Origin of the sequence: Arthrobacter sp. AZCC_0090 (genome assembly GCF_014207375.1) — a bacterium.
In the GTDB taxonomy this organism is placed as follows: Bacteria; Actinomycetota; Actinomycetes; order Actinomycetales; family Micrococcaceae; genus Arthrobacter.
This window is the reverse complement of the sequence record NZ_JACHEE010000003.1, coordinates 114,802-230,144: the sequence shown is the minus strand read 5'-3', so window position 1 is coordinate 230,144 and position 115,343 is coordinate 114,802. Positions and strand designations below refer to the sequence as shown.

Sequence of the window (115,343 nt, the reverse complement as noted above, 5' to 3'; positions counted from 1 at the left end):
GGGCCTCCATTGGGGCGGAGCCGCACGTGGGCATGGGCCGATCGATGAATTGGGCTTGGCCGCCGTCCCGGTGCGGCGGAACCACCATGTCGCGTGCAATGGCTGCTGCGACATTGGCGCCCAACTCCACTCGGACCAGATGCAGGCATGCGTCAATACCAGCCGCCGTGCCCGCACTCGTGATGAGTGTTCCGTCCTGGACGTAGAGCACGTTCTCATCTACATGGATCTTCGGATACCTGCTGGCCAGGTCCTGTGAATAGTGCCAATGCGTGGTGCAGCGGCGCCCGTCCAAGAGCCCGGCACGCGCAAGTGCGTACGCTCCGGAACATATAGACATGACCCAAGCCCCGCGCGCGTGTGCCGCCCTCAGCGCATCTAGTACGGATTCCGGAACATCCTCGTCCCTGCCATACGGAGCCATGATGACGAGGTCTGCATCGGCCGTGGCCTCCAATCCCAGGCCGACGTGCATCGACAGGCCGGACTTCATTTTGACATCGCCTGGGACAGGGGTACACACCCTGAAGTCAAAGCTGGGAACGCCACTCCCCCGGTCCTTGCGATCAATGCCAAAGACCTCGTAGGCGGTCCCGAACTCGAAGATCGAGAAGTTGGGAACCACAATGATTGCCACCGTTTTCAACATAGTTCCAGTGTGGCAGAAAATTGCCTAAAAGGGTCATTTCTGCCACTGTTTTGTGAACCGGATCAGGAACACGATGGAGACATGGAAATCGTCGGAATCTTGGTGTTCATCATCCTCGTCATCACTGCCGCTGCTACCGTCTCAACAGTTCTTCGGGATGGCCGCGGCCACCTTCCCCCCGTCCGTTCAGAACAGCCTTGGACCGCACGGGAACTGCCCAGCAGCCCTTACTCGACGCTTCGCGTCTTCTAACTACGCCTTCTAACTACGCCCTGTCCGGGCCCTCGTGCGGGATGCGTCCTGCGCCGGGGGCTCGGACACAGCCTAGAACCCAATGGGGACGACTATTGTCCGCATTGTGGGCTACATTCAATGCCATGATCCAAACGTCCGCGCGGCTGCTGCAATTGTTGTCCTTGTTGCAGGTCCGGCGTGAATGGACAGGTCCGGCATTGGCCAACCGCATGGGCGTCACCGAGCGCACCGTTCGCCGCGACATCGATAAGCTCCGCAACCTCGGCTATCCCATCCATGCCTCGCCCGGCATCGCCGGTGGCTACCAATTGGGTGCCGGAGCCCAACTCCCACCCCTGCTGCTCGACGACAACGAAGCCCTTGCCGTCGCTTTGGGACTGAACTCAGTTGCGGCAGGCCCTGTGGCTGGCATTGGGGAGGCGTCAGTACGCGCACTCGCCAAACTCGAACAGGTGCTCCCCTCACGCCTCCGCCCTAAATTCGCGATGCTCAAGGCCGCGGTCACCACCTTGCCCAGCAATGCGGCATCGGTGGATCCCCAGCAGCTCACGGTGGTCTCGGCGGCAATCGCGGACAAACGGCAACTCAGTTTTGACTACGTCAAGGCCGATAGCGACGCTGGCCGCCGCCTCGTGGAACCGTACCGTTTGGTGGACACCGGGCGCCGCTGGTACCTGGTGGCATGGGACGTCGACCGGGAGGACTGGCGCACGTTCCGCGCGGACCGCATCGTTTCCCTGCCGGTTGAACGGAAAAAATATGTGCCGCGACCCCTGCCGGCCAAGGACCTCGCAGACTACGTCCAGCGATCCGTGACCCGCTCGCCTTACCGCTACGACGTCGTCGTGCGCCTCCATGCCCCCATCGGCGAGGTGGCCGCCGTCGTCGGCCCGCAGCTCGCGAGCTTGAGCGACGACGGCGGGAACGCCACCCTGCTTCGTGCGGGCTGGGACAGCCTGGCGCAGCCGGCCGCGCACCTCGCTGCCCTGGACATGGACTTTGAGATCATCTCTCCGGAGGAGTTCAAGGACTACGCCCGCACCATGGCCGGGCGCTTGGAAAAAGCTGCCGGGAGCCATGCACTGCAAGGCAACGCGCCGCCACAGTAGACTGTCAGCAGCCATGACACTTCATATTTCCTACCCCGCAGAGCTGCCCGTCTCCGAGCGCCGCGAGGACCTGATGGCGGCCATCGCCGCAAACCAGGTGACCATCATCGCCGGCGAAACCGGCTCCGGCAAGACCACCCAGATCCCCAAGATGTGCCTGGAACTCGGCCTTGGGGACAAGGGACTGATCGGCCACACCCAGCCGCGCCGCCTTGCCGCGCGTACCGTTGCCGAACGTATCGCCTTTGAGATGGGCGTGGAGATCGGGCAGGAAGTGGGTTTCCAGGTCCGGTTCACCGGCGAGGTCAGCAAGGCTACCAAAATCAAGCTCATGACCGACGGCATCCTGCTCGCAGAAATCCAGCGCGACAAGCTGCTGCGAAAATACAGTGCCATCATCATCGACGAGGCGCACGAGCGCAGCCTCAATATCGACTTCATCCTGGGCTATCTCAAGCGGATCCTGCCGCAGAGGCCGGACTTGAAGGTGATCATCACCTCGGCCACCATTGATCCCCAGCGTTTCGCCAAGCACTTCGGCAGCGAAGAAGAGCCCGCGCCGATCATCGAAGTCTCAGGCCGGACCTACCCGGTGGAAATCCGCTACCGGCCGCTGTCCCAGCCCGCCGGCGGTGGCGATGAAGACGCGTCCGACGACGAACTCGAGGAAGACCGCGACCCTCTCGACGCCGTGTGCGACGCCGTCGACGAGCTCGCCCTTGAGGCCCCGGGAGACATCCTGGTGTTCTTCTCCGGCGAGCGCGAGATCCGCGACGCAGCTGAGGCCCTGAACGGCCGGATCCCGTCCAACCGAAGGCTGGCGGGAACCGAAGTCCTGCCGCTGTTTGCCCGCTTGAGCTTGCAGGAGCAGCACAGGGTCTTCAACCCGGGCGGTAAGCGGCGGATTATCCTGGCTACGAATGTCGCGGAAACATCGTTGACGGTTCCCGGCATCAAGTACGTCATCGACACCGGTACGGCCCGTATATCGCGCTACTCGCACCGGACCAAGGTACAGCGGTTGCCGATTGAACGTGTATCGCAGGCATCGGCAAGCCAGCGTTCCGGTCGTTGTGGACGTGTCTCCGAAGGCATCGCGATCCGGCTGTATTCGGAGGAAGACTTCGAGTCCCGTCCGCAGTTCACCGATCCTGAGATCCTCAGGACCAACCTCGCGGCAGTCATCCTGCAGATGACGGCCATGGGGGTGGCCCGCGGTCCCAAAGACGTCGAGAACTTCCCGTTTGTTGAGCCGCCAGACTCGCGTGCCATCAACGACGGCGTCACGTTGTTGCGCGAACTCGGCGCCTTGAGCGCGGCGCGCACGGGCGAGGGCGGCGCTCCCCCCACGGGCGACAGCGGCAACGGACGCGTGAGCGGCGGCCTAACCGCCGTCGGGCAGAAGTTGGCCCAGCTCCCGGTCGACCCTCGGCTCGGCAGGATGATCGTCGAAGCCGGGAAGCGAGGCTGTGTCAAGGAAGTCATGATCCTGGCAGCTGCGTTGACGATCCAGGATCCGCGCGAGCGTCCAACAGACAAACAGCAACTTGCAGCGGAAAAGCATGCACGTTTCCGGGACGAGAACTCGGACTTCACGGGGTTCCTAAACCTGTGGAACTACATCCAGGAAAAGCAGCACGAACTCTCCTCCACGCAGTTCCGCCGGCTGTGCAGGAACGAGTTCATCAACTACCTGCGCGTCCGCGAATGGCAGGATCTCTTCCAGCAATTGCGCCAGCTCGCCAAGCCGCTGGGCATCACTATCGACAACAAGCGCGAAGCCGACCCCGTAGGCAACAACGAGGGCATCCACATCAGCTTGCTCTCGGGGCTCCTGAGTCACATCGGCATGCTGGATGAACGCAAGCGCGAGTATGCCGGAGCACGCGGCAGCCGTTTCGCGATCTTCCCTGGCTCGGCACTGTTCAAGAAGTCACCGGCATTTGTCATGGCGGCGGAATTGGTGGAAACAAGCAGGCTGTGGGCCAGGGTTGCAGCCAAGTTTGATCCCTTGTGGGCCGAGCAGGTAGCCCCCGATCTCCTGAAGCGCACCTACAGTGAGCCTCATTGGTCCACCCGCACGGGTTCGGTCATGGCGCACGAAAAGGTCATGCTCTACGGAGTTCCCATCATCCCGAACCGCCGCATCAACTACGGCAGGATCGACCCCGAGCTCTCCCGCGAACTCTTCATCCGGCATGCCCTGGTGGAGGGCGACTGGAAGACCCACCACAAATTCTTCCATCGCAACCGCGCCCTCCTCCGTGAGATCGAGGAGCTCGAGACACGGATGCGCCGCCGCGACATCCTGGTGGACGACCACACGCTCTTCGAGTTCTACGACGCCAGAATCGGCAAGGACGTGGTCTCCGAACGGCACTTCGACAAATGGTGGAAGGATGCCCGCCAGCAGGACCCCACCCTGTTGGACTTCGACCAGTCGCTGCTCATGAGCGAGGACGCCGAAGCCCTGGATGATTCCGCCTATCCGAAAACCTGGCTGCACAAGGGCTTTGAGCTGCCCCTGAGCTACGAGTTCCATCCCGTCGCTCCCGGCTCGCCGCCCAATCCCTCGGACGGCGTCACGGCCGAGGTGCCGGTGCTTTTCCTCAACCAGCTCGACGACGCCGCATTCCGCTGGCAGATCCCCGGCCAGCGCGTCGAACTCGTGACTGCATTGATCAAGTCCCTGCCCAAGCACATCCGCAAGAACTTCGTACCGGCCCCGGATGTTGCCCGGCAAGCAGCTGCTGCCTTGGAGAATGACTTCGATCCGGCCTCGGATGACCTTGAGGCCTCGCTCGAGCTCGTGCTGCGCCGCATCCGCGGACACATCATCCCTCCGGGCTCGTGGAATTGGGACGCCGTGCCCGCACATCTGCGCGTCAGTTTCAAGGTGGTGGACAGCCGCGGCAAAGTACTGGACGAGGGCAAGGACCTCGCCGTACTCCAGGAGCAACTGGCCCCGGCCACCCGGCGAGCCATCGCCGAATCACTCGGGGCAACACCCGCGATGGCGGCGCGCACGAAGGGTCCGAGGGGCACCGGAACGCCCGCTGACCGAGTTCCAGCCTCCGCCCGCGGAAACGGCCGCGGCGGGCCGATCCAGCAGCCTGGCGGTTTCCTGTCCGAGCAAACCGGCCTCACCGAGTGGACTTTCGGCGCTATTGAACGCCAAGTGACCCGCACGGTGAAGGGTCACGATGTCACCGGTTTCCCCGCCCTGGTGGACGAGGGCAAGTCCGTCGCATTGCGGGTGTTCCAGACCCGGGCGGAGCAGGAGTCGGCAATGCGCAGCGGCGTTATCCGGCTGCTCGCCCTGCGGGTTCCTGCCCCGGACCGCTATGTCCTGGAACATTTGAACAACACCGAGAAGTTGACGTTCAGCCAGAACCCTCACGGCTCGGTGAGCGCCTTAATCGCTGACTGCGTCCTGGCGGCCATCGACAAGCTGACTCCGGCCGAACTTCCTTGGGACAAGGCAGCGTTCGAGGCCCTGTACGAACTGGTCCGAGCGGAACTGATCGACACCGTCTTCACGGTGACGGCCGTCGTCGAACGCGTCTTGGCGAGCACCCGGCGGATCGAGAAGCAACTCAAGGGCAGCACGAGCCTCGCCCTGATCAGTGCGCTCAATGATATGAAGAGCCAACTGGAGCAGCTCGTGTTCCCCGGTTTTGTAGCACAGACGGGCTACGCACAGCTGAGCCAGTTGCCGCGGTATCTGGCCGGAATTGAGAAGCGCCTCGAAAAGCTTCCGAACAATGTCCAGCGGGACGGGTTGAACATGTCGGTCGTGCAGGGCGTGGAGGATGACTACGACGACGCCGTCTCCGCACTGCTGCCCGGCCGACGGGCGGGCGCCGAGTTAACACGGGTGCGCTGGATGATCGAGGAGCTGCGCGTGAGCCTCTTCGCGGTCGAACTTGGCACGGCCTATTCGGTCTCGGAAAAGCGCATCCGGACGGTGCTCAACCAGGCGCTGGCACCAGCCTAGGCGCCGCGACGGGCTAAGACGCTCGCTCCTGCACTTATGAGGGTTAGGCCCGAAACCTTCCTGCACATCTAACGCAGGCAGGTTTCGGGCCTTCGCACCAAGGTGAGCGAGCGTTTGGGAAAAGGGCAGCAAAGGTGAGCGGGCGTCTGGCAAGACAAACGCTCGCTCACTTATAGCGGTCATTCTGTCGACCCTCATGCACTAATGAAGGGATCAAAACCCGAAACCTTCCTGACATCTAACGCAGGGCAGGTTTCGGGCTTTCGCACCAAGGTGAGCGAGCGTTTGGGAAAGGGCAGCAAAGGTGAGCGAGCGTCGCCCCGGAACCGGGCCGCATCCATTCCGCGACCATCCGCGGGAGTTCTACGGCGTCGCGCCTCAGTCTGCCGGAACGAACTGTCCGTGCCCGGCGGCGACAAGGCCGGCGCGGAGCTTCGCGGCGTTGGTATCAAGCTGGGCAGGGTCCGGATGGTGGTCCACGGTGCCGAAATCAAAATCTGCCAGGGAGCTGGCAGGGAAGACGTGCACGTGGAAGTGCTCAACTTCGAAGCCCACCACGGAAAGGCCTGCCCGGGGTGCGCCGAACGCCTTCACCTGGGCCTGTCCGATTGTCTGCGCGACGGCCATGACCTTGTTGAGGAGCTCGGGGGCGACATCGGTCCAACGGTCCACCTCTTGGCGGGGCACCACGAGGGCGTGGCCGTCTGTAAGCGGGGCGATGGTCAGGAAGGCAACCACGTCGTCGTCTTTCCAGACGAAGCGTCCAGGGATCTCGCCGTTGATGATCTTGGTAAATAGGGTGCTCATACGTCTGCCTTTTCCGAAGGGGTCTGAAGGGTCTTGGTATCAAGGACGAATCGGTACTTCACGTCGCCGGCGACCATGCGATCGTAGGCCGCATTGAGTTGCCGCGCGGTGACCATTTCGATGTCGCTTACTACGCCGTGCTCCGCACAGAAATCCAGCATCTCTTGGGTCTCGGCGATACCGCCGATCAACGATCCCGCGTAGGCGAGCCGGCGTCGGATCAGGGCGCCGGGACTGACTGGGGGCATGTCCGTGGAGGGCAGTCCCAACTGGAAGAGGGCACCATCCAGGCGGAGGGTGCGGAAGTACGGGTTCAAGTCATGAGGCGCCGCGACGGTGTCAATAATAACGTCGATGGTGCGGTTGGCGCCCTCCATCGCTTCGGGGTCCTTCGAGAGGATCACCTGGTCCGCACCGAGCTCCGTCGCCGCCTCGATTTTGGCGTCCGACGTGGTGAAGACCACCACGTGCGCGCCCATCGCCTTGGCAATCTTGACGGCCATGTGACCTAGTCCGCCAAGTCCGACGACGCCCACCACGTCTCCTTCCTCGACGTCAAAGTAGCGCAGAGGCGAGTAGGTGGTGATGCCCGCGCAGAGCAACGGCGCCACCGCGGCCGGGTCCAGGCCCTCGGGCACGCGCAACACAAAACGGCGGTCGACCACCACCGAAGTCGAATAACCGCCTTGCGTGACGGCGTCGCCATTCCGGCCGTCCTTCACCCCGTAGGTGCCCACGTTTCCGCGTTCGCAATACTGTTCAAGGCCTTCGAGGCAGCTCCCGCATTCGCGGCAGGAGTCCACCAGGCAGCCGACGCCCACCAGGTCACCCGGCGCGAAGTCGTCGACGGCGGAACCCACCTTGCGGACCCGGCCCACGATTTCGTGGCCAGGGACCAAAGGATAGCTCTGGGCGCCCCATTCGCCCCGTGTCGCGTGGACATCGGAGTGGCACAGACCGCAGAAATCGATCTCGATCTCGACGTCGTCTTCCTTGGGTGCGCGGCGGGCAACTGTGAGGGGAACAAGTCCGCTGTCGGCAGAAGTGGCGCCGTAGGCGGCCGCGAGGGTTGGCGTGCCGTAGGCGGCCGCGAGGGTTGGCGAGGGGACGACGTCGGTTTCGTCAATCGGGAGGAGCGGCTTGCCAAGCGGCGGAGGAACGGGGCGTCCGGGTGTCATGTTTCGACGCTACCCCTGCGGGCTGAATTTTTGCCACTCAGCGCCGCCACGCCACCCCGGATTCACTGGGCAACCCGGCTTCACCGGGCAACCCGGCTTCACCGGGCAACACACGTTCACTGGGCGGGGGCGCCCAGTGGCTCGGCACCGACCACCACTCGGTTGGAGTCAAGCGAAGACCATTGCGAAAAGGACCCAGGGAACAACGCTGCCCTGAATCCAGCGATTTCGAGGGCTGCGATTTCATGGGCGGCCGTTACCCCGGAGCCGCAGTAGACCGCTACCTTGCTGCCCTCGTCGATGCCCAAGGCAGCAAATCTATTGCGGAGCTGCGCCACGTTAAGAAACGTGCCGTCCGGGCCGAGGTTTCCGCTTGTGGGGGCGCTGAGCGCGCCGGGAATGTGCCCGGCGCGAGGATCAATGGGTTCGATTTCGCCGCGGTACCTTTCTCCCGCGCGGGCGTCGAGAAGGATTCCACGGGTGTGCCAGTCCGCCGCCTCGTCCATGCTGATGGCGTCCATGTGGCCGTGTCCAAGCACGACGTCGCCCGGTACCGGCGGCTGCTCGTCTTGCGCCAACGGGTAGCCGGCCGCGCGCCAGGCGCCCAATCCGCCGTCGAGCAGGAAGACCGAAGGGAACCCGGCGTCACGGAGCAGCCACCACAACCGCGCAGCCGCGGTGCTGCCGCTGTCGTCGTAGGCCACCACGGTATCGCCGTCGTTGATGCCCCACGCGCGGGCGCTTCGCTGTAGGGCAGCGGTAGGCGGCAACGGGTGCCTACCCTGTCCCTCGGCTGACGGATCCGCGAGCTCGTTGTGCAGGTCCACGTAAACTGCCCCGGGGATATGGGCTTGGCGGAAGTGCGAATGGCCGTGCGGATCGCCCAACACCCAGCGGACATCGAGCAATACGGTCCGCTTGCCCGCGTCCATGCGGTCCTTGAGCGCGGCTACATCAATGAGGGTGGCCATCAAATCTCCTTCGTTTTGCTGCGACTACCAAACCGCTTCGAAGCTGCCGCCGTGCAGCTGCCGACCGGCTACCAGCCTATCCTTGGGCGGCAGCCTCCGCCGGTAGGCTGGATCGGTGAGCACTCTACACAATCAGGACCGGGCATGGGCCAGCGAGGCAATCCGCCGCATCGAAGCCGAGAACAACCGCTCTGCGGACACGCACCTGTATGCGGTGCCGCTCCCCGAACACTGGGGTGTCGAGCTCTACCTCAAGGACGAGTCCACGCACCGTTCGGGCAGCCTCAAGCATCGTTTGGCCCGGTCGCTCTTCCTCTACGGCCTGGTCAACGGCTGGATCACTGAAGGGACCACGATTGTGGAGGCTTCGAGCGGCAGCACGGCGGTCTCGGAGGCATACTTCGCCAGGCTGATCGGGCTTCCATTCATCGCCGTGATGACTCGAACCACCAGCCCGGAAAAGATCGCGCTCATCGAGGAGTTCGGTGGCGCCTGCCTGCTGGTGGACCATGCTTCCGAGGTCTATGCGGTGGCCGAGGACGTCGCCCGCACTTCCGGCGGTTACTACATGGACCAATTCACCTTCGCCGAGCGCGCCACCGACTGGCGGGGAAACAACAACATCGCCGAGTCGATCTTTGAGCAACTCGCCCTCGAAGAGCACCCCGTACCCGAGTGGATCGTGGTGGGCGCAGGCACGGGCGGCACCAGCGCAACCATCGGCCGCTACCTGAGGTACCACCGCCATTCCACCCGGCTGGCCGTTGTCGATCCCGAGAACTCAGCGTTCTATCCCGGTTGGCGCGACGGCGTGTCGGATTACTCCACGGGGATGCCGTCCCGCATCGAAGGCATTGGGCGCCCCCGCATGGAGCCCAGCTTCGTCCCGGCCGTCATCGACACCATGATCCAGGTTCCCGATGCCGCCTCTGTGGCGGCCATGCGGCAACTGCAGCGGCTTGCCGGGCTTCACGCCGGGCCATCCACGGGAACCAACCTTTGGGGCGTCTGCCAGTTGATCGCCGACATGGTGGCCCAAGGAAAGCGCGGGAGCATTGTCTCACTCATGTGCGACGCCGGCGATCGCTACGCAGGAAGCTATTACAACCCGGACTGGATCGCCGAGCGAGGCCTGGACCCAGCGCCTTATGAGGCCGTCCTGGCCGACTTCTTCGAGACAGGCAAGTGGCCAAGCAACATCTAGAAGGCGGACCGGACTAGACCTCCACTGACTCCCGCGGAGACAGCCTGGCATAGCTGGTGCCGTACTTCGCGCCGATCCGGGTCACGTGGGCTTCAACCAGGCCGCGTCCCAATTCGTTGAGCAGGGCATCGTGAACCGGGTAGGCCTTGGGCGCCCGAACGGCGATCACGAAGTCAACCACCTCCCCCACCTTTGACCACGGCGCGTGAATGGGAACCAAAAGCGTCTTGACGTCAATGCCATCAGGAACAACAAACGAGTCCCCAGGGTGGAAGACGTTTTCGTCCACGAGGTAGCCGATGTTCGCCACCACCGGAATCTGAGGATGGATGAGGGCATGCTGCCCTCCGAAGGTGCGTACCACGAAGCCGCCGGCTTCGAAGGAGGTGCCGGGTTCGACGGCGTGCACCCGGCCGCCGTCGTCGCCCGCTTTGGCAGCGAGCTGGGAAGCGACACCCGAAGGTGCGTGCACCTGCAGTCCGGGAATTCCTTTGAGGGCTTCGACGACTGCATCGGGGTCCACATGGTCCGCGTGCTCGTGGGTGATCAGCACCGCGTGTGCTCCGGCAAGGGCTTCCTCGGACTCGGAAAAAGTGCCGGGATCAATCACGAGGACCTGGCTGTCCTTTTGCAGGCGGACACAGGCATGGGTGAACTTGGTGAGCTTCATGCAGCCAGCCTAGGGGCGAGCCTCCGGCGGTGTCCACGAGGCGGTGCCGACGAGCCGGTGTCCAAGCGTGCTTGGCTGGTAACCTTGGTGTTTGCGAACATCCACACCGAAATGAGTCCACGAATGTCACACGGCGCCAATGCCGCCACGTCCAGGCCCGCGGCCCAACCGCTGCCGGCGGCGAAGGATCCCGCCGTCAAGGAGCAGCGCGTCACCAAGCAGCGCCTGGCCGTTAGCGCAGCCTTGGACGAACTGGACGATTTCGTGAGTACCCAGGAGCTGTACCGGCTGCTCCAAAACCAAGGCGTCTCCGTGTCCTTGGCCACGGCATACCGCATTCTGCAGTCCCTTGCCGACGACGGCCTCATCGATGTCCTTCGCAATGCCGACGGCGAAGCCGTGTACCGCCGCTGCGCCGTGACCGGTCACCACCATCACTTGCTGTGCCGCAATTGCGGCAAGGCCGTCGAGGTGGAAGCACCCGCCGTCGAGACGTGGGCGGCCCGGGTGGCAGCCGAGAACGGCTACACCGAAGTAGCGCACACCGTGGAGATCTTCGGACTCTGCCCCGAGTGCACGGCCAAGAAGGCTGCCGGCCGGCTCTAGCCAGCTACCGTCTGGTCTTCCACTGCCTGGCCCATGGCAGCGTGGGGACGGACTACCCGGCCGTTGATTCCCCGCTTGGCGCGTACGTTGCCGATGATCCGGCACACTACATAGATCAGGAACGACAATGTGGTGACATACGGGCTGATGGGGATCCTGCTGCCGAGCGCCAGGAGGATGCCCCCCACCGTGGCCGTGATGGCAAAGAGGACGCTCAACAGGACCACAAGCCGTGGCGAAGTGGTCACCCGCAGGGCAGCTGCCGCGGGAGTGATCAGCAGGGCGAGCACCAGCAATGCGCCAACGATCTGGATGGACAAGGCAACGCTGACGCCGAGCAACACCATGAAGGCAATCGCCAATCCACGGACAGGCACTCCCCTTGCTTCCGCCATCTCGGGATCAACGCTGGCAAAACTGAGCGGGCGCCACATTGCGGCCAGCGCGATCATGACCACCACGGCGGTGCCTGCCAGAACCTGGAGCTGCACTGTGTCCACCGAGACGATTTGGCCGGTCAGGAGTCCGAACTTGTTGGCGGCCCTGCCTTGGTAAAGGGCAAGGAACAAGATGCCAAGGCCCAGCCCGAAGGGCATGATGACGCCAATGATCGAGTTCTTGTCCCGGGCCCGGACGCCCATGAGTCCCAGCAGCAGTGCGGCCGCAACTGAACCTGCCAGGGAGCCAAGAATGATGTCGGTTCCTATGAGCAATGCGAATGAGGCACCGGCGAAGGACAATTCCGAAATGCCGTGCACGGCGAAAGCAAGGTCCCGTTTCATGACAAAGGTGCCCACGAGCCCGCCGAGCAGGCCCAGGACCGCACCGGCCCAGATGGAATTCTGTACCAACGCCAGCAGTTCACCGTAGTTTTCAAAGTTGAAGATGGTGTGCAGGATGCTGCCAAAGTCCATTTAGTGGCCCTCCTCCACGCCGGCGTGCGCGTCATCATGGTAGTGAGTGGTGGCGTCCGGAAGCCCGACGACGACGATCCGGCCGTTCGCGCGGATCACTTCCACATGGCTGTTGTACAGGTCCGAGAGGACCTCGGTGGTCATGACCTCTTGGGGTGTTCCCACCCGGAACCTGCCGCCCGCGAGGTAAAGGACCCGGTCTACGTAGTCAATGACCGGGTTGATCTCGTGGGTCACGAACACCACGGCACTGTTCCGCTCGTGGCATTGCCTGTTAATGAGGGCGCTGACGGCCTGTTGGTGGTGCAAATCCAGGGAGAGCAGCGGTTCGTCACAGAGCAGGAGTTCGGGCTCCGTGGCCAACGCCTGCGCAACACGGAGCCTCTGCTGCTCCCCTCCGGACAATTGGCCAACTGGAACGCGAGCGTAGTCGCTTGCACCTACCAGTTCCAGGAGACCGTCGACCCGGTCATTGACGGCTTTGGCGTTCACCCGCAGTCCCCAACGGTGGCCATCGACGCCGAGGGCAACCAAGTCCCGGGCGCGCAGGGGCGTGTCTGGCGCAAAGGACTTCTGCTGCGGGACATAGCCGATCTGTCGGCTGCCCCGCTCCACGGGGTGTCCTCCCACGGCCACCGTCCCGAAGTGGAGTTGCTGCAAGCCCAGGAGGACTTTGAGGAAACTGGTCTTGCCGCTGCCGTTGGGACCAAGCACAGCGAAGAACTCACCCGCCCTGATGTCCACATCGAGGTCCTTCCAGAGGGCCCGCTGGCCAAACTGGAGTCCCGCGCCGCGAAGGCTCACTACCGGTGTCAAAAAGAATCCTCGATCCATGGGGTTCGCGAAGCTGGGCTGCACTTTGAACACAAAAGGCCCCACAGCCGCCCTGTACATCTTAGGACGATTGCGGGGCCCGCCAGCTTCCTATCTTGCCTAAGCTGGCTACTTGTTCAGGGCAGCGGCGATGTTGGCCACGTTGTCCGACATCCAGGCGATGTAGCCCTTGCCTTCCGGAAGCGTCTCCGTGAAACCGACAACAGGAACCCCGGCCGTGGTTGCGGCGGCCTTCAGCTTCTCCGTCTCGGCGCCCGCGGTCTGTTCGTTGTATGCCAAGAACCGCACCGACTTCGACGTGATCAGATCGCTTGTTTCCTTGACCGCCGCAGGGGGAACGTCCGAGCCGGCCTCGATCGCGTGGCTGAATTCCTCGGGGGTCTTGTTTTCCAGGCCGGCAGCTTCAAGCAAGTAGCCCGGGACCGGCTCGGTGATGGCTACTGGAGCGGAGCTCTTGGAAGCCTTGATCTCGGCGACCTTGGCGCTGAGCCCGCTCAGGGACGACTTGAACTTTTCAGCATTGGCGGTGAAAGTCTTGGCATCCGCGGAGTTCAGGCTTCCAAGCTTCGCCGCAACGGCGTCGGCCACTTTGCCCATGGCATCGAAGTTGTACCAGACATGCTCGTTGAACCCTTCCGGCACCTTGGAGGCAGCGCCCGACGTCGGCGCGGGAAGGAGACCGGACGCGTTGACGGCGGTGATGACCTTGTCAGCGGGTACTTTGCTGTCATCGCTCAGCTTGCTGAAGAAGTCGTCGTACCCCGCCCCATTGTCGATCACCAGCCGGGCTTTGGAGATGGCCAGCTTGTCCTGGGTGCTTGCCTCGTAGGAGTGCGGATCCTGGCTGGTCTTGCTGATGATGGAAGTCACTGACACCTTCTCGCCACCAACGCTTTTGACGATGTCGCCATAAACGCTGGTGGAGGCGACCACATCGATCACCCCGGACGACGACGACGGCGCAGTCGCGGCGGGTGCCGCGCATGCGGCAAGCAGGACGGCAACTGCCGCGCACGCGGAAGGCAGTGTGGCAAGGGAAAGACGGGCGGCAGTGCGACGCACGGGAAACCTCGGATCTACTCAAATGAGAATCAAGCACAATAGTTGGCTCAATGAGTGTATCCATAAATGGGAATGATTCCTATTTAGGATTCACGACGGTTCTTTCCTACCCACAGGGGCCGGCAAGAGGCTATGTTGACGTAGGTCCGCCCAAGCGCCGGATCCCCGTGGCCTGGGTGGCATCCCGGATCTCGCCAACCAACTGTTCGATAACGTCTTCCAGGAACAACACGCCCAATGTCGCGCCACCCGCCCCGACAACCCGGCCAAGGTGCGAACCGGTTCGCTGCATCACGGACATGGCATCTTCAATCTCATCCTCGGGCGCGAGGTTCACGAGGGACCGGATCCGGCTTTCCGCAATCGGATAGCGGCGTCCCTCTTCGGGAATGGAAAGCACATCCTTGACGTGAAGATAGCCGGTCAGCTCGCCGTCGTCGTCCAACACCGGGAAACGCGAGAAACCTGTGCGGCTGACGGCTTTCTCCAGTTGGCGCGGTGTGGACCCGGGCTTGAGCATCACAAGCTTGTCGAGCGGCACCATGATGTGCGCCGCGGTGTGCTCGGAAAACTCAAGCGCTCCGCTCAGCAGGCCGGCGTCGTCGTCCACCAGTCCGTGGCGGGTCGATTCCTGGACGATCGACTGCACCTCTTCAAGAGTGAAGGAGGAGGTCACCTCGTCCTTCGGCTCGATCTTCATCAGGCGCAGAATACGGTTGGCCGACCAGTTCAGCGTCCAAATAACGGGCTTCACGAAACGGGCGACGTGCACCAACGGAGGCGCCAACAGCAATGCGGCCTTGTCCGCCACGGACACCGAGATGTTCTTGGGGACCATCTCGCCGAAGGTCACATGAAGGAACGTGACTGCCAGCAACGCAACCGCAAAAGCGATGATGCCTGCCAATTCAACAGGGACGCCCACGGATTCCAGCGGTGCCCCCAGCAAATGGTGGATGGCGGGCTCGGCCACAAGGAGGATCAGCAACGAACACACCGTAATGCCAAGTTGGGCGCACGCCAGCATCAACGAGACGTGTTCCATCGCGTACAGGGTGGTCTGCGCGCGCTTGGAGCCGTTCCGGGCCAAAGGCTCGATCTGGCTGCGGCGCGCCGACATCACAGCGAACTCGGCGCCGACAAAGAAGGCATTGCCAATCAACAGGACCACGAGCCACAGGATTCCTGCCCAGTCGCTCATGCTGCACGTCCTTTGCGGGTATTTTTGCCTACGGGGTTGCTTACGGCATTGCCCGCCGCACTGCCCGTGCCCCTGTTTACGCGCTTGCTGGCCTGCTTCTTGCTTTGCCAACCAGTCGAATCACGTTCTGTGGCATCTCTGTCTTCCGGGCCATCGTCATCGGGTTCGGGCGCCGCGGGGCGGAAGCAGATCCGGTCGATCCGGCGGCCGTCCATTCGCGTGACGGCAAGAGTGCCGCCGCCGGCCTCGACAACGTCACCGACGATGGCAATCCGTCCCAGTTGGCTCATGACGTAGCCGCCTACGGTCTCGTACGCGGGGTCGTCAGGGACTGTCAGGCCCAGGATCTGTTCGCTGACCTCGTCCGGGCGCAGAAGCCCGGGGAAGTACCAGTCGCCCGAGGCGCTTTGCAGCAATCCAGGCCGGACTTTGTCGTGCTCATCAGCCACTTCGCCGACGATTTCCTCCACCAGGTCCTCGAGCGTCGCGATTCCTGCGGTTCCGCCGTACTCATCAAGCACGACGGCGAGTTGCAGGTTGCCCTCGCGGAGCTCCAAGAGCAGGGAGTCAAGGTGGATGGTTTCGGGAACGCTCAGGACCTCGGACATGATGGCGCCAGCTTCGACCCTGCTCCTGCGTTCAGACGGGACGGACACCGCCTTCTTGATGTGTACCACGCCCCGGATGTCGTCGGCGGACTCACCGATGACAGGAAAGCGCGAATATCCGGTGCGCCGCGCGGCCTCGATGATGTCCGACACCGGTTGATCGGCGTCAATGGTTTCCATGCGGATGCGCGGCGTCATGACATCGGCCGCGGTGCGGGCTGAAAAGTTCAGCGTGCGTGCAACGAAGTTGGCCGTTCCTGCGTCGAGGGTTCCCAGCTCCGCCGAACGACGCACCAACGAGGCCAGTTCAGACGGCGAGCGGGCGCCGGAGATCTCCTCCTTGGCTTCAAGTCCAACGAGGTTGAGCATCTTGTTGGAGAAGCCGTTGAGCACCACGATCGCGGGCTTGAACACGGCCGTAAACATCAGCTGCGGGCGGGCTAGGGCCCGGCCCAGCGGAAATGCCAAGGCGATGGCCATGTTCTTGGGGACAAGCTCACCGATCAGCATCGACAAGACGGTAGCGAACGTCATGGCCAGGATGAGGGACAAAGACTGCGCGGCAGCTTCAGGCAACCCGGCCCAGAGCAGCGGTCCGTGCAACAGAGAGCCAACGGAAGGCTCCATGACGAACCCGGTCAGCAAGGTAGTGAGGGTGATCCCCAATTGGCAGCTTGAAAGCTGGGTAGAGAGGGATTTCAGGCATTTCAGCAACGCCACGGCCGCGTGGTCGCCGCCGTCGACCGCTCTTTGGACGGTCGCCTGGTCGAGTGCCACGAGCGAGAACTCCACCGCGACAAAGAAGCCCGTGCCCAGTATCAGGAGCACACCGGCAAGAAGGAAAAGCCACTCCATTACCGGCCACCGCCGGCCGGTGCGGACGTGTGGAGCAGCCGTCCGGGAAGACTAGGGGCAGATTGACCCGGCGGGGGTTGGTCGGACGCAGCGGAAGAACGATCCGCTGCCCTGCCGGCCTGGAGCTCCGGACCGCGATGGGCATGTGTACGGGTGTTGCCGGCTCGACGGGTGCGCTGCGCGGAGATTGCCGAACGGCTTCCCCTGCAGCTCCCAGGCCGGCACCTAGAATTACTGTCCATAAGAATCCCAGTCTACAGTCCGGTCACCAAGCGAATTCACCGGCCATGACAGGGTCCGCGCCGCGATGGTCCACGGGAAGAACCCACGAAAAAACGGTCCTGCCAGGGCGCTTCAGCCGACGCACATCAGGATTGACATGATTTAGGTCACCACTATTGGCAGATAGCCGCCGCTCGTCACTAGACTGGCAAGGGTCTGAGTTCGCGGGACCCGGACCCTGGCTCGCCTTTGCACCCCTGCAGTTCCCCGGGCCAGCTGGAAATCAACACTCATGGAAGAGGCGTATTTCAAGTGCCAGAGCAGCCAAGCCACCGTCTACCCGAGGAATTTGGCGGAAACGAGTGGCTCGTTGACGAACTGTACGAGCGGTACCAGCAGGACAAGAATTCGGTCGACGCCAAGTGGTGGCCGCTTTTCGAATCCTTCGATACCGCTGACGGCACTTCTTCCAACGGAACATCCGCAGCCCCTGCGAACCCCCCCACTCGTGAAATTCCTGTCGTGGCACAGGCCGCAGCAACGGCAATGACGCCGATTGCGCCCGTGGTTGCCCCGGCAGCCGCTCCTGCCACCGCCACGCCTGCGCCAGCTGCTCCTGCCGTTGCTGCGCCGGCCAAGAAGGCTCCGGCCACTGTCGCCAAGGACGGCGCGCAGAAGCCGTCCGACGGCAGCCAGGCCCAACCGATCCCGGCACAGCTTCCCAAGAGCACCAAGGCCCCTACCCCGCCTGAAGAGGACGTCGTCTCCGTCCTCCGAGGTCCGGCCAAGGCCATCGCTTCGAACATGGTCTTGAGCCTCGAAGTTCCCACCGCCACGAGCGTCAGGGCCGTTCCGGCCAAGCTGCTGATCGACAACCGCGTTGTCATCAATTCCAACCTTGCCCGGGCCCGCGGCGGCAAGGTCTCCTTCACCCACCTCATTGGCTACGCTGTGGTCCGCGCCCTGTCCCAGTTCCCGTCGATGAACGTGTACTACGACGAAATTGACGGCAAGCCCGTTGCCGTGCAGCCCGCGCATGTCAACTTCGGCATCGCCATTGACATGCCCAAGCCCGACGGCACCCGCCTCCTGATGGTCCCCAACATCAAGAAGGCCGAGACCATGAACTTCGCGGAGTTCTGGCACACCTACGAAGACCTGATCAAGCGCGCCCGCAATGGCAAGCTCACGGCGGACGACCACGCCGGCACGACCGTCTCCCTGACAAACCCAGGCGGCATCGGCACCGTGCACTCCGTGCCCCGGCTCTCCAAGGGCCAAGCCGCCATCATCGGCGTCGGAGCCCTCGACTACCCGGCTGAATGGCAGGGCGCCAGCGAGAAGATCATCGCCCAGAACGCCATCAGCAAGATCCTCACGCTGACGTCCACCTACGACCACCGGGTCATCCAAGGCGCCGGCAGCGGTGAATTCCTCAAGCTCGTCCACCAGCTACTCCTCGGTGCGCAGGACTTCTACGACGAGATCTTCGAAGCCCTTCGCATTCCCTACGAGCCCGTCCGCTGGAGCCCCGACCTCCAGGTGGATCCCGCTGACGAGATCAATAAGGTCGCGCGCATCCAGCAGCTGATCCACTCATACCGGGTCCGCGGCCACCTCATGGCAGACACGAACCCGCTTGAGTACGTCCAGCGCAAGCACCCTGACCTCGACGTCCTGACCTATGGCCTCACGCTCTGGGACCTGGACCGCGAATGGCCCACCGGTGGTTTCGGCGGGAAGCCGATGCTCAAGTTCCGCGACATCCTCGGTGTCCTCCGCGATGCCTACTGCCGCACCACAGGCATCGAATACATGCACATCCAAGAGCCCGCGGAACGCAAGTGGTTCCAGGACCAGCTGGAGCACCCGTACTCCAAGCCGAGCCGCGAAGAGCAGTTGCGCATCGTCTCCAAGCTCAATGCGGCCGAAGCCTTCGAAACCTTCCTGCAGACCAAGTTCGTAGGCCAGAAGCGCTTCTCGCTTGAAGGTGGCGAATCTCTGATTCCGCTGCTGGACACGATCATTTCCGACGCGGCCGACGACGGCCTCGATGAGGTTGCGATCGGCATGGCCCACCGCGGCCGCCTCAACGTGCTTACCAACATCGCGGGCAAGACCTACGCCCAGGTGTTCCGTGAATTCGAAGGCACCCAGGACCCCCGATCGGTGCAGGGCTCAGGCGACGTCAAGTACCACCTTGGCACCGAGGGCACGTTCACTTCGGACAACGGCAACGAGACCAAGGTCTACCTTGCGGCAAACCCTTCCCACCTTGAAGCGGTCGACTCTGTGCTTGAAGGCATCGTCCGCGCCAAGCAGGACCGGCTGGACCAGGGCGAGGCGTTCCCCGTGCTGCCCATCATGGTTCACGGCGACGCTGCATTTGCCGGTCAGGGCGTTGTCGCGGAGACGCTCAACCTGTCCCAGTTGCGTGGCTACCGTACCGGTGGAACCATCCACATCATCGTGAACAACCAGGTCGGCTTCACCACCGCTCCGTCGTCATCGCGTTCATCCACGTACTCCACCGATGTGGCCAAGATGATCCAGGCCCCGGTCTTCCACGTCAACGGGGACGACCCCGAGGCCGTGGTGCGCATCGCGCAGTTGGCTTACGAATTCCGGCAGCGCTTCCACAAGGACGTCATTGTCGACATGGTGTGCTACCGCCGCCGTGGACACAACGAGGGCGACGACCCCTCGATGACGCAGCCGCTCATGTACAACCTGATCGAAGCCAAGCGTTCCGTCCGCAAGCTGTACACCGAGTCCCTCATTGGCCGTGGCGACATCACCGAGGACGAAGCCGAGCAGTTGCTGCGCGACTACCAGGAACGCCTGGAGCGCGTCTTCGCTGAGACCCACGCTGCCCAGACTTCGCCGATCCCGATTATCACGGCGGACTCCGCCGCGGTCTCCGACATCGAGCGTCCGATCGCCCAGCAGGCGGACTTCGGCACCAACGCGCCCGCCACCACCGCCATTTCAGCCGAAATGCTCCAGCGGATCGGCCAGGCGCATCTAGACGTTCCGGAGGACTTCACGGTCCACTCCAAGCTCAAACAGCTTCTGGAGAAGCGTGAGCAGATGTCCCGTGAAGGCGGCATCGACTGGGGTTTTGGCGAGATTGCAGCCTTTGGTTCGCTCGTCATGGAGGGCGTCCCCGTCCGCCTGGCCGGCCAGGACTCCCGCCGTGGCACGTTCGTGCAACGCCACGCAGTCTTCCACGACCGCGCCAACGGAGGCGAATGGATGCCCTTGGGCAACCTGAGCGACAAGCAGGCCAAGCTGTGGATCTATGACTCCCTGCTGTCCGAATACGCAGCCATGGGCTTCGAATACGGCTACTCGGTGGAGCGCCCGGATGCCTTGGTCTTGTGGGAAGCCCAGTTCGGTGACTTCGTCAACGGCGCACAGACCATCATCGACGAATTCATCTCCTCTGCAGAGCAGAAGTGGGGCCAGCGATCCTCGCTTGTGCTCATGCTGCCGCACGGCTACGAAGGCCAGGGACCGGACCACTCGTCCGCCCGCATCGAACGCTTCCTGCAGCTTTGCGCTGAAGACAACATGATCGTGGCCAACCCCACCACGGCCGCCTCGCATTTCCACTTGCTGCGGCGCCAGGCCTACAGCCGGCCGCGCAAGCCGCTCATCATCTTCACTCCGAAGCAGCTGTTGCGCCTCAAGGCAGCCGCCTCGGCGGTGGAAGATTTCACCACGGGCGGCTTCAAGCCGGTCATCGGCGAGCACGAGCCCCTCGAGGCACAGGGCGTGGACCGCGTGATCCTGGTTTCCGGACGCCTCTACTACGATCTTCTGTCGAACCGCCAGAAGATCGGCGACACCTCGACGGCGATTATCCGCTTGGAGCAGCTCTACCCGTTGCCCCAGGCTCAAATCGAAGCTGAGCTGGCCAAGTACCCGAACGCCGACATCGTCTGGGCACAGGACGAACCCGCCAACCAAGGCCCGTGGCCGTTCATTGGCTTGAACCTGCCGCAGGCACTGGATCGCAAGGTCCGCCTCGTTTCGCGTCCGGCGTCCGCCTCCACGGCTGCTGGCTCCATGAAGCGTCACACCGCCGAGCAGGCCACCTTGCTCAAGCAGGCATTCGAACGCAAGTAAACCCTCATAAAAGAAGGCTGCCCGGCTGGAGGTTCAATACCCGCTTCCAGCCGGGCGGTTCTGTTTAATGGAACAAGTGCCCGGCAATCCTGCCGCCCGGCCGGGCACAGTGCAAGGACCGCAACGTTTGGTGAAGAGGTAACTGTGGAAGACAGGAAGCTGCGTATCGCAGCTGTTGGTGATGAACTGCTCGCCGGGCTCGGTGACCCTAGGGCTTTGGGTTGGCTCGGAAGGGTCCTTGCACGCACTCCCCAGGACGCCGTCCTCGTGGAGAGCTACTCTCTCCCCTGCCCCATGGAGGGCACGGAAGGCCTTGCGGGTCGGTGGCTCGACGAGGCCGGACGACGTTTCAGCAATGTCCACGAGAACCGCCTCGTGATCGGCTTGTCCGGCCGCGACGTCGAATTCGGTGTCTCAACTGCCCGGAGCCGCCTCAATCTGGCCAATATCCTGGACGGCGCATCCCAAAGCAACATCGAAGTTTTCGTCGTCGGTCCGCCTCCTACCCTGGACCCTGCCAAGAATCGCAGGATCGCGGAGCTCAACGCCGCTTTTGCCGATGTCACCACCCGCCGCAACCACCAATATGTGGACACTTTCTCGCCGTTGCTCAACCACGAACAATGGCGCACTGACCTCGCCGCGAATGGTGGCACCCCGGGCCAGGCGGGCTACGGGCTCATGGCGTGGCTCGTGTTGCACCGTGGCTGGTTCCAGTGGCTGAGGATCGCACAGCCGGAATAGCAGGCGCCTCCTCTCCAGCAAGAACCCATTGCCAACCCGCCGTTCGCGATATATCGTAAAATCCATAGACGCGATATATCGCAACAGGCGCGTCGCAACAATGGAGGGGTCATGACAGAGGAAAACTGGACCGTTACCGGCCCGCGGACAATCGACGTCGACGGCGTCCGCTCACTCAAGCTGGGGATCGTCAAGGGTCGCTTTGATGTCGTCACCCACGATGAGCCGATCGCGAGGATCGAAGTCTCGGAAATCGACGGCGATCCCCTGAGTGTCGCCCTCATTGATGGCCGGCTCGAGGTCCGGCACCAGTTGCACGGCCCGCAGGGCTGGTTCCGCAACCTCATGGGGACAGTCAACAACACCAGTACCAACACCATCGTGATCAGCATCGCCTTGCCTGCCGGCGTCGACGTCGAGGCGGGAACCGTGAGCGGTGACGGCATGGTGTCGGGCGTCAACGGACATATCCGCCTCAACACCGTGTCCGGATCCGTCCTTGCGGACCGGACTCACGGCGATCTTCACGTCAATACCGTCAGCGGTGAGGTCATCGCCCGGAACCACGATGGCGTCATGACTGCCAAGAGCGTGTCCGGCGAAGTCACGGCTTCCGGCCGCTTCAAGAACATCCGGGCCAACACGGTCAGCGGCGAGCTCAGTTTCGACCTTCACGGCTACACCCAGGATTTCGGAGCCAATTCCGTTTCAGGCGATCTCACTATCCGCCTGCCCCACGATGTGGGGGTGGACATTGTTGCCAAGTCGGCAAGTGGCACGGTAACGATCGATGATCGCCACTACGCCCAGCCAGGAAGCAAGGTCGTCCAGACTATTGTTGGGCCCGACCAGCAACTCATGGTGGTGCGCACCAATTCGATCTCGGGCAAGACCTCCATCATCCATGGCAGCGCGCCAGCACCCGGAACAACGCACTCAGTCCCCGGAGAAGGGGAAGCCTGATGCCGCCCGTCTTTGCCCACGGGGCCCTGAGGCTCTATCTGCTGGCACTCCTCGAAGAGGGCCCCAAGCACGGCTACGAGCTCATCAAGGCCCTCGGCGAACGTTTTGGCGGGACCTACTCCCCCAGTGCCGGAACCATCTACCCGCGCCTTGGCAAACTCGAGGAGGAAGGACTCGTAGCCACGAGCAGCGACGGGCGCCGTACCAATTACTCCATCACAGTTGCCGGGTTGGCGGAACTCAACAGTCGCCGGCAGGAACTGGCCGACGTCGAAGACAACATCTCTGCCTCCGTGCGGCGGCTGGCCGATAGCCTCCGTGAAGACATCCGCAGCAACATGCGTGGCTTGCGGGCGGACTTGGCCGCGACCGCCGAGGCCGCACGCGCCAACGCCAAGACCGCGGAATTCCGGTCGTGGGCCGGAAGTTACTCTCCTGAGGGGCACCGCATCCTCAAGGAGGCCGAGCTGTTGGTCCAATCTTTCCGTGACGACATCCGGATCGAACTGCGCCAGCATGCCGGCTCCAAGGCCCTGACGCCGGTCGCCCTTGAAACTGTGCGAACCGTCCTAGACCAGGCGAGGATCTCCATACGGAATTCCCTACGGGGCTGAGTCCGCGCGGTTCGCGGGGCGGCCCCCGGATGTGGGAGACTGGAGGGCAGCTTTATTGAGTATCAAGAATCTAAGGAGGCCAGCTATGAGCAAGCGTGCACGTAAGCGTCGTGACCGTAAGCGCGGCGGCGCAAACCACGGCAAGCGTCCCAACACCTAAGCCAGCGGCTTAGCGTAAGACTTAATGCGGAGGGCCCCGGAAACCATCAGGTTCCGGGGCCCTTGCCGTTCCAGCCTCTTAGACGTCCACCGACTTCATCGAGTGGATCCTGTCCAGGATCGAGTTCTTGAGGTTCTCGGGCGCCGCCTCCGTGCAGGAGCGCTTGACCACGGTGCGGATGACGCACTCAAGGTCATACTGCTCAGTGCACTCCGGGCAGTCTTCCAGATGCACTTTGATCTCTACGATGTCTTCACGGGTCAACGCACCATCGAGGTACTCGTAGATACGCTGCATCCGAGCATCGTCGCAGTCGCCCAATCCTTGGCAGCTCATTTCCTTTTCTCCTGTTTTTTGCTTGCGGCCGTGCCCACGGCCAGGGCCTTTTCTTCCGCGCCGGCGCTGATTCCCCGTTCTGCGGCGTAATCCGCCAGCAGATCGCGCAACATTTTCCTGCCGCGATGAAGCCGGGACATGACCGTCCCGATCGGGGTATTCATAATGTCTGATATTTCCTTGTAGGCGAAGCCTTCGACGTCAGCGAAGTACACCGCGAGCCGGAATTCCTCCGGAATGGACTGCAGGGCGCTCTTCACGTCCGAGTCCGGCAAATGATCCAGTGCCTCCGCTTCCGCGGAGCGCAGTCCGGTGGACGTGTGGGACTCCGCCCGCGCCAGCTGCCAGTCTTCGATGGTGTCCGAATTCGACTGCAGCGGTTCTCGCTGCCTCTTCCGGTAGAGGTTGATGTACGTGTTGGTCAGGATGCGGTACAGCCACGCCTTAAGATTGGTCCCCGGCTTGTACTGGTGGAACGCCGAGAAGGCCTTGGTATAGGCCTCCTGGACCAGATCCTCGGCGTCCGATGGATTTCTGGCCATGCGCATGGCAGCCGAATAGAGTTGGTCGACATATTGCATGGCGTCGCGTTCGAAGCGCGCCCTCCGTTGTTCAGGTGTCTCGGACGCGAAGTCCACTGCGAACTCGACGTGGGCCTCAACAGTTGGATCGCCGTCGGACGTTGCGTCCGCGACTTCCGTCGCTGCTTTGTACATGGCCGCTGCGGCCGGATCCATGGTGCTCATTGCATCCAAGTCTACTGTCACCCTCCGGGAGTCCACTGGCAGCTCGCGACCGAGCGCCAAGTGTTCCTCGCGGTCCTTAACCAAGGCCAAAAAACCATCTCCGCTCAACGACGTGACACAGGCGCAACCCAACACACACGCCAAAACCCGAGGTCCAGCCCATACCGCACCCTCTTTTCACAACCGCAGGCTCCGGGCAAATATTCCACAAAGATGCAAGACTAGATCCGACTGCACCCCGTGAACACTGCACCACTCGAACGCAGCACCACCTGACCACTGTGGCAAGCCATCCAGGAGGCAAAAACATGTCCCTCGTCCGTTTTCTCGCCAGGCCAATGTTGGCTTCCAGCTTTGTTGTCGCAGGGCTGGACAAGCTCAAGAACGCGGATGACACTGCCAAGCAGCTTTCCCCGCTGCTCCGCCGTGCCTCGGAGTCGCTGCCCTTCCCGACGGACGAAAAAATGCTGGCGCGCGTCATCGGCGGCACGCAGGTAGGCGCGGGCGCCTTGCTCGCCCTCGGCAAGTGCTCCCGGTTCTCGGCCACGCTTCTGGCTGGCATCTCGGTCCTGAACACTTTTGTTGAATGGCGTTCAGCCGACATCAGCACCAAGGAAGGGCGGCTCGCCCGCCGCGCCCAGTTGCTCAAGAACATTTCGCTGACCGGCGGCGTGCTGCTCGCTGCCGTGGACACCGCAGGTAAACCCAGCCTCGCGTGGCGCGCCGAGCACCTCGCAATGGACGCCAAGCAGGCCACCGATAAGCAGCTCAAAAAGACAGACCGTGCCGTTCGCAGGGCCGTAGACACCGCAGTTGGAGCATAAGGAAGCATGCCAGGAACCCCCGCCACGCAAACAGACGAATCAGGCAGCACCACCGCCTCCGCACTCCCCCTGTGGCCAGCGCCTTTCGCCGACCACCCCGTGGATGCCACGGTTACTGTTCCTGGTTCCAAGTCGTTGACCAACCGCTACCTCGTTCTGGCGGCATTGGCCGATGGCCCGTCCCGCTTGCGCACACCCCTGCACTCGCGGGACTCCGCCCTGATGGTCGAAGCCCTGCGCCAGCTTGGCGCCACCGTTACCGAAGTCCCCGGCGACGGACAGTACGGGCCGGACCTGGAAATCACCCCAATGGACGCGGCTGCAGCCGCCCCTGAGTCCGCCATCGACTGCGGCCTTGCTGGCACGGTCATGCGCTTTGTGCCGCCCCTTGCTGCCCTCCGCAACGGTGTTTCGGTGTTCGACGGCGATCCGCACGCTCGCAAACGTCCCATGGGCACCATCATCGAAGCCCTCCGAACGCTCGGAGTAGAAGTCAGCGCCGTGGACGGGCAGAACGCCGCTTCCTTGCCGTTCAGAGTTTCCGGTACCGGTTCCGTACGCGGTGGCCACCTCGTGATCGATGCGAGCGCCTCTTCGCAGTTCGTCTCCGCCTTGCTGCTGGTGGGTGCCCGTTTCGAAGAAGGCCTGCACCTGGAACATGTGGGCAAGCCCGTGCCGAGCCTGGACCACATCAACATGACAGTTTCGGTCCTGCGCGGCGTCGGGGTACAGGTGGATGACTCCGTGCCGAACCATTGGCGCGTGGCCCACGGCACCATCCGTGCCTTCGACGAGAGAATCGAGCAGGATCTCTCCAACGCTGGTCCGTTCCTCGCGGCGGCACTCGCCACCAAGGGAACCATCCGCATACCCAATTGGCCGGCCAACACCACGCAGGTCGGCGACCTTTGGCGGGACATTCTTGCCACCATGGGTGCCACTGTCACGCTGGACAACGGCACGCTGACAGTAACGGGCGGCTCCGAAATCCTGGGTGCCGACTTCGACGAAACCAGCGAACTCGCCCCCACGGTCGCGGCACTGTGCGCTTTGGCCTCGGGCCCTTCCCGGCTCACTGGCATCGCGCATTTGCGCGGCCACGAAACGGACAGACTTGCTGCGCTGGTTGCCGAAATCAACCGGCTTGGCGGCGACGCCGAGGAAACCAGCGATGGCTTGGTGATCCGGCCAGCAAAGCTGCACGCCGGAGTCGTGCACAGTTACGCCGATCACCGCATGGCGACCGCGGGCGCAATCCTTGGGCTCGCCGTCGAGGGCATCCGGGTTGAAGACATCGCGACCACTTCCAAGACCATGCCCGAATTTCCGCACATCTGGGCATCGATGCTCAGTGCCGGCCAAGCGGCCGCGGACGCCGGCTCAACGGAGACAAGCAACTAACGATGGCTCGCGACGCACGTTCCTGGGATGAGTCCGATGTCCGGATCCGACCCAACAAGAAGGGCACACGCCCCCGTACGAAGGACCGCCCCAGCCACGACGACGCCGTGATCGGGCGCATCATTACAGTCGACCGCGGCCGCTACACGGCGGTGGTGGGCGAAGGCTCGGGCAACGAGCGTGTCGTCATTGCTGCCCGAGCCCGGGAACTTCGGCGCTCCCCCGTGGTTCCTGGAGACTTCGTCGCACTCGTGGGCGATGTGTCCGGAGCCCCGGATACCCTCGCCCGCCTCGTGCGCGTCGAGGAGCGAAAGACCCTCCTGCGGCGAAGTGCCGACGACACGGATCCCATCGAACGGGCCGTGGTGGCCAATGCCGACCAGCTGGTGGTGGTTGTTGCGGCCGCCAACCCGGAGCCGCGCACCGGATTCATCGACCGCGCCTTGGTAGCAGCGTACGACGCCGGGATCGAGCCACTGCTGCTCGTCACCAAAGCGGATGTCAAGGATCCGACGGAACTGCTCGCCAACTATGTGAGCCTTGGCTTCCCCATCATCATCAGCCGGACCGCCGACGCAGGCGCTTCGGGCATCGATGCCCGTTCCGACGACGGCTTGTCCGCCCGGCTAGATGGCGACGCCGTCGGCCAATTGCGGGACTACCTCGACGGCAAGGTCACAGTCCTCTTGGGCCACTCCGGCGTCGGGAAGTCCACCATGGTGAATGCACTTACCGGAGCCGAGCGCGCCACCGGCGGGGTCAACGCAGTGACGGGTCGCGGACGGCATACTTCGTCCTCTGCCCTTGCACTGAAGCTCAACGACGCCCCCGGCGGCAGCTGGATCATCGATACGCCCGGCATCCGTTCCTTCGGCCTGGCCCACGTGAACCCGGATCGCATCCTGCACGCCTTCCCGGATCTTGAACCTGGAACCGAAGCGTGCGAGCGGGGCTGCAAGCACGATGCCACCGCGGTCCGTTGCGGTCTGGATTCTTGGGTCGCTGATGGCCATGCCGGCGAGGCCGGGCCCGCCCGCTTGGCGTCGCTGCGCCGGCTCCTCGGCGCGGACCCGCGCATGGAAGCCCAAGAGGCCAAGGAATTGGGCACTGTCAATTAACAGCACGGTCAATTAACAGCACCGTCAACTGACTGCGCGCCGCTTGCCGTCCTACCTCCCCGGTTCACGGGCGAATAGACGGTAGTTTGGAACCATGACCCAACCCGATTCGAGCTACAACGACGACCTTCGGCTGGCCCATGTCCTGGCCGACTCCGTCGATTCCCTGACAATGGAGCGGTTCAAGGCACTGGACCTCCAGGTGGAGACTAAACCCGACCTGAGCCCGGTGACCGATGCCGACAAGGCTGCCGAGGAAGCAATCCGCGGACAGCTCTCCCGTTCCCGCCCCCGCGACGCCGTTCTCGGGGAAGAATTCGGCAGCACCGGCCACGGCTCGAGGCGTTGGATCATCGACCCCATCGACGGGACCAAGAACTTCGTGCGTGGCGTACCCGTCTGGGCAACGCTGATCGCCCTCGTGGACGAGGGCGAAGTAGTGGTGGGACTTGTCAGTGCTCCGGCTCTCGGCAAGCGCTGGTGGGCTGCCAAGGGCTCGGGCGCCTACATGGGCCGGTCACTTGCCGCTGCCACCCGGCTGAAAGTATCCAATGTGTCACGGCTTGAGGATGCCTCGCTTTCCTACTCCGAACTTTCCGAGTGGAAGCAGCACGGTTCCCTCGACAACTTCCTCGGACTGGAGAATGATGTCTGGCGCAGCCGCGCCTACGGCGATTTCTGGTCCTACTGCCTCGTGGCGGAGGGCGCCGTGGACATCGCCGCCGAGCCGGAACTCCAGCTTTACGACATGGCGGCCCTGGTGCCGATCGTGACCGAGGCCGGCGGACGCTTCACGTCCCTCGAAGGCGCGGACGGCCCCTTCGGCGGTAATGCCGTAGCCACCAACTCGATCCTGCACTCCGAGGTCCTCAAACGACTCAACCCCGAGCTCGACGACCTGCTCTGAACCCCCTGCTCACTGAATAATCGACGGCGGACGTCCCATTTTCGGGGCGTCCGCCACTTTTTCTTCGGCAGAAGGCACAATTTCCGGCCACCGTAATAATCCGCTTAACAATCGGAGTCACATTGGAACCCGCCTTGCCGGTGTCCTAGTCTCTTTACAGGTCACGAGTGCCAGCGCGAAACCCCGGTTTGCTGGCCGGCAACCCTCCATCGCGGCGGGGTGCCCCGGGTGACGACCCGGCCGGTCCGGAACGGATGCGGCAAGCGCGGATCCCCTGCACGCAGGGGTCCCTCTTGAGTGAGGTCCCATGAGCACAGCCACGTTCACTTCTCCCACCGTCTCCGAATTCGACGGAGAAGCCCAGCACAAGCAATCAGCCCGCCCGTCTCCGGCATCACGCCCACTCGCCGCGGTCACCGGCGCCGAATTGCAGGCACCCTTGATCCAGGGCGGCCACGTCCGCTACGCCAACCTTGACTACGGCGCCTCGGCACCTGCGTTGACAGTGGTTTCCGCGTACCTCAACGAGATCCTGCCGTACTACGCGAGCGTCCACCGGGGTGCAGGCTACGCATCCCAGATCAGCACCTCGGTCTATGAAAACGCCCGCAACATCGTCCGTGATTTCGTTGGCGGGCGGGCAGACGATTCCGTCATATTCACGCGCAACACCACCGATTCCCTCAATCTTCTGGCCGGCTGCTTGCCGGTTGAGGACGGTCGGCACACTGGAGAAGTCCTTTATCTGGACATCGAACACCACGCCAATCTCTTGCCGTGGCAAGGCGTCCCCCACCGCAGCATCGTTGCCGCGGGAACCTTGGCCGAGACTATCGCCAATGTGCGTACCGCCCTCTCCCACGGGGGCATCAGCCTCCTGGCAGTCACCGGCGCGTCGAACGTGACCGGTGAGATCCTGCCCATCAAGGCCCTCGCTGCCCTGGCGCACGAATTCGGCTCGCGGATTGTGGTGGACGCGGCGCAGCTCGCCCCGCATCGCCGGATCGATATCGCCGCCGCGGATGTTGACTACTTGGTCTTCTCGGGGCATAAGCTTTATGCACCGTTCGGCGCCGGTGTCCTGGTGGGTCGTCCCGACTGGCTCGATGCCGGAACACCGCACCTTGCTGGAGGCGGAGCAGTCCGCGAGGCGCGCCTCGATTCCGTCAGCTGGGCCACGGGACCGGCCAGGCACGAAGGCGGCTCCCCGAACGTACTCGGTGCTGCCACCCTTGCACGGGCTACCCAGGTCATCGCCAGCCTCGACCATGACGAGTGGCACGCCCACGAAGCCGCCATCCGCTCGCATTTGGTTGACGGCCTCAACGAGATCGACGGCGTGACCGTCCACCAGATCTTCAGCGACACCGATCCCCAGGACACCATCGGCGTGGTCAACTTCTCGCTCCAGGGCTACGACGCAGGCCTCGTGGCGGCCTATCTTGCGGCCGAGCACGGCATTGGCCTGCGCGATGGGCGCTTTTGCGCCCATCCGCTGCTCAAGCGCTTGGGCCTCCCGTCCGGATCCCTGCGGGCCAGTTTCGGCGTGGGGTCACGGCTGGAAGACGCCACCCGGCTCATCGCGGGCATCCAGGCACTCAAGAGCAATGGCCTCGGCTGGGATTACGTCGTGGACGCCGGCCGTTGGGTGCCTGCAAACGACCACCGCAGCTACCCGGAGTGGGCTCCCAACACCCCCGGGACCGCGGGCGCAGCTCCCTGCAGCACTGACTGATTGCGGTAGATTCGTAGGGTATTTTTCATGTCCTACGAAGGAGTTGCTACGTGGCCCCGCGACACAAAGGCACCTCGGCCGGCCCCAAGCTCTACGAGGAACGGCGCCTTGAGCTCGGTCAGAGTTTCCAGGACGGCGGGGAGCATTATGACCGCGTCCGGCCCGGCTACCCCGCGGATTCGGCCGATTGGCTGCTGCCGGAAGGGGCACGGGACGCGGCGGACCTGGGAGCCGGTACCGGAAAGTTCACTGCGCTCCTGGTCGAGCGCGGGCTGAACGTCTCTGCGGTGGACCCTTCCACTGACATGCTCACGCAGCTGCGCAAGGCGTTTCCCCAAGTGGTCGCCTTGGAGGGAACGGCTGAGGCAACTGGACTGACGGACTCAGCATTCGACGTCGTCAGCGTTGCGCAAGCGTGGCACTGGTGCGATTCCCTCGCAGCCAGCACCGAGATTTCTCGGATCCTCCGGCCCCACGGTGTTGTCGGCTTGATTTGGAACCAGTTGGACACTTCGGTGCCCTGGGTCCACCGTTTGTCGCGGATCATGCATGCTGGCGATGTCCACAAGCCAGACTTCCGGCCTGTGGTGGGCCCGGAGTTCGCTGGCCTCGAAAGCCACGTGACGCGTTGGGAGGATCCTGTAACGCCGGCTGACATCCTCGAACTGGTGAAGTCCCGAAGTTACTACTTGAGGGCGAATGACGCCACCCGGGCCAAGGTCATGGGGAATCTCGACTGGTATCTCTTCGAGCATCTGGGTCACACTGAGGGCGAGGTCATCCCCTTGCCGTACCTCACGCAGAGCTGGCGGGCGCGGAAGGTCTGAGGCCGCCGGTTCACGATAGGCTTGGAACCGTGAAGACCAGTGCGCCCTCCTCCTCGATCGAGGACTACGTCAAGGTCATCTACTCCTTCACGGAGTGGCAGGACAAACCCATCACGTCCTCGCAGCTGGCACAGCGGCTAGGCGTCGCCAATTCCTCCGTCTCGGAGATGGTCCGCAAGCTCAAGGACCAAGGCCTGGTGGACCACCAGCCCTACAGCGCCATTACTTTGACGCCCCAAGGAATGCAGCTTGCCCTCGGCATGGTCCGCAGGCACCGCCTCATCGAGACCTACCTCGTGCGGGAATTCGGCTATAGCTGGGACGAAGTCCATGACGAGGCCGAAATGCTCGAGCACGCCGTCTCGGACACCTTCATCGATCGTATGGCAGCCAAGCTAAGCAATCCCGGACGGGATCCCCACGGTGACCCCATCCCCGCAGCGGACGGTTCGGTGACCTTGCCGCACGCGCACCGGATGATCGAGCTCGACGACGGCCACTCAGGGAGGATCACCCGGATCAGCGACGAAAACCCCGAGTTGCTGCGCTACCTGTCCGCGGAGGAAATCGACCTTGACGCCAGTATCCAAGTGATTGGCCGCAAACCGTTCGGAGGCGCCCTGGTGGTACGGATCGGCAAAGGTCCGGGCAGTCGCGACTACGACCTCGCCGATGAAGTCACCTCCGCACTGTGGGTGGCGACGGACACCGCTCACGAAGGTTGCGTCCTCGCGGAACGCTGACGAAACTGTCGCTGGACCGCAGTCACTGGAGCGGGCTGCGTCTTGGAAAACACTGCGTCTTGGAAAGCACTGTTCAGGCGCGCCGGGCTGCCGTCCCGCCGTCGTCGGGGGCTGGACCTTCCGGAGATTCCGTCACCGCAGGGGCCAAGACCGGGTTCCGGATCCCGACGGCGGATGCCGCCGCCCCGATGAAGAACAGCACAGCGGTGACCACCACCGCATTGATGAGTCCTTGGCGGCTGAAGACCGGGCCGATGATGAGCCCGGCGAATGCGATGCAGATCAAGCCTGCAATACGTGCTACCGCGTTGTTCACGGCGGAGCCGATCCCTGCCTCTTCGGTGGGAACGGCCCCCAGGATCGCAGCGGTGAGGGGCGCCACCAAGGTGCTGAGGCCGATTCCGAACACGATCTGCCCGGGTAGCACTTGCGTCCAGTAGTTCAGGGGCTCCTGGACCGCCATGGTCATGAGGAACCCGATTCCACAGATGAACGGACCCGCCGTCATGAACCACCGCGGACCGTACTTGCCGGCCAGCCCGCCGAAGAACGAGGCCGTGAGCATCAGGATCACAGTCGCGGGAAGCAGAGCGATGCCGGCCGTCGTGGCCTTCATTCCTCCCACTTGCTGCAAATAGATGCCCACCGCGAAGAAGCCCAACGAGAGGGCACCATAAATCGCCAGTGTGGCCAGGTTTCCCCAGCCGAAGTTGCGGATGCCGAAGAGCCGGAGGGGCAGCATTGGCTCCGGGGTCCTGGCTTCGTGGATCACGAACAGGGTCATCCCGACCACCCCGACCGCGAGGGGCATCCAGACCAGCATGTTCCCCCAGCCCATCCGCCCCTGTTCAATGAAGGCGTAGACCGGGCCACCGAGTCCCACCATGGCCAGGAAGGCGCCAAGATAGTCGATCCTCTTGTTCCTGTCCGTGGCGGCGTCGGACTTCCGCAACCCCGCCAAAATCGGCCAGACGGCGACCGCCGGAATCACGTTGATGAAGAAGATGACGCGCCAGGACAACAGATCCACCGAGGCGCCACCGATGAGCGGAGCCACGATAGCTGCCGCGCTGGTCCAGCCGGACCACTGGCCGATCGCTTTGGACTGCGCCGGCCCCGAGAAGAAGGTGACAATCATGGCGAGCGAACTGGGAACCAGGAGTGCTCCGGCGATCCCCTGCAGGGCCCGTGAGACCACCAGCACCTCCCCGTTCCAGGCGAGCCCGCAGATGACGGACGTCATGGTGAAACCGGCGAGTCCCCATTCCAGGATCCGCGCACGTCCGAAATGGTCGGACAACGACCCGGCAACCAGGATCAGCGCGCCCAGGGTCAAGAGGTAGGCATCCACCACCCATTGCTGGATGACAAGTCCACCACCCAGCTCGCGGCCAATCGCCGGGAGCGCGAGGTTCACTACGAAGCCATCCAAAATGGCGATGAATGAAGCCACAATAGCCACAACAAGGACCCGCTTTTGCAGCGGAGTGCTTGGCAGCAGGGCCGCTGCGTCGGTCATGACCACAGCCTACGCCTGTCTGTCCACTGAGGCCGGGATTCCTCCGGGGTTCTGCCACGGCGATCGTCCCGTATCGTTGAATGGTGATTAGCAGACGTGACGCCGCACTGGCCCTTGATATTTCGATGGAAATGGCCCAGCGCCACGGCATCCCGTCCAGGCTTTCAAAAGCCGAACTGACCGAGCTGCAGGACAACCCACCGCAGTGGCTCGTCCAATCGCGCGCCAACCGCACCGGCAAGCGTCCCGTCTGGGTTCACCTGAGTTGTGTCGTGTGCGGTTACACCGAGGCCGCCCGTCCCAAGAAGTGGTGGCCTGAGTTCACCTACGTTTTCTGCGGGCACCACCGCAATAGCGAGGTTCCAGGAATCCTGCCCGGCGAGGTCCGCAGCGAGTACGAAGGAATCGGCTCGCGGTTCGTGGGCATTGTGGACGTTCCGGCGTCGGAAGCCTAGCTGTTGGTCCGTTTGGCGGCCGGTTGCTTTCGGCCGAAACAGGCGTAACTTACAAGGAGAGGGCCTTTCAGGACCCTCTTTGCAGGATCTCAGGGAAGATCCGTAGTTAGGGAGCATGACATGCCTGACAAAGCGCCTCACCAGCACGAGACGAAGAAGAGTATCAAGTCCATCAAGGAAAAACGGGCCGTGAAGCGTGCCAAGCACGAATCCGACGCTGCCGTGGATCCCGTGGCCCATTTGAGGATGAGGAAGAAGTAACAGAAAGCCGGGGCCATCAAGGCCCCGGCTTTTTGGCGAACCGGCTTTCTAGGGAACTGGCTCTTTCATGAGTCCGCGTCGGTCATTTCGCTCGGTACGGCAACGATTTGATGGATCTTGCCGTCGCGCAAGACCGTCAGGGGGAATGGCTCCCCTATCGCCTGCGAAAACAGGAGCTTCTGAAGGCTCTCCGCACTGGACACGGCCCGTGACTGCGCGCTGAGGACCAAATCGCCCGCAATCAGTCCTGCCCGCTCTGCCGGAGACCCGGCGATGACTTCCACTACCCGGAGCGCTTCCTTTTGGCCTGTCCGGATCACCGCACTTGCTTCCAACGGAATAGGGGTACTGACCAGGCCCAGGTATGCCCTGCGTACCCGACCGTCCCTGAGCAAGGCGGCGATGATCCGTTGAGTGGTGGTATTGATGGGCACGGCAAGCCCGAGGCCCAGGCCCGCCACGGCGGTATTGATTCCAACAATCCGCCCCTTGGTGTCGGCCAAAGCTCCCCCGGAATTGCCCGGATTCAACGCTGCGTCGGTCTGGATGACGTCTTCGATGACCCGGCTGTGCCGGCCAGACCTGACCGGAATTGAACGGCCAAGTCCGCTGACAACGCCGGCAGTCACCGATCCTGCGAGCCCTAGCGGGTTGCCCACGGCGATCACCAACTGGCCCACGTGCAAGGATTCCGCGTTGCCCAAGATGGCAGGCGGCGGGGTGCGATGCCCCCGAACGATGGCGAGGTCGGACAGAGGATCCGCACCCACAAGTTCGACGTCGGTGTGTGTTCCGTCGGCGAAGATCGCCCTCCCGGAGCGGAGACCGGAGACCACGTGCGCATTGGTCAGCATGTAGCCATCCCCCGTGAACACTACGGCCGATCCGCTTCCGATCCTCACTTGGCCGTTCCTGCGCGCGCTGCTCATCTCCAACGCGGCAACATGCGGCGTGACGGTTTCCGCCACGTGCATGACCGTCCGCGAGTAGGCGTCCAAGGCTTCGTCGTCCGATGGGGCGTCAGGGATGTCCTCGGGAAAAGCTTCTTCCGGCAACGTACTCATCGCGCACCTCCTGTAACCGATGGTGTCTATATCAACGAATACACTGCCGCGGTTAGTCCGTTCCGGCCTACGCCGTGGGTGAACGACGGTTGGCACCCCACCCCAGCAGGCCTAACCCAGAGCGTCTAACCCCATAATGCCTAACCCCACAACGCTTTGCGCAGCAACACCTTGAGCTGGGCGGCTTCTTCGTCTGAGAGCGCCGCGAGCACCTCGGACTCCGCGCGGCGGGCAGCAACGGCTGCTTGGGCGAGCAGCTGGGTCCCTTTCGCCGTAGCCGTCACCGTCTTGGCCCGGCGGTCCTGCTTGCCCGGTGCCCTGGACACAAGCTTCCGCTTTTCAAGCTCGTCCACCAAGGCGACGATCTGGCTGGGGTCAAGGCTGAGGAAGTCCGCCAATTCCCGCTGGGTAGGCTCCAGGCCGCTGTTGGCCAGGATCAGGACCGAGTAAGACCTCTCCTTGAGGTCGAACTCAGCAAGCGCCCGGTTATTCAGGACCGAGCCGCCGGCATGGAGCTTTGCCAGGAGGAAACCCGCGTCCTGGCTGATAGGAGCGGCGAGCAGCCGGTCCTTCGTGGCAGCCTGTTGCTCGTCCTGCGCCTCGATCGTCATAACAAACTCCAATAATCTTCAAAATCAATCGTTGACATTTTCAACTATACGTATTTTCATGGATACAGAACAGCATCCCACGCCCAGGGCTTGGATGCACGGGGATCGAGCAAAGGAGCAGCGATGAGCCTGTCAGGAAAAGTAGCGATTGTCACCGGAAGCGGTCGGGGCCTGGGGCTTGCTTACGCCCGGGAACTCGCCCGTCAGGGTGCGGCGGTGGTCATCAACGACGTCGACGCCGAGGTGGCCGGCGAAGCCGTCCGGACCATCGAGGCCGACGGCGGCCGGGCACTCGCCGTTGTCGCTCCCGTGGGCAGCACAGAAGCAGCGAAGCAGCTGGTGGAAGCGGCGGTCGTAGAATTTGGCCGTCTGGACATCCTGGTCACCAATGCCGGCATCCTGCGGGACAAGAGCCTGCTGAAGATGACGGACGAAGACTTCGACCTGGTCATCAACGTCCACCTCCGCGGCACTTTTACTTGCGCCCGCGAAGCATTCGGCTACTTCAAGGAGAACGGCATCGCTGGCCGCATCATCGCCATCGGTTCCCCGACCGGACAACGCGGCAACTTCGGCCAGAGCAACTACGCCGCCGCGAAGGCCGGAATCGTGGGCATGGTCCGGACCTGGGCGCTGGAAATGAAGAAGGCCGACGTCACCGCCAACGCGGTGATCCCGGTGGCCGCCACGGCGATGACCAAGACCGTCCCTTACTTCCAAAAGGCAGTAGAGGCGGACGAGCGCGGCGAGGCCATGCCTCACTTCTTCCGCCACGAGCTCGGCTTTGGGACAGCCGATGACGTTTCCGGGCTCATAGCCTTCCTCGCCTCTGACGAAGCGGCCGGCATTACCGGCCAGGCCATCGGCGCCGGTGGAGACCGCCTCCAGCTGTGGACCCACCCTGAAGCCGCCGCGACTGAATACCGGGAGGGCGGCTGGGGTTACGAGGACCTCGTAGAGAACTTCGGCACGCTGTTCGGCGACAAGCTACAGAGCGTCGGTGAGGAATTCCTGCCGCTGCCTGAGGATCTGCGGCCCGAAGCCGCCGCCGCGGCACAGGTCCGCTGACATGGCCGCGCCCCAACGCTACGAGCTCGGCATCGACGCCTCAAAACTTGACGCGATCGACATGCACGTCCACCTCGAAGTGGACGGCCACGGCCACGAATCCCTGCCACCGGCCCTGACGGAAGCTTCCGCCAAGTACTTCAGGGCCGAGGACCGCACGCCTTCGCTGGACCGGATCGCGGAGGTGTACCGCGAACTGAACATGGCCGCCGTCGTCTTCACTGTGGACGCCCGTACGCAGCTCAAGCACGAACCGAACAGCATCCCCGAACTGATCGCGGGAGCCGCCAGGAACAACGATGTCCTGATCCCGTTCGGCAGCGTGGATCCCCGCACCGAGGCCGAGGCCATCCAGGGTGCCAAGCACCAGGCGATCGACCTCGGTGCCCGCGGCTTCAAGTTCCACCCCAGCCTGCAGGGCTTCGACCCCTCGAACGAACAGTTCTACCCGCTCTGGGAAACCCTGCAGGAACTGGGCCTCCCGGCGATTTTCCACACAGGCCAGAACGGCATGGGTGCCGGCCTTCCCGGCGGCTACGGCATCAAGCTGGCCTACTCCAACCCGCTCCTGCTCGACGCCGTGGCCGCGGACTTCCCCGGACTTCAAATCATCATGGCCCACCCCTCGGTCCCCTGGCAGGATGAAGCCAACTCGATCGCCACGCACAAGTCCAACGTGTTCATCGATCTCTCGGGCTGGTCCCCGAAATACTTCCCGGAGTCACTGGTGCGCATGTCCAACTCGGTACTGCAGGACAAGGTCCTGTTCGGCACGGACTTCCCCCTCATCACCCCGCAGAAATGGCTGGCCGCTTTCGCCGACCTCCCGCTCAAGGACGAGGTCAGGCCCAAGATCCTCAAGGACAACGCGGTGCGCCTGCTCGGGCTGGGCGGCTGAGATGAGCTTGGAGATCCGTGTGGAGCCAGCGGCGGCGGAGCGCCTCTACGGCGTCTGCGACTATTACGACGCCGAGTCCCTCCTCACCGAGGACGAGCGCCGGGTCCTGGGCCGCTTGCGCGACTTCCTGGACCGTGAAGCGAAGCCATTGTTGGCCGACTACTGGGAACGGGGCGAGTTCCCTGCCCAGTTGGCCCGGCCACTCATCGATCTGGACCTGATGGAACCGGCCGAACTCACGGGCCCGGGGCCAGAGCGCAGTCCGGCCCGCGGAATCTACCAGGGCTTCAGGATCTTCGAACTCGCCCGCACGGATGCTTCGCTGGCCACGTGGTACACGGCACAAGCCGGCCTCTTCCGCACCGCGATCCGCGTGGGCGCCTCGGCGGAACAGCAGGCCGAGTGGATGCCACGGGTTGTCGACTTCTCGCTCAAGGGCGTCTTCTCCCTGACGGAACCGGAATCCGGCTCGGACATTGCCGGCGGACTCTCTACAACTGCTCGCCGCGACGGCGACAACTGGATCCTCAATGGTGCCAAACGTTGGATCGGGGGCGCTTCGACGGCGGATGTCCTGGCAGTGTTCGCCCGGGATGTCGCGGACGGTCAAGTCAAAGCGTTCCTCGTGGACCGCGAGGCCGCCGGGGTGACGCTGGAGAAGATCCACCGGAAGACCTCGTTGCGGATGATGCAGAATGCCCACATCACGCTCGACGGCGTCCGTGTCCCTGAATCCATGCGCCTGCACGGCGTGAATTCCTTCAAGGATGTGGCGGCGATGCTCCGCGCGATGCGCTCCGATGTAGCTTGGATCGCCACCGGCATCCAGGCCGGCGCCTTCGAAGCAGGCCTCCGCTACGTCCGCGAGCGCCGGCAGTTCGGCCGCCCGCTGGGTTCTTTCCAGCTGGTGCAGGAGAAGCTGGCCCGCATGCTTGGCAACCTCACGGCAAGCTTGTCCCTCGTGGTCAGGCTGACCGAACAGCAGGCCCGCGGGATCTACCGCGACCAGGACTCCGCGCTCGCCAAGATGCAAAGCTGCCTGGCTATGCGGGAAACAGTCGCCCTGGCGCGCGAGCTGGCAGGCGGCAATGGAATCACGCTCGAGAGTGATGTTGCCCGGTTCCACGCCGACGCCGAAGCCGTCTACTCCTACGAAGGAACACACGAAATCAACGCCCTGATCGTTGGGCGCGCACTTACGGGCGAGAGCGCTTTCGCGCGCTAGTTGCGCTCGAAATCCGCCAGCACGGCGCGATGGCAGGCCGCCCCCGCAAAAGCGAGTCACGCCGTCGTACTTCTTCCACAACCTAACCACCACAGGAGGCAACAATGCCCAATCTCGTCGTCGACTTCGACAAACTGCTCACCCTTGCCGGAACCGATCTCGGTGTCACCGAATACCGCGAAATCACCCAGGAACAAATCAACAAGTTCGCGGACGCCACCGGGGATGACCAGTGGATCCATTGGATCCATGTCGATCCGGAACGCGCCAAGGACGGCCCGTTCGGCGCCCCGATCGCCCACGGCTTCCTCACGCTCTCGCTCATCATCCCGTTCTGGGGCGAGCTGTTCGACGTCGAAGGTGTCACCACCAAAGTGAACTACGGCTTGGACAAGGTCCGCTTCACGTCCCCGGTCAAAGTGGGCGCGCGCATCCGTATGCAAGCCACCATCGCGGAAGTCTCCGAAGTCAAGGGCGGCGCCCAGATCAAGGTGGCCAACACTATCGAAATCGAAGGCCAGGAACGCCCGGCAGTCGTGGCCGAATTCCTCGCCCGCTTCTACAAGTAGCCCGCTACTTCTAACGCCCCCACCCCTCTGCCTTAAGGAACAACGATGTCCCAAATATCGCAGCTTCAATCCATGGACGCGGCCACGCGGCGCAAGGAAGCACGCACCGTCATTGCTTCCAGCTACCTGGGCAGCACCATCGAGTACTACGACTTCCTGCTCTATGCCACAGCCGCAGCCGTGGTCTTCCCGAAGGTCTTCTTCTCGGGAATGGACGACTGGGTGGGAGTGGTGGCAGCCTATGGAACCTTTGCCGCAGGATACGTGGCCCGTCCGTTGGGTGGCGTCATCTTCGGGCACTTCGGCGACAAGCTGGGACGAAAGGGCATGCTCATCGTCTCCATGCTAGTCATGGGCCTGGCATCTGCGCTGATCGGGTTGGTCCCTGATGCCTCGGTGGCCGGACCGTGGGGTGCCGTCTTACTTGTTGTGCTCCGGGTATTCCAAGGGATTGCCGTGGGCGGTGAGTGGGGTGGAGCCGCCTTGATGGCGTTGGAGCATTCCGAGTCTGGGAAGCGCGGCTTCGCGGCCTCGTTCGTGAATGCCGGAGCCCCGTCGGGCGCCGTGCTGGGAACCCTCATCATGGGCGTCTTTTCGGCCCTGCCAAACTCCCAGTTCCTTGCCTGGGGCTGGCGCGTTCCCTTCCTGCTCTCGTTCGCCTTGCTGGCAGTGGGCATGTTCGTCCGTCTCAAGGTTTCGGAGAGCCCGATCTTCAAAGCCGCCATCGAACAGGAACGGGCGGCTCGGAACGCGGACAACCGCGCCGCGAGGCCCGTCATCCCGATCCTTCAGGTGCTGCGCCGGCCCAAGACCCTCATCTTCACCATGCTGGCCGGGGCCGCCGGCTTTGCCCTCCAAGTGGTGCTGGCAACGTTCGCGGTCACCTTCGCCGTCTCCAAGGGCGCCGACCGCCAAGGAGTGCTGTACGCCTTCGCCGGTGCTTCTTTCATTTCCATAGCCTTCGTGATCCTTGGCGGCAGGCTCTCGGACAAGCTGGGCCGGAGGCCGGTAATGATCGGCGGACTCGTGCTCTTCATCGCTTATCTGGTTCCGATGTTCCAGCTGTTGTCCTCGAACAACGTCTTCCTGATATTCATCGCTTTCACCGTGGGCCTGATGATCCACTCAACCCTTTTCGGGCCGCTGGCGGCATTCGTGTCCGAGCAGTTCGGCACCACCTCCCGCTATACGGGAGCCTCGCTCGGTTACCAGCTCGCCACGCTCCTCGGTGCGGGATTCACGCCGGGGATCGTGGCCCAGATCTTCAAGGACTCGGGCCAGAATACGGGCTCGGTGGTCTTTTATCTGGCTGCGATGTCCGTGGTCTCCATCATCTTCATCCTGTTGACCCGGGAATCGAAGAACAACGATTTGCAGGCCCTCCGGCCGTGAGGCCGGGAAAGGTCTAGCTTGGGAATAAGAAAGGACCGTCATGGAGAATTTTGGCATCGGTTCGTGGCTGCAGCGTCGCCGCCCGAAGTCCGGCAGCAAGATTGCGCTGGTCTCCGGAGACCGCCAACTCAGCTATGAGGAATTTGCGGAACGATCGGACAGGCTAGCCAACGCCCTCAAAGCCGGGGGTGTTGCCAAGGGCGACAGGGTGGCCTATCTCGGTGAAAACCATCCTGCCTTCCTGGAAACGCTTTTTGCTTGTGGGCAGCTCGGGGCGATCTTCGTACCCCTCAACACGCGATTGGCGCCGCCGGAAATCACCTTCCAGCTTGCGGACTGCGGTGCCGTTGCGCTGATCCACTCGGCGAGCCTCAACGGCCTTGCGGCCAGCGGCGCGGAAGGCACCTGCGTGAGCCGGCGCGTCGTCGTCGGCGACTCCTTCCCGGGCGAGGGTACCGCCGCTTCCGGCGACAGCGGACGTGGGAGCACGACGGCGGCGGAAGACTATGAGGACGTCGTCGCCTCGGGGGCGCCGCAGCATCTGGACGAAGAAGTAGGGCTCGACGACGGGGCCATGATCCTCTACACCTCCGGCACGACCGGTCGACCGAAGGGGGCGCTGCTGACCCACGGCAACATTACGTGGAACTGCATCAACGTGATCGTCGACTTCGATTTCTCCTCCGCCGACGTGGCCCTGATGATCTCGCCGATGTTCCACGTCGCCTCGCTCGATATGGGAGTGTTGCCTACGCTCCTCAAAGGCGGAACCGTCGTCCTGGAATCCAGGTTCGATCCCCAACACACCCTGGAACTCATCGAGCAGCACCACGTCACCACGATCAGCGGAGTGCCCACCACCTACCAGATGCTCTGCGAGCATCCGGCCTGGCCGACGTCGGACCTTAGCTCTCTCAACAAGCTGACCTGCGGCGGATCGGCAGTTCCGATGCGCGTCCTGGAAGCGTACGAGGCACGCGGACTGCGCTTCTCTAAGGGCTACGGAATGACCGAGACGGCGCCGGGCGCCACCACGTTGCCCGCCGCCAGGTCCCGGGACAAGGCGGGTTCGTCGGGGCTCCCGCACTTCTTCAGCGACGTCCGGATCGCCGACGTCGCAGGGGGGATTGCCGGGCAGGGCACAGTCGGGGAAATCCAGATCAAAGGCCCCAACGTCATCCACGAATACTGGGGGCAGCCCGAGGCAACGGCTGAATCTTATGAAGACGGCGGCTGGTTCAAGTCCGGAGACATGGGTTATAAGGACGCTGACGGATTCGTCTTCGTTTCGGACAGGCTCAAGGACATGATCATCTCGGGCGGCGAGAACATCTATCCCGCCGAGGTGGAACAAGCGATCAGTGAACTCGACGCCGTGGGCAGCGTGGCAGTCATCGGCGTGCCGGATGAGAAGTGGGGAGAGGTGCCGCGCGCCGTGGTGGTCCTCCGCGAAGGAGCCTTATTGACAGAGGACGAACTCAAAGAACACCTAGCCGGCAAACTGGCGCGCTACAAGATCCCGAAGACTGTGGTGTTCGTCGACGACATGCCGCGAACGGCCAGCGGAAAGATCCGCAAGAGCGAACTCCGCCGGAGCACCGTTTCCTGACATACCGCCTTCGGGCGTTCTCGGAATTGAGCACCAGCCGGGCGGCTTCGCAACGCACAACTGGTTAACCACCGCGACGGCGGCGTCGCTACGGGTGACGCGTAGGAAATCCCAAAAACAAGTATTGACCACTCGCGACAGCAGCTATCCACACTTCTACTCTGGCCCCTAGCGTCCATGCCAAGACGGACGGGCATGATTTTCGTGACTGAGTCCAGACTGCGGATGGGCCCAGAGCGTAAAGCGGCATCCGCAACCATCAGGAATTGGGGCAAATCATGATGACGTTGAGGCTGATTCTGACCCAGCTTGCTAGCGCCCACATTCAAGGACAAATACAAGGTGGATGGGTGGATGGACTGCCCACTGTTCAAGAACCACGATCGGTGCATCGACTAAGTAGGCACAAGGACTGACTCCGTACTCGGTCCGCCTCCCGGACTAGGCCGCCGGGGCACGGGCCTTTCGTAGCAATGCCGGGCTTAACCGAGGTGCTGGGATTGGGGGCGAACTTGGACGGGCAACAATGGATCTGGGTCGTGATGGTGCTTGTTGGAGCAGCCGTAGTAGCGGCCGTGATGGTCTTTGGACGCCAGCGACAGGCGCTGACCGATCGCAAACGCGCTGCCAAAGATCGCGACCAGGACACTGGAAACCCCCAGGACATCGACGAGGTGGGCGACGAACCGGGGCCTCAGCATCCGGAATCCTGAGACCACCGAAAACAGGCAGCGAGTCGGCGCGACTACCAGGCCAGACAAAGAAAAACACCCCGGTCCGAAGACCGGGGTGTAACCGATGACCCGACTCATCCGTGAAGGATGTCTCGACTCATCACAAGGGTGGAGATGGGGGGAATTGAACCCCCGTCCGATGTCGTGTTGTCAGGGCTTCTCCGGGCGCAGTTCGCGTCGGATTTTCTCGGCCCCAGCTATCCTGCGAACAAGTAGCTGATCCGGGCCCAGTCATCTAAGAGTCCCGTTTGCCTCGATGACGAAGGCAAACAGCAGTGGCTATCTAAATGACGCCAGGATCCGGGGCAATAGCAACCTCGGGCTGACGGACTGTCTTACTGCTTAGGCAGCAAGAGCGAAGTCAGTGCGCTTAGAATTGGCACTTATTGGTTTGCAGACAGCGTTTACGAGATAATTCTGCATCCTCGGCCCGCTTCACCTGTCGCGACTAACATCGTCGAAACCGATCATCCCCGTATTTTGTTATCAATCCCTCCAGGATCACGATTGCCCAAGAGCAACCACGCAACACTTCCTGCCGGGTTAATCATCATAACGCACAGCGGCACCGGAACATTCCGGGACACGCCCCTACCGCACCCGCTGATGGATCCTTACTGAACTAGCGGCGGTTTCGCTCGCGCAGTTCGCGCAGCGATTCGCGCTTGTCCTGCTGCTCACGCAAGGTCTGTCGCTTGTCGTAGTCCTTCTTGCCTCGAGCCAGAGCGATCTCGACTTTGGCGCGTCCATCTAGGAAATACAGCTGGAGCGGTACTACCGTCAAGCCCGTTTCGCGGATCTTGCCGGAAATCTTGTTGAGTTCCTCACGGTGAAGCAGCAGCTTGCGACGACGTCGGGCGGCATGGTTGGTCCAGCTCCCCTGGTTGTATTCGGGGATATGGATTCCTTCCATCCACAACTCGTCGTTGTAGAAGGTGCAGAAGCCATCGACCATGGAGGCATGGCCCTCACGCAAAGACTTTACTTCAGTTCCCATGAGGGCGATTCCAGCCTCATAGGTATCCAATATGTGGTAGTCATGCCGGGCCTTGCGATTGGTGGCCACTACCTTACGGCCACTTTCCTTGGGCACGGTAGAACTCCTTGGTTGTCGAAGAATCCCACTAGTCTACGCCAGCGGAAGCCTGCCGCGTGGGCTATAGAAGGTTCATAGGATCTACAGCCTGACCATTTACCCAAGTTTCAAAATGCACGTGGCAACCAGTGGAGTTACCCGTTGTACCCGAGTAAGCGATGAGCTGGCCTTGGCTCACCTGCTGCCCGGAAGAAACCACCACGCTGGTGTTGTGGTAGTAAATGGTGGTCAGGGAGTCGCCATTGATGACCCCGTGCGAGATCTTGACCCGGTTGCCACCGCCGTCGTTCCCCCAGCCGGCCGAAAAGACCGTGCCAGCCGCGGCCGCATACACCGGGGTGCCGCAAGGCGCACCGAAGTCGATGCCGGTGTGCATGTAGCCGCCCTGGCCGTAGAAGTCGATGGTTCCAGGCGGCGTCGCGCGCCAACCGAACCCCGAGGTGATGGGGATATTCCCGGGTACCGGGTGGATCAGGCCGAAGTTCGAGCGTGGATTGCTCGCTGGTGGGACGTAGGGCTGCGGGGCCTGGCCCTGGGCCTGTGCGGCAGCCGCCGCAGCTGCGGCCAGTCGCTGTTGTTCGGCCAACCATGCTTCACGCAGCTTGCGATCCCGCTCCGAGATTTCTGCAGCGACGGAGTCCTGCATCGCCTTCACTTGTTGGAGCTGGGCTTGGATCCCGGGCTTGGCTGCTTGAAGCTGGCTGTTGAGGCGGGTGGTATCGGCGATGAGCTTGTCCACTTCCGCCTTCTTGGCAGCGGCATCATCACGGGCTGCCTTTTCACGCTCGAGTGCGGCATCTGCTTTCGCCTTGAGATCCCGGATTTCCTGTTCCACGGCGGCGAGCCGGGCCTGGGAGTTCACGTTCGTGGCGCTCTGCTGCGTCAATTTTGTCATAGCAGCGTTCTGGCTGCGCATCGCCTGGTTGGCGAGGTCCATGGTTTCGGTGAGGTTGCCGCCGTCGTTCGATCCGAAGAGCAGGGCAACGTTCGTGGGAACACCTCCGGATTTGTATGCTTGAGCCGCGATCTGGCCGATGAGCTTTTTGGTGTCAGTGATCTTTTGCTTGTCGTTCTCCAGCTGCGCCGTGATCTGGGCTTTGCTCTGCTGCGCCAAATCCACCCGGGCGGCGAGTGCATCGGCTTCCTTGACGGCCGAAGCGACCCTGCCCTGCGCTTCGAGGAGTGCCTGTTGCGCTCCGGGGAGCCTGCCTTGGTAGACCACGAGGTCACCAGCCGCTTTCGCGATGTTAGCGTCAACAAATTCCAGCGACTGTTGAACCCGAGCCGATTCCGCGTTGAGGGCGGCCTGCTGGTCATCGAGGTCATCGGCGCGCGCCAAAGGCGCGGTGCCCAAGCTCGCAGCCAGTGCAATGGCCAGCACAGAACCGGCAACCTTGGCACGTCCGCTCACCATGCGTAGCCGCAGGGAAGCCTGGTACTTGCGGTTCATCGACCGTCCTGTTCGCTGGGGATCACTGCTATTCATTGCTACACCTTGAGGTATCGGCGAAGGGTGAGGAGGGAAGATATCCCGGCCAAGCCGCCGCCCAACGCTATCAGGACCGGCGCTATCACGAGTACCTGGGTCGAGGAAATAAATGGAGTATTCAGGAACTGTTTCGACAAGTCTCCGTTGAGCCAGAATTGGGCCACCAGCCACAGTGTCCCCGAGGCTAGCACGGCTCCAACGACGGCGGCAATGACGCCTTCGAGAATGAACGGCAGTTGGATGATGGTCTTCGATGCTCCAACGAGGCGCATGATGCCGGTCTCCCGTCGCCTGCTGAAAGCGGACAGCCTGATGGTTGTGGTGATGAGCAGGACCGCGCAAAAGATCATGACCCCTGCGACCACCATCGCCGCCACGGATGCGCCGTTCATCCACTCAAAGATCCTTTCGAGGACCTGACGCTGGTCACTGACGGTCTCCACTCCGGCCTGGGCGGAGAATGTCTCGCTGATGATCTGGTACTTCTCGGGGTTTTTCATGTTGATTCGGAACGACGCCGGAAGCTGATCCTGGGTCACCGAGTCAACAATCGGAGAGTTGGAGAACTGTTCCTTGAAGTGCTTGAACGCCTCGGCCTGGGACTCAAATTGGTAGTCATTGATGTACGGCTTCACTGCCGGAGATTCGAGCATCTTGGCCAAGTTGTCCCGCTGCTCTTTGGTCACCGCACCCGAAGCGCAGCCAGTGGCCGTCGAAGAGTCATTGCAGAGGAAAATGGCAACCTGGACTTTGTCGTACCAGTAACCCTTCATCTGGTTGATCTGCATCTGCAGCATGCCGGCCGCCCCGACGAAGGTGAGCGACACAAAGGTCACCAGCACGACGGAAATCACCATAGACAGGTTTCGGCGCAGACCGCTGCCGATCTCACCCAGGATAAACGCGAGCCTCACTGCTGGCCCCCCTGGGCACGGTCGAGTTCGGCACCGCTTGCATCCTTTAGGCGGCGGGACTCCCCCACCACGGGGATCATCGAGGTGTAGAGCGCCTTGGCTTCATCGCGAACCACCACACCGTTCCGGAGCTCCACCACGCGCTTGCGCATCTCGTTCACAATGTCGTCGTCGTGGGTGGCCATGACCACCGTGGTGCCGTTTTGATTGATCTTGTCGAGCACGCCCATGATGCCCATGGAGGTGATGGGGTCCAGGTTTCCGGTCGGCTCGTCCGCCAGGAGGATGCCGGGCCGATTGACGACGGCGCGGGCGATCGCCACGCGCTGCTGCTCACCACCGGAGAGCTCATGCGGCATGCGGCGTTCCTTGCCCTCAAGCCCAACAGTTTTCAGTACTTCCGGAACGGTCTCCCGGATGATGCTCCGGCTCTTGCCGATCACCTGCATGGCGAAGGCAACGTTTGCGAAAACGTTCTTCTGCGGCAACAAACGGAAATCCTGGAAAACGACGCCGATGCCGCGGCGAAGCTTAGGGACGCGCCAGCTTGAAATGTTGGCCACGTTCTGGCCGGCGACGTAGACCGAACCGGATGTTGCCCGGTCTTCCTTCAGAATGAGTCGTAGAAACGTCGACTTGCCGGAGCCTGAGGCCCCGACGAGGAAGGTGAATTCTCCACGGTCAATCTCAAGGTTGACAGCGTCCAGCGCCGGACGGGCATTGGGGTCGTAGACCTTGGTGACATTCTCAAATCGGATCATGACTCTTCAGAACCCCGCCAGACATGCCACGTTCAGCTAGTCCAACCGCCAGCGCACGGGCTTTAGATGGGGGAAGTTGAGCGCCGGCTCTTCGACTATACGCACGCTCCGCTACGGAATTGCAGGCTTGGTAGGGTGTGTCGCCCAATCGGGCGGTCGGTGCCTAGTCCGCGGCGTTGCGGTTGCCGGTGCGCCAGCGGATACCGGCGTCGATGAAATCGTCGATGTCGCCGTCGAGCACCGCTGATGTGTTGCCCACTTCGTATTCAGTGCGCAGGTCCTTGACCATCTGGTAGGGATTGAGCACGTAGGAACGCATCTGGTCGCCCCACGAAGCCTTCACATCCCCAGCGAACGCCTTCTTCTCCGCATCCTCCTGCTCCTTCTTCAGCAAGAGGAGTCGCGATTGGAGCACGCGCATGGCGGCAGCGCGGTTCTGCAGTTGCGACTTCTCGTTCTGCATGGACACCACAATCCCGGTGGGAATGTGGGTCAGGCGCACAGCGGAGTCCGTAGTGTTGACGGATTGTCCCCCAGGACCGGACGAACGGAAGACATCCACGCGGATCTCGTTGTCCGGGATGTCAATCGAGTCGGTCTGCTCAATGAGCGGGATAACTTCGACAGCGGCGAAAGACGTTTGCCTGCGGCCTTGGTTGTCGAAGGGGCTGATGCGGACAAGCCGATGCGTTCCGGCTTCCACGCTGAGGGTACCGAAGGCGTAAGGCGCCTTGACCTCGAAAGTGGCTGATTTGAGGCCCGCTTCTTCCGCATACGAGGTGTCCATGACGGTGGTCGGGTAGCCATGACGTTCCGCCCAACGCAGGTACATCCGCATGAGCATCTCGGCGAAATCTGCCGCATCAACGCCGCCTGCGCCCGCACGGATAGTGACCACGGCTTCGCGTTCGTCGTATTCACCCGAGAGCAGGGTAACCACTTCAAGTTCCTTGAGGGCCTTGCGGACCGATTCGAGCTCTGTGGCGGCCTCGACCATGGACGCGTCATCGTCCTCATCCTGGCCGAGCTCGACAAGGACTTCGAGATCGTCGATGCGGTCAGCGAGCCTGTTCAACCGCTCAAGCTCCGACTGCCGGTGGGACAACTTGGACGTAATCACCTGCGCCGAGGAAGGATCGTCCCAGAGGTTCGGCTCACCAGCTTGCTCGCTCAGTTCTGCGATCTCTTCCTTAAGCTTCTCAACGTCGGAAACCTGTTCGATGGAGCGGTAGGTGGAGCGAAGCGCGCGGATTTCTGCGGGAAAGTCAATCTCAGCCATGGTTGTTCCAGAGTACGCCATCCGTTGGCTGGCATCGTGCGAGCCTCGACGTGTGACGGCTTGCCTTAACGTGTCAGTCGAGAACGCGCGGTGGAGCGGGCTTCGATTGGAATGCCTTCGGGAAGCAGGAAACTCACCACTGGCGGATGGGCAACCGCACTGAGCACCACTTCAGCCGTGGCACTGTCCGGACTTCCTGTGTCCTGTCCAACAGCAAGTTGATCGAACCGCGAATAGGCATTGTTTTGGCTAAGGTATGTTTCGGTAACGCTGCGAACCCTCTCGTTGCTGAGGAGGGCCGAGGGCTTTTCCGCACCGCCTACTACTTGGCCAAGCGAATAACTGTCCGCCGCCGCCACCGAAGCTCCGTCGGCCATGGAGAGGAGCTTCTTGTGTTCTATGTAGACCGCGGAAGCCGCGGCAACGACCGTTGCCAGCAACAATGCAATCGCCACGTAGCCGATGGTCAGGACCATCATTTGGCCTTCTTCGTTGTCCTCCGGGCGGGCCTTTGCGATCGCCTTTGCGCGGGACCTCAGCGCCTCCGTGTTCGGGGAAACGCCGGTCACCGAAACCGTCCGACGATTTGCGTGGCAGACGCCTTCAGATGCGCGGCATCCAGGCTCAGAGCCTCGCCGAAGGGCACCATCGACAACGGTACCTTGAGCTTGACCGTAACCGTGACCGCCGTCCCGGCAGACAAGCAATCGTCACGGTCGCACGCAATGTTCACGGTGGCCTGCTGGGCCGAATGCCCGTAGTCGGCAAGGGTTAGCAGCGCAGCCTGTTCAGCGGCGACACGGCCTTCGGAGTTGTCTTTCCTCGCCACGTAAACTTTGGCGGCCTGGTCCGCTGCACCAACGACGGCGAACGAACCGCCCTGGACCTGCCCGATGGTAACGATGAAATAGACAATCGGAACCATGAGGAGGAGGGACAAAAGGGTGAACTCGACCACTGCGCTCCCGCGCTCAGAGTCACAACGCTCAGAGTCACAACGCTCAGAGTCACACGCCGCAGAGGGGCACCTTTGGCCGTTGCTGTCCGGCCCCTCGCGGAGTGGCAGGCAGAGTGCCTCGCTGAAGCGTGCAAGCCCCGCGCGGGCTAGATCAACCGGAAATCGCGGCATGACCCCTCACTTCCAGTGCCGGAACCGATCCGATCAGCCCTATGACAGGTAAGGGCGCCCGGACTGTCACCTCCAAAGTGCGGAGTCCTTGGAAACTAGCCTCCGACGTCGAGATGTCTTGGGCAAATTCTGCATTCAGGCTAGTGCCGATCAGGTCTGCGGTGCGCTCACGCGCATCTGCTGCCGTCCGGTCCGCGAGAGTGCCGTAACGGGCTCCGGATGAGGCAGCATCTATGAGCGTATTGCGCACATGCACCACAAGAGTCAGTTGAATGATGGCAAGGAAGAAGACCGTCAGGAGCCCACCGACCAAGACAAAATCCACGACAGCGGATCCCCGCTCGCCACAACGAGACACGCCGGCCCCGCCGCCATATTGTGCTCCCCTGCTGCGGAATAGCATCGGCTACTTTCCGACCTTGCTCATGGCCTGGTTGAAGAGCCCTTCAAGAGCCGGACCCGCGAGCGCAAGCAAGCCCGCTACGAGTGCGGCTGACATCAGCGTGATCATGACCCAACCTGGTACGTCGCCTCGCTCGGCGTGCTCGTCCCCGGGGGCCAAGCCCTCACCTGGGACCATCTTGGGTCCTGATCCGGGCGGCAGGAGAGTCCACAGCAGCAAAAGCAAAAGTCCTGATGCGGGCAGGCCGCGGCGTTCGAGTTTCTTCATTATTCCCCATTTCCGTGTGCAGCGAATTTCCATGCGATTTTTGTTTATGGACATTCAGCGAATGCCCATGTGATGGATGCGAAAAGGTCATTGATGATCATGCATTAGAAGCCAAGGTTCAGCGCGGCCAGGCCCGGATAGACGGCGAAAATCACAGTGAGGGGCAGGACACCGAAAACAAGCGGCACCATCATCGCGATCTCCTTGCGGCCTGCCGCTTCCATCAACTCGCGTTTGGCTGTATCTCGGACGTCTGCGGCCTGGGCTCGCAACACATCGGCCAAAGGAGTACCCCGCTCGACGGCAACGACGATTCCATCCACGAACCGGACCAGCGGGCCGAGATCGGTTCGTCCGGAAAACTCGTGCAACGCTTCGATCAGAGGCGTGCCGGCACGAGTGGCGGCCAACACCAAGGCAAACTCTTTCGCCAATTCGCCGTGGGCCGTCCGACACACGCGGTCGAGGGCGCCGCTAGCGCTCTCCCCCGCGCCCACAGCGAGTGCCATCAGTTCGGCAAGGCTGGGGAATTCCGCCAGTATCCGTCTCTCCCTGTTCTTGATCTGCATTACGAGCAAATAGTCGCGGAGGAGGAATCCACCAAGCGCACAACCCAGCACTGAGACAACCGCAGGCAACGGACTGAACCGGCCCGCCGTTACGCCCATGATCACGGCGACAACCCCAATGGCAAAGCCCCCCGCTGCCCACAGCAGTTGCTCTGCCCGAAAATCCAGCGCAGACTTTCCTGATCCAGCCTTCGCCAACCTCTTGTTGAGCGCGGTATTACCGAAGTTGAACCGCGCCATGTAGTGCACGGTGTCGCGAAACACAGGCCGCAGAATGCGTTCCAAAGGGCCGAACGGCGCGCTGTCAGGGGTTGAGGCAAGCAGTCGGGATTCAAGGTTTTGGGACTTGAGCTGCGGTTCAATGCGTTCCGAGAAGGGAATGGACCGCATGAATGGCATGCGAACGAAGATGAGCCGCAACCCTGCTCCCAGGGCAAGACCGCAAAATAAGGTCATAGCAGTCAGTGCGGTCATCGGAGCACTCTTTCGTCCTCGGGAAGGGCTCCGATGCGAAGCATGCCCCAGTAGCAGATCCCCGAGACCAAAAGCCCCACTCCGAGCACGCTGATTCCTGCCACGGAATTGTAAGCAGCAACAGCTTCCGGCCTGCTGGCCAGCAGCATCAGGACGATCCAAGGAGCGGCAACTGCCAATCGCGCTCCATTGATGGTCCATGATTGGCGTGCTTCAAGCTCGCTTCGGGTCCTGGCGCTCTCACGAAGGAACTCGGCGAGAGTTCCCAGAAGTCGGCCGAGATCGGATCCGCCCACTTCTCGGGTCAATCTGAGCGCCTCGATGATCCGGTCGGCAACAGGATCGGCAAGGCGCTCCTTTAGCTTGTTCAGCGCTGAATCGAAATGGCCGCCGGAACGGTAATCCGCACTGAACTCCCGGAAGAGGTCCCGCAGTTCCTCGGGGCCCTTGCCACCGAGCTGAACGAGGGCTTCGGGTAGCGAAAGTCCCGCCCGGATTGCCGAGCGCAGATGGTCCACCACGTCCGGCCACAGCTCCCGCAGCATGGCTGTCCGCCTGCGCGCGCGCCAGCCGACAATGGCCAAAGGAAGCCACGCACCGAACAGGCCAAAGCACGCCGCGATCGAAAGGGAGGCTGTAATGATGAAGATCACCAACACGGTGAAAAGACCCAATCCCACACATGACGCGATGAATCCCCTGCCGCTCACTTTCTCGATCCCAGCGGTGAGGAGTAAGGTCTCAAGACGTTTCGGTCCGGACTGCTTGAAGGCAATGGGGGGTTGCTCCCAGGCGGACCACCAGATGAGAAACACACCCAAGCCACATAGAACACCCAGCAGCGGCGCCATCAGTAGTGCTCCAGGAGCGTGGCAACGTCAAAGCCCGCACGGGCGAATTTCTCCGCAGCGGGCATGGAATGTGACTTGGGTTGAAGCCGACCATCCTGCATCGCGAATACCGTGGACGACTCAATGATGCCGTTCTCCACGCGTCGGCCCAGCGAAAGAACTTCTGTGACTTGCCGGCTCCCGTCCGCATGGCGGCTGCAATGGACTACGAGGTCGATGCACGATGCCACGGTTGGAACGACGAACGCGCTCGAAATGTTCTCACCGGCCAAAAGCGGCAACGTGCAAATCTTGGTCACGGCGTCGTGGGCAGAGTTGGCGTGGACAGTACACATGCCAGGCAAGCCCGAATTCAAAGCGATCAGCATGTCCAGGCTTTCGGCTTCGCGGACCTCGCCCACCACGAGACGGTCCGGACGCATGCGCAGAGCCTCTTTGACGAGTCGGCGCAGGGGAATTTCGCCCTGCCCCTCCAGGTTCGGCTGGCGGCACTGTAGGCCAACAACGTCACGTAGCGGGAGCTGGAGCTCAAAGATCTCTTCGACTGTAATAACTCGTTCCCTGGAGCCGATGTTGGCCGCGAGGCAATTGAGCATGGTTGTCTTTCCAGCCTGGGTGGCTCCCGAAACGAGGATGTTCAGCCCACTGGCCACCGCAGCTCCCAGGAATCGGGCTGATTGGGGCGTCAACGTGCCCAGTTCCACCAGATGTTCAAGCCGGCTCGCCTTGACCACGAACTTGCGGATGTTCACAGCCCAATTCCGGCGGGTGACATCGGGAATGACGACGTGGAGACGCGAGCCATCGGGCAGGGCTGCGTCTACGAACGGTGACGAGAGGTCCAGCCGGCGACCCGAGCTCTTAAGCATCCGCTCCACGAGGTCGCGGACCTGTTGCGCGCTGAGGCCAGCCGAGGTGAGTTCGGATTCGCCGTTCCGGGCAACGTAGATCTCGTTGGGGGCATTGAGCCAGATCTCTTCAATGGTGGGGTCATCCAGAAATGGCTGGAGCGGTCCGAATCCCGCAACAGCGTCAAACACGTACTTGCGAGCAGTTTCCAGATGTCCCAAGGGAGGCAACGGACCGAGAAGGGCCCGCTCGTCGTAGTCACTCACAGCCGCCTCTACGAGCCGGTGGACCTCGACTGCCTGGCTCAGAGGGTCGAGTCCACGCCGTCGAATCAGCTCGCGGACTTCATCCTCAACGATGCGCAAAGCATCCATCTTTCCCCCAAAACAAGATGCGCCCAGGCGCCACGGAACCACCAACAACGTTAAAGCTAGGCGAGATAACAACTAGGGACCAAGTCAATTTGAGCCGATTGTGGATAACTGTTCACCCACTGGTCACACTGGCAACTCATGAAACTCTGGCCACTCAAATCACCAAAATGTTATGATGAGCCATCAAAAATGGCCGCTGGTGGGGTATCTTCCGTGGTGGTGCTTCTCCTCCGGGGGTCACAGCCGTCCTCTTTCCTCCATCAGTTTCAGAGACTGCCGTCATATGAAATGCTGATCATCGCCGGGCCTCGTTTGGCTCTTCTACCGCCGGGCATCCGCTCGACTCCCGCCTCCACTAACCGGATTTGCGACGTCCTGCACGAAACGGTGCAAAGAAGGACGATCTGATGCCGAAAACACCGCGCGGTTACCTCCGCCACCGCTGGTTGAGCAGCCCGCGCCTTCTCTCTGGTGCTGCTGCACTGTTGCTGCTGGTTGCCGGGAGCTTCACGCCTGCGCGAGCCGATGCAGGATCAGCGGACAGTCCTCCCGGCACGTCGTCGGCACCGGCCTCCACCCCGGAGCCCGGCCCGGTTGCCCCCGCCATAGCAAAGTTGAAGGGACACCGGCATTCAAAGGTATGCAGCGACGCACCCCCAGGCTACGCATCGTGCCATGCGGAGATCGATGATGAAGTCTCAGGCCCCTTGGCTGCCGGGCAGCTTCTCCCCGCCGGCTACGGGCCGGCGGATCTGCAGTCCGCGTATAGCCTGCCCTCGCTCACCGCCGGAACCGGCAGAACCGTAGCGGTGGTCGATCCGTATGATGCCCCGACCGTCGAAGCTGATCTGGCGGTCTACCGGGCGAGGTACGGTCAGGCTCCGTGTTCCTCGGCCTCAGGGTGCTTTCGGAAAGTGAACCAAGACGGCGGCGCCTCCCTTCCGCCCATCAATGCGGCGTGGGCACAGGAAACGTCGCTCGATGTCCAAATGGTCTCGGCGGCCTGCCCCAACTGCAATATCCTCCTCGTCGAGGCCACGTCCAATTCGCTCACCGATTTGGGTAGTGCGGTCAACACTGCGGTTGGCCTCGGTGCCAGTGCCGTGTCGATGAGCTTCGGCGGCCCCGAATTCAAGGAAATCGCCCTATACGACGCCCATTTTTTCAATCACCAGGGGATACCTCTCGTGGCCAGTTCCGGCGACAACGGCTACACGAACGCCACCACCCCGCCCACTGTGAATTACCCTGCGTCCTCACCCAACGTCGTCGCTGCCGGCGGTACCACTTTGACCCCCGATTCAACCCGGGTCCGGGGCTGGACCGAACACGCTTGGGGAACCGCCGCTTCCGGGGCGGCTGGACCTGGCAGCGGCTGCTCCGCCTATGAGCCCAAGCCGGTTTGGCAACACGACGCAGGCTGTCCGAACCGCACCGTCGCCGACGTGGCGTCAGTCGCCGACCCGAGTACCGGCGTCGCGGTCTATGACAGCACCCCCAGTAGCGGGATGAGCGGGTGGATGGTTTTCGGCGGAACCAGCGCAGCGGCCCCAGTCATCGCCGCCGCCTACGCCCTCGCCGGCCCTGTCCCTGCAGGAATCTCCCCTGCACAGCTGCCCTACAGCTCCCCGTGGGCGCTGAACGATGCTGCCAACGGCACCAACGGGACGTGCGCCCCTACGTACCTTTGCACCGCCGGCTATGGATACGACGGGCCCACCGGGCTAGGCACCGCGCGGGGACTGACTGCATTCGCCCCTTCGACTCCGCCTTCGTTCACGGACGTCCCCACCAACTACGTCTTCTACACGGAAATCACGTGGCTGGCGTACAACGGCATCACCACTGGTTATCCGGACGGCACCTTCCGCCCCGGCCAACCGACCATCCGCGAAGCAATGGCCGCGTTCCTCTACCGTCTCAGGGGAAGCCCCGCCTTCATCCCCCCGCTCATCTCTCCGTTCAACGACATCGGGCTCTTCTCACCGTTTTACAAGGAAATTACCTGGCTGGCTTCAACCGGTATCACTACTGGCTACCCCGACCGTACCTACCGTCCCCTGAACCCTGTCAATCGCGATACTATGGCCGCATTCCTCTACCGGCTTGCCGGCAGCCCGGCCTACACCGCGCCGGCCACCTCACCTTTCACCGACCTCACCCCGGCCAGCCCGTTCTACCGCGAAATCTGCTGGCTGGCCTCAACCGGCATCACCAACGGATATCCCGACGGTACCTACCGTCCCCTGAACCCTATTAACCGTGATGCCATGGCCGCCTTCATGTACCGCTACAACGCCAAACACGGACGCTAATACAAGCAGCTTAAACCGGCCGGGTCAGACTCCAGCGGCCTCGTGCGCAGCGGAATAGCCGTGGGGGTTACGACTCTGCCAGCGCCAGTGGTCCTCGCACATCTGCGCAAGGTTCCGGCGCGCGGACCACCCCAGATCCGCGAGAGCGGCGGACGGATCGGCGTAGCTGATGGCGGCATCTCCGGGTCGCCTCGGCGCGAATTCATAGGGAACTTCGTGGCCTGCCGCCTCGCTGAATGCCCTGATGACTTCCAGCACCGATGATCCCCGGCCGGTTCCAAGGTTCCAACGGAACACGCCGGTCCTCTTGCTGAGATGACCCAAGGCAGCGAGGTGACCCGCGGCCAGGTCCATCACATGGATGTAGTCGCGCACGCCGGTACCGTCCGTCGTCGGGTAGTCGTTCCCGAAAACCATCACCTTTTCGCGCCGTCCGACGGCGACCTGCGCCACGAAGGGCAACAGGTTGTTGGGAACGCCGCTCGGATCCTCGCCGATAAGGCCGGACTCATGAGCGCCGACCGGATTGAAGTACCGGAGCAGGGCGATGCTCCAACTCCCGTCCGCGGCACCTAGATCCGAAAGAATGTCCTCGATTTGTTCCTTGGTGCGACCGTAAGGATTGGTTGCGTCCAGCGGCGACTTCTCGATGAGGGGAACTTCCTCCGAGGCGCCGTAGACCGTAGCCGAGGAACTGAAGACCAGGCGACGCACGCCAGCGGCGTCCATGCTGTGCAGCAAGTTGAGTGTGCCTACCACGTTGTTCTGGTAATACCAGAGTGGTTTCTCGACAGACTCGCCAACTGCCTTCAGGCCGGCGAAATGGATGACGGCCTCGAAGCCTCCCTCGGCGAAGATGGCGTCGACGGCGGCAACGTCGAGCAGGTCGACCTTGCGGAAGTCCACGCTCTTTCCCGTGAGCTGTTCCACCCTGCGCAGGGACTCGGGGTTCGAGTTCATCAAATTGTCGAGGACCACGACCTCGTGCCCCTCTTCGAGGAGACAAAGCGCAGTGTGCGATCCGATGTATCCGGCACCGCCGGTAACCAATACCTTCATGTGCTCAAGTGTAGGGCGGGAGGTGGACGCATCCTCATTCCCCGGCAATTGGCTGCCTGAGGACAATGATTGTGCCACACTACCGCCCAACAACTACCATGGAAGGCGACGTTCGTCGTCCACATGCCGGGAACCTGAAGGATTCGGCTCCGAACTACCCGAAGCAGAAAGTACCTCATGCCGCCCATCACGGCCGAACAAACGCTCGAACGCCCACTGGGCCGAAGCGCGCCGAAGACGTCGCTGCGAAACGACATCCAGGGCCTGCGAGCGATCGCCGTCGTGTCAGTACTTCTCTATCACATGGGCGTACCCTTCATTCCGGGCGGTTTTGTCGGGGTTGACGTCTTCTTCGTCATCTCTGGTTTCCTCATTTCCGGCCTGATCATTCGCGAGCTGCAACGGACCGGGACCTTTTCCTTTTCCGGCTTCTACGCCCGGCGGCTCAAGCGCCTCGCTCCCGTGTACCTGATGGTCCTTCTGGCCTCCGGGACCGCCGTCATGACCCTGCTGACACCTCTGCAAGCGGGCCGTTATGTCAAGGATCTGATCGCCGCCGCGCTTTACGCGGCCAACTTCAATTTCGCAGGCCAAACCGCAGGCTATTTTGCCGATCCGGAACCGTCGCCTTTCATCCATTTCTGGTCATTGGCGGTGGAGGAACAGTTCTACTTTGTCTGGCCGATCATGCTGTTTGCTGTGCTGGTCAAGGCGCGGCGTTCCAAGCACCTGCTTTGGTATCTCTTGGGCGGCGTGTTTGCCGTCTCCCTGGCGCTGAGCATCGTGCTCTCGCACCTGGATCCCACAAGCTCGTACTACCTTCTCCATACGAGGGCCTGGGAGCTCGCAGCAGGGGCGCTGACCTATCTCGTTTCCGCAAAGCTCACGGCGCTGAGCGGCAAGTTGCGGATTTTGCTCATGGGAACAGGACTTGCCTTGATTGTCCTGTCCTCACTTCTCGTTACGAAGACTCTCGAATTTCCGGGCTGGGTTGCCCTGTTCCCGGTACTCGGCACTGTGGCGATCATTCTCTCGGGGAGCGGTGGCTTTATGGCGCCCGGCGCCGACCGATTGCTGGGCAACAAGCCCATGTTGTTCCTTGGGAATATCTCCTACTCGCTGTATCTATGGCACTGGCCGCTCCTGGTCGTCCCGCAATTGCTCGCGGCCGAACCGCTTCGCCTGCGCGAAAAAGCTGTCCTGGCCGCGATCGCCATCGTCCTTGCAGCACTCACCTACCGATTCGTCGAAAAGCCTTTCCAAGCCCTAAGTATTGCGTCGCGAAAGAAGCGGACGTATCTAGTCGCGCTAGGCACGACGGCGGTTCTCGTCACTGCGTTCGGCGGATGGGGACTCGTGCAGCAGCAGTCGCTACAGTCCGCGCAGGCTTCGAGCAAGCTCACCATCGGTGCCGACAGGCCCGGAACCGGATTGTCCGGTTTTGCCGACTCCGTGGTCGACTCCAGCGGCAGTTGGATCGCGCAGACCCAGCTCATCCCGTCCTTGGACACGGTCGACAAGGACCTGACCGATATTTTCACCAATGGTTGCAACAATAACGGAGCAGATTTCAAGGCTTCCGGCTGCGAATTCGGAAAGCTTGACTCATCGCGGACTGTGGTCCTTTTCGGGGACTCCCACGCAGGCCATTGGTTCCCAGCCCTGAAGAAAGCTGCCGAGGTGGAGGGCTTCCGGCTCATTACGATCACAAAATCGGCCTGTCCCTCGGTACAGCTTCCAATCACCGGACATCCCGATATCAACGGCCCATTCAACTGCCAAGAGTTCCAGCGTGCAGGCCTGGAACGTATCCGTGAGCTGAAACCGGACCGAGTAGTGATCTCGAACTCCGAACGCAGCTACCAGGGCTTCCCTGGCGTCGGGCCGGATTACGACAAACAGTGGGGGGCTGGACTCGCGTCCCTGCTGAACGGCTTGCCGACTGGCACCAAAGCGGTGATTGTGGGTGACAACCCCGGCTGGCCGCAGAATCCCAACTCTTGCGTCTCCAAGCATCTGAACGATCCGGACACTTGTGCGGTGAAGCGCGCCGACTCCTACAGCTCGGCGCTGCAGACAATTGAACGGGACGCCGTCACTGCCCATGGCGGGACCTTCGTGGATACCGTGAACCTGCTCTGCGACAAAGACGTTTGTCCCGCCGTCTACCGCAATGTGCTGATGTCTCGGGACGGCAACCACATCACCACTCCGGTTGCCCGGGCTCTGACCGCCCAGATCGCGGCAGCGCTGCGCTAACCTGCCGCTGCTTGATCTCGCCATCTCCAGTAACATAGGAAACAATGGCAACAGTAGTAACAACCGTCCCCGGTGTCATGTTGTTTCCGCCATGCGGAGGGTGCGGCTGTTCGATCCGCCCTGGTGCACCCGTGTTCAACGTGCTGGGTGCACCGGGACGGTAAGCTTACCCTTCTCCAGGAGAACAATATGAGTCGAGTTCGGACCCTGATGTCCACTCAGAACGTCCGCACCCGCTGGCGCTGGGGAGTGGCGGTAAGCGCTTCTGCCTTCCTGGTGCTTACGTCACTGGTTCAGGCGTCGGCGGCCGAGACCACTTCCGTTCCTTCAGCTCCAACGGCACTGCCTTCCGCGGTGAACAGCGACTTTCTTTCGAGAATCGGTCCAAACGGAGCCAGCATGGGTGACGGCGTACGCAAGCACCAGCGAAGCGCCACGCCCGGGGCGGCCTCATTGGGCTCCGCCGCCGCAATGTCCACCTGGATGCCCAGTGGGGTGCAAGGCTTGGACGTCAGCTACTACCAAGCGGGAGTGGACTGGGGCGCGGAAGTCGCGAAAGGCGCAAAGTTCGCCTATGTGAAAGCGACCGAGGGAAACTACTACCTCAACCCCGCGTTTTCCCAACAGTTCAACAAATCCTACGACGCCGGCCTGGTCCGAGGTTCCTACCACTTCGCGATCCCCCATCCTGATGCCGGGACCGCAGCCGATCAGGCACGGTACTTCGTCGCCAACGGAGGGGTGTGGTCCAACGACGGCAAGACACTCCCTCCTCTGCTGGACATCGAATACAACCCCTACGTGGGTTCGTACTTCGGGAACACCTGCTATGACCGCACACCGGATCAAATCGTTGCGTGGGTCAGGGATTTCTCCGATACCGTGTACTCGCTGACTAAGCGGCTTCCCGCGATTTACACGACGACGGACTGGTGGAGTACTTGCGCTGGAAACAACGGAGGATTCTCCGGGAACCCACTGCATATCGCGTCATACTTCACACAGCCCGCCAGCAGCCCTGGGACACTTCCCAACGGCTGGCTGGGCTACGATATCTGGCAATACAGCAGCACAGGACCCTTCGCCGGTGACTCTGACGTATGGCGTGGCACGCTTGGCCAGCTGCAGACCTTCGCGACCGGCGTTACGGTCAACACCAACGGAGGCATCGGCCAGAGCTGGCTCGCTGCTGGTGGAGCCACCGGTTCGTGGGGCTCCCCCACCAGCTTCGAGAGCTGCGATTCCTCGCTATGTCTCCAGGTTTTCGAACGCCGGATGGTGTATTGGACAGCGCAGCGCGGCGTACTATCAGTCGCCACGTCCGGCGGAATAGGCTCCCTTTGGCGCAGTTCGGGAGCGGCCGCAGGGCCCTTCGGGCTACCAATAGGCAACGAAGCCTGCAATGGCTCCTATTGCGTTCAAAACTTCGAAAACGGGGACCTCTACTGGTCGGCCACCACCGGGGTCCAAACGATCTACTCCGGGCCGGACAACTCTACGATCGGCGCCTACTGGAAGAGCCTGGGCGGCCCGAGCAGCAAATACGGTCTTCCGACTACTGGCGAGTCCTGCGCCGCCAGCTACTGCGTCCAGTACTTTGAGCGCGGATCGATCTACTGGACCGCCGCCACCGGCATCCAACCTGTCTACACGGCGGGCGACAACTCGACCGTCGGTGGCGCATGGATCAAGCTGGGTGGCCTGAACAGCAAGTTCGGCTTCCCGACGTCGAGCGAGCGATGCTATTCGAACTATTGCGTGCAGATGTTCCAAAGAGGCCAAATCCTCTGGAGTGCTGTCGGGGGCGTCCAGCCAGTCTTCACCAATGGCGACAATTCCACGATCGGCGGGCTCTGGGTCAAATCCGGCGCGACCACGAGCCGGTATGGATTCCCGATCGGGCCCGAAACTTGTTCCAGTGCCTCGTGCCAGCAGCGTTTCCAGTTCGGTACCATAGTCTGGAGCGCCGTCGGCGGAATTCAACCCCTCTATTACAGCAACGACAACTCCACAGTCGCTGCGTACTACACCCTGAATCTCGGCGGAACCGCCGGTAAATACGGCTTCCCGATCAGCGCGGAGACCTGCCAATCCGGTGCGTGCGTGCAGAAGTTCCAGTTCGGCAATGTCTACTGGAGCGCCGCGGGCGGGATACAACCGGTGTGGACCAATGGCTCACCGCAGACGGTCGGAGGCTACTACGAATCGTTGGGCGGGCCGACCAGTGCTTTGTCATATCCGGCCGGCGCGGAACAGTGCAAGAGCACTATCTGCTACCAGCGCTTCCTCTCGGGGTTCGTGACGTGGTCGGCTTCAACCGGCCTTCAGATCGTCAATACCAGCAAGGAAATCGGCCAGGCCTGGCTCAGCCGGGGTGGCGTCGACGGGGCCTTGGGAATCCCGCGCAGCAGTGAACAGTGTTCCAGCAGCACAAGCTGCTCACAGAGCTTCATGAATGGCACAATCCGTTGGACCGCTGCAGGGGGAATCACCATCGTCATGAACCCGTAGCCGTGTACGGCGACGGGACCCGGCCTCAGTGAAAGCCTTCGACAACCAAGGAAGGCTGGCCCCGGAACGACAGATGGTCCAGGGCCGGCCTCTTTGTTGGCGTTTTGCACGAAAGCGGAACGCGTCAGGGCATTTCAGTTTTCGTGACGCTGGCTCACTTGCTCGGCTGCGTCTTCGGGACGGGGAACCTCGTCGATCGCGATCCGGCGGGCGAGGCGGGTCATGGATGTCTCCATGTGACGGAATCGCTGATACGTCGTGGACATGAAGACCAACACCGAGACGATGGTTCCGTACAAGACGAGGTCGGTCCCGCGCCCTACGCCGAAGAACGTAGCGACAGTGGAGAGCATGCCTGGGAAGAAAATCGAGAGAACCGCTACCACGGCGAACACGATCAGCAGCATCCGGCGGATAGCGAGGTGACGGGCATTGGATCCCCCGCGCATCAGTGCCACAGAGACAAAGATGACGGCAAGGACAAGCGCAATCTGGACGATAATCAACATGTCGGGGACCTTACTATTTGAAGAACAGCTCGAAAACGATGTTGACAGCGTTCAGAAGAGACTGGCCTTTGGCTTTGGAATAGTCGGTGTAGATGATCTCGACAGGATGCTCCACATACCGTGGCTGCATCTTCGCCAGCTGATGTACGAGTTCCGAGGCATGGGCCATCCGGTTCTGCGTGAGATGAATCCGCTGAGCCACTGCGGGGCTGATGGCCCGGAGTCCGTTGTGTGCGTCCGTAAGATCCATGCCCGTGGCCAGTCGTGACTGGATAGCGGCGGTCTTCAGCACAACGCGCTTAGCGGGTGACAGCTTGGTCCGTTTGTCCAGGAACCTTGAGCCCAGGACGATCTCCGCTTCGCCGCTACGGATCCGCTCAACCATCGCTTTGGCGTCTTCAATCCGGTGCTGCCCATCGGCGTCGAACGTCACAATGCAATCGAGCTCGGGGTCTTGAAGAGCGTATTCGAACCCAGTCTGCAGGGCTGCGCCCTGGCCCAGATTGATGGGATGCTGTACAACTATCGCGCCAGCCGCGCGCGCGATGTCTTGGGAGCCATCGGAACTGCCGTCGTCAACACAGACAACGTGGGGAAACTCCTTCCGGAGATCCGCCACGACCCCGCCGACGACGGTAGCCTCGTTGTACATCGGGATAACGAACCATGTGCGACTCACAAGAGTCCAGTATTCCATATGCCCGACCGGCGCCCCCGCCCCCGGGCTGCAGGATGCTGCCGGTATAGTGGTCAAACCCGGCGCATCGGGCTGTCGCAAGTGCTGGCGACGGCGGTGTGGGCCCCGAGAGAAAGCTGCCAGTTACTTTGACCGCCCCTGTTCTTCCGGTTCCGGAACCTGCCCACCACATTGCGTTCGTCGTGAACAACTTCCTGCCTAAGATCGGGGGCGTGGAGTTCCACGTAGCCGCGCTCGCCAAGGAACTCGCCAACTTGGGGGTCCGGGTCACTATCTTTAGCCTTGACAACGACACACCTTCGGACCTGGCCTCCAATCCGAAAATTGTCCGATTCAAATGCTCCCCGGCTGTCGGCGGGGTCCTCGCGTGGCCGTGGCCCGGGACTGCAAGGAAAATCCGGAAAATGCTCGCCCAAGAGTCGGTCACGGCGATCTCCTCGCATACTCGTTTTTTTCCTATGTCCTTGATCGGCGTCCGACTGGCCCGGCGGCTGTCCGTTCCGGGCATCCACACGGAACATGGCTCTGCAGAGGTCAAGGGGGTCTCGCCCCTCGTGGCCCTGGCCAGCAGGCTGATCGACAAAACCATGGGCAGGCTCGTGCTGCGTGGCGCCACCACAGTCCTATGTATTTCGGAGGGAGCACGCGACTTCGTCCGCGAGCTCGCCGGTGTTAACGGCCAGGTCTTTCACAACGCCATCGACACGACCGCCTTCGCATGTAGGTCCGAGGAGGGGCCTGAAATCGCCGCTCGGAGGACAAAGCTGGTTTATGTCGGACGGGTCGTCCCCGGCAAGGGTTGGGATCTCGCCCTCGCAACTGCCGAGCATCTTGCAGCTGACTACCCGGAAATGGAACTACATGTGGTCGGCGATGGCACCGAGCGCGCAGCATTGGAAGCTCGAGCCGCAGCCTCGCCGATGGCAGACCGCGTCATCGTCCATGGCCAGCAACCACAGGCCCGGATAGCGGAGTTGCTGCGGGGCGGCGTCTTCCTCAACCCCACAACGCTCTCCGAGGGTTTCCAGACCACCTTGCTCGAAGCCGTTGCGGCTGGCGCCGCGGTCGTCAGCACACCGGTCGGTGCTGCTCAGTACCTCCTTGCGGCCGGCGCGGACGTACGGCTTGCCGAGGCCGGGGATTCCGGTGCTTGGGTCGAGAACGTCCGGGACGCACTCGACTCCCCTGCGTCCCGACCGGCGCCCGAGCTCGTGGCATCCTTCGACTGGAAACAGCGGGCGGCGGAGTATTTGGCGGTTGTTGACAGCGTGCGGAAGCCCTGAGGATGGCGCGGCTCCACTTCCTCGGTTCCTCCCTGCTGGGTGCGGCGGGCAGCGCCATGGTGCCCATCTCGGCCCTATTGCTGTTCTCAACAGCGGAGTACGGCGCATTTTCCGTTCCGTATCTGATCTTTGCCCTGGGCTGGTCGATGACCCTTTCTGCAATCTGCGACACCTGGGCGCGAGGGCGGACGCAGAACCCAATCCACAATGAATGGCTCGGTTACTCGGGCGCACTGTTCACGGGTGCCGCCCTCGCCGGGATTCTCACCCTTGCTGTCGCTGCGGTAGTCCTCGGCAACTGGACCAACGCCATTGCCTCCGCGCTCGGCGTGGCGGCCAACATCTACCGCTTGGGCGCCCGGTTCTTCCATTCGGCGAGCCGGGGCCCCCAGGCCGTTCTGATATCCGACGTCGTCGGCGTCGCCGTGTTCATCCTGACAGTGGCGGCTGCCTTGTTCTTCCGCACCGGGGCTCTGGGCGGGGTGCTGGGGGCGTGGGCACTGGCAAGCATTGCTTCCTCCATGCTTTTCCCCCCGTCGCGCTTCCGCCGCGGATCGGGCCTCGTCGCCTGGATCCAGCAGCGGCGAAAACGGATTGTTCCCCTGCTGGGCGAGTCCCTGCTGATGGACGCGGGATCGATCGGCGCGCCTCTCGCGATGGCGCCCTTCCTTGGCACAAGCAATTTCGGCGCATACCGGAGCATCTCAAGTGTTGCCATGCCCATCCAGCTGACGCTCGATCCCATCCGGCCGAACATTTCCCAAATGCCACCACGGCTGCTGCTGAGCCGAAAGGTACTTTTTGGAGTCCTCGGCATGGCGGGATTGATGGCGCTCGGCTGTTTTGTGGTCCTCGGCTTCATCCTTCCCCAGCTTCATTTCGTTGCCGGTGCCCTGGCGACCCTCGCGAAGTACGCGGCAGCCTGCACCATCTATGTCGCGGTCGGGTTCTTAGGACACTTCTACTACGTCGTCTCCCGCGGCATCCTGGCTCACGACAGCCTCGTCAAGGGTCGGGCGGTCCAGACAGTCATGCACATCCTGTTCCCGTTCACAGGCTTGTTCCTCAATGGGCTTGATGGGGCCGTTTGGGGCTTCGTCGCAGCGAATGCAGCCGCCGCGTTGGTCTGGCCGGCATTCCTTGTCCGCCAGCACGGCCGGATACTAGTTCAGGCCAGCAAGTCCTAAGTGGCAGCTTTGGTAAAGTGGCCAGAGTTTCACTGTGATCACCAAAGGGAGTTTTGATGCGTACGCTCATGCCGATTTACGGCACCCGCCCGGAAGCCATCAAGATGGCTCCGATCGTCTCAGCACTCCACGAGTCCCCGGACTTTGAGTGCGTTGTAACAGTGACCGGGCAGCACAGGCAGATGCTGGACCAGGTTAACGAGTTGTTCGAAATCGTTCCCGACTATGACCTGAACATCATCCAGCCCCGGCAGTCGCTGACCGGCATCATGACCCGGACCATGCAGGGACTCGACAAACTCTTCAATGAGCGGAAGCCTGACGCTGTAATCGTCCAGGGCGACACCACGACGTCGACTGCCGCCGCCATCGCGGCGTTTTACCACGGCATTCCGGTCATCCATGTGGAGGCTGGACTGCGCAGCGGAAACCTCCATTCGCCGTTCCCGGAAGAGGCGAACCGGAAGATCACCTCGCAAATCACTGCCCTCCACTTGGCTCCGACCTCGGAGAGCAAGAGAAACCTCCTGGCGGAAGGCATCCCGGATAAGGACATCGTCGTAACCGGCAACACCGTCATTGATGCCCTGCTGGCCACCGTCGGCAAGCGGGTTCCCTTTTCCGACCCTGTGCTGCAGGAGCTTGCGGACACCGGGCGCCGGATCCTGCTGGTCACCACGCACCGCCGTGAGAACCAGGGCGAGGCCATGCGCGCGGTAGGACGCGCCCTTGCCCGGATCGCCGAGGGCGAGCCAGACCTCACAATCGTCCTTCCCGCCCATAAGAATCCGGTGGTGCGGGAAGCTGTCCTTCCATTCATCGAAACGTGCCCAAACGTCATCGTGACTGAGCCACTTGCCTACGGCGAGTTCACTCGCATGCTTTCCCTTGCCGACGTCGTGCTCACGGATTCCGGTGGAGTCCAGGAGGAGGCCCCCAGCCTCGCCAAGCCGGTCCTCGTTATGCGCGAGAACACCGAACGACCCGAAGCCGTGGACGCCGGGACAGTGCGGCTGATCGGTACTGACGAGAACCGGATTGTCTCAGAGGTCACCGCGCTCCTGCACGACGAGGCGCACTACACTTCGATGGCGCAGGCAGTAAACCCCTACGGCGACGGCAACGCCAGTGCCCGCACCCTGGCCGCCGTCCGCGCCTTGTTCGGAACCGGGGAACGGTTGCCGGACTTCGATCCGTCGTTCCCGCATCGAGCATCCGAGGCCGGCGCGCACGCATGACCATCGCCTTTCTACGTGCAACGCATGTTGCCCCTGACCCACGGGTCGAAAAGGAAGTCAATAGCGTTCTGACGGAACACCCTGACATCCTGATCCTGGGCTGGGACCGCGACGGCGATCTTGCCCGGGACGAAGTTCTAACGTTTCCCAACGGCCGCGCACGGATCATTCGTTCGGGGATCAAATCGAGCTACGGTGCGAGCCTCGGAACGCTGCTGGGCATGGCATTGTTCCAACTATTTCTACTGCGGCAGTTGTGGAAGCACCGCAAGGACCTCACCGCAATCCATGCGAGCGACCTCGGCACCGCATTGAGCGGCCTGATCATGGCCAGGATCCTGCGTGTGCCATTGGTCTACGACATTTACGACTACTTTGTTGATTCATTTTCGGTTCCCCGTACTGTGGCTCCGCTGATCGAACGAATCGATACGTTTGTCATCAACCGGGCCGACGTTGTGATCATTGTCGGCGAAAACCGCGAGTCGCAACTGGCCAAGGCCCGACCGAAGCGGCTGGTGGTCATCCACAACTCGCCGCCCAACACGGACGTGCAGGCAGTAAGGGACGCGGATTACCGCAAACGGTTCGTCTATGTCGGAATCCTCAGCGAAGGCCGCCTCATCTCCGAGCTTTTGGAGCTATTCTCCCGACGACCAGATTGGCACTTGGACATCGGCGGTTTTGGTGCTCTCGAAGGGAAAGCTCGCCAGTTCGCCGCCGACTATGACTCCATCACTTTCCACGGCCGGCTGCCGTATGCGGAAACGCTAAAGCTGGAAGCAGCGGCAGACTGTCTGCTCGCCGTTTACGATCCTGCGGTTCCCAACCACAAATTCTCCTCGCCAAACAAGTTCTACGAGGCTCTGATGCTGGGTTTGCCGATAATTGTCGCCAAAGACACAGGTGTGGACGAGTTAGTCAGCAACCATAAAGTAGGCGCGGTCTGTGATTACTCTGCGGCTTCTTTCGAAGCGACTGCAGGCCGCCTGTTCGCCGATGCCGATGAGCTTACGGAAATTCAATTACGCGCTCGTACGCTTTTCAAATCCACTTTCAGCTGGGACATCATGGAGGAACGCCTCCTCTCGATCTACCGCTCAATTCTCTAGACTGCGCCGGAAAGTAGTTTCATGTTGCCTTGCAATGGGGTATGCCCATGATTTACGCCAGCCTGGCCCCCTTGGTAGCCGCCGCAATCCTGATTCTGCTGGTCCCAGGTCTCCTGCTCGCATGGGCAACAGGTGTTCGCGGTTGGGTGCTCGCCGGCTCGGCCGGACCTGCAAGTGTGACCCTCATATCCGTTTCCGCGATACTCGCCGGTTTCGCCGGCCTTCCCTGGAACATTCTGGTGGTTCTCGCTGTATCCGTCCTCCTTGCAGTGGCGATCTTCGCGGTGCGCCGGCTGTGGCCGTCGTCGATCCGCAGGCGAGGGACACGTTCCGGGAGGACCTCCCGAAACTGGAATGGCATCTTCATCAGCTGGCTTGCCATGGCGGCAGTGTTTGCGGTGCTCTTCTGGCGACTCGGCCAGGTCTTCGGTGGACCCGAGAACATCTCGCAAACCTTTGACAATATCTTCCATCTCAACGCTGTCCGCTACATCGTGGACACAGGCAACGCGTCCTCGCTGCGGGTTAGCGGATTCACCGCTTCCAACGGGATCGGCGGCTTCTACCCTGCCGCGTGGCATGATGTCGTATCGCTGACCCAGCAACTGACGGGCAGCACGATTCCGGCGGCAGTCAATGCCACCAACATTGCCATTGGGGGGCTCATCTGGCCCTTGTCGTGCGTTCTGCTCGCGACCTCCCTCTTCGGCCGGCGCCGAACAGTGGTTGTCAGCAGCTGCGCCCTCGCAGCAGGCTTCAGCGCTTTCCCTTTTCTGATGGTCGATTTCGGCGTCCTCTACCCGAACCTACTTTCAATCGCGATGCTCCCCGCCTGCATCGCGCTCCTTGCCCTGGCCCTTCGGGTGGCTCGTGGCTTGGCACTTCCGCCTGGCTCTGCCTGGATCCTGCTGTTGGGAGCCCTTCCGGGACTTGCCCTAGCGCACCCAAGCACCCTTTTGGCGTTTTTCGCATGGACGTATCCGGCAGTCTTGGCAGCCGGCGTCGCGGCTTTCCGGCTCTGGCGACCTCGCTTCGGGGCCCGGCCCACGGCGGCAACGCTCCTGATCGCGTTGATTGTTTACACCGGTGTGCTCACAATCGGCTGGAAGGTCCTTCGGCCGGACGAGGCCCAGTCCACGTGGCAACCCGTTCAGACACTCAGCCAGGCCTTCGGACAGGCTCTGACTAGCTCTCCCCAAGGCCGACCGATCCCGTGGCTCATCTTCGCGTTGACCCTGCTCGGGATCTGGGCACTGTTACGGCAGCGCCGTCACCTCTGGCTGCTGGCAATGTTCGTTGTTTCCGGACTGATGTTCATCATCGTTTCGGGCTACCCCTTCGGGAGCTTCCGGACCTGGTTCGGCGGCGTCTGGTACAACGATCCGTTCCGCCTGGCGGCACTATTGCCTGTAGCAACCCTGCCGGTCGCAGTTTTCGGTGCCGCGTGGCTGGCCGATCTCCTGCGAGGGTTCCTCCACGACCGTCTAACCGCGCGCAAGGCGCCGGTGTTGAGGGAATGGGTCAGCGGAACCCGGGCTAAGACAGCGTCCGTCATTCTTTCTGTGCTCGCGTTGTGCGGACTCTTCGTGCTTTCCCAAGGCGGGGCCGTGTCCGCAGCCGTTCGCTCCGCGGCGAGCAACTATGCGGTCACGTCGGATTCACCGTTGGTCTCCCGTGACGAGATGACGTTGCTGCGGAGGGCTGGCTCCGAGATTCCTGCTGACAACGTCGTCGTCTCGAGTCCGTGGACGGGTGCTTCCATGGTCTACGCAATCTCGGACCGCAAATCCCTGACGCCTCACGTTTTCGGAGAGTATGACGCCTCGACGATCGAAATCCTGCGTCAACTCAATCATGCGGGTGAAACGCCGGAAGTTTGCGACGCTGTCCGCAAGCTCAAGGCATACTACGTTTTGGATTTCGGCACCCGCGAAGTCCATGGGGGCCACCACGAATTTCCTGGCGTCCAGAACCTTGAGATAAATCCTGGCTTCAGGCTCATCGATTCCGAAGGGCCTGCGAAGCTTTACAAGGTCTCGGCCTGCGGAGCCTGACGCCTCGCAAGCCTCGGCGTGTGTCCAACACCACCACCTCACGGCGGGTCAGTGGTCAGGCCCGCTGTGAGCGCCGTGGAATCCCTCTTCCATTCGCATTCGTCGTGTATCTTCGTCTGTGAAGGCTGTGGCTCCTGTGCTTCGTGGTGCAGTATTCATTTTCAGTCTGACGACGCGGAACGCAATATGGGGCAGGGCCCCAAATCCAATTGGAAGATGCTCATGCCATTTAGCCCCTCCTCGGCCAGGAATGTCTTTGTTGCAGTTGTTTTTTGCTCGTTGACATTCGCGGGTTCGGGCATCGCGGGCGCTACCACGGTTGAACCGTCTGGAGCCGCCGCGGCGCCCTCGGCCACTCCAGCTCCGCTGGCTGCCCCGTCCCCGTCGACGTCCGCAGCCACTGCTTACCCTTCAGGGCCGGCTAGACCAACAGCCACGGGCGTTCCTTCCGCAACGGCTGGCAGTGTGGCGCCAGTTGCACCGTCTCCAACGCCGCCGACGCCGGACGCCTCCTCTGATGGAAAGGTCCGGTACATCGTCCGGTACACACAGGAAACCGATATCGGCACAAAAGCGAGCAACTTGGAGTCCAAGGGCGTGGCCGTCGACAAGACTTTCACGCATGCGCTCAAAGGCGCTGCTGTTACAGCCACTCCGGCAGAGGCCGCAAAGCTATCGCAATCCCCCGATGTCGTTTCAGTTCAGGTCGACCAGCGCATCACCGTCGCCCAAGACTCTTCGCCGTGGGGGCTCGACCGGACGGATCAGCGCGATCTACCGCTGAATACGTACTACCAACCGATAGGAACCGGCGCAGGCGTCACAGCCTATGTCTTGGATACCGGAATACGTTCATCACACACCGAGTTCATTGGACGGGTTAGCACAGGCTGGAGCAATGTCGACGATGGCCTGGGTACCGGGGACTGCAGCGGACATGGAACCCACGTTTCCGGTATTCTTGCGGGCAGCACATACGGCGTCGCAAAGTCAGCCACCATCGTTCCCGTGCGGGTCCTGGACTGCAGCGGTTCAGGATATACCTCGGGGGTGATCGCAGGCATTGACTGGATTACGGCCGACCATCAGGCCGGAACTCCTGCCGTGTTGAATATGAGCATGGCGGGTTTCACAGACATGGCTTTCGATGCCGCGGTTCAAGGCGCCATCGACCATGGGATCACCGTAGTTGCGGCGGCAGGCAACTACGGCGTCGATGCCTGTTCCGGTTCGCCAGCAAGGGTCCCGGATGTCCTGACTGTGGCCGCAACCGATTCAAGCGACACCCAGACGCCTTGGTCAAACGTCGGCAGCTGCGTTGACCTTTATGCCCCCGGCAAAGACATTACTTCGGCCGGGATCGCTTCGGACACGGCCTCGAAGATCATGTCCGGCACGTCCATGGCAAGCCCGCACGTTGCTGGTGCCGCTGCTGTGCTGCTATCCCGGAATCCCCAGATGACACCGGCCCAGGTCAGCGCAGCCATCCTTTCAAACGCGACCAGCGGTGTCGTGAAATCGGTCTCGGCCGGAACACCCAATAAGCTTCTCTACCTCCCTGCTCCCCTTGCCCTGAAGGGCTCACAACTCAACGGAGCATTCGGGGCAGCGATGTCTGGCGAAACCTATGGCCTCAAGGACGGAGGCGGCTACCTAAGCTTCGAGCGCGGTGCCGTGCACTGGTCGCCGGCAAGCGGAGCACACTCTACCAACGGCCCCATTCGGACCCTCTGGGCAACACAGAACTTCGAGGACGGGAGCCTCGGCTACCCCACCACGGATGTCCTGAGCTACCCCAATGGCGGCCTCGCCCAGGTTTTCCAGGGAGCTTCGGTCTACTGGACGGCGGGCAGCGGGGCGCACGCAACCTCAGGCCCGCTCCGCGCCGCCTGGGGCGCACTCGGATTCGAACGCGGTAAGCTCGGCTACCCCACCACCGACGAGCTGGACTACCCCAATGCTGGCAGAGCTCAGGGCTTCCAGGGCGGCGCCATCTACTGGACGGCGGCCACCGGAGCTCACGCCACCGCGGGTCCTATCCGGTCCACTTGGGCGTCACTGGGTTTCGAGGGCGGCACACTTGGTTACCCGACTACCGATGAATTGAGCTACCCCAACGGTGGCCGAGCCCAGGGCTTCCAAGGCGGCTCTATCTACTGGACCGTTGACACGGGTGCACACGCCAGCACAGGACCAATCCGCGGAGCCTGGGCAGCTATGGGCTTTGAAAGCGGAAAGCTCGGATACCCCACCACCGACGTCCTCAGCTACTCGAACGGCGGCCTCGCCCAGGGTTACCAGGGCGGCTCTATTTATTGGACAGCAGACACCGGTGCCCACGCCACGGCGGGCCCCATCCGAGCCGCATGGGCCGTGCAAGGTTTCGAAAAAGGAAGGCTTGGCTATCCCACGAGCGACGAAACTCCGGGGATAAACGGCGGTGTCGTCCAGAATTTCCAAGGCGGGTCAATCTACTGGACCGCCGTCACAGGAGCCCACGCCAGCGCCAACCCCATCAGAAGCGCTTGGGCTGCTGTGGGCTACGAAAACGGCAAGCTCGGCTACCCGACGACGGACGAGATGAACTACCCGTATGGCGGCGTCGCCCAGGTATATCAGGGTGGATCCATCTACTGGACCTCGGCTACCGGAGCCCACTCCAGCGCGGGTCCGATCCGCGCGGCCTGGGGCAGGGTGGGGTTCGAAAGCGGGCGGCTCGGCTACCCCGCGACGGATGAGATGAGCTACCCCAACGGTGGAATCGCCCAAGCCTACCAAGGCGGCTCCATCTACTGGACGGCCGACACCGGCGCCCACGCCACGGCAGGCCCTATCCGCGCCGCTTGGGCCTCCCAAGGTTACGAAACAGGCAAGCTAGGCTACCCCACCACTGATGAATACTCGACTCCCGATGGTGGCATCGCCCAAGGATTCCAGGGGGGCACCATCTACTGGACGGCTTCCGGCGGAGCTGTCATCAGGTAGCAGGCCTGCCCCGCGAAGAGAAGCGGGTCGGTTCAGATCCCTCGGGAAGCTGAACCGACCCGCTTCTCTTCTTTGTTGGAATGGCTGTTGGCCCGGCTCGGAACCTGACCAGCCGTACAGGACTCAGCGTGGTGCCGGCGCACCAAGCTCCGCGCCTATGCGCAATGCAAGCCGTGATGAGACCTGCCGGTTCAGGTGGTCGAGGTCATAGTAAATGGGAACTCCACCGACCGCGCCGTAGCAGTAAGACTCGTCACAGAAATAGCGGGATAAATCTAGCAGCCGCACTTTATTGTCATTGGCCGCGGTGACCGCGGCGGCTATGGGATCCTCAGGCAGCGCTTGGTTTCTTGGGGCGCGGCACGTGAGCGGACTGTCGGCACTGAGGACTACGCAGCTGGCGTCCCGGACCTTGTCGTTGAGCGGCGGATCAGCGATTGCGTAAACGACCGCCCCAGCCTGTGTCCAGCGCGTCCAGTAGCTGCTGAAACCTGCCTTGTACTGCTCCAGTTGGGACCGGCCGGAACCGTCATTGATCTGTTCTCCTGCTGCAAAGCTCGAAGTGAAGACTTTTGCGGGCTTGTCCCGTTCCACGGCGTCGGCGACGTTTCTGCGCCAAAGCCCGCACCTCTCTACAGCGGCTGGGTCCGCAGCGGACCCGCGGTAGCCGATGTAACGTACATCAGCCAGCGGGCATCCACCGCTGTAGCTAATTTTCAGCCTCCAGTGATTTGTTCGGGCCAGTTCGATGATTGCCGGCTGCCATTGCTGGGCGTGCGAATCTCCCACCAGCCAGACAGACTCAGCATCACGGCGCCCGCCCGAGTAGTCGCAGATTGCCGGGCCTCCCGGGTTGGCTTCACCGAGAGTGTCCTTCGTGGCTGGACAGTCCGCGGGCATGCCCCAGTACTCGTTGGCGGGCCCCATATTCGCATCCTTAACGGGGCGGGCGAACGGGTCACCACATTCGGGCTTGTCAACCGCCCGGGGTCCAAAACAAGGACCCTCCGCGTCAGTCCGGGCAAGAGTCGCGGCGGCCTGAGCCTTGGGTGCTACCTGCAGGTGAAGCGTCGTCCCGCCCAACGCCAACGCGATCATGCCGGCCGCAACACTGACGAGCACGCGTCGTGACCGCGTGGCGTGTTGGGGCCGCATGGTCCATCGGTCCTCAATCCACAACTTCGTCAGCCAAGCCAGAAGCACTGCCACGAGCGCCAACGACATTTTGGCCACGGTGCCCAGTGTAGTCCCCAGCAAGAACGGCGCCACGACGATCAGGGGCCAGTGCCACAGATACAGCGAATACGATATGTTGCCTATGAACTGCACCGGTTTCAGCGCCGTGAGCCGGTCGTGCCACAAGTTCGCACCGCTTGCGCCTGCACGAATTACCAGCACTGTGCCCGCGGCCGGCACCAGAGCGGTCCAGCCTGGAAATGGGGTCGCGTGATCGTAGATCACAGCGGACAGAAGAATGAGGGCGAACCCGCTCAGCGCCATAATGTTCAAGGTGCGCCGAAGGCGAGCCGCGCGAGGAACTGACAAAGCCAGGAGGGCACCCGCGCCGAACTCCCAAACGCGCACCGGAGTGCTGAAATACGCTTGGCTGTGTGCGACGGCCGTCAGGTAGATGCTGAACCCGAAAGAAGCGACCACAGCCACCCCAAGACCGGTCACGAGGGTACGGCGAGGGTCGCGGCGCCGTCGTACCGACAATACGTAGAGGCTGATCAGAGCCAGCGGCCAGGCTAGGTAGAACTGTTCCTCGACAGAGAGCGACCAATAGTGCTGCACCATCGTTGCCGACGCATTCATCGCTGAGTAATCCACCGACTTCGCCGCGAGCACCCAATTCTCGACATAGAAGGCGCTGCCCACAATTTCCTGGGCGTTAGCAGTCCAACGAGTGTATGGCAGCCATAGCCAAGTTGCCGCGAGAGATACCGCCAGCACGATCAGGGCCGCTGGCAAGAGCCTTCGGGCTCGTCTTGCATAAAACTGGCCCAAGCGCACCCGACCACTCGCCAAGAGTTCCTTGCTCAAGTGCGAGGTGATCAGGAATCCAGAAATGACAAAGAAGACATCAACGCCGACATATCCGCCAGGCAACTGGACAGGCCAAAGATGGTTGGCCACTACTAGGCTCACGGCAAGTGCGCGCAGCGCCTGGATGTCAGTACGGAATCGTCTTTTGCCGGGCAGAGGTTTAGCGGGTGCCTCATTTACACGGAGGGGGGATTCTCGCGCGAGGTGTCCGTCGAGTCCCTCGCCACTGCCAGCCGAAATACTGTCTTGTGAAAACGTCATCGGATCAGCGCGAGCTTTCGGTGCGAAGCTGAGCCACAGCGTCATCAATGGCTCCGTCAAACACGACATTTCCGTGCTTGAGAACCACACCCCGATCGCAAATACGGGAAACGAGTTCAAGGTCGTGACTGACCACGACGAGGGTCTTCCCTGCTGCGGAAAGCTCCTTGATCTTGGCGAGGCACTTACGCTGAAACGGTTCGTCTCCGACTGCTAATATCTCGTCCACGAGGAAAACCTCGGGGTCAGTGTGGACGGCCACAGAGAACGCAAGGCGAAGGTACATTCCCGATGAATAGAACCTGACCTCGGTGTCGATGAACTCGCCGATCTCGGAAAATTCCACGATGGAGTCAAATTGTTCGTCGATCTGGGACTCTGTCATCCCCAAAATTGCGCCGTTTAGATAAACGTTGTCCCGTCCGGACAGATCATGATGGAAGCCAGCGCCCACCTCGATAAGGCCGGCGACTCGGCCTCTCGTCCGCACGGATCCGCTATCTGGCAACATAACCCCGGAGATGTGCTTGAGCAGTGTGGACTTGCCGGAGCCATTCAAGCCCAACAAGGCGACGGTCTCCCCTTGTTGGATTTCCAGATCGACATTGTGAAGAGCGTGGAACTTCTTCGAGATGTCGCCCTTGCGTCCGGTGACTAGCCAGACAATTGCTTCCTTGAGGGAACGCGTATGTCTCAGCACAAACTGCTTGTTTAGTTGCTGAACCTCGATTGCAACGGACATCCTTTAGAGCTCCTGTGCGAATCGGCCCTCAAGCCGGCGGAATACCCACTGGCCAAGAACAAGAACTGCGAGGGAAACACAGAGTCCCACAGGGACCCAGACTGGCAAAAGATTCGGCGGCATCGGAGCAGTTCCATCAGTGGTGGGAAGCCAGAAGGCGTAGTGAAAGGCTTCAACGCCTATAGTGATGGGATTGACCTGGTAGAGGGAATACCAACCCTCGCCAAGTTTCTCCCTCACCATCGTCCAGGAATACATGATGGGAGAAGCCCAGGTCGCAACCATCAGAAGCATGTCGACGATGTTCTCGGAGTCCCTGAAATAGACATTCGCAGAGCCAAAGAGCAGTCCCAGACCGGTAGCGAGCATAGCTACGACCACGAAACCGGCGACGGCCGCGATCAACTGGAGGAAGCTCGGGTGCCATCCTGCAAAAAAGCAGGCAACAACGAGGACAACCAACTGGGGAATGAAATGGACGGCGGAAACCCAGACCGATGCAACGGGAAAGAGCTCGCGTGGCAGATAGATCTTCTTGATAAGACCACCATTGCCGACGATGGAGCGGGCTGCGTTACTGAGCGCCTCGGTGAAAAAGTTGATCAGAACAATTCCGGAGAACAAGTACACGGCGTAATTGCCCAAGCCGTCAGGGTTTCGAGCGCTTTTCTCGAGTCCAAGAAAGACGCCCAAGGCGATATAGAAGACAAGAAACTGGACCCCAGGTTTTACATAGGACCAAAGCAGCCCAAGTACCGATCCCTTGTAACGGATCTGCAGTTCTTTCCGGACAAGCAGCTTGAGCAAGAATCGCTGTCTGAACACATCAGCGAGTCCGCCTCCCACGCCCGGTCGGACGAGAGAGGCGGACTCGTTAAAGTCACTCGCAGTTGTCACCCGTTGACCTTTTCTTGCGGGGTCGTGGTCACCGCGTCGAACGTCTCGCGCCACGCCCGCTGGGACGTGAACTCGGGCAGGCTCCGTGCATATTCCTCGGCAAGCTTTTCCCAGTCTTGGAGAAGTTGCTGATGGAGTTTTATGCTGCGGGCCATCATATTGCGGAAATGCTCAGGATGACGCTTATACCAGGAGGCACCAGTTCCGTCCGCAGACGACACGATTGCGGAGTCCAACTGGGACAGGCGCCACCAGCGGGCGTCCATTGCCGGGACAAGCGCCTCGGGGTGCTCAAGCGCCCCAGGCCGCACGCTTTGAACCTGACGGATTCCGGCTGACGCGGCCGTCGCGAGGGCAGCAAAAATCGACTTCGGAGAGGATGGCTTCTTCCCGCGCCGCGGGGGTTTCACGCGCTTCACTTGCGGGAAGGTTGCCACTTCCTTTGTGATGCGCGCATCATCAAACTCCGCGCGTCGGGCACGTATTTCAGGGAGCTTGGTCTTGATTGTCTCGTGCAAATGGGACGGTCCCTTGAGGAGGTCCTCGAGGGCGTCAAGCCGGAGCTCGACCGCGGAATACTGCATCGACAGCAAGTGCTTGACGTCTACCATGAAACTCTGGCGTGGCAGAAATCCGCCCTTTTTGTAGGGTGAGTAGACTAGGGCGGCAAGCCAGCGGTTTCGCTGGTGGAAATACGCCTGCCAGTCGATCGTGTCATCCTTTTCAGTCCAAGGCATGTGCCAGACGGCAGCTCCGGGAAGGCTAACTGTGGGGTAGCCATGACGGCGGGCCCGGATGCCGTATTCGGCGTCGTCCCACTTGATGAATACCGGAAGCGAGAGCCCTATCTCGCGCACAACGCTGGTCGGAATCAAACACATCCACCAGCCGTTGAAGTCCACATCGATCCGGCGGTGCATCCACGGCGTGGTGCGAAGGTTGCTCGCGGAGAAGTCATGGGCCTCTTTTGTGCCGTCGACGGCGCCCCACTGGAACTTGTACTCGTTGACTTCCTCGCCGAAACTGTGCATGACCGAGCGCTCATACAGATTGAACATGTGACCGCCGACGATCGACGGTTTCCTCGTGAAGTCAGCGAAATTGATGGCGCGCAATACGCCTTCTGTTTCGATGATCACGTCATCGTCCAGCAGCAGCACGTATTTGCTTCGACCGTCCTCAACCGTCTCAAGCATTCCGCGGGCAAAGCCGCCCGAACCGCCGAGGTTTCCCTGCTCTATGAGTGCGAACTTGTCTCCAAGTCGGGCGGCAGCCTGTTCAAACCCCTCCTGGTCCCGAACCTTTTGCGTCCCTTGGTCGGTGATCAGGAGCCGGTCCATGACGTTCAGGAGCTCTGGAGATTCGGCAAAAGTGGAAAGGTGCTTGACACAGAAATCAGGGCGGTTGAAGGTGGTCACGGCAACCGTGGCGGTGCCCGCCTCGAACCCTTCGGGCTTGCGTACAGACCATTCGGCGCCGAGAAGTTTGACCTGTTCAGACGAAGCCACGAGGTCAAACCAGTACCAGCCGCCATCGCCGAAGTTAGCCAGCGGTAGGACAACATCCACAGGTTGTCCCGCGTCCACGCTGATGCTTTCCACCCTGTTGGAGGTACCCCTCGCCGTGGACCGCAGAATGACCACGGTTGCCGGGGCGTCAACCGCGACCGTAAGACGCACACTAGTGACATCTGTGTGCGCCCGCCAGTAGCTTGCGGGAAAAGCGTTGAAGTACGTTCCAAACGAGAGTCGTCGATAGGCCGGCAAGTGCAACTGGCGGCGGTTCTCAATGAAATCCGACCGGATCTTTGCACCACTGGAAGTGACGGCTGTGACACCCGCCCCGGACTTGGACGTCTGCGATTCTTCAGAAACAACACGCTGAGCCGAGTTGAAGTCTAGATACAAGGGAAGGGTGTCGGAATCTCCGTCAGTCGGAAAGACAACACGATGGACTGTTTGCCACTCCTCGCCCAGCCCGGGCGTAGCGTCCGTATTCAGGGGTTCCGTTGAAACGCTCATGCGTCCACTCCTCCGCTTTCAATCTCTGCGCCGCTTTCGAAGTGCGGACGGATCTTGTTGTCAAACATGGACAGGGCAGAACCAATGGCCATGTGCATATCGAGATATTTGTAGGTGCCGAGACGCCCGCCGAACAGCACGTCCTTTTCAGCTGCCGCAAGATCGCGGTATTTCAGAAGCTTCTCGCGGTCAACCGGGGTGTTGATCGGGTAGTACGGTTCGTCGCCGCTTTCCGCAAACCGAGAAAATTCTCGCATGATGACGGTCTTTTCCGTCTGGTAGCCACGCTCCGGGTGGAAGTGGCGCGGCTCAATGATCCTAGTGAAGGGGACGTCGGCGTCGTTGTAGTTGACAACGGACGTTCCCTGAAAATCGCCCATGTCCAGGACTTCTTCTTCGAAATCGATGGTGCGCCAGGACAGATCTCCAGAGACGTAGTCGAAGTACCGGTCAACAGGGCCGGTGTAAACAACGGGAATCTTCCCGACGACCTTGTCTTTTGAATACTCATGGGAATCGTCAAAGAAGTCAGTGTTCAGACGTACGTCGATGTTCGGGTGTTCGGCCATCTTCTCGATCCACGCGGTGTACCCGTTGGTCGGCAGGCCTTCATATTTGTCGTTGAAGTAGCGATTATCGTAGTTGTACCTGACGGGAAGCCGCGAAATGATTCCCGCTGGCAGGTCCTTGGGGTCAGTTTGCCATTGCTTGCCGGTGTAATGCTTGATGAAAGCTTCGTACAGGGGGCGACCAATCAGCTGGATGCCCTTGTCATTAAGGTTCTGCGGATCGGTTCCCGCGAGTTCGCCAGCCTGCTCCTTGATCAGGTCCTGCGCTTGGCTGGGAGTCAAGTTGGCACGGAAGAACTGGTTGATCGTTGCCAGGTTGATGGGGAGAGAGTAGACCTCGCCCTTGTGTACGCCGTACACCTTGTGCACGTAGTTGGTGAAGCTCGTAAACCGGTTGACGTACTCCCACACGCGCTCATTTGAGGTGTGGAAGAGGTGCGCACCGTAGCGGTGCACCTCGATTCCGGTCTGCTCTTCCGTTTCGCTGTAGGCGTTGCCACCGATGTGGTGACGGCGGTCAATGACAACAACCTTCAAGCCCAGCTCAGTGGCGGCCTGTTCTGCGATTGTCAGGCCAAAAAAGCCTGACCCGACGATGACGAGGTCAGCGGTCACAAATACTCCTGGTTCGAATGCGGGCAGCCCAATGATCTGCACTGGCTGCAGGTCAAGCCTACCTGAGATGCCGCATCCAATTGCTGCCGGGCTCGTTCGCTGACCAGCGAGCGCAGCGATTTCCACATACGCCAATCGACCGAGAACATCCGGATCTCATTGCAAATACGTTGGAGGAGCATCAATCACCCAACTCGAAGGAGCGGGCAAACAGTGACATTCCATTGCACCCTGGTCCGGGGTCCGCGGGCACTTCGGCAAGCAGAACCCGTCGAGCTGACTCTCGCCGTGGGCGACGGCAGCTCGGGCTCCCACGTCCAGGCAGCAGTGGCCGCGGAATTCGGAACCGGGAAACTGATGGTGGACGGGCTGCCACTAGAGAGTCTCACCGTCGGCGCGGCGCCTCTCGTATCCGGAGCCGTGTTGGTTGACGGCGCGGATTCGTGCGGACAAGATGCCCGCGACGGCGGACGCACCCCCGCAACTTTGTCACTTCTGGTGCACACGGGCCCCGCCGCAGGCTTGATCATTCCCCTGGAACGCGGCAGTTACGGGATCGGCAGGAGCAGTACGGATATTTGCCTCCCGGATCCCGACGTTTCCCGGGTTCACGCAGTCCTTACGGTTTCCGAGACAGCACTCACGATCTCTGACAACCAGAGCGTGAACGGAACCAGGGTCGATGGACGCAAAATCCGCTCGGCCTTCCTTTCAACTGCCTCCAGAATCCAATGTGGCCGCTCCGCAATGTCAGTAGTCTTCGGCGATGGAGAATTCGGCGCAGAGTCGCTGGGGAAAGCTGGCCTTGGCGTCGCAGAGCCTCTCTCAGTGCAGACTCGCAGTGACACCTACGGCCGCGTCCAACTGCTCCTCACTGCAGGGCTGCCGCTCCTGCTGGGAGTCGGCATCGCCTTGGCCACGGGAATGTGGATGTTCCTCGGATTCACAGCAATTTCTGCCATCGCGGTCCTCGCGCCGGCCATTTCGGGAAGACGGCAGCGCCGCCTTCTGGCGGCAGCGCTCGAAGAGGCAGTAGAACAAGACAGAGCCCGACGGCGGTGGTGCTCACCATCCGCCGCGGAGCTCGCCTTTGCGGTCAGATCAACTGCCTCAGCAGTCTCAGACGGACGTGGGCGAAAGCAACTGAAGCCGCCACTGACCGCCGCCGAAACGGTAGGCTGGAATGAAATCTGGCTCCGGCTCGGCGTCAGTCCGCAGAACGCCTTGGTTGCACTCGATCCCGCCGATCCACGCTTCGAGCCGCCGCAGTTGGGCCCGGTTCCAATGGTTTTGGATCCCACCATCCAAACGGTTTCCTTTGCGGGACCTGAAGCCAAGATCCAAGGCATGTTCAGGTTCCTGCTCATGCAACTTGCGGCGTTTCCCAGCGCATCGAATGTCGCTATCCTCATCCACGGCCCAATTGCCCTTTTGCCGTTCAGCGCCCGCTTCCTACCCCGAGTCACGATGACCACGGACGTCCGGTCAGCAGCAGCCATTCTCTCCGAGCGAACCGGGGAACCAGGCGCGCTCTTCTTAGTGGGGTCCGAGCCTGATCCCGACGACGATTCACTCCGGCAGGCGGCGGCCGAATCCGGCTGGAGAATCTTCCAACGCGCAGCAGGCGGAGATGCAGGCATATGCCTTGTCGAGTTTTGGAACAGACGCGCAGTCCTCCGGTCCTGTCTTACAGAAACGGAATTCGATCCTGACTTTGTCCAGCACCCAGTTTTTGACCGCTACTGCCGATCGTTGGCCGCCGTGCCCGTACTGGCGGCAACAAATGCGTCCGTTGTCCCCCCTGCGTGCCTGTTGGCCGAACTGCTTCCGAACGACCCCTCAAGCATCGCGGCCCGCTGGAGCGACTCTTCAGCACGCAGCGGCCTCACCGCGGTCATCGGGCGAGGGACCGAAGGGCCCCGCTCCCTGGATCTGGTTTCCGACGGCCCGCATCTCCTTGTGGCCGGAACGACTGGATCGGGAAAGTCCGAGCTCTTGCGCACTATCGTGACAGCGATCTCACTGACCCACAGCCCCGAGAGAGTCAACTTCCTATTTGTTGATTTCAAAGGAGGTTCAGGTCTGGGGCCTTTGATCGACCTGCCTCAATGCGTCGGAATGCTCACGGATCTCAGCGAACACGAACTGGAGCGCACCCTTGTGTCCCTCCGTGCCGAAGTTCGGATGCGGGAGGCATTCCTTGCGGAGGCAAATGTCCCAGACTTGCCAGCATACCGGGCCAGGGTCGGCGGGTCGGGAGACGGGATCCAGACAGCACGAAAAGACCAATTGCCCATCATCCCCCGATTGGTACTTGTGATCGACGAATTCAGGATGCTTGTTGAAGACGCCCCGGCTGCTCTGGCCGAACTGATGCGGATTGCCACCCTCGGCCGGTCCTTGGGCATCCACCTGGTCATGGCAACACAACGTCCGCAGGGCGCACTGAGTGCCGACATCCGGGCCAACGTCACTACGAGCATTGCTCTTCGCGTCCAATCAGACTGGGAATCGCGGGACATCATTAACTCCCCGGCCGCCGCATCAATTCCGGTGTCCCTCCCTGGCCGGGCCTATTTGGTTCGAGGGGCGGAGGAAGCCGAGCTTTTCCAGACAGCGACTCTCACCAGCAGCGAGGGTATTCGACCACTCACGAGCATCGTCGCCCGGACGGCAGCAGAGTGGCTCGGCTTCAGCGGCTCGTCTGGGAACGCCGAGGAAGGGATTCAAAATCCAGGGACAACCCCGGCAGAAGCCGCGCGTCCCATTATCAAAGGAATCAATCGGGTTTGGACCACCCACGGAGGTAGACCGCCCCGAAGACCTGTTGCGGACGCGCTTCCTGAATCCATCGCATTTGACCTATGCCTTAGCGCGGCAGCATCGGCGGGCAAGCATGCAGAGCCCAGGAAATCGGCAGGAGGAACGGCCTACCTCGGCTTAGTTGATTTACCTTCGCAACAACGGGTTACGGGTCTGACCTGGACTCCCAGTCTGCACGGGAACCTCGGACTTGTCGGTCCTCCCGCAAACGGCGTCGAAGACGCCTGCCGGGCGGCGTTTGCACAGCTTGTTGGAAGTGCCGAGGAACTCCACTTTTATGTCCTGGATGGCGACGGCGCTTTCGCCGGTGTGGCAGCCGGCGGGCGCGTCGGCGCCGTCGCCTCCGTCAACCACGCCAAGAGGGCCGCCCGGATTCTGGAGCGGTTGGCGAACGAAATGTCGGCGCGGCGGGCCCGGGGTGATGTCATGGGAGAAGTTCCCTTGCTGCTCGTCATTTCCGGCTGGGGGTCTTGGATCTCCGAGTTGCGCAACGGGCCACTTGCTTGGGCCGAGGACCTCGTCCACACCATCGTTCGCGATGGGCCGAAGTCCGGACTGACCGTTCTGGTAACGGGTGACAGGGAACTGGTCGCGTCGCGTATGTTCGCGTCAATTCCCAATCGTGCATACTTTCCCCTTGGCGCTACCGAAGAAACACGGCTTGCGTGGCCCCGATTTACGGCAATAAAGCCTCTTAAGGGCAGGGCTGTCGCGAGTGGCAACTTCCTTGATGTCGACACGGCAGTCACCCAGTTCGTGGCCCCGCCGCCAAGCACGGCTTGGCCCTCCCACGAGCCCCCTAACCCTATGCGACGCCCTTTCCGGGTGGAGCCGTTGCCACACTTTGTCCGGGCCTCGGACATCGTGGCGGACCACGGAATCGAAGCCACTGCTCCTTCGTCGGCTCGCGTGCGCAGAGCGGTGCTGCTTGGTCTGGGAGGCGACGAACATGAACCTGTATGGATCACGCTCCCGCCCTCGGGCGTCCTTCTTGCGCTTGGCGTTCCTGGATCCGGCAAGTCGTCGTTGCTCACCGCATTGCCGCTGCTCAACCCAGGCCTTCAGTGGCAGCGCCCACCACGGGGTACCGATCCGGATGCCTTCTGGGCGGACTTCCACAGGAATGCAACCAGCAAGCTTGTGGGTACCGACACCAATCTCCTGGTGGACGACGCCGAACAGCTGAGTAGAGCAACCGGCATGCTCCTTGCCGAGCTTCCCACCATGGGATTCTCCGTAGTGGCAACGGCGGCACACAGTCCGGCCCTGCTGCAGCGGACGCCCCTGGCTTCCCTTGCCCGAGCCCACGGAAACGGGATTCTCCTTGGCAAAACCTCGCCTACTGACGGCGATCTCTTCGGCGTCCGCGTTGACGTCGAACTGGAAGCCCCACCGGGCCGTGCTGTCCTTATTGAGAACGGAAGAACGCGTCCTGTCCAGATCGCCGCTCCAGAATGAAGGGCTTCGTCAGAGCGAAAGGGGTCAGAGCGCGGCGCGGGATCCGCCCGTTCGGGAAGCAAAGGCGATAACCCGTTTGTCGAACAGAAGGACAATTCCAGCCAAAGCCGGAACCACCATGGCGAGTCCGGCGAGGGCCAGCCCCCCGGTCATCGTGGGAAACCCGATCGTCAGGACGAACAGCTGGGCAACCAACGCCGCCGCGCGGGTCCAACGATAGCCACGGAACAAGAAGTGGCTGACCGCAAACAACCACGCAGAAAAGGCAAGGAGAAGGCCCAGCGTAAATACCGCCCCCCAAAATGAGGTTACGGGCGCCCCGGTCGCTAGCTGGTAGACATACAGGGCCGCCGCGGTCAACAATGCGAGGGCTTCCAGCAAAACCACGATCGAAATCACAACGATTCCTTTGGGACGCTGTCCTCCGCCGGGGGCTCCAGCAGAGTTGTTGTGGCTGGTCCCTTGGCCGTCGTCGCCGGGCACGGCAGGGTCGTGGGCAGGGTTGAGAGGGGGTCTTGACACACTGGCACACTACCGGACATAGTCAAATACCTGTGAGCAGATCGGCAACCAATGTGATGCATCGCTCACGGTTTCAACGGCTTGAACCCCTTGTTTACATGGCGTTAACATGACACGCTTGACTCAGACGACCAAGGGGGCCCAATGGGTCCCCTTTCCTGTGAAGCCTCTCGTGAATATTTTCACAAAAGGCTCACCTAGTACTCACGAATGGAGTGACTGATCAGCATGGATTGGCGTAACCGCGCAGCCTGCCTTGACAAGGACCCGGAGCTTTTCTTCCCCGTAGGCAACACCGGCCCTGCGCTTCTCCAGATCGAGGAAGCGAAGAGTGTCTGCCGCCGCTGTCCTGTCGTGGACACATGCCTTCAGTGGGCTCTTGAATCGGGCCAGGACGCAGGCGTCTGGGGCGGCATGAGCGAAGACGAGCGCCGTGCACTCAAGCGTCGCGCAGCCCGCGCACGCCGCGCTTCCTAAAGCCGGCGGCAAATAGACCACGGTGCCTGAAAGATAGAACACGGCGCCGGCAGCGAACGGAACATACGAGGATGGCCCGGACCGAAAGGTCCGGGCCATCCTCGTATGTCTCATTGCGGTTAGCAGCACCGCAGCTCGTGAGCGCCTGGTGTCAGCTTCGCACCAGGTTCAAGACGATCTCGACGGCGGTGCCTCCCCCGTCGCGCGGCATCCACTGGATGCTGCCACCCAATTCGCTCGTGACAAGCGTCCGCACAATTTGAAGGCCCAGGCCTTCTGTGTACGACCCCTCGGGCAGCCCGACGCCATCATCGGCAATTGTCACGGTCAGGAGCTCATCACCGCGCTCCCCGGTCGAACGATCGGCCATCAGCCACACTGTTCCGGCCCGGCCTTCGAGGCCGTGTTCCACGGCATTCGTCACGAGTTCGTTGATAACCAGGGCAAGCGGCGTGGCAAAGTCGCTCGGCAATTCACCGAACAGACCTGAGCGCTCGGTCCGGACATGCTGCGAAGGTGACGCTACTTCGGCCGAGAGCCGGAACTGGCGCCCGATCAGCTCATCAAAGTCCACGCTCTGGGTGAGTCCCTGCGAAAGGGTCTCGTGCACCAACGCAATGGTCGCCACCCGCCGCATTGCCTGTTCCAGGCCTTGCTTCGCCTCGTCGCTGACCATGCGTCGCGACTGCATGCGCAGCAAGGCAGCAACTGTCTGCAGATTGTTTTTGACGCGATGGTGGATTTCACGGATGGTGGCATCCTTGGTGACAAGCTCGAGCTCGCGGCGTCGTAGTTCGGATACGTCGCGGCACAGAACCAGGGCGCCGAAACGATGCTTTTCATCGCGCAGCGGAATTGCGCGCAATGACAAGCTGACCCCGCGGGACTCAATCTCGCTCCGCCACGGCATGCGGCCCGTGACTACCAACGGCAAAGTCTCGTCCACCATGCGCCGGTCCTTGAGGAGGCCTGCAGTAACCTCGGCGAGGGACCGCCCTTCCAACGTCTCCACCTCGCCGAGGCGGCGGAATGCCGAGACACCGTTCGGGCTCGCATACTGCACGATGCCGTCCGCGTCGAGCCTGATCAGGCCGTCACCCACACGCGGCGCACCGCGGCGAGAGCCCGTGGGTGAAGCGAAATCCGGCCACAGTCCAAGAGTGCCCATGCGGAGCAGATCATAGGCGCATTGCCTGTATGTCAGCTCCAGGCGGGAAGGCATCCGCGAACTGGACAGGTCCATATGCGACGTGACGACGGCAAGGGTCCGTCCGTTCCTGACCATGGGCACCGCTTCAACCCGCAACGCCATCTCGCTGCTCCAGCTCGTTTCACTGGAGCGTTCGATTGAATGGCTGGACCACGCCTTGTCCACTATCGGTTGCAGATCCGATCGGATGCCTTCCCCGACGAAGTCCGCGTGAAACACCGTGTGGCTCGTCGACGGCCTGACGTGTGCAAGCGCGATGTAACCGAATTCAGGATGCGGAAACCATAGGGCCAAGTCCGCGAACGCCAGGTCGGCGACCATTTGCCAGTCGCCGACCAGGAGGTGCAGCCATTCGGCATCTCCAGGCCCGAAATCAGCGTGCTCCCTGATGGGGTCTGTAAAGATTGCCACTGCACCTCCATATAACGCCCGGGCTTGTCCCTAGCGTCGAACGATTGACCTCAAGAGCCTCAATGCTACCGACAGCGAAGCCATGTCGTCGGCCTCCAACGCATTGACCTCGTCAAACATGCTCTTCGCACGACCCAGCTGCTCGGCGTTGAGGTCCTCCCAAGCCCGCAAGCGGGCTTCGGCGTCGAGACCGGCGTCGGTCGATTCGAGGACCGACATGGTCATGTCCGCCACAGTCGAGTAGAGGTCGTCGCGCAGAGCAGCACGGGCAAGCGCCTGCCACCGGTCGTCCCGAGGGAGTGCGGTAATTCGCTCAAGCAGTGAATCAACATGGAAGCGGTCAAACACCGTGTAGTAGACGTTGCTGACCTCTTCTACCCGGGCCCCGCGGCTTTGCGCAATCTTGGCGATGTCCAGGAGCACGAAGCTCTCGAAAAGCTCGGCCCAGCGATGGGCAAGCATCTCCGGCAAGCCCCACGCACGCGCCTTTTCAAGCCAACCGGTCACCCGCTCCTTGTCGCTGCCGCGCAGGTAGTCCAGCACCCGGGCCCTCATGGGATCCATCATCGGCTTGAACTCAGCGACAACCTCCGAGATCGGCTTTGACGCGTTACCCTGGCTCAGCAACCAGCGAACAGCGCGGTCCAGAAGCCTCCGGACGTCGAGGTGGACGGTGCTCCAGTGTTCCGTGGGGAACGAAGCCGGCAGGGCATTGAGCTCCTTCACCATGGAGTCGAGTTCGTAGATCTCGCGGAGAGCGACGAACGCCTTCGCCACGGCAACCTCGGTGGCCGAGGTCTCCTCCATGGTGCGGAAGGCGAAGGTAATGCCGCCCAAGTTGATCATGTCATTGGCAACCACGGTTGCGATGATCTCGCGACGCAAAGGATGCGTGTCCAGCTCGGCGTCGAACCGTTCCCGAAGCTGCTTCGGGAAGTACGAGCGGATCGTCTTGCGGAACCAGGGATCGTCCGCCAGGTCGCTATCGCGCAATGCAGATCCCAATTCGATCTTGGCATATGCGGCGAGGACGGACAGTTCCGGAGACGTCAGGCCTTGGCCCTGTTCCAGCCGCTCGCGAAGCGTATCGGTGGTCGGCAGTGCTTCAAGGTCCCGCTTGAGATCAGCAGACTTCTCGAGCCAGTCCATCAGGCGTTCGTAGCTCGGGCTCCATTCTGCGACACGGGTGCGGTCGTTAAGCAGCAGGATGTTCTGATCAATGTTGTCTTCGAGCACAAGGCGCCCGACCTCGTCGGTCATGTCGGCGAGGAACGATGTGCGCTCGGAAGCGTCAAGTTTCCCGGCGGCAACCATCCTGTCGACGAAGATCTTGATGTTGACCTCATGGTCGGAGCAATCTACGCCGGCAGAGTTGTCGATGGCATCAGTGTTGAGGATGACTCCCTGTAGTGCGGCCTCTATGCGTCCGCGCTGCGTCATTCCGAGGTTGCCACCTTCGCCGACAACCTTGACGCGCAGCTCGCGTCCGTTCACACGGATGCCGTCATTCGCCTTGTCCCCCACCTCAGCGTGGGCCTCGGTGCTTGCCTTGACGTACGTCCCGATGCCGCCGTTGTACAGGAGATCCGCCGGGGCGAGGAGTATGGCACGCAGAAGATCCGGAGGGCTCAACTGGACTGTTCCGTCCGGAAGACCCAGGGCGCTACGAACCTCCGGGGAGATCGGGATGACCTTGGCCTGGCGCGGGAAGACGCCGCCGCCTGCACTGATGAGCGAGCGGTCATAGTCATCCCATGAGGAGCGGGGCAGATCGAAGAGACGCTGCCGTTCGTCGAAGGAGGAAGCCGCATCCGGCGTCGGGTCCAAGAAGATGTGGCGGTGGTCGAAAGCGGCCAGCAGACGGATGTGCGTGGAAAGAAGCATTCCATTTCCGAACACGTCACCGGACATGTCGCCGACGCCGACCACAGTAAATTCCTCGGTCTGGGTGTCCAGGTCCAGCTCGCTGAAGTGGCGCTTGACCGATTCCCAAGCGCCTCGTGCCGTGATCCCCATGGCCTTGTGGTCGTAGCCGATGGAACCACCGGAAGCAAATGCGTCGCCCAGCCAGAATCCGTACTCGGCGGCCAGTCCGTTGGCAGTGTCCGAGAACGTTGCCGTGCCCTTATCCGCAGCGACCACCAGGTACGAATCGTCGTCATCCTGACGGACAACGTCCGACGGCGGCACGATCTTTTCGCCGTCGGCTGTAGTCACCAGGTTATCGGTGAGATCGAGCAGACCACGAATGAAAGTCTTGTAGCTCTCGATGCCTTCGGCCATCCAGGCCGCGCGGTCAATTGCGGGATCAGGGAGCTGCTTAGCAAAGAAACCGCCCTTGGCGCCGGTGGGCACAATGACAGCATTCTTCACGGTCTGGGCCTTGACCAGGCCGAGGATCTCGGTCCGGAAATCTTCGCGGCGGTCCGACCACCGCAGGCCGCCTCGAGCCACCTTGCCGAAGCGCAAATGCACGCCTTCAACGCGGGGCGAGTATACCCAGATCTCGTACTTAGGCCGCGGGAATGGCAGTCCATCGATCTTGGTTGGATCCAGCTTGAAGCTGACGTACGACTTGCCTTGGAAGTAGTTCGTGCGCAGGGTCGACTCGATGAGGTTGACGAAAGTCCTCAGGACACGGTCGGCGTCGAGCGTTGCGACTTGGTCAATCGCCTCGGCCAGTGTGGCGCGCGCGGTGTCTTGGCGAGCCGGACGGGCTGGGTCAGCTGATGCCGGATCAAAGCGTGCTCCGAAGAGATCAATCAGGCCACGGGCAACCTCGGGGTTGGCGAGGAGTGTGTCCGCAATGAACTCGAAGGAGTTTGTGTTTCCCATCTGGCGCATGTACTTCGCATATGCGCGGAGCATCACGACCTGGCGCCAGTGGATTCCCTCGCGGAGCACCAGTCGGTCGAAGCTATCGGATTCCACCTCACCGGTCACGGCTGCACTGAAGGAATCCGCCAAGAACTGGCCGGTAGCCACGGGGTTGACGCCAGCGGGGTACTTCAGGCCGAGGTCGTAGAGGAAGAAGTCCCGGTGGTCGGAGGTCTCGATTTCGAAAGGTCGCTCGTCCAGAACCTCAAGGCCGAGATTGTGGAAGTAGGGCAGGATCTGGCTCAAGCTCTTGGGTTCAAGGAGGTAAAGCTTAACCCGGGCGTCCTCTTCAAGGAGCTCACCGGCACCATCGGGCAGATAGACATGCACTCCAGGAGCCGCCTGGACGGCGACGGCGTCGCGATCGGCCGTGGCGCCGTACTTCTCGAAACGCTCGATGTCCTGAAGAGCGTCCTCCACTTCGTAGTCCACGCGGTAACCGGCGGGGAAGGCATCCGTCCAGAGGGAGGACAGCGCCTCGGCTTCCGATGCGCTTGTGTTCTCGCGGAGCACCTCTGCGATTCCTTCTGCCCAGGACCGCGAGGCCCGGACGAGGCGCTTTTCGAGCTCTCCGGCGTCGACGTCCCGAAGTTCCGCCTCACGCGGCAGCCGGATGCGGAAGAACACCCTGGCGAGGGCGGACTCCGTGATGCGCGCTTCATAGTCGATGCTCTCGGCCTCGAAGGTCTCGCGGAGTTCCTGCTCAATACGCTGCCGGACGTTGGTGGTGTAGCGGTCGCGGGGCAGGTAGACCAGGGCTGACATGAAGCGTCCGTAGATATCCGGACGCAGGAAGAGCTTCGTACGGCGCCGCTCCTGAAGCCGCTGGATACCCAAAGCGGTTGTGGCCAGATCGTCGGTCTCAATCTGGAAGAGTTCATCACGGGGGTAGGTCTCGAGAATACCGACGAGGTCCTTGCCGGAATGGGAGTCCTGCGGGAAACCGGCCGAGCGGAGCACAGCGTCGACCTTTTCCCGGACGATCGGGATGTTCCGTACGGAACCGGTGTACGCGCTGGTGGCGAAAAGCCCGATGAAGCGGCGCTCGCCGTTGACGTTGCCGGCAAGATCGAAGCTCTTGACACCTATGTAGTCCAGGTACGCAGGGCGGTGCACGGTAGAGCGCGAGTTGGCTTTGGTGATGACCAAGGCACGCTTTTCGCGGGCCTTCCTGCGTCCTGCGTCGGTGAGGTGCTGGATTTGGTGCGGATGGTCACCCGCCCTCAGGAGTCCCAAGCCGCTCGCTTCCCGCAACTCAAGGACGTCTTCGCCGTTCTCGGTGATGAGGTCGTATTCCCGGTAACCCAGGAACGTGAAATTGCCGTTGTCCAACCAGCGCAAGAGGTCCTGTGCCTGCTTGAGCTCGGCGATGTGTTCGGGATGGGCCACCTTGTCCAGGGAAGATGCCAGTTCGAGCGCCTTGGTGCGCATCTTCGGCCAGTCTTCGACGGCGGCACGGACATCGTTCAGGACGCGATGGATTCCGTCCACGAGTTCCTTCTGGAAGTCGTCCGCCACCCTGTCAACCTCGACGGCGATCCACGACTCCATGTGGGAGACGTTGTCGCCCTGCGCGATCAGGTGGGCGACATTCGGCATCGCTGCGGTGTCACCGCTCGAGATACCTATGTTGGAGGGCACGCGGGCAATGCCGGAGAGATCGCCCGTCAGGCGATCGCGCGAAACCACGAAGAGCGGGTGCATGACGAGCCGGATGGCGCAGTTCTGGCGAACGAGCTCGGCATTCACCGAATCCACGAGGAACGGCATGTCATCCGTGACGATGTAGAGAATGCTGCGGTCTGCCTCATTGGCAATCGTGACGTTGGCGGTGCCCGGCTTACGGCTTTTTCCCACTTCCCGGTGGGCGGCCGCCCGGGAGGTCAATTGCTCGGCCGCATATCCGCGGGCGTCCTCCTCTGCGAGATGCTCGTAGTAGTCGCCGTAGAACCCTTCACGGACTACTGCAAGTTTAGAACGATCCTCCACGCTGGATCCTGACGACATCGACAAACGCCTCCATCACATCTTGATTGCTGCGTCCTTGCAGCCCACATGGCGAGCCTAACGCTTTAGCCGTCGCCTTGCTCTGGAATAAATGACAGAGGATTTGCCATTTTGCTGGACGGCTGCACAGACCAATTTGGCGATTGCTTGCCGCAGAGCAGATTCAGGCGCACTTTCGAGGAGCACGGCGCCGGACAGCAAGGCAGCGTCGCAAGCTTCCGGGTCAGATGGAAGGAACCCCTCGATAGCGGAGCCGGGACCGTACCGATCCCATGCTTCGCGAAGCTCACGATTCGGTGACCGGCCCGCAGATGCTGCCCGGACCTTATTCAAGACCACTAGAGGAGCCGCTTGCGGTACGGCCTGCGCGACCTCCGCAAGGCCACGCACGAGCCGCGGAACGCCGATCGCATCGGCAGCACCCACGGCGTAAACGGTGTCCGCAAGTTCGATGCTGCGCAGAGTGGCCGCGTTGCGTCGGGGTGCCATACTGTCGAAGCTGAGTTCTTCATCGGCTTCAACGCAGAAACCCGCATCGACCACAACGACCTCAGCAATCTCCCTAGCGTACTCATATACGGTAGCGAGTGCAGCGGCCCGAAGTTCGGTCCACCGGTCCGCACGGGTGATGCCCGTAAGAACCCGAAAGCTGCCGGCCTCTGTAAAGACCGGCACGGCTATTCGTTTGAGGGATTCAACGTCCAGCAATCCTTGGTCCGCCAAGCGGCAAGCTTGCGCCAGTCCGGCGGATTCGTCCAACAGGCCCAGTGAGGCCGCGACGCTGGCCCCGTAGCTGTCCGCGTCGACAAGTATCACGGACTTGCCTTCGGCCGCCAACTCCGCAGCCATGTTGACAGCCACGAGGGTCCGGCCCGGCGCTCCCGTGGGGCCCCAAACCGTTATGACCCGGCCGTCCCCCGCGGGCGCCTGCTCCGCTTCTTCCTCAACATTGGAGGGGCGGAGTTCCGCGGCGGTATCCGCATAACCGGAATCCCGCTGCTCTGCGCGTCGCCTCGCCCGTCCGGACAGTTGTCCCACCGAATCGGAGATCGTGGAAGCCAGTGACGCCGAATCCACCTCCAGCGACGCCGTGACGACGCCGATACTCCGCAAGCGGACCGCCTCCGCCGGATCGTCACTCAGGGCAACAACGGACACGCCGACGGCCGCCAACCGGTCGACCAGGGACGCTGTGAGCTCCTCGGTACCGTTGGCTATGACCGCCGCACGCGCGAGACCGCTTTGGCACGCGGCCAGCAGTTCGGCGAGCTCGCCGCAGCGGCGGACGACTGTCACCGGTCCATGGAGCCGCTCGAGTCCCCCGACCAAGTCTTCCCGGGACTGCCCGACGGTGACAACGGGGATACTCACTTGCTGGCACCGCCTGGGTTCCAGACCACGGCAACCTTGGCTTTGTTCGCCTGTGCGCCAAGAAGTTTCGGCATCTGCTCATCGGTCACGAGTACGAGCACTACCTTCTCCTTGGACACCCCAAGCGTCGAAGCGCCTTCGGTGATCTGGGCGATTTCCGCGCCGGGCAGCAATAGCTGTGGCGCGCCGAAGCCATTGCGGGCATCGGGAAGGGCTACCCAGACGTCCACGCGGGATCCAGCCACAGCTTGGGAAGGCAGGGACTCCTGAATGGAAATCGCAACCGGCTTGCGGTTCAGGGTGTCCGCGGCTCCGAGGCTTTCTTGCGGGACGAGCTGATTCTTGGCGATCCTTTGGACGGCGACCCTCCCTTCGGGCAGGCCATCCGCCAGAGTCACGTAGCTTGACTCGACGTCGTCGAGCCGCACTTTGACGATCGTAAGATCGTCCTTGCTGACCTTCTGGCCCACGGCAATCGGCTCGCGCGCCGCATATACCTGGATGGTGCGGTCCGCTGTTCCAACGAGGGCGATGACTCCAGCCAACGATGCCAGGACCAGGAGGATCCCCACCAAGAGGCGCGGATCCCTCCATGACGGTTTCTTGAGCCGCGCTGCAGCGGCCGCTGTAGTTGCACTCACTCTGTCCCCCAATTGCAAATTCGCCGGTCGTAACCTTCAGTGGCCCTCATTCTGACCGCTTACTGGCAGCTTCCAAAGTCAAGTGCGGCAAATCACGTCAAACTGTGGATAACCTCAGCAAATGGGTTGAAGAGTGGCAAAATAGAGGCATGCCCCGATTCCTCACCTTGGCTGATGTCGCCGAACAGCTTCAAATCAACTCGCCGCAGGCATACGCCTTGGTGCGAAGCGGAGAACTCAAAGCCATTCAGGTGGGTGGCAGGGGCCAGTGGCGCGTGGAAGAAAAAATGCTAGAGCAGTACATCGAGGAACGCTATGCCGAGGCCAACAGGATGATCCAAGAGGCCAAATCCAAGTCCTCCTGATCCCCGCAAGCACTGAAAAGCTCCCAAGCGCCAATGACGGCCGCGGGGGGTCTCCGCCCGAGTTAGATCTCCTGGCCCCGCAATGAACGCAGAGCAGCAAGCGACCGGAACGGAACTGTCGCCACGAAAACGACGCTGCCGTGCCGGCGCACTTCGCCCGGCATCATGACTGCGAGATCAAAGTGGTCCTTGCCTACGCGGTCAACGACGCCCCGCATTGCCCTCTCCTCCGATGTCGATCCAAGCAAATGGACTGCGACTTCTGACCTATCCCGGGACAGTATCCGCAGTGCGCTGGCCAAGCCAAGGCGTTGCACCGTCTTCGATTGGCTTGCCCGCGCTTGACGGCCGAGTCCCTGATACGTCAGTACTGCTTCCCCCGGCACCAGCCACTGGTGGCGACCCTCGTCCAGAACCAACCATTCGCTCCCGACATGGCTCAGCGCCCCGGACACCAGCGTTCCCGAACGAAGCGTCACATCAATCTTCTGGCCGATTGCTCCACGCAGCCTGTCAGAGAGTTCGATTCCGGCGGTCTCCACCCGGGCCCGCTCTGAAATTTCGGATTCAAGTCCCAGCAAGCGTTCGGAGGCCAGTTGTGCCTCCATGTCTTCAAACAGTGCATCCCAGCGCATTGCGTCAGCGTAAGCGGGCAGGCTGTGTGGGTCAATCTTCGTTCATCGGCATTCGACTTCTAGACAAGTGATGCTTTGTGTGGTCAAAATGGTTCAAGATATATCAAACTGCATCAAATGCCATCAATTGGGTAAGGGGAACCCATGGAACAGACCAACACAACCATTCGGAACGACGCTGCGATGGCAGCGACCATCCTGATTCTCGGCCTTTCGCTCGCTGCCACCGGCCTGATCCTGACTGACCGATGGCAGGCCGCAGCAGGCCGTCACCAAACACCCATGGCTGAAGATTTCCTAGGATTTGTTGCGACCGGCGTCGGTCTGGCGATCGTCGCCTGGTGGATAGCGACATTACTCCTGGCGGTTGCCGCCGCGGTCTTCCAGCAATCGGGTACAGGCCGCACCACCCGCACCGCTGCCAAACTCAGCCCCGCCTTCATGCGCAGGCTGGCAGCAGCAATTCTTGGCCTGAATCTGGTGGGAATTCCGATGGCAAATGCAGCCCCCTCACCAGTTGAACCCGCGTGGAGCCCGGCTGCCGAAACCACACTATCCACCAGCATTTCCGCCCAGTGGGCACCAGCCCCCTCTACGCACCCTTCAACCCTGCCATCAATTGCGTCCGATCCTTCGAAGGTCGAGCCGCGCTGGCAACCCCGTGCAACCACCGGCGAGCCGGGGCTCCTGGGATCCGTACCGCAGCGGACCGCGGAAGAGCCAGTCTCCCCGGGTCAGGGCACTGTGGTGGTGAGCCGGGGCGATTCATTATGGTCAATTGCGGCGCGGCAGCTTGGCCCGATGGCCAGCGACGTCGACATTGCCCTCCACTGGCCAAAGTGGCACGCCGCAAACCGACAAGTCATAGGAGACGACCCTGGGCTCCTGTTCCCTGGTCAAATCCTCCAACCACCGCCCCGTACCTGAGCCGCCGGAACCACACCGTCCGCTGCCAACCCGCCATCCGCCAGCAACCCATCGATTCAATCGAGGAAATCCATGAGCGCAACATCAGCTATCCATGCCCTGCCCGATGCATCCCGGACGGTGACTTCGCCACGAATCGTTCCTCCAGCAACCGGGGAATCGTCTCGCGCCACAGCCCGGCCGGGGAGTTCTTCCGCTACGGGGCGGTCTTCTGCCCGCAAGGTGGCCGACGTGATCAGCCTTGATGGTGAATTGCGCACGCTGGCCCGCAGTATCGCCCAGGCCTCAATCGAAGTCCTTGCGGGCACGCGGCCTGTCCAGCAGCTCTCGCGGTCCCTGGACCCGCGATGCCTCAGCGCACTCCAGCACCGGGCGGCACTGACGCGAGCCCATGCGGCCCGGTCCCTGGCCGGACGATCACGGCTTCACCGCAGTCCGGTGGTCCGCTCAGTTCGTGTCTGCACCGTGAAGGAGGGAGTGTACGAGGCAAGCGTGGTTATCTCCGAAGAACTCCGCTCCCGCGCCGTAGCCATGCGGCTTGAAGGAAGCAATGGCGCGTGGAAGGTCACTGCCCTCGAAATTGGCTGACGCAGCGTCCCCTAGGACGTCTCGGGAAACGGAGAAGGACCAGAACAGAGGTTCTGGTCCTTCTCCGTTTCGCAGCGTACGGCCGGGGTCAGCGGCGCTTCTTCTTGCTGGTCCCGCGCTGCTTGTCTTCGGCGGCGGCCTTGGCGGGGTTGCCCGAGCGCCCCGAGGACCGGCCTTCCACCCGGGTCTGGCTCGCACCGTCTTCACCGGGCGCCGTGTACTGCAGCTGAACCGGTTTCTCCGGAGCTTCGAGGCCGGCCGCGCGAATTTGCGGATCGTGATGTTCGACGTGACCGCCTTCGGGGCTGCCGTCGACGATCACCACGTCTTCGGCGGGCGTTACTTCGACTTCCAGGTTGTAGAGGAAGCCGACGCTCTCCTCTCGGATGGCCTCCATCATGCTCTGGAACATCATGAATCCTTCGCGCTGGTACTCGACGAGGGGATCCCTTTGGGCCATGGCGCGCAGGCCAATGCCCTCTTTGAGGTAGTCCATCTCATAGAGGTGTTCCTGCCACTTGCGTCCAAGGACCGAGAGGACAACCCTGCGCTCAAGCTCGCGCATGTTCTCGGCGCCAATGGCTTCTTCCCGCTCCTTGTAAACGAGCTGCGCGTCAGAAAGGATCTCGTTTTTGAGGAATTCAACGGACACGCGGGCCTTGCCGCCGGCTTCGTCAATGATGTCCTGGGCCGTAACAGTCACCGGGTACAGCGTCTTGAGGTTGGTCCACAGCTGGTGGAAGTCCCAATCATCGCCGGTTCCGTCCGCGGTCGCGGCATCGATCAGGGCGTTGATGGTGTCTTCGAGGAAGAACTGGACCTTTTCGTGCAGATCGTCGCCTTCCAGGATCCTGCGACGGTCGCCGTAGATGGCTTCACGCTGGCGGTTCAGGACGTCGTCGTACTTGAGGACGTTCTTACGCTGCTCAGCGTTCCGCCCTTCAACCTGGCCCTGGGCCGAAGCGATTGCACGGGACACAAGCTTGGATTCGAGGGCAACGTCGTCCGGCACCGAGCTGTTCATAAGGCGCTCGGCGGCACCGGAGTTGAAGAGCCTCATGAGGTCGTCGGTCAGCGAGAGGTAGAAACGGGACTCCCCCGGGTCACCCTGGCGGCCCGAGCGGCCACGGAGCTGGTTGTCGATGCGACGGGATTCGTGGCGCTCCGTGCCCAATACATACAGCCCGCCAAGTTCAAGCACTTCCTCATGCTCGTCCTTGACCGCCTGCTTGGCTGCTTCGAGTGCTTCCGGCCACGCGGCCTCGTACTCCTCGGAGTTTTCTTCAGGGTCCAGGCCCCGCTCTGCAAGATCGGCGATGGCCGTGAACTCGGCATTTCCGCCCAGCATGATGTCAGTACCACGGCCGGCCATGTTGGTAGCGACCGTGACGGCGCCCTTGCGTCCCGCTTGCGCGACAATGGCGGCCTCGCGTGCATGGTTCTTTGCGTTCAGGACCTCGTGCCTGATGCCTTCCTTGGCCAGCAGCTTGGCGAGGTATTCGCTCTTCTCCACGCTCGTGGTACCGACGAGCACGGGTTGGCCTTTTTCGTGCCGCTCCGCGATGTCGTTCACCACGGCTTCGAACTTCACGATTTCGTTCTTGTACACGAGGTCCGACTGATCGATGCGCTGCATGTCCCGGTTAGTGGGGATGGGCACCACACCAAGCTTGTACGTGCTCATGAACTCGGCGGCTTCGGTCTCAGCCGTACCGGTCATGCCCGAGAGCTTGGAGTACATGCGGAAGTAGTTCTGCAGTGTCACCGTGGCGAGGGTCTGGTTCTCAGCCTTGATCTCGACGTTTTCCTTGGCCTCGATCGCTTGGTGCATGCCCTCGTTGTAACGCCGTCCCGCGAGGATACGGCCAGTGTGCTCGTCAACGATGAGTACTTCGCCGTCCAGGATGACGTAGTCCTTGTCCCGCTTGAAGAGCTCCTTTGCCTTGATGGCGTTGTTCAGGAAGCCAATGAGCGGGGTGTTGGCGGATTCGTAGAGGTTCTGGATGCCGAGGTAGTCCTCGACCTTCTCAATGCCGGCTTCGAGGACACCGATGGTGCGCTTCTTTTCGTCGACTTCGTAGTCGGTCTCCGGCTGGAGACGCAACACGACCTTGGCGAATTCGCTGTACCAGCGGTTGGTGTCACCTTGGGCAGGACCGGAAATAATGAGCGGGGTGCGGGCCTCGTCAATGAGGATGGAGTCCACTTCGTCGACAATCGCGAAGTTGTGGCCGCGCTGTACGAGCTCGGATTTGTCCCACGCCATGTTGTCGCGCAGGTAGTCGAAACCGAATTCGTTGTTGGTGCCATAGGTAATATCGGCAGCGTACATCTGCCGGCGCACTGATGGGTCCTGGTTGGAGAGGATGCATCCGCTGGTGAGGCCCAGGAAGCGGTAGACGCGGCCCATGAGCTCGGACTGGTATTCGGCGAGGTAGTCGTTGACTGTGACGACATGCACACCGTTGCCTGTAAGGGCATTGAGGTAGGCCGGAGCAGTGGCCACGAGGGTCTTGCCTTCACCGGTTTTCATCTCGGCGATATTGCCTAGGTGAAGGGCAGCCCCACCCATGAGCTGGACATCGAAGTGGCGCATCCCGAGCGTGCGGGAGGAAGCTTCACGCACAGCCGCGAAAGCCTCGGGCAAGAGCTCGTCCAGCTGCTCACCGTCCTCGTGACGGGCACGGAGCCTGTCCGTCTCTTCGCGCAATTCGGCGTCGGAGAAGGTCTTGAAAGAGTCTTCGAGGGCGTTGATGGAATCGGCATAGGTCCGCAGTTGCCTCAGGGTTTTTTTGTCACCCGTGCGGAGAAGTTTTTCGATAAGTGATGCCACGTAAAGTTGCTCCCAGTCTCAAGCTGCCGAATTCTGGCGGTTTCAGTCTACGGGAGAGACCAACGCCACGCGGCCTCGTTCCCCTGAGAGCGGAGAGCCGGGCGCCGGGCGCGCCTGGGGACACCCCGGGAATTCAGTTTCGGGCCGCTGCCGAGGCCAGCGCCGGGGAGAGATCACCGCCCGGTGACACGACGACGTCGTCGAGCCCGAGCCAATCGGCCATGAGCCGCAGCTCCGCGGAGAGCTCGACGGCGGTGTCCCCCGGCGCGTTCGGTTCACCATGTGCGGCGCGCACCAGAAGCTGCTTGGCTGAGCGGTCGGCTTTAAGGTCTACTCGGGCGACCGCTGCATCCCGGAGGAGGAACGGCAGGACGTAGTAACCGAACTTGCGCCTCTCCGCAGGCGTGTAGATTTCGATCCGGTAGTGGAACCCGAACAGCTCCTCAAGCCTCCGGCGCTCAAAGACCAGGGAGTCAAACGGGCTGAGCAGCGCCCGGGCGGTGGCACTGCGGGGAAGCCGGGCTTCCACGTGCCGATACACCGGCCGGTCCCAGCCCCGCACAGTGACCGGTTCCAGGCGCCCCGCGGCAACGAGCCTGCTGAGCGATGCTGCAGCAGGCTTCACCGGAGTCCGGAAGTAATCGGCGAAGCAACGGATTGTTCCGATGCCGTGGGCCTGGGCTGCGGCGTCGATCAGCCGGTCCATGGCCGCCGCTGGGAGATCAGCGTCACCGTCCTGGAAACCTCCCATGCGGCCGTTGACTGCAGGAGATCCCGCGGGCAGGACCCTCGACGTCAGGGTGTACCGCCGCTCGAACTGCTCCGTCCTCGACGCAGCCGTCACGAGCCCCTCTTCAAACAAGTGCTCCAAAACCTGTTTGACCAAGTTCCAATTCCAACCCCAGTTGTCGTGCTGCCGCTCTTCCTCGTGCCCCAGGTGCGCGGTCAATTGGGCGGCCGTCATGGGGCGCCCGCTTGCGAGCGCGTCGAGGATACGGCTCGCCATATCCTCCCGGATTCCGCGCTCCAGGTGGGCCGCGCCCACCCAGGTACGGTTTTGCCACAGCAGCAGGTCCTGAAAGTGCTCAGGGCGGATGAAGCTGGCCTCGTGCGCCCAGTACTCCATCATGCGCCGCGGACTTCGCCCGGCCATTGTATGGAGGATGCTTCGGTCATACTTGCCGAGCCTTGAGAAAAAGGGGAGGTAGTGGCTGCGCGTAAGGACATTGACGGAGTCGATCTGCACCACTTGGAGCCGGGCAAAGGTGCGGCCCACCGTCCGTGAACTCACGGGGCCGGTGGGCCGTTCCTTGTCCAGTCCTTGGGCTGCCAATGCGATCCGCCGTGCCTGCAACAGGCTCAGCGAAGCGGCCATGCCAGTCCTTTCATGGGAGATACGAATGTTGCCTAGGCTCTGGCAGCCTGGTCATTCGAGCGGTAAGCGTGGATCTTTTCCTCCACGGGTTCGTCTCCTGGCTCGCACGTGGAGTCGAGGGTGATTACTCCATATGTCCAGCCGCGGCGGCGATAGACAACCGACGGGGTGTTGGTTTCCTTGTCCACGAACAGGTAGAAATTGTGGCCCACCAATTCCATGTTGTCCACCGCGTCATCAAGGGTGAGCGAAGCGGCGGGGAAGACCTTGCGACGAATCAGGACCGGGGAATCGCCGGCCGGAATGTCGTTGTCGACATCATAGGGCGAGGTCTCCACCGGTGGCGTCGTTGGCTCCTGGTGGTTGCTTGCTTCTACGTAGATGGGTTCGCTCGCACTAGCGGGCTCGAGCGCCGCGGTGGCCTCACGGACGGCTTTGGGCGTGTGGCGGCCATGGTGGACCTTCTTGCGGTCCTTGGCCCGGCGGAGTCTTTCCAGAAGCTTGCTATAGGCGAGATCAAAGGCGGCAAACTTGTCAGCGGCGCTCGCTTCGGCCCGGATCACAGGGCCCCGGCCCAGAACTGTAACTTCCACCGTGAGCTGGCCCGGTGTCTGACGGGGGTTGGTTTCCTTGGAAACCTTTGCGTCAACCCTCTGGACCTTGTCCCCAAGCGATTCAATCTTTGAAATCTTCTCGCCTGCATACTCGCGGAAGCGATCCGAAACGGTCAGATTACGGCCGCTGATCATGAACTCCATGGTGCCCTCCAAACAACTCAGGTGACACGATAAGGGCGCTTCTTGGGGCTGATCTGACGGACAGTCGAGCCCCTTTCCGAGCCGCTATCGACAGGTACATCTGTTCTTGGTACCCATAACCGACGTTAGTTCATCGCCACGGGTAATTCACCCTTTCGTCACTTATTTTTTGTTTGAGTCGATTTTGGGTTGCCCAGGGCGCATCTGGGAGAACTCGTTTCCCGCCGGGGGTCTAGTGGCCGCGAGGACAACGGCGCCACACACCGTGCCGCCCGCCGCCGATACGGCCCGCGCAGCTTCGGCCAGGGTGGCGCCCGTGGTGAGGACGTCGTCGACGATGATGCATACCCGGCCTTCCAAAGAACCTTTCCGGAAAAGCCGAATGGTCATGGAGCCGCGGACGCGGCGCGCACGGTCTCCACGGCCCAAGCCCTTTTGTCCGCTTCCTGGCGCCGGCGCCCCAACGCCAACACCAGCCCGTTGCGAGGCTTTCACAACCTGGCCCGCAAAACCTTGGAACCGGGCCAGCAGGGCCGGCATGAGGGTCTGCACCGCAATCCCGGGCCTCCCCTTCTTCAAGGCATCCTTCACCTCCAGGCCTGGCAAGGCACCCTGGCGCCGCAAGCGGCCGAGCAAGAGATGGACCGGACTGAATCCACGGCGCCGGAAGGCCGCGTTGCTGCTGGGCACCGGGACCACACAGATGTCCACCTTGTCTCCAACGGCTGCCCGTATGGCCTTCCCCAAAGCAGGCGCGAGCGTTGAGGCCAGTTGTCCTTGGCCTAGATGCTTGAAAGACAGGAGTGCTTGAGCAAGTTCGTCCCGATAGTGGCCGGCTGCGACAACAGGCAGGAGCACGGAGCCATCCACCGTAAGCAAGGCCGGTGCTTGCCCTTCAGCGCGGAAAGGGCGCTTGCACAAAAGACGTAGCTGCCGCGCACATCCGCCACAGAGCGCCGAATCCTCGGCACCGCAGCACGTGCATTCCACGGGAGCCAGAACAGCCAGCAACTCAGTGAGGGCATCACCCAAGCCCTGTCCGAGCCGCATCAAACGAGCAGGATGAATTCCCCGATGACGCGCGGCGTGGCTCCGGACAACAAGATCAGGATCGCACGCCCGGCGGTGCCTGTTGTCATTCCCCATGCCCCAAGCATCCGGTTTCTGCCCCACAGCCAACAGCACCGAACGTGCGCATGTGGATAACACCTATGCGGACAACAGGCTATGTGGAGAACGTGACGGCAAAAGGGACCCTAGCCCGGGAAAGCCGGGTCCACCGGACCCTTGAGTTGGAGTTCCCAACCATTGCCCACCCGCTGGAACACCCCGGCCGCCGACTGTCCAAAAATCTGGTCGGGCCCGTTGCCGGCACTGATGGTTGTCAGGCTCGGCCAAGCCGGTAACAGCTGCGGCTGGCTGGACGTGAGGGACAGCAGTTCAGGAACAACGTTTTGACTGGATGAAGCCTTCATCACGGCAACTGTCGTGGAATTGACCCAAACGCCTTGATCGGCAGGAGCTGAAGAAATCAAGGTAATCGGGGCGGTCAGATCCTTGGGTGTGCCGTCAGGATTCCGGACGATGCCGGTCACTTGCACCGACGACTTACCGTTCATTTCGGAGATGACCAGGGCGCGCGCTCCCTCCCGGGATATGCGGAAATCCCTCACCACGCGCCCGGCCAGCCATGCCGGGGTCATCGTCACGCTGGGGACAGGCTGGCCTTGCGCAACGTTGGATGGCTTGAATGCCACGACCTCGGTGGCGCCGCTGGCTCCCGGCCCTGCCGTCCAGACCCAGTCCTGTGGACTGAACGAGGGATGGCTCAGGGTGCTCCTTGTGGTCAACTGACGTGCGGGCTGGCCCGGAATGATCGAATAAAGGACGGTTCCAGCGTCATTGAGGAAGGCCACCGCCTGGGATGTCGGGGACTCTGCGGGAGCCTTCGGGTTCAGTCCGGCCACCGGCTGCATGTCCGGGAGGGGCGAGATTCTGTTGTTCTCGTAGCGCACCAGTTCGTTGTTGCTGACTGCGATTTGGCGGGCAGGTGCACTCTTCTCGAGCACCGGGGGCAGGACCGAGCCATTGTCTTCCACCCGGACAAGGTCCTGGTCCGCCCGGAGCTGAACGTTCACCACATCCGGTTGGCTGCGGAACGTCAGCGCCAGCTGATTCTGCATGCGCTGCCTGTCTTCGGCAGAGGCGTCCACGAGTTCCTTTGCGGACAAGTCAACTTGGGCTGCTCCCGAAACAACGGGCACCGATTCCCTGGCCAGCTTCATGCCCGAAGGAAAGGCACTGACGACGGCGCCCCGCAGGTAAGGCGCCGGACCGGCTAGCAATGCACTGGTCATCGCCTTGACGGTGTTCTTCTTGATGAACCAGCGGATATCCGGAACCGCGTACGCAAAAGTGGGGTCGTAGAAATAGATGGGCTGGGCCGCATAGATGACTTTGAACGTCTCTTCCGGGATCGCTGTACCGTCCGGAACTGCTGAGATCCGCCACTCGCCGTCGACCTGTTCCAAAGTCACCGGAATTGTCTCAGTGGTTCCCTCAGGAAACTGTGAGGCAACACCGTCGGCGTCGACGGCGTAAGCGAGATCGAGCTGGTACTTGAACTCATTTTCCACGCCGGTTTTGACGACTGTCGCTTTGCGGAAAACGAGTGTGCGCTTATCGGATTTCCAGCTGACGGATAGCGACTGCGTCAGGTACTGCCGGGCCACAGCATAGTCGCCTTCGTAGCCGCTGCCAGCACCGTAGAAGTCTTCAATGATGGACGCGGGGCTGGCTCCGGGGTGGGGCGGCGGCGGGAAGAAGACGGGAGCGTTCGGGTTGCCCGCGCTTTCGTCCTTGCTCTTCCCCACTGGACCGGAGCGTGGGATTTGCGCGCAGGAACTGAGGACAACCACGAGGACTGCAAGAACGGCGATTGTAGCCCTCAGCAGATAAGGGCGTCGGGACGAATACGAGCGTCGGGAACTCATAGTGCCGTGTCCCCCGTCTTGTCGGCATCGTCCTTGCGAGCCGGAGGCAAGGCAGGAGGAAGCGCCGGAGGCGTCGCGGAAGGGCCGTTCAGTTCCTGATCCGCACGGGACCCCTGCTCCGGCGGGGCTTCGCCTGCATCCAAGACGAGCATGTGGCGTTCGGGAGCGGCGCCTGGCAAGTGGATATCTGCGGCTTCAAGCTGCAAGGGGGATTTCACAATGGTGCCTCCCTTCTTGAGAGGCAAGGTCAAGCGGAAGTTCGAACCGGATCCTTTGCGGCCCCAAGCCTGAAGCCACCCGTTGTGAAGCTTGGTGTCCTCCGCGGCGATGGAAAGTCCAAGGCCGCTGCCGCCGGTTGTCCTGGCGCGGGCGGGATCGGCACGCCAGAAGCGATCGAAGACCCGCGCAGCTTCCGCGGGGCTCATCCCTATGCCGAAGTCGCGCACTGAAACAGCGACCGCTTCGTGGTTGGCTGCGACGGAGACATGGACGGGTTTCCCCTCGCCGTGTTCGACGGCGTTGAGCAGCAGGTTCCGAAGGATGCGGTCGATCCGGCGGGAATCCATATCCACGATGATGCGTTTGTGGCGGGAGGTAAGACGGACTTCCGAGCCGTACTCCGCGGCGACTGGCGAGGCGCTGTCGATGACATGGGATACCACTTGGAGGATGTCGGTCGGCTCGGAGTCCAGGACAGCAGCACCTGCGTCGAAGCGTGAGATCTCCAGCAGGTCCGAGAGTAAGGATTGGAAACGCTCCACCTGGTTGTACAGGAGTTCTGCAGAGCGCTTATTGATGGGGTCGAAATCATCCCGGGCGTCGAACAGCACTTCCGCCGCCATCCGGACTGTCGTGAGCGGGGTCCGCAATTCATGCGACACATCGGAAACGAATCGCTGCTGCATCTGGGACAAGGTGGCCAACTGCGTAATTTGTTCCTGAAGGCTCGCAGCCATGTGGTTGAAGGAGGCGCCCAGCCTGGCCACCTCATCTTCACCCTTGACCACCATGCGCTCCTGCAACTGGCCTGCGGCCAGCTTCTCGGAGACGACGGCGGCGTGGCTCACCGGGCTCACGACGTTCCTGGTCACATACCAGGCAATACCGCCGATCATCAGGATGAGGGCGGCGCCACCCGCCCACAGCACATTCTGGATTTCGTCCAGGGTTTGTTGGGCGGTATCCAGGTCGTAGAGGAGATACAGCTCGTAGACGGTTCCATTGAAGGTGACCTTGTTTCCGACGGCGATGCCCGGGTGATCCTGGTTGCCGACCGGAAACTCCGTGGAAGCCCAGTACTGGTCCTTGCCCGATTCCTGGACCGATTTGCGGAGCGCCGGGGGGATGACGCGGACCGTCAATTGGTCCGAGGCCCGCGATTCCACCCAGCGGTTGCGCGGCTTGGTTTGTTCGGGCATGGCTTCGAAGACGTATCGCCGCTGGATGACCGAGCCGTTGCCTTCCACAGCCTTAAGGGTGTCGTAGACGAGGGTGATGACGCTCGACTGGTCGTTGGCCTGTGAACCGTCGAAGGTGTCCTGCACTTGCTTGACGTAGTAACGGCTCTCAGATTCGGCTTGCTTCAGGCGCTCCTGGAACAGGTTGTTCGCAATTTGGTTTGAGAGGTACGCGCCGACCACCGCAAACGACACGACCGACAGCACGATCGTCACGGCCACGGTCCTGAATTCAAGCGAGCGGCGCCAACGCCGCAGGAGGGCGCGCCACAAATACCGGATTCCTGGACGAATGTGGCGAAGCCCGGTCACCACAAGACGGGAGACGCGAAGCGCCAGGATCAGGGCCCGGCGAGTCCAAATTCGAGTACGCTCCAGGACCCAGGGGAGGTTTAGTGCCCGGGCGTCGGTGTGTTCCGGGACAGGATGTCCGGCAACGGGGCGTTTGACCTCGGTCGATGCCGCCGCTTGGTCAGTGCCGGGTTCGCCGCTGGAAGACTCAGGAGCCTGCTTTATATCCGACACCACGAACCGTCAATACAACTTCGGGGGCTTCCGGATCACGCTCGATCTTGGACCGCAGCCGCTGGACATGGACGTTGACCAGCCGGGTGTCGGCAGCGTGGCGGTACCCCCACACCTGCTCAAGGAGCAGTTCGCGGGTGAAAACCTGCCACGGCTTGCGCGCCAGGGCGACCAAGAGGTCGAATTCCAAGGGGGTCAGCGAAATCCGCTCACCGCCGCGGGTCACCAAGTGGCCCGCGACGTCGATGGTGACATCGGCAATCCGCAGGGTCTCCGGCGCTTTCTGGTCTCCCGGGCGCAGCCTGGCGCGAACCCGTGCCACGAGTTCGGCCGGTTTGAAGGGCTTTGGCACGTAGTCATCAGCACCGGATTCAAGGCCGCGGACAACATCGGAGGTATCCGATTTGGCGGTGAGCATGACAATGGGAACGTCGGACTCCCCGCGGATCTGGCGGCACACTTCGATGCCATCCGAACCGGGCAGCATCAGGTCAAGCAGTACCAGATCAGGCTTTGAGGAACGGAATACCTCCAGCGCCTGCCCGCCGTCCGCGCAAAAAACCGGGTCGAAGCCGTCGTTCCGCAGCACGATGCCGATCATTTCAGCCAGCGCTTCGTCGTCGTCTACCACCAGGATGCGTGCCTTCATAGTTATATATTCCCTTATCACTAAGCCTTTGTCCCGTTGAGGCGGATCACGGCATGGCGCGCGGCAGAAGGCAGGCGGATTGGGCTATGAGGCGCGACGGCGGAACTATAGGCTGGAGCAAATGGTCCCTTTCCGGGGCCGTGCACTGCTGCGGACCGCATCTTTTGGGGGGAAAACGTGTCACAGCCAGATCCGGGCAACCGGCCCGAACAGGGACCGCAGCCACAGTGGGGGCCGCCGCAGTGGGGCGCCCAGCCACAGTGGGGGCCGCCGCAGTATCCAGGACAGCCGTGGGGCGTCCCGGCCGATCCGCGCTGGCCCGCCGGTGGTCCGCCGCCATATGGTCAGCCCCGCTATGTCGCTCCGCCGAAACCCGGGATCGTGCCCCTCCGGCCCCTCTTGTTTGGTGAGATCATGGACGGCGGCTTCCAGACCATCCGCCGGAACGCCAAGACCATGTTCGGTTCGGCACTTGTTGTTCAGGCAATCACCAACGCATTGAGCGGGGTGACCACACTGGGCATGCTCGGCATAGCCCAACCCCCAGTGGGTGGTTTCACCACCCAATCCGAAGCGATGCAGTACCTTGGCCCGATCCTCGGTGCCTTAGCCGGGATCCTGGGTATTTCAATGCTCGCATTGGTGCTTTCCTCGATTCTCCAAGGCGTCATGGCGATCCCCGTCGCGAGGTCGGCATTGAACCGTAGAACCGGGTTCAAGCAAATGTGGTCCCTGGCCCGCTCACGTATCTGGTCCCTTGTGGGGTTTGGTTTCCTCGTACTTGCCGGCTCATTGCTGTTCTTCGTAGCCCTGTTCGTGTTGGCCGCCCTCATCTTGACTGGGCTGGGACCGGTCGGGCTACTTTTGGTCCTGCCTTTGGGATTCGGCGCCGTCGTCGCGTATGTCTGGGTCCGCACCAAGCTGCTCGTGTCACCGTCCGCCATCACCATAGAAGAACTGGGCGTCTTCGCCGGTCTTCGGCGCTCGTGGACCCTTACGGCCAGAAATTGGTGGCGGGTCTTTGGCATCACGCTGCTGGTGGGATTCATGGTGGGCGTCATCGCGCAGGTCATCCAGATTCCGTTTAGCTTGGCGTCCGGCGGATTGACGGCCGTCTTTTCCCCTCACCCCAGCGCCGAACAAGTGACCACCACGACAGTGGTCCTGCTGGTGATTTCGCTGGTCGTCGCGGCCCTCGTGGGTGCGGTCGGCTTCGCCTTCCAAACCTCGGTTGCCGCCCTGATCTATATGGACTTACGGATGCGACGTGACGGACTGGATGTGGAGCTGCTTCGGCTTCTGGAGACCGGAGAAGATCCCGACGGCGTTCCCGGCCGCCGCGGAGCACGTCACGCTGGCGCGCAATCATGGCCGCCAACGCCCGGTCAGGGTTCGCCAACAGGATGATCCCGGCCTTCGCGTCCTTTGCCTGTCTTTTCGCAGCCTTCGAACCTCCCGTTGACCCCGACCGCGAGGAAGCCCAACGGTGGGCGGTTGAGGAACTCTCCAAGCCCAAATACGCATCGGCCAAACCCAGTTGGATCGAAGAGTTGTGGAACCAGTTCGTCGAATGGCTCCGCTCCCTGAACGGCGATTCCTTCAGCGCGCCTAATATGGCCGTGCCGGTGATTGGAGCGTTGGCGGTGGTCCTCATCGTGGTTGCCGTGATCGTGGTCAGGCCGCGGCTCAACGCCCGCAAGAAAAAATCGGCGGAGGTTTTCGACGACGCGTCGTCCGAGAATGCCGAGGCTTTCCGCGCGCGGGCATCTGCCGCAGCGGGCCGTGGAGACTGGGAAACGGCCGTCGTCGAGCAGTTCCGCGCTGTGGTTCGCTCGGCTGAGGACCGTGCAATCATTGATGCCCAAGCCGGCCGGACCGCGGACGAGGCAGCTGCCCAGTTAGGGCGCGTGTTCACGGCCGCCAGTTCGCGGCTTGAGCACGCGGCCAGGCTCTTCGACGGAGTGAAATACGGCAAGGCAGCTGCCACATCCTCCGATCACGCCGTTGTCTTGGCATTGGACACAGAGTTGTCGGCCACGAAACCTGATTTCGCCGGTCAGGCAGTCGCCGGTTTGGCGGTCCCCCGATGACTTCAGCCCCCGGCAAGGCCAAGGAACGCGGCACCTCCGAACGAGCGCCAGACCGAACTCACGATCAGGACGGGACCTTTGCCGAACAGAGTGTCCGGTGGACCGGGCGGCTGCGTGGCTGGTCGAGGCGCCATATCGCCTGGATGATCATCGGAGCGATCGTCGTGGTGCTTGGCGCCCTCACCCTGGCCCAGTCGCCCGCCAACACGGACAAGGCGCCCCTGTCTGCCCGCAATCCGGCTCCGGACGGGGCGATGGCAGCGGCCGAGGTCCTTCGCAGGCACGGAGTCACGGTTACGGAATCCGATTCGTTTGCGACCACAACTTCGCTCCTGGCCAGGAAACCAGGCGCCACCGTCTTGTTGTATGACCGCAACGGCTACCTTGACCCTTCCCAGTTACATAGTTTGCTGGAGTCGGCCGGCCGCGTAGTAGTAGTCACCCCAGGCGTCCGGACCCTGACGGGACTCAGCAGCGAGATCCGGCATGCCGGCGTGGTTCCCAACGGCACATCAACCTTGGAAGCGGGATGTGGCCAAGCGGATCCACTCGCCGCAGGGCCCGTGTCCGGAAAGAACGGGTTCCTTTACACAGGAGCGGAGGCGATTTGCTATAGGCCAGGAAGCAACGACGGCGGCATGTACGCGGCGAGCGCGGACGGACGGCTGGTGGTTCTCGGCAGCACGGCACTGCTCAGCAACGATCTTCTGCGAGAAGGGGGAAATGCCGCTTTGGCCTTCCGCACCCTTGGGTCTGCCCCGGATCTCGTCTGGTATCTCCCAGGCCTTGGAGACATACCGGGAGACGGCAAACCGCCTACGCTCAACGAATTGGCGCCACCGTGGGTGGGCTTCCTGGGTCTGTGGCTGATGGTAGTCGCACTGCTTGCCGTGCTGTGGCGTGGCAGGAGACTCGGTCCGCTCGTGTTCGAACCGCTGCCGTTGGTGGTCAAGGCCGCAGAAACTGCCGAAGGCCGCGCCCGGTTGTACCAGGACTCACGTGCGGTCGGCCGGGCAGCGGACAATCTACGGGCAGGCGCCCTGACCAGGCTGGCAAGGCACTTCCGGCTCGGTCCCGAGGTGGGAGCAGATTCCGTCATTGACACCGCGGCCCGGAGGCTGGACGTGCCTGCGCAGGAGCTCCGGATGCTGCTGGACCACCAGCCCCGCACCGAATCCGAACTGGTCCGATGGGCACAAAGCATCGAAAAACTCGAGCAGGAGGCAACAGCCGCATGAGCAATCAAGCAAACAGCTTCACCGACGGGAACTATGGCTATTCGGGAGGGGCGGCATCGCAGGGACCACCATCGCAGCAGCCGGTCCAGCACTTTGTGGAGTCCGATCCCGCCCGCAAAGCCCTGCTGGACGTCCGTCACGAAGTCGGCAAGGCCGTCGTCGGGCAGGATGCAACGGTGACTGGCATGCTCATCGCATTGCTCTGCGGGGGTCACGTCCTGCTGGAAGGCGTACCCGGGGTTGCCAAGACCCTGCTGGTGCGTGCTTTGTCCACCGCGCTCAACCTGGATACGAAACGCGTCCAGTTCACGCCGGACCTCATGCCCGGCGATGTCACCGGTTCGCTCGTCTACGATTCGCACACCTCGGAATTCACCTTCCGCGAAGGACCTGTCTTCACCAACATCATGCTGGCAGACGAAATCAACCGGACCCCTCCCAAGACCCAGGCCTCGCTGCTGGAGGCCATGGAGGAGCGCCAGGTATCAGTGGACGGGCTTTCGCGTCCCTTACCCTCGCCGTTCATTGTTGCCGCCACACAGAATCCCGTGGAGTACGAGGGCACCTATCCCCTGCCGGAAGCCCAGTTGGACCGCTTCCTCCTCAAGCTCTCCATGCCCCTGCCCGGACGTGCCGAGGAAATCGAGGTGATCCGCAGGCACTCGGAAGGCTTTGATCCGCGCAACTTGTTGGCGGCCGGGGTCAGGCCGGTGGCAGGTGCCGCCGAGCTCCAAAATGCCCGTGACGCCGTGGCCGGGGTGACGGTGGCCCCCGAAATCCTCGGATACATCGTGGACGTTGTCCGGGCGACGCGCGCTGCTCCGTCGTTCCAATTGGGGGTTTCCCCGCGCGGGGCAACGGCATTGTTGAACACTTCGCGTGCCTGGGCATGGTTGTCCGGACGTAATTTCGTCACCCCCGACGACGTCAAGGCCCTGTCCCTGCCCTGTCTTCGGCATCGCGTGGGGCTTCGCCCAGAAGCACAGATGGACGGCGTGCACGTGGATGACGTCCTGGGCAGCATCCTTGCCTCTGTCCCTGTCCCGCGCTGAAGATGAGGCGCCTCACGACTGTCCAGGAGTGCTGAATGGCGATCACAGGCCGCTTTGTGCTGCTGGCATGCGCAGCGTTGGCCCCCTTGGTCCTGTTTCCTGCATGGGGTACGGTCCTTCTCATCGCGGCCGGGCTTTTCGCCCTGATGTTGTCAGACATCCTGCTGGCAGCGTCGCCCGCCAAAGTTGCCCTGCAACGCAAGGATCCGGGCAATGTCACCCTCCACTCGGAGGCAGAATCAGTGCTGACTCTGGAGAACGGCAACAGCCGGACCTTCCGCGGGCTAGTGCGTGATGCCTGGCAACCCTCCGCTGGCACCGTCGCCCCCGTCCTGCGCGTCGATATCCCGGCCGGTGAGCGCCGGCGAATGTCAGTCCAGCTACGGCCCACACGGCGCGGCGACCTGACGGCACGGCACGTCACGCTGCGTTCCTTTGGACCGCTCGGTCTGGCGGCCAGGCAACGCACGGTGCCACTCCCCGGCCACCTGCGGGTCCTGCCGCCGTTCCACTCCAAGCGGCACCTGCCTTCCAAGCTACGGAAACTGCGGGAGCTCGATGGCAAGGCGGCCGTCCAGATCCGGGGAGCCGGCACGGAGTTCGACTCCCTGCGCGACTACGTCCGGGGCGACGACGTGCGCTCCATCGACTGGCGCGCAACCGCGCGGCGCACCGCCGTCGTCGTCCGGACGTGGCGTCCCGAACGGGACAGACGGGTCGTGATCATGCTGGACACCTCGCGTACGGCGGCAGCACGCATCGATGACGAGCCCCGCCTGGACACCGGAATGGAAGCGGCCCTCCTGCTGGCTGTGCTGGCCGAGCGGGGCGGAGACCGTGTGGACTTCTTCGCGTTCGATCGGCGTGTCCGCGGGCGCGTGGATTCGGCAGCCAAGGGCAATCTGCTCGGCTCCTTGGTCCAGGCCATGGCTCCGCTCGAGGCCGAACTGATCGAGATGGACTGGGCGCAGATCCCTGCCCAAGTGCGGGCCATTTCCGCGCACCGTTCCCTGGTAGTGCTGTTGACCTCGCTCGACGCCGGCGCTCCCGAGGAAGGACTCATTCCCTTGGTGGCGCAACTGGTACGGCAGCACGTCGTGTTGGTTGCATCGGTTCGTGACCCCTTGCTGGGGCGAATGAAAGAAGAACGCACGACGGCGAGCCAGGTTTTCCGTGCCTCGGCCGCCGAGCGGGCCCTCCTTGACCGTGAAGCGGTCAGCGTCCAACTGCGGCAGCTTGGCGCGGAAGTAGTCGACGCCGAGCCTCTTGAACTACCGCCACGCCTCGCGGATGCTTACATCCGCCTGAAGGCTGCGGGCCGTTTGTAGCCGATCCGGCAGCCACTCCGTCTCACAGGAAATCCATAACCCGAGGAAAAATCATGAGCACACCCATCTACGAGTTGGCATTGGGCAGCAAGTTCCGGCAGCTGCAGCCTGAACTCCAGGACTATTTCTCGCTTGCGCCAGGGACCGGATCATATGGAATCGGCGAGGGCGTGTTCGACGTGGTCGGTTGCCGGCAGAAGTGGCTCCGGCCGCTCCTCGCCACGGTTGCCGGCGAAGAGGCATTCTTCCCCGAGTACGGTGAGCGCGTCCCGTTCCGCATCGAAAACCATGCGCACCTTGATCCGTTCGGAAGGTCCAGCCTCACGGCCCGGCGTGAAATTTTCTTTCCCGGGCACACCCGTTTGTTCCATGACACCACTGTCGCGGAGACCACCAACGACGGCGGTACCCGCCTGGTGGACTATGTGGGCCGATTCCGCAGGCTTGTCACGGCGTTGGATCTGGATGTCACACCGGAGGGGCGGCTTCGCGGCGTCTCGGGTGCCTCGCGTTTGTTCCTGGGTCCGCTGAGGCTCGCCTTGCCGGCTTCCCTTGATGCGAAGGCCTACGCGGAGCAGTGGTGGGATCCGGCAGAAGGCAAGCATCGGATCCAGGTGAAGGTGCTTCAGCCACACGTCGGCCTGGTCCTCGTCTACTCAGGCTCCTTTGATTACCGTTTGGCGCCCTCGTTGCCCGCGCCGGACGGCGCCGCGGCCGCGCGGACCGCTACTGCCGCCGTCGGGCTCCCCCGGTACGCCGAACCGGACCGCTGGGAACGGCGAGTCTAGGAACGAGCTGGAAAGCGGTTAGCCGAGGGCGAGCTGGTTCAATCCATCGGCAAGCTGGGTCAACCGGGTCAGGACCTCTTTGGCGCCCGACGGCGAGTACCCCGCCAGCCCGTCCGACGGTGTGACACGCACGGCCCCCAAGCTCGACGCCGGGAGGCCTAGTTGGTGCCAAGGCCGCCAAACGGTGTCCACCACCTCGGCGGTGCGTGGCAACGTTGCCCGCGGATTGTCAGTGGGGAGGGCGCCGGCCCAGAGGCGCTTGCCCGCCTCTACCGCCGTCGCAATCTGTTCCCATTGACGCGTGGTGAGTGCTTTGAGCGGAAGGGCGACGCCATCGGCTCCAGCGGCCAGGATCTGCTGGATGGGTGCCTCGATCTCCGGAACGGAGACCACTGTCTCGGCCACTCCGGCTGCCCGCAGCGAATCGATCACTAACCGCCAGGCACCCGTGACTTCTTCGCCGGGGATGGACCGTAGGGTGCGGTAGCCGCTCGCGGTGGGAATAGTACCCGCCAACACCGAAGCAATGTCCGGCTCGTCGAGTTGGACCACAACTTCGGCTCCCGGCACTGCGGCGCGAACCCTGGACACGTGCTCGGAGATGCCGGCAGCCAAGGATTCCGCAATGTCCCTGCGGGCACCATAGTCAAGAAGGGCGCGCTCCCCGTTGTGCAGGTAAAGGCCCGCTGCGAGGCTCATGGGACCGCGCAGCTGAATCTTCAGCGCCTCCGCGGAAGATTCTTCGGCACCGGCAACGTCAGCCAAGACGTTAACGTCCGTAGCAAGGGCGGACCTTGCCCGCCGCAGGTCTTTCCCCGGGCGGTCCACCAGGCGCCAGCCGTGCGGCTGGACATCAATAGCGAGCTCAACCAACAGGGAAGCCGTCCGGCCAAGGGCATCGGAACCAACGCCGCGGTCCGGAAGCTCAGCCAGGAATGGCAAGTGCGGACTGCCCAGTTCGCCACGGATGGTCCGTGCAGCCTCGGCAGGATCAGTCCCAGGCCAGGAACCCAGGGCCGTCGCGGTGACCTGGTTCTGCGGGGTTTCTTCCGGCATGTGTTCAGGCCTGCGCGATTGAGGCCTGGTGGTCTTCGGCGATTGCCTCGTGGTGCCGGATGACCTCGCTGATGATGAAATTCAGGAACTTCTCGGCGAAGGCGGGATCCAGGTGCGCTTCCTCGGCGAGCCGGCGCAACCGCGCGATCTGGGCGGATTCGCGGCCGGGGTCCCCTGCCGGGAGCTTGTGCGTCGCTTTGAGGACTCCTACTTTTTGGGTGGCCTTGAAGCGTTCCGCTAGGAGGAAGACGAGGGTGGCATCGATGTTGTCGATGCTG

96 protein-coding genes, 1 other RNA gene, 1 pseudogene and 1 riboswitch (2 of these 99 only partly in view) are annotated in these 115,343 nt (G+C 62.2%); of the genes and pseudogenes, 45 read left to right on the top strand and 53 right to left on the bottom strand.

Annotated features, from left to right (window positions below; all coding sequences use genetic code 11):
- Positions 1–649, bottom strand: partial view of a GlxA family transcriptional regulator gene (locus HNP00_RS06330; protein WP_184737094.1) — the 5' portion only. Its footprint begins 320 nt before the window's first position; only the first 649 of its 969 coding nucleotides appear in the window; its start codon is at positions 647–649; its stop codon lies off the left edge, out of view.
- An 81-nt stretch (positions 650–730) separates the two neighbouring features.
- Here HNP00_RS06330 and HNP00_RS06325 point away from each other — a divergent pair, with 81 nt between their 5' ends.
- The 3 genes from HNP00_RS06325 to hrpA all read left to right on the top strand — a co-directional run bounded on the left by HNP00_RS06325 (position 731) and on the right by hrpA (position 6,010).
- Entirely contained in the window at positions 731–901 is a 171-nt protein-coding gene (locus tag HNP00_RS06325) for a hypothetical protein (RefSeq protein WP_184737092.1), read from the top strand.
- Between the two features lie 125 nt (positions 902–1,026).
- Complete coding sequence (locus HNP00_RS06320; protein ID WP_184737090.1) at positions 1,027–2,013, top strand: YafY family protein; 987 nt, start codon at positions 1,027–1,029, stop codon at positions 2,011–2,013.
- Between the two features lie 13 nt (positions 2,014–2,026).
- Positions 2,027–6,010: an ATP-dependent RNA helicase HrpA gene (hrpA, locus tag HNP00_RS06315; RefSeq protein WP_184737088.1), complete on the top strand. Its 3,984-nt coding sequence runs from the start codon at positions 2,027–2,029 to the stop codon at positions 6,008–6,010.
- A 378-nt stretch (positions 6,011–6,388) separates the two neighbouring features.
- Here hrpA and HNP00_RS06310 read toward each other — a convergent pair whose 3' ends face one another.
- From HNP00_RS06310 to HNP00_RS06300, 3 genes are all read right to left on the bottom strand, one after another.
- Positions 6,389–6,817: an HIT family protein gene (locus HNP00_RS06310; RefSeq protein WP_184737086.1), complete on the bottom strand. Its 429-nt coding sequence runs from the start codon at positions 6,815–6,817 to the stop codon at positions 6,389–6,391.
- Positions 6,814–7,995 (bottom strand): NAD(P)-dependent alcohol dehydrogenase, encoded by a 1,182-nt coding sequence (locus tag HNP00_RS06305; RefSeq protein WP_184737084.1) that lies wholly within the window; start codon positions 7,993–7,995, stop codon positions 6,814–6,816. Before HNP00_RS06305 ends, HNP00_RS06310 begins: the two co-directional genes overlap by 4 nt.
- A gap of 116 nt (positions 7,996–8,111) precedes the next feature.
- Entirely contained in the window at positions 8,112–8,966 is an 855-nt protein-coding gene (locus HNP00_RS06300) for a sulfurtransferase (protein ID WP_184737082.1), read from the bottom strand.
- 115 nt (positions 8,967–9,081) lie between these two features.
- On the opposite strand from HNP00_RS06300, the gene HNP00_RS06295 reads away from it, so the two are divergent.
- Entirely contained in the window at positions 9,082–10,170 is a 1,089-nt protein-coding gene (locus HNP00_RS06295; RefSeq protein ID WP_184737080.1) for a PLP-dependent cysteine synthase family protein, read from the top strand.
- 13 nt (positions 10,171–10,183) lie between these two features.
- Here the strand turns inward: HNP00_RS06295 and HNP00_RS06290 are convergent, their stop codons facing one another.
- Complete coding sequence (locus HNP00_RS06290) at positions 10,184–10,840, bottom strand: MBL fold metallo-hydrolase (RefSeq protein ID WP_184737078.1); 657 nt, start codon at positions 10,838–10,840, stop codon at positions 10,184–10,186.
- A gap of 123 nt (positions 10,841–10,963) precedes the next feature.
- Between HNP00_RS06290 and HNP00_RS06285 the strand changes: the two genes are divergently transcribed.
- On the top strand, positions 10,964–11,446 hold the full coding sequence (locus HNP00_RS06285) for a Fur family transcriptional regulator (RefSeq protein WP_260404802.1): 483 nt from the start codon (positions 10,964–10,966) through the stop codon (positions 11,444–11,446).
- Here the strand turns inward: HNP00_RS06285 and HNP00_RS06280 are convergent.
- The 5 genes from HNP00_RS06280 to HNP00_RS06260 form a co-directional block, all read right to left on the bottom strand.
- Positions 11,443–12,360 (bottom strand): metal ABC transporter permease, encoded by a 918-nt coding sequence (locus tag HNP00_RS06280; protein ID WP_184737076.1) that lies wholly within the window; start codon positions 12,358–12,360, stop codon positions 11,443–11,445. The two genes, HNP00_RS06285 and HNP00_RS06280, sit on opposite strands and share 4 nt — an antisense overlap.
- Positions 12,361–13,194, bottom strand: coding sequence for a metal ABC transporter ATP-binding protein (locus HNP00_RS06275; RefSeq protein ID WP_184737074.1), 834 nt, complete (start codon positions 13,192–13,194; stop codon positions 12,361–12,363).
- Positions 13,195–13,302: 108 nt separating this feature from the next.
- A complete protein-coding gene (locus HNP00_RS06270; RefSeq protein WP_184737072.1) occupies positions 13,303–14,256 on the bottom strand; it encodes a metal ABC transporter solute-binding protein, Zn/Mn family in 954 nt (317 codons plus the stop codon).
- A gap of 130 nt (positions 14,257–14,386) precedes the next feature.
- Positions 14,387–15,457, bottom strand: a complete 1,071-nt coding sequence (locus HNP00_RS06265; RefSeq protein ID WP_184737070.1) for a hemolysin family protein — start codon at positions 15,455–15,457, stop codon at positions 14,387–14,389.
- Complete coding sequence (locus HNP00_RS06260) at positions 15,454–16,920, bottom strand: hemolysin family protein (protein ID WP_184737069.1); 1,467 nt, start codon at positions 16,918–16,920, stop codon at positions 15,454–15,456. Before HNP00_RS06260 ends, HNP00_RS06265 begins: the two co-directional genes overlap by 4 nt.
- A 534-nt stretch (positions 16,921–17,454) precedes the next feature.
- On the opposite strand from HNP00_RS06260, the gene HNP00_RS06255 reads away from it, so the two are divergent.
- The 5 genes from HNP00_RS06255 to HNP00_RS23745 all read left to right on the top strand — a co-directional run bounded on the left by HNP00_RS06255 (position 17,455) and on the right by HNP00_RS23745 (position 23,754).
- Positions 17,455–21,273 carry a multifunctional oxoglutarate decarboxylase/oxoglutarate dehydrogenase thiamine pyrophosphate-binding subunit/dihydrolipoyllysine-residue succinyltransferase subunit gene (locus HNP00_RS06255; protein ID WP_184737066.1) on the top strand — a complete coding sequence of 1,273 codons (3,819 nt, stop codon included), beginning with the start codon at positions 17,455–17,457 and terminating at the stop codon, positions 21,271–21,273.
- Positions 21,274–21,417: 144 nt separating this feature from the next.
- A complete protein-coding gene (locus tag HNP00_RS06250; protein ID WP_184737064.1) occupies positions 21,418–22,017 on the top strand; it encodes a GDSL-type esterase/lipase family protein in 600 nt (199 codons plus the stop codon).
- Between the two features lie 111 nt (positions 22,018–22,128).
- Positions 22,129–22,980 carry a DUF4097 family beta strand repeat-containing protein gene (locus tag HNP00_RS06245; protein WP_184737062.1) on the top strand — a complete coding sequence of 284 codons (852 nt, stop codon included), beginning with the start codon at positions 22,129–22,131 and terminating at the stop codon, positions 22,978–22,980.
- Positions 22,980–23,594, top strand: a complete 615-nt coding sequence (locus HNP00_RS06240; RefSeq protein WP_184737060.1) for a PadR family transcriptional regulator — start codon at positions 22,980–22,982, stop codon at positions 23,592–23,594. The genes HNP00_RS06245 and HNP00_RS06240 overlap by 1 nt, the downstream gene beginning before the upstream one ends.
- 85 nt (positions 23,595–23,679) lie before the next feature.
- On the top strand, positions 23,680–23,754 hold the full coding sequence (locus tag HNP00_RS23745; RefSeq protein ID WP_369299106.1) for a 50S ribosomal protein bL37: 75 nt from the start codon (positions 23,680–23,682) through the stop codon (positions 23,752–23,754).
- 78 nt (positions 23,755–23,832) lie between these two features.
- Here the strand turns inward: HNP00_RS23745 and rsrA are convergent, their stop codons facing one another.
- Together rsrA and HNP00_RS06230 are read right to left on the bottom strand one after the other, a co-directional pair.
- Entirely contained in the window at positions 23,833–24,090 is a 258-nt protein-coding gene (gene rsrA / locus HNP00_RS06235) for a mycothiol system anti-sigma-R factor (protein ID WP_184737058.1), read from the bottom strand.
- The gene (locus tag HNP00_RS06230) at positions 24,087–24,926 is read right to left on the bottom strand and encodes a sigma-70 family RNA polymerase sigma factor (RefSeq protein ID WP_395893789.1); all 840 of its coding nucleotides are present in this window, start codon (positions 24,924–24,926) and stop codon (positions 24,087–24,089) included. The genes rsrA and HNP00_RS06230 overlap by 4 nt, the downstream gene beginning before the upstream one ends.
- A 218-nt stretch (positions 24,927–25,144) precedes the next feature.
- Here HNP00_RS06230 and HNP00_RS06225 point away from each other — a divergent pair, with 218 nt between their 5' ends.
- From HNP00_RS06225 to HNP00_RS06195, 7 genes are all read left to right on the top strand, one after another.
- Entirely contained in the window at positions 25,145–25,660 is a 516-nt protein-coding gene (locus HNP00_RS06225) for a DoxX family protein (RefSeq protein WP_184737054.1), read from the top strand.
- A 6-nt stretch (positions 25,661–25,666) separates the two neighbouring features.
- Positions 25,667–27,061, top strand: a complete 1,395-nt coding sequence (gene aroA / locus HNP00_RS06220) for a 3-phosphoshikimate 1-carboxyvinyltransferase (protein WP_184737052.1) — start codon at positions 25,667–25,669, stop codon at positions 27,059–27,061.
- A gap of 2 nt (positions 27,062–27,063) precedes the next feature.
- Positions 27,064–28,179 (top strand): ribosome small subunit-dependent GTPase A, encoded by a 1,116-nt coding sequence (rsgA, locus tag HNP00_RS06215; RefSeq protein ID WP_184737050.1) that lies wholly within the window; start codon positions 27,064–27,066, stop codon positions 28,177–28,179.
- A 94-nt stretch (positions 28,180–28,273) separates the two neighbouring features.
- On the top strand, positions 28,274–29,086 hold the full coding sequence (hisN, locus tag HNP00_RS06210; protein WP_184737047.1) for a histidinol-phosphatase: 813 nt from the start codon (positions 28,274–28,276) through the stop codon (positions 29,084–29,086).
- Between the two features lie 159 nt (positions 29,087–29,245).
- Positions 29,246–29,358, top strand: a riboswitch (SAM riboswitch).
- A gap of 35 nt (positions 29,359–29,393) precedes the next feature.
- On the top strand, positions 29,394–30,821 hold the full coding sequence (locus HNP00_RS06205; protein WP_184737045.1) for an aminotransferase class V-fold PLP-dependent enzyme: 1,428 nt from the start codon (positions 29,394–29,396) through the stop codon (positions 30,819–30,821).
- 50 nt (positions 30,822–30,871) lie between these two features.
- Positions 30,872–31,648 (top strand): class I SAM-dependent methyltransferase, encoded by a 777-nt coding sequence (locus HNP00_RS06200; RefSeq protein ID WP_184737043.1) that lies wholly within the window; start codon positions 30,872–30,874, stop codon positions 31,646–31,648.
- Between the two features lie 29 nt (positions 31,649–31,677).
- Positions 31,678–32,391, top strand: a complete 714-nt coding sequence (locus HNP00_RS06195; protein WP_184737041.1) for a metal-dependent transcriptional regulator — start codon at positions 31,678–31,680, stop codon at positions 32,389–32,391.
- A 73-nt stretch (positions 32,392–32,464) separates the two neighbouring features.
- Here HNP00_RS06195 and HNP00_RS06190 read toward each other — a convergent pair whose 3' ends face one another.
- Positions 32,465–33,910, bottom strand: coding sequence for an MFS transporter (locus HNP00_RS06190; RefSeq protein WP_184737039.1), 1,446 nt, complete (start codon positions 33,908–33,910; stop codon positions 32,465–32,467).
- 80 nt (positions 33,911–33,990) lie between these two features.
- Here HNP00_RS06190 and HNP00_RS06185 point away from each other — a divergent pair, with 80 nt between their 5' ends.
- Together HNP00_RS06185 and HNP00_RS06180 are read left to right on the top strand one after the other, a co-directional pair.
- Complete coding sequence (locus HNP00_RS06185) at positions 33,991–34,365, top strand: hypothetical protein (protein WP_260404800.1); 375 nt, start codon at positions 33,991–33,993, stop codon at positions 34,363–34,365.
- Between the two features lie 120 nt (positions 34,366–34,485).
- The gene (locus tag HNP00_RS06180) at positions 34,486–34,626 is read left to right on the top strand and encodes a hypothetical protein (RefSeq protein WP_172465476.1); all 141 of its coding nucleotides are present in this window, start codon (positions 34,486–34,488) and stop codon (positions 34,624–34,626) included.
- Positions 34,627–34,691: 65 nt separating this feature from the next.
- Here HNP00_RS06180 and HNP00_RS06175 read toward each other — a convergent pair whose 3' ends face one another.
- A complete protein-coding gene (locus HNP00_RS06175; RefSeq protein ID WP_184737037.1) occupies positions 34,692–35,690 on the bottom strand; it encodes a S1C family serine protease in 999 nt (332 codons plus the stop codon).
- 140 nt (positions 35,691–35,830) lie between these two features.
- Positions 35,831–36,301, bottom strand: a complete 471-nt coding sequence (locus tag HNP00_RS06170; protein ID WP_184737035.1) for a MarR family winged helix-turn-helix transcriptional regulator — start codon at positions 36,299–36,301, stop codon at positions 35,831–35,833.
- 123 nt (positions 36,302–36,424) lie between these two features.
- Between HNP00_RS06170 and HNP00_RS06165 the strand changes: the two genes are divergently transcribed.
- The 6 genes from HNP00_RS06165 to menE all read left to right on the top strand — a co-directional run bounded on the left by HNP00_RS06165 (position 36,425) and on the right by menE (position 43,062).
- Positions 36,425–37,369 (top strand): SDR family NAD(P)-dependent oxidoreductase, encoded by a 945-nt coding sequence (locus HNP00_RS06165; RefSeq protein ID WP_184737033.1) that lies wholly within the window; start codon positions 36,425–36,427, stop codon positions 37,367–37,369.
- Position 37,370: 1 nt separating this feature from the next.
- Positions 37,371–38,267, top strand: coding sequence for an amidohydrolase family protein (locus HNP00_RS06160; RefSeq protein WP_184737031.1), 897 nt, complete (start codon positions 37,371–37,373; stop codon positions 38,265–38,267).
- Between the two features lies 1 nt (position 38,268).
- A complete protein-coding gene (locus tag HNP00_RS06155) occupies positions 38,269–39,492 on the top strand; it encodes an acyl-CoA dehydrogenase family protein (protein ID WP_184737029.1) in 1,224 nt (407 codons plus the stop codon).
- 104 nt (positions 39,493–39,596) lie between these two features.
- Positions 39,597–40,061, top strand: coding sequence for a MaoC family dehydratase (locus tag HNP00_RS06150; RefSeq protein ID WP_184737027.1), 465 nt, complete (start codon positions 39,597–39,599; stop codon positions 40,059–40,061).
- Positions 40,062–40,106: 45 nt separating this feature from the next.
- A complete protein-coding gene (locus HNP00_RS06145) occupies positions 40,107–41,453 on the top strand; it encodes an MFS transporter (RefSeq protein ID WP_184737025.1) in 1,347 nt (448 codons plus the stop codon).
- 40 nt (positions 41,454–41,493) lie between these two features.
- A complete protein-coding gene (gene menE / locus HNP00_RS06140) occupies positions 41,494–43,062 on the top strand; it encodes an o-succinylbenzoate--CoA ligase (RefSeq protein WP_184737023.1) in 1,569 nt (522 codons plus the stop codon).
- 482 nt (positions 43,063–43,544) lie between these two features.
- Here menE and HNP00_RS06135 read toward each other — a convergent pair whose 3' ends face one another.
- The 15 genes and pseudogenes from HNP00_RS06135 to HNP00_RS23740 form a co-directional block, all read right to left on the bottom strand.
- A complete protein-coding gene (locus HNP00_RS06135; protein WP_184737021.1) occupies positions 43,545–43,763 on the bottom strand; it encodes a hypothetical protein in 219 nt (72 codons plus the stop codon).
- Between the two features lie 139 nt (positions 43,764–43,902).
- Positions 43,903–44,271, bottom strand: a transfer-messenger RNA (tmRNA) gene (gene ssrA, locus HNP00_RS06130).
- 147 nt (positions 44,272–44,418) lie between these two features.
- Positions 44,419–44,889, bottom strand: coding sequence for an SsrA-binding protein SmpB (gene smpB, locus HNP00_RS06125; RefSeq protein WP_028264808.1), 471 nt, complete (start codon positions 44,887–44,889; stop codon positions 44,419–44,421).
- 64 nt (positions 44,890–44,953) lie between these two features.
- Positions 44,954–46,378 carry a peptidoglycan DD-metalloendopeptidase family protein gene (locus tag HNP00_RS06120; protein ID WP_395893788.1) on the bottom strand — a complete coding sequence of 475 codons (1,425 nt, stop codon included), beginning with the start codon at positions 46,376–46,378 and terminating at the stop codon, positions 44,954–44,956.
- A gap of 2 nt (positions 46,379–46,380) precedes the next feature.
- On the bottom strand, positions 46,381–47,295 hold the full coding sequence (gene ftsX / locus HNP00_RS06115) for a permease-like cell division protein FtsX (RefSeq protein ID WP_184737019.1): 915 nt from the start codon (positions 47,293–47,295) through the stop codon (positions 46,381–46,383).
- Positions 47,292–48,056 (bottom strand): cell division ATP-binding protein FtsE, encoded by a 765-nt coding sequence (ftsE, locus tag HNP00_RS06110; RefSeq protein WP_184737017.1) that lies wholly within the window; start codon positions 48,054–48,056, stop codon positions 47,292–47,294. Before ftsE ends, ftsX begins: the two co-directional genes overlap by 4 nt.
- Before the next feature lie 163 nt (positions 48,057–48,219).
- Positions 48,220–49,335, bottom strand: a complete 1,116-nt coding sequence (gene prfB / locus HNP00_RS06105) for a peptide chain release factor 2 (protein WP_184737015.1) — start codon at positions 49,333–49,335, stop codon at positions 48,220–48,222.
- A 65-nt stretch (positions 49,336–49,400) separates the two neighbouring features.
- Entirely contained in the window at positions 49,401–49,904 is a 504-nt protein-coding gene (locus HNP00_RS06100) for a pilus assembly protein TadG-related protein (RefSeq protein WP_311770508.1), read from the bottom strand.
- Complete coding sequence (locus HNP00_RS06095) at positions 49,901–50,293, bottom strand: hypothetical protein (RefSeq protein ID WP_184737013.1); 393 nt, start codon at positions 50,291–50,293, stop codon at positions 49,901–49,903. Before HNP00_RS06095 ends, HNP00_RS06100 begins: the two co-directional genes overlap by 4 nt.
- 151 nt (positions 50,294–50,444) lie before the next feature.
- Positions 50,445–50,867, bottom strand: a complete 423-nt coding sequence (locus HNP00_RS06090; protein ID WP_184737011.1) for a TadE family protein — start codon at positions 50,865–50,867, stop codon at positions 50,445–50,447.
- A 3-nt stretch (positions 50,868–50,870) separates the two neighbouring features.
- Positions 50,871–51,134 carry a hypothetical protein gene (locus HNP00_RS06085; protein WP_184737503.1) on the bottom strand — a complete coding sequence of 88 codons (264 nt, stop codon included), beginning with the start codon at positions 51,132–51,134 and terminating at the stop codon, positions 50,871–50,873.
- Positions 51,135–51,238: 104 nt separating this feature from the next.
- Positions 51,239–52,177 (bottom strand): type II secretion system F family protein, encoded by a 939-nt coding sequence (locus HNP00_RS06080; RefSeq protein WP_184737009.1) that lies wholly within the window; start codon positions 52,175–52,177, stop codon positions 51,239–51,241.
- Positions 52,174–53,028, bottom strand: coding sequence for a type II secretion system F family protein (locus HNP00_RS06075; RefSeq protein ID WP_184737007.1), 855 nt, complete (start codon positions 53,026–53,028; stop codon positions 52,174–52,176). Before HNP00_RS06075 ends, HNP00_RS06080 begins: the two co-directional genes overlap by 4 nt.
- Positions 53,028–54,251, bottom strand: coding sequence for a CpaF family protein (locus HNP00_RS06070; RefSeq protein WP_184737005.1), 1,224 nt, complete (start codon positions 54,249–54,251; stop codon positions 53,028–53,030). The genes HNP00_RS06075 and HNP00_RS06070 overlap by 1 nt, the downstream gene beginning before the upstream one ends.
- 948 nt (positions 54,252–55,199) lie before the next feature.
- Positions 55,200–55,247, bottom strand: a pseudogene (locus HNP00_RS23740) (hypothetical protein); the annotation flags it as partial.
- Here HNP00_RS23740 and HNP00_RS23150 point away from each other — a divergent pair.
- On the top strand, positions 55,241–56,566 hold the full coding sequence (locus HNP00_RS23150; protein WP_395893796.1) for an S-layer homology domain-containing protein: 1,326 nt from the start codon (positions 55,241–55,243) through the stop codon (positions 56,564–56,566). The pseudogene HNP00_RS23740 and the gene HNP00_RS23150 overlap by 7 nt on opposite strands.
- A 24-nt stretch (positions 56,567–56,590) precedes the next feature.
- On the opposite strand, the gene galE is transcribed toward HNP00_RS23150, so the two are convergent.
- Positions 56,591–57,625, bottom strand: a complete 1,035-nt coding sequence (gene galE / locus HNP00_RS06060; protein WP_184737001.1) for a UDP-glucose 4-epimerase GalE — start codon at positions 57,623–57,625, stop codon at positions 56,591–56,593.
- Positions 57,626–57,802: 177 nt separating this feature from the next.
- Here galE and HNP00_RS06055 point away from each other — a divergent pair, with 177 nt between their 5' ends.
- Together HNP00_RS06055 and HNP00_RS06050 are read left to right on the top strand one after the other, a co-directional pair.
- The gene (locus HNP00_RS06055; RefSeq protein ID WP_184736999.1) at positions 57,803–59,884 is read left to right on the top strand and encodes an acyltransferase family protein; all 2,082 of its coding nucleotides are present in this window, start codon (positions 57,803–57,805) and stop codon (positions 59,882–59,884) included.
- A 210-nt stretch (positions 59,885–60,094) separates the two neighbouring features.
- Positions 60,095–62,395 carry a GH25 family lysozyme gene (locus HNP00_RS06050; protein WP_184736997.1) on the top strand — a complete coding sequence of 767 codons (2,301 nt, stop codon included), beginning with the start codon at positions 60,095–60,097 and terminating at the stop codon, positions 62,393–62,395.
- A gap of 134 nt (positions 62,396–62,529) precedes the next feature.
- Here the strand turns inward: HNP00_RS06050 and HNP00_RS06045 are convergent, their stop codons facing one another.
- Complete coding sequence (locus HNP00_RS06045; RefSeq protein WP_184736995.1) at positions 62,530–62,904, bottom strand: DUF2304 domain-containing protein; 375 nt, start codon at positions 62,902–62,904, stop codon at positions 62,530–62,532.
- Between the two features lie 13 nt (positions 62,905–62,917).
- A complete protein-coding gene (locus tag HNP00_RS06040; RefSeq protein ID WP_395893787.1) occupies positions 62,918–63,583 on the bottom strand; it encodes a glycosyltransferase family 2 protein in 666 nt (221 codons plus the stop codon).
- A 146-nt stretch (positions 63,584–63,729) separates the two neighbouring features.
- Between HNP00_RS06040 and HNP00_RS06035 the strand changes: the two genes are divergently transcribed.
- From HNP00_RS06035 to HNP00_RS06010, 6 genes are all read left to right on the top strand, one after another.
- Positions 63,730–64,884, top strand: coding sequence for a glycosyltransferase family 4 protein (locus HNP00_RS06035; RefSeq protein ID WP_184736991.1), 1,155 nt, complete (start codon positions 63,730–63,732; stop codon positions 64,882–64,884).
- Between the two features lie 2 nt (positions 64,885–64,886).
- Positions 64,887–66,071, top strand: a complete 1,185-nt coding sequence (locus tag HNP00_RS06030; protein ID WP_184736989.1) for a hypothetical protein — start codon at positions 64,887–64,889, stop codon at positions 66,069–66,071.
- Between the two features lie 56 nt (positions 66,072–66,127).
- Positions 66,128–67,309, top strand: coding sequence for a non-hydrolyzing UDP-N-acetylglucosamine 2-epimerase (wecB, locus tag HNP00_RS06025; protein WP_184736988.1), 1,182 nt, complete (start codon positions 66,128–66,130; stop codon positions 67,307–67,309).
- Positions 67,306–68,421 (top strand): glycosyltransferase, encoded by a 1,116-nt coding sequence (locus tag HNP00_RS06020; RefSeq protein WP_184736986.1) that lies wholly within the window; start codon positions 67,306–67,308, stop codon positions 68,419–68,421. Before wecB ends, HNP00_RS06020 begins: the two co-directional genes overlap by 4 nt.
- Positions 68,422–68,468: 47 nt before the next feature.
- A complete protein-coding gene (locus HNP00_RS06015) occupies positions 68,469–70,475 on the top strand; it encodes a DUF6541 family protein (protein ID WP_184736984.1) in 2,007 nt (668 codons plus the stop codon).
- A 465-nt stretch (positions 70,476–70,940) separates the two neighbouring features.
- Entirely contained in the window at positions 70,941–73,460 is a 2,520-nt protein-coding gene (locus tag HNP00_RS06010; RefSeq protein WP_311770507.1) for a S8 family serine peptidase, read from the top strand.
- 123 nt (positions 73,461–73,583) lie between these two features.
- Here HNP00_RS06010 and HNP00_RS06005 read toward each other — a convergent pair whose 3' ends face one another.
- From HNP00_RS06005 to glf, 5 genes are read right to left on the bottom strand one after another with little or no spacing between them, the layout of a single operon-like run.
- The gene (locus HNP00_RS06005; RefSeq protein WP_184736980.1) at positions 73,584–75,767 is read right to left on the bottom strand and encodes an acyltransferase family protein; all 2,184 of its coding nucleotides are present in this window, start codon (positions 75,765–75,767) and stop codon (positions 73,584–73,586) included.
- 4 nt (positions 75,768–75,771) lie between these two features.
- A complete protein-coding gene (locus HNP00_RS06000) occupies positions 75,772–76,509 on the bottom strand; it encodes an ABC transporter ATP-binding protein (RefSeq protein ID WP_184736979.1) in 738 nt (245 codons plus the stop codon).
- Between the two features lie 3 nt (positions 76,510–76,512).
- The gene (locus HNP00_RS05995; RefSeq protein ID WP_184736978.1) at positions 76,513–77,406 is read right to left on the bottom strand and encodes an ABC transporter permease; all 894 of its coding nucleotides are present in this window, start codon (positions 77,404–77,406) and stop codon (positions 76,513–76,515) included.
- Positions 77,403–79,427, bottom strand: coding sequence for a glycosyltransferase (locus HNP00_RS05990; protein ID WP_184736977.1), 2,025 nt, complete (start codon positions 79,425–79,427; stop codon positions 77,403–77,405). Before HNP00_RS05990 ends, HNP00_RS05995 begins: the two co-directional genes overlap by 4 nt.
- A complete protein-coding gene (gene glf, locus HNP00_RS05985; protein WP_184736976.1) occupies positions 79,424–80,611 on the bottom strand; it encodes a UDP-galactopyranose mutase in 1,188 nt (395 codons plus the stop codon). The genes HNP00_RS05990 and glf overlap by 4 nt, the downstream gene beginning before the upstream one ends.
- 213 nt (positions 80,612–80,824) lie before the next feature.
- On the opposite strand from glf, the gene HNP00_RS05980 reads away from it, so the two are divergent.
- Entirely contained in the window at positions 80,825–84,892 is a 4,068-nt protein-coding gene (locus HNP00_RS05980; RefSeq protein WP_184736975.1) for an FtsK/SpoIIIE domain-containing protein, read from the top strand.
- A gap of 24 nt (positions 84,893–84,916) precedes the next feature.
- Here the strand turns inward: HNP00_RS05980 and HNP00_RS05975 are convergent, their stop codons facing one another.
- A complete protein-coding gene (locus HNP00_RS05975) occupies positions 84,917–85,414 on the bottom strand; it encodes a hypothetical protein (protein ID WP_184736974.1) in 498 nt (165 codons plus the stop codon).
- 228 nt (positions 85,415–85,642) lie between these two features.
- Here HNP00_RS05975 and HNP00_RS05970 point away from each other — a divergent pair, with 228 nt between their 5' ends.
- Entirely contained in the window at positions 85,643–85,891 is a 249-nt protein-coding gene (locus HNP00_RS05970; protein ID WP_003804966.1) for a WhiB family transcriptional regulator, read from the top strand.
- Positions 85,892–86,042: 151 nt separating this feature from the next.
- Here the strand turns inward: HNP00_RS05970 and HNP00_RS05965 are convergent, their stop codons facing one another.
- From HNP00_RS05965 to HNP00_RS05950, 4 genes are read right to left on the bottom strand one after another with little or no spacing between them, the layout of a single operon-like run.
- A complete protein-coding gene (locus tag HNP00_RS05965; protein WP_184736973.1) occupies positions 86,043–87,512 on the bottom strand; it encodes a sensor histidine kinase in 1,470 nt (489 codons plus the stop codon).
- A 30-nt stretch (positions 87,513–87,542) separates the two neighbouring features.
- Entirely contained in the window at positions 87,543–92,396 is a 4,854-nt protein-coding gene (locus HNP00_RS05960; RefSeq protein ID WP_184736972.1) for an NAD-glutamate dehydrogenase, read from the bottom strand.
- 57 nt (positions 92,397–92,453) lie between these two features.
- Complete coding sequence (locus tag HNP00_RS05955) at positions 92,454–93,767, bottom strand: P-loop NTPase (RefSeq protein WP_184736970.1); 1,314 nt, start codon at positions 93,765–93,767, stop codon at positions 92,454–92,456.
- Positions 93,764–94,408: an SAF domain-containing protein gene (locus HNP00_RS05950; RefSeq protein WP_184736968.1), complete on the bottom strand. Its 645-nt coding sequence runs from the start codon at positions 94,406–94,408 to the stop codon at positions 93,764–93,766. Before HNP00_RS05950 ends, HNP00_RS05955 begins: the two co-directional genes overlap by 4 nt.
- Positions 94,409–94,557: 149 nt before the next feature.
- On the opposite strand from HNP00_RS05950, the gene HNP00_RS05945 reads away from it, so the two are divergent.
- Entirely contained in the window at positions 94,558–94,773 is a 216-nt protein-coding gene (locus tag HNP00_RS05945) for a helix-turn-helix domain-containing protein (RefSeq protein WP_184736966.1), read from the top strand.
- A 62-nt stretch (positions 94,774–94,835) separates the two neighbouring features.
- On the opposite strand, the gene HNP00_RS05940 is transcribed toward HNP00_RS05945, so the two are convergent.
- Positions 94,836–95,408, bottom strand: coding sequence for a hypothetical protein (locus HNP00_RS05940; protein ID WP_184736964.1), 573 nt, complete (start codon positions 95,406–95,408; stop codon positions 94,836–94,838).
- Between the two features lie 144 nt (positions 95,409–95,552).
- On the opposite strand from HNP00_RS05940, the gene HNP00_RS05935 reads away from it, so the two are divergent.
- A complete protein-coding gene (locus HNP00_RS05935; RefSeq protein ID WP_184736962.1) occupies positions 95,553–96,335 on the top strand; it encodes a LysM peptidoglycan-binding domain-containing protein in 783 nt (260 codons plus the stop codon).
- Between the two features lie 72 nt (positions 96,336–96,407).
- Positions 96,408–96,923 (top strand): Rv3235 family protein, encoded by a 516-nt coding sequence (locus tag HNP00_RS05930; RefSeq protein ID WP_221451242.1) that lies wholly within the window; start codon positions 96,408–96,410, stop codon positions 96,921–96,923.
- A gap of 88 nt (positions 96,924–97,011) precedes the next feature.
- On the opposite strand, the gene secA is transcribed toward HNP00_RS05930, so the two are convergent.
- From secA to mtrA, 7 genes are all read right to left on the bottom strand, one after another.
- The gene (secA, locus tag HNP00_RS05925; protein ID WP_184736960.1) at positions 97,012–99,756 is read right to left on the bottom strand and encodes a preprotein translocase subunit SecA; all 2,745 of its coding nucleotides are present in this window, start codon (positions 99,754–99,756) and stop codon (positions 97,012–97,014) included.
- Positions 99,757–99,889: 133 nt separating this feature from the next.
- Complete coding sequence (locus HNP00_RS05920) at positions 99,890–101,131, bottom strand: winged helix-turn-helix domain-containing protein (protein WP_184736957.1); 1,242 nt, start codon at positions 101,129–101,131, stop codon at positions 99,890–99,892.
- Positions 101,132–101,163: 32 nt separating this feature from the next.
- On the bottom strand, positions 101,164–101,889 hold the full coding sequence (hpf, locus tag HNP00_RS05915; protein WP_184736955.1) for a ribosome hibernation-promoting factor, HPF/YfiA family: 726 nt from the start codon (positions 101,887–101,889) through the stop codon (positions 101,164–101,166).
- Between the two features lie 162 nt (positions 101,890–102,051).
- Positions 102,052–102,939 carry a ComF family protein gene (locus tag HNP00_RS05910; RefSeq protein WP_184736954.1) on the bottom strand — a complete coding sequence of 296 codons (888 nt, stop codon included), beginning with the start codon at positions 102,937–102,939 and terminating at the stop codon, positions 102,052–102,054.
- Positions 102,940–103,145: 206 nt separating this feature from the next.
- Complete coding sequence (locus HNP00_RS05905) at positions 103,146–104,882, bottom strand: LpqB family beta-propeller domain-containing protein (RefSeq protein ID WP_184736952.1); 1,737 nt, start codon at positions 104,880–104,882, stop codon at positions 103,146–103,148.
- The gene (gene mtrB / locus HNP00_RS05900) at positions 104,879–106,867 is read right to left on the bottom strand and encodes an MtrAB system histidine kinase MtrB (protein WP_184736950.1); all 1,989 of its coding nucleotides are present in this window, start codon (positions 106,865–106,867) and stop codon (positions 104,879–104,881) included. The genes HNP00_RS05905 and mtrB overlap by 4 nt, the downstream gene beginning before the upstream one ends.
- On the bottom strand, positions 106,839–107,513 hold the full coding sequence (gene mtrA / locus HNP00_RS05895) for an MtrAB system response regulator MtrA (protein ID WP_184736948.1): 675 nt from the start codon (positions 107,511–107,513) through the stop codon (positions 106,839–106,841). Before mtrA ends, mtrB begins: the two co-directional genes overlap by 29 nt.
- Positions 107,514–107,690: 177 nt before the next feature.
- Here mtrA and HNP00_RS05890 point away from each other — a divergent pair, with 177 nt between their 5' ends.
- The 6 genes from HNP00_RS05890 to HNP00_RS05865 are packed head-to-tail and all read left to right on the top strand — an operon-like array spanning position 107,691 to position 114,009.
- Complete coding sequence (locus HNP00_RS05890; RefSeq protein WP_221451241.1) at positions 107,691–108,920, top strand: hypothetical protein; 1,230 nt, start codon at positions 107,691–107,693, stop codon at positions 108,918–108,920.
- The gene (locus tag HNP00_RS05885) at positions 108,881–109,603 is read left to right on the top strand and encodes a DUF4129 domain-containing protein (protein ID WP_260404798.1); all 723 of its coding nucleotides are present in this window, start codon (positions 108,881–108,883) and stop codon (positions 109,601–109,603) included. The genes HNP00_RS05890 and HNP00_RS05885 overlap by 40 nt, the downstream gene beginning before the upstream one ends.
- Entirely contained in the window at positions 109,600–110,841 is a 1,242-nt protein-coding gene (locus HNP00_RS05880) for a DUF4350 domain-containing protein (RefSeq protein ID WP_184736945.1), read from the top strand. Before HNP00_RS05885 ends, HNP00_RS05880 begins: the two co-directional genes overlap by 4 nt.
- Complete coding sequence (locus HNP00_RS05875) at positions 110,838–111,893, top strand: MoxR family ATPase (protein ID WP_184736943.1); 1,056 nt, start codon at positions 110,838–110,840, stop codon at positions 111,891–111,893. The genes HNP00_RS05880 and HNP00_RS05875 overlap by 4 nt, the downstream gene beginning before the upstream one ends.
- Before the next feature lie 35 nt (positions 111,894–111,928).
- Positions 111,929–113,221 (top strand): DUF58 domain-containing protein, encoded by a 1,293-nt coding sequence (locus HNP00_RS05870; RefSeq protein WP_184736942.1) that lies wholly within the window; start codon positions 111,929–111,931, stop codon positions 113,219–113,221.
- A gap of 53 nt (positions 113,222–113,274) precedes the next feature.
- Positions 113,275–114,009 (top strand): DUF4166 domain-containing protein, encoded by a 735-nt coding sequence (locus HNP00_RS05865; protein ID WP_184736941.1) that lies wholly within the window; start codon positions 113,275–113,277, stop codon positions 114,007–114,009.
- A gap of 18 nt (positions 114,010–114,027) precedes the next feature.
- On the opposite strand, the gene HNP00_RS05860 is transcribed toward HNP00_RS05865, so the two are convergent.
- Positions 114,028–115,065 carry a hypothetical protein gene (locus HNP00_RS05860; RefSeq protein ID WP_184736940.1) on the bottom strand — a complete coding sequence of 346 codons (1,038 nt, stop codon included), beginning with the start codon at positions 115,063–115,065 and terminating at the stop codon, positions 114,028–114,030.
- A gap of 4 nt (positions 115,066–115,069) precedes the next feature.
- Positions 115,070–115,343, bottom strand: partial view of a chorismate mutase gene (locus tag HNP00_RS05855; protein ID WP_184736939.1) — the 3' portion only. The gene runs 113 nt beyond the window's last position; only the last 274 of its 387 coding nucleotides appear in the window; the start codon falls outside the window, past its right edge; its stop codon occupies positions 115,070–115,072.

Coding starts and splice junctions, on each gene's coding strand:
- HNP00_RS06325 (WP_184737092.1), top strand. CDS start 731: ATGGAAATCGTCGGAATCTTGGTGTTCATCATCCTCGTCATCACTGCC.
- HNP00_RS06320 (WP_184737090.1), top strand. CDS start 1,027: ATGATCCAAACGTCCGCGCGGCTGCTGCAATTGTTGTCCTTGTTGCAG.
- hrpA (WP_184737088.1), top strand. CDS start 2,027: ATGACACTTCATATTTCCTACCCCGCAGAGCTGCCCGTCTCCGAGCGC.
- HNP00_RS06310 (WP_184737086.1), bottom strand. CDS start 6,817: ATGAGCACCCTATTTACCAAGATCATCAACGGCGAGATCCCTGGACGC.
- HNP00_RS06305 (WP_184737084.1), bottom strand. CDS start 7,995: ATGACACCCGGACGCCCCGTTCCTCCGCCGCTTGGCAAGCCGCTCCTC.
- HNP00_RS06300 (WP_184737082.1), bottom strand. CDS start 8,966: ATGGCCACCCTCATTGATGTAGCCGCGCTCAAGGACCGCATGGACGCG.
- HNP00_RS06290 (WP_184737078.1), bottom strand. CDS start 10,840: ATGAAGCTCACCAAGTTCACCCATGCCTGTGTCCGCCTGCAAAAGGAC.
- HNP00_RS06285 (WP_260404802.1), top strand. CDS start 10,964: ATGTCACACGGCGCCAATGCCGCCACGTCCAGGCCCGCGGCCCAACCG.
- HNP00_RS06280 (WP_184737076.1), bottom strand. CDS start 12,360: ATGGACTTTGGCAGCATCCTGCACACCATCTTCAACTTTGAAAACTAC.
- HNP00_RS06275 (WP_184737074.1), bottom strand. CDS start 13,194: ATGGATCGAGGATTCTTTTTGACACCGGTAGTGAGCCTTCGCGGCGCG.
- HNP00_RS06265 (WP_184737070.1), bottom strand. CDS start 15,457: ATGAGCGACTGGGCAGGAATCCTGTGGCTCGTGGTCCTGTTGATTGGC.
- HNP00_RS06260 (WP_184737069.1), bottom strand. CDS start 16,920: ATGGAGTGGCTTTTCCTTCTTGCCGGTGTGCTCCTGATACTGGGCACG.
- HNP00_RS06245 (WP_184737062.1), top strand. CDS start 22,129: ATGACAGAGGAAAACTGGACCGTTACCGGCCCGCGGACAATCGACGTC.
- HNP00_RS06240 (WP_184737060.1), top strand. CDS start 22,980: ATGCCGCCCGTCTTTGCCCACGGGGCCCTGAGGCTCTATCTGCTGGCA.
- rsrA (WP_184737058.1), bottom strand. CDS start 24,090: ATGAGCTGCCAAGGATTGGGCGACTGCGACGATGCTCGGATGCAGCGT.
- HNP00_RS06225 (WP_184737054.1), top strand. CDS start 25,145: ATGTCCCTCGTCCGTTTTCTCGCCAGGCCAATGTTGGCTTCCAGCTTT.
- aroA (WP_184737052.1), top strand. CDS start 25,667: ATGCCAGGAACCCCCGCCACGCAAACAGACGAATCAGGCAGCACCACC.
- rsgA (WP_184737050.1), top strand. CDS start 27,064: ATGGCTCGCGACGCACGTTCCTGGGATGAGTCCGATGTCCGGATCCGA.
- hisN (WP_184737047.1), top strand. CDS start 28,274: ATGACCCAACCCGATTCGAGCTACAACGACGACCTTCGGCTGGCCCAT.
- HNP00_RS06205 (WP_184737045.1), top strand. CDS start 29,394: ATGAGCACAGCCACGTTCACTTCTCCCACCGTCTCCGAATTCGACGGA.
- HNP00_RS06190 (WP_184737039.1), bottom strand. CDS start 33,910: ATGACCGACGCAGCGGCCCTGCTGCCAAGCACTCCGCTGCAAAAGCGG.
- HNP00_RS06185 (WP_260404800.1), top strand. CDS start 33,991: ATGGTGATTAGCAGACGTGACGCCGCACTGGCCCTTGATATTTCGATG.
- HNP00_RS06180 (WP_172465476.1), top strand. CDS start 34,486: ATGCCTGACAAAGCGCCTCACCAGCACGAGACGAAGAAGAGTATCAAG.
- HNP00_RS06175 (WP_184737037.1), bottom strand. CDS start 35,690: ATGAGTACGTTGCCGGAAGAAGCTTTTCCCGAGGACATCCCTGACGCC.
- HNP00_RS06170 (WP_184737035.1), bottom strand. CDS start 36,301: ATGACGATCGAGGCGCAGGACGAGCAACAGGCTGCCACGAAGGACCGG.
- HNP00_RS06165 (WP_184737033.1), top strand. CDS start 36,425: ATGAGCCTGTCAGGAAAAGTAGCGATTGTCACCGGAAGCGGTCGGGGC.
- HNP00_RS06160 (WP_184737031.1), top strand. CDS start 37,371: ATGGCCGCGCCCCAACGCTACGAGCTCGGCATCGACGCCTCAAAACTT.
- HNP00_RS06155 (WP_184737029.1), top strand. CDS start 38,269: ATGAGCTTGGAGATCCGTGTGGAGCCAGCGGCGGCGGAGCGCCTCTAC.
- HNP00_RS06150 (WP_184737027.1), top strand. CDS start 39,597: ATGCCCAATCTCGTCGTCGACTTCGACAAACTGCTCACCCTTGCCGGA.
- HNP00_RS06145 (WP_184737025.1), top strand. CDS start 40,107: ATGTCCCAAATATCGCAGCTTCAATCCATGGACGCGGCCACGCGGCGC.
- menE (WP_184737023.1), top strand. CDS start 41,494: ATGGAGAATTTTGGCATCGGTTCGTGGCTGCAGCGTCGCCGCCCGAAG.
- HNP00_RS06135 (WP_184737021.1), bottom strand. CDS start 43,763: ATGCTGAGGCCCCGGTTCGTCGCCCACCTCGTCGATGTCCTGGGGGTT.
- HNP00_RS06120 (WP_395893788.1), bottom strand. CDS start 46,378: ATGAATAGCAGTGATCCCCAGCGAACAGGACGGTCGATGAACCGCAAG.
- ftsE (WP_184737017.1), bottom strand. CDS start 48,056: ATGATCCGATTTGAGAATGTCACCAAGGTCTACGACCCCAATGCCCGT.
- prfB (WP_184737015.1), bottom strand. CDS start 49,335: ATGGCTGAGATTGACTTTCCCGCAGAAATCCGCGCGCTTCGCTCCACC.
- HNP00_RS06090 (WP_184737011.1), bottom strand. CDS start 50,867: ATGCTATTCCGCAGCAGGGGAGCACAATATGGCGGCGGGGCCGGCGTG.
- HNP00_RS06085 (WP_184737503.1), bottom strand. CDS start 51,134: ATGAAGAAACTCGAACGCCGCGGCCTGCCCGCATCAGGACTTTTGCTT.
- HNP00_RS06080 (WP_184737009.1), bottom strand. CDS start 52,177: ATGACCGCACTGACTGCTATGACCTTATTTTGCGGTCTTGCCCTGGGA.
- HNP00_RS06075 (WP_184737007.1), bottom strand. CDS start 53,028: ATGGCGCCGCTGCTGGGTGTTCTATGTGGCTTGGGTGTGTTTCTCATC.
- HNP00_RS06070 (WP_184737005.1), bottom strand. CDS start 54,251: ATGGATGCTTTGCGCATCGTTGAGGATGAAGTCCGCGAGCTGATTCGA.
- HNP00_RS23150 (WP_395893796.1), top strand. CDS start 55,241: ATGGTCTCGGCGGCCTGCCCCAACTGCAATATCCTCCTCGTCGAGGCC.
- galE (WP_184737001.1), bottom strand. CDS start 57,625: ATGAAGGTATTGGTTACCGGCGGTGCCGGATACATCGGATCGCACACT.
- HNP00_RS06055 (WP_184736999.1), top strand. CDS start 57,803: ATGCCGCCCATCACGGCCGAACAAACGCTCGAACGCCCACTGGGCCGA.
- HNP00_RS06050 (WP_184736997.1), top strand. CDS start 60,095: ATGTCCACTCAGAACGTCCGCACCCGCTGGCGCTGGGGAGTGGCGGTA.
- HNP00_RS06045 (WP_184736995.1), bottom strand. CDS start 62,904: ATGTTGATTATCGTCCAGATTGCGCTTGTCCTTGCCGTCATCTTTGTC.
- HNP00_RS06030 (WP_184736989.1), top strand. CDS start 64,887: ATGGCGCGGCTCCACTTCCTCGGTTCCTCCCTGCTGGGTGCGGCGGGC.
- wecB (WP_184736988.1), top strand. CDS start 66,128: ATGCGTACGCTCATGCCGATTTACGGCACCCGCCCGGAAGCCATCAAG.
- HNP00_RS06020 (WP_184736986.1), top strand. CDS start 67,306: ATGACCATCGCCTTTCTACGTGCAACGCATGTTGCCCCTGACCCACGG.
- HNP00_RS06015 (WP_184736984.1), top strand. CDS start 68,469: ATGATTTACGCCAGCCTGGCCCCCTTGGTAGCCGCCGCAATCCTGATT.
- HNP00_RS06005 (WP_184736980.1), bottom strand. CDS start 75,767: ATGACGTTTTCACAAGACAGTATTTCGGCTGGCAGTGGCGAGGGACTC.
- HNP00_RS06000 (WP_184736979.1), bottom strand. CDS start 76,509: ATGTCCGTTGCAATCGAGGTTCAGCAACTAAACAAGCAGTTTGTGCTG.
- HNP00_RS05990 (WP_184736977.1), bottom strand. CDS start 79,427: ATGAGCGTTTCAACGGAACCCCTGAATACGGACGCTACGCCCGGGCTG.
- HNP00_RS05970 (WP_003804966.1), top strand. CDS start 85,643: ATGGATTGGCGTAACCGCGCAGCCTGCCTTGACAAGGACCCGGAGCTT.
- HNP00_RS05960 (WP_184736972.1), bottom strand. CDS start 92,396: ATGTCGTCAGGATCCAGCGTGGAGGATCGTTCTAAACTTGCAGTAGTC.
- HNP00_RS05945 (WP_184736966.1), top strand. CDS start 94,558: ATGCCCCGATTCCTCACCTTGGCTGATGTCGCCGAACAGCTTCAAATC.
- HNP00_RS05940 (WP_184736964.1), bottom strand. CDS start 95,408: ATGCGCTGGGATGCACTGTTTGAAGACATGGAGGCACAACTGGCCTCC.
- HNP00_RS05935 (WP_184736962.1), top strand. CDS start 95,553: ATGGAACAGACCAACACAACCATTCGGAACGACGCTGCGATGGCAGCG.
- HNP00_RS05930 (WP_221451242.1), top strand. CDS start 96,408: ATGAGCGCAACATCAGCTATCCATGCCCTGCCCGATGCATCCCGGACG.
- HNP00_RS05920 (WP_184736957.1), bottom strand. CDS start 101,131: ATGGCCGCTTCGCTGAGCCTGTTGCAGGCACGGCGGATCGCATTGGCA.
- hpf (WP_184736955.1), bottom strand. CDS start 101,889: ATGGAGTTCATGATCAGCGGCCGTAATCTGACCGTTTCGGATCGCTTC.
- HNP00_RS05910 (WP_184736954.1), bottom strand. CDS start 102,939: ATGCGGCTCGGACAGGGCTTGGGTGATGCCCTCACTGAGTTGCTGGCT.
- HNP00_RS05905 (WP_184736952.1), bottom strand. CDS start 104,882: ATGAGTTCCCGACGCTCGTATTCGTCCCGACGCCCTTATCTGCTGAGG.
- mtrA (WP_184736948.1), bottom strand. CDS start 107,513: ATGAAGGCACGCATCCTGGTGGTAGACGACGACGAAGCGCTGGCTGAA.
- HNP00_RS05885 (WP_260404798.1), top strand. CDS start 108,881: ATGGCCGCCAACGCCCGGTCAGGGTTCGCCAACAGGATGATCCCGGCC.
- HNP00_RS05880 (WP_184736945.1), top strand. CDS start 109,600: ATGACTTCAGCCCCCGGCAAGGCCAAGGAACGCGGCACCTCCGAACGA.
- HNP00_RS05875 (WP_184736943.1), top strand. CDS start 110,838: ATGAGCAATCAAGCAAACAGCTTCACCGACGGGAACTATGGCTATTCG.
- HNP00_RS05870 (WP_184736942.1), top strand. CDS start 111,929: ATGGCGATCACAGGCCGCTTTGTGCTGCTGGCATGCGCAGCGTTGGCC.
- HNP00_RS05865 (WP_184736941.1), top strand. CDS start 113,275: ATGAGCACACCCATCTACGAGTTGGCATTGGGCAGCAAGTTCCGGCAG.
- HNP00_RS05860 (WP_184736940.1), bottom strand. CDS start 115,065: ATGCCGGAAGAAACCCCGCAGAACCAGGTCACCGCGACGGCCCTGGGT.